At 69.9% G+C, this 111,684-nt stretch carries 110 protein-coding genes, 2 tRNA genes, 3 pseudogenes and 1 riboswitch (1 of these 116 running past the window's edge); of the genes and pseudogenes, 65 read left to right on the forward strand and 50 right to left on the reverse strand.

All coding sequences use genetic code 11. The annotated features are described in order from the left end of the window. The 5 genes from ACFFRH_RS14400 to ACFFRH_RS14420 all read left to right on the forward strand — a co-directional run. Positions 1-219: the final stretch of a hypothetical protein gene (locus ACFFRH_RS14400; RefSeq protein WP_344748503.1), read on the forward strand. The gene continues 498 nt to the left of window position 1, outside the view; the window shows 219 of its 717 coding nt (coding positions 499-717); its start codon lies off the left edge, out of view; its stop codon occupies positions 217-219. A gap of 56 nt (positions 220-275) precedes the next feature. Beyond that, entirely contained in the window at positions 276-698 is a 423-nt protein-coding gene (locus ACFFRH_RS14405; protein WP_344748504.1) for a hypothetical protein, read from the forward strand. 3 nt (positions 699-701) lie between these two features. Continuing rightward, positions 702-1,088, forward strand: coding sequence for a hypothetical protein (locus ACFFRH_RS14410; RefSeq protein WP_344748505.1), 387 nt, complete (start codon positions 702-704; stop codon positions 1,086-1,088). 279 nt (positions 1,089-1,367) lie between these two features. Then, the gene (locus ACFFRH_RS14415; RefSeq protein WP_344748506.1) at positions 1,368-1,604 is read left to right on the forward strand and encodes a hypothetical protein; all 237 of its coding nucleotides are present in this window, start codon (positions 1,368-1,370) and stop codon (positions 1,602-1,604) included. A 129-nt stretch (positions 1,605-1,733) separates the two neighbouring features. Further along, positions 1,734-2,606 carry a protein phosphatase 2C domain-containing protein gene (locus ACFFRH_RS14420; RefSeq protein ID WP_344748507.1) on the forward strand — a complete coding sequence of 291 codons (873 nt, stop codon included), beginning with the start codon at positions 1,734-1,736 and terminating at the stop codon, positions 2,604-2,606. A gap of 86 nt (positions 2,607-2,692) precedes the next feature. Here ACFFRH_RS14420 and ACFFRH_RS14425 read toward each other — a convergent pair whose 3' ends face one another. Together ACFFRH_RS14425 and ACFFRH_RS14430 are read right to left on the reverse strand one after the other, a co-directional pair. Continuing rightward, positions 2,693-3,229: a flavoprotein gene (locus tag ACFFRH_RS14425; protein ID WP_344748508.1), complete on the reverse strand. Its 537-nt coding sequence runs from the start codon at positions 3,227-3,229 to the stop codon at positions 2,693-2,695. Continuing rightward, positions 3,226-3,546: a hypothetical protein gene (locus ACFFRH_RS14430; protein ID WP_344748509.1), complete on the reverse strand. Its 321-nt coding sequence runs from the start codon at positions 3,544-3,546 to the stop codon at positions 3,226-3,228. Before ACFFRH_RS14430 ends, ACFFRH_RS14425 begins: the two co-directional genes overlap by 4 nt. A 104-nt stretch (positions 3,547-3,650) precedes the next feature. On the opposite strand from ACFFRH_RS14430, the gene ACFFRH_RS14435 reads away from it, so the two are divergent. Continuing rightward, complete coding sequence (locus tag ACFFRH_RS14435) at positions 3,651-3,899, forward strand: cell division protein SepF (RefSeq protein ID WP_344748510.1); 249 nt, start codon at positions 3,651-3,653, stop codon at positions 3,897-3,899. Positions 3,900-3,967: 68 nt separating this feature from the next. On the opposite strand, the gene ACFFRH_RS14440 is transcribed toward ACFFRH_RS14435, so the two are convergent. Then, positions 3,968-4,240 carry a hypothetical protein gene (locus ACFFRH_RS14440; protein ID WP_386156889.1) on the reverse strand — a complete coding sequence of 91 codons (273 nt, stop codon included), beginning with the start codon at positions 4,238-4,240 and terminating at the stop codon, positions 3,968-3,970. A 370-nt stretch (positions 4,241-4,610) separates the two neighbouring features. Between ACFFRH_RS14440 and ACFFRH_RS14445 the strand changes: the two genes are divergently transcribed. Then, a complete protein-coding gene (locus ACFFRH_RS14445; RefSeq protein WP_344748511.1) occupies positions 4,611-5,060 on the forward strand; it encodes a hypothetical protein in 450 nt (149 codons plus the stop codon). Positions 5,061-5,425: 365 nt separating this feature from the next. On the opposite strand, the gene xynC is transcribed toward ACFFRH_RS14445, so the two are convergent. Then, on the reverse strand, positions 5,426-7,051 hold the full coding sequence (gene xynC / locus ACFFRH_RS14450; protein ID WP_386156892.1) for a glucuronoarabinoxylan endo-1,4-beta-xylanase XynC: 1,626 nt from the start codon (positions 7,049-7,051) through the stop codon (positions 5,426-5,428). A 473-nt stretch (positions 7,052-7,524) separates the two neighbouring features. On the opposite strand from xynC, the gene ACFFRH_RS14455 reads away from it, so the two are divergent. Next, a complete protein-coding gene (locus tag ACFFRH_RS14455) occupies positions 7,525-8,700 on the forward strand; it encodes an epoxide hydrolase family protein (protein WP_344748513.1) in 1,176 nt (391 codons plus the stop codon). Between the two features lie 122 nt (positions 8,701-8,822). Here the strand turns inward: ACFFRH_RS14455 and ACFFRH_RS14460 are convergent, their stop codons facing one another. After that, a complete protein-coding gene (locus ACFFRH_RS14460; RefSeq protein WP_386156896.1) occupies positions 8,823-9,326 on the reverse strand; it encodes a type II toxin-antitoxin system PemK/MazF family toxin in 504 nt (167 codons plus the stop codon). 121 nt (positions 9,327-9,447) lie between these two features. Then, entirely contained in the window at positions 9,448-9,870 is a 423-nt protein-coding gene (locus ACFFRH_RS14465) for a MarR family winged helix-turn-helix transcriptional regulator (RefSeq protein ID WP_344748515.1), read from the reverse strand. Between the two features lie 70 nt (positions 9,871-9,940). On the opposite strand from ACFFRH_RS14465, the gene ACFFRH_RS14470 reads away from it, so the two are divergent. Continuing rightward, on the forward strand, positions 9,941-10,330 hold the full coding sequence (locus ACFFRH_RS14470; protein ID WP_386156899.1) for a PPOX class F420-dependent oxidoreductase: 390 nt from the start codon (positions 9,941-9,943) through the stop codon (positions 10,328-10,330). A gap of 629 nt (positions 10,331-10,959) precedes the next feature. Here ACFFRH_RS14470 and ACFFRH_RS14475 read toward each other — a convergent pair. Continuing rightward, the gene (locus ACFFRH_RS14475; protein ID WP_344748516.1) at positions 10,960-11,652 is read right to left on the reverse strand and encodes a TetR/AcrR family transcriptional regulator; all 693 of its coding nucleotides are present in this window, start codon (positions 11,650-11,652) and stop codon (positions 10,960-10,962) included. A 247-nt stretch (positions 11,653-11,899) separates the two neighbouring features. On the opposite strand from ACFFRH_RS14475, the pseudogene ACFFRH_RS14480 reads away from it, so the two are divergent. From ACFFRH_RS14480 to ACFFRH_RS14495, 4 genes and pseudogenes are all read left to right on the forward strand, one after another. Further along, positions 11,900-12,115 (forward strand): annotated as a pseudogene (locus ACFFRH_RS14480) (pyridoxamine 5'-phosphate oxidase family protein); the annotation flags it as partial. Between the two features lie 41 nt (positions 12,116-12,156). Next, positions 12,157-12,453 carry a PNPOx family protein gene (locus ACFFRH_RS14485; protein WP_344748517.1) on the forward strand — a complete coding sequence of 99 codons (297 nt, stop codon included), beginning with the start codon at positions 12,157-12,159 and terminating at the stop codon, positions 12,451-12,453. Next, the gene (locus tag ACFFRH_RS14490; RefSeq protein ID WP_512701129.1) at positions 12,365-13,384 is read left to right on the forward strand and encodes a PDR/VanB family oxidoreductase; all 1,020 of its coding nucleotides are present in this window, start codon (positions 12,365-12,367) and stop codon (positions 13,382-13,384) included. Before ACFFRH_RS14485 ends, ACFFRH_RS14490 begins: the two co-directional genes overlap by 89 nt. A 56-nt stretch (positions 13,385-13,440) precedes the next feature. Further along, entirely contained in the window at positions 13,441-14,208 is a 768-nt protein-coding gene (locus ACFFRH_RS14495; RefSeq protein ID WP_386157325.1) for a siderophore-interacting protein, read from the forward strand. Positions 14,209-14,616: 408 nt separating this feature from the next. Here ACFFRH_RS14495 and ACFFRH_RS14500 read toward each other — a convergent pair whose 3' ends face one another. After that, complete coding sequence (locus ACFFRH_RS14500) at positions 14,617-14,877, reverse strand: hypothetical protein (RefSeq protein WP_386156902.1); 261 nt, start codon at positions 14,875-14,877, stop codon at positions 14,617-14,619. Between the two features lie 630 nt (positions 14,878-15,507). Continuing rightward, positions 15,508-16,434 (reverse strand): RNA polymerase sigma-70 factor, encoded by a 927-nt coding sequence (locus ACFFRH_RS14505; protein ID WP_344748571.1) that lies wholly within the window; start codon positions 16,432-16,434, stop codon positions 15,508-15,510. Between the two features lie 134 nt (positions 16,435-16,568). Between ACFFRH_RS14505 and ACFFRH_RS14510 the strand changes: the two genes are divergently transcribed. Beyond that, complete coding sequence (locus ACFFRH_RS14510; protein ID WP_344748521.1) at positions 16,569-17,414, forward strand: SDR family NAD(P)-dependent oxidoreductase; 846 nt, start codon at positions 16,569-16,571, stop codon at positions 17,412-17,414. Between the two features lie 83 nt (positions 17,415-17,497). Beyond that, positions 17,498-17,866, forward strand: a complete 369-nt coding sequence (locus tag ACFFRH_RS14515) for a site-specific integrase (RefSeq protein WP_344748522.1) — start codon at positions 17,498-17,500, stop codon at positions 17,864-17,866. A 66-nt stretch (positions 17,867-17,932) separates the two neighbouring features. Here the strand turns inward: ACFFRH_RS14515 and ACFFRH_RS14520 are convergent, their stop codons facing one another. Together ACFFRH_RS14520 and ACFFRH_RS14525 are read right to left on the reverse strand one after the other, a co-directional pair. Next, positions 17,933-18,433: a hypothetical protein gene (locus ACFFRH_RS14520; protein WP_344748523.1), complete on the reverse strand. Its 501-nt coding sequence runs from the start codon at positions 18,431-18,433 to the stop codon at positions 17,933-17,935. Positions 18,434-19,152: 719 nt separating this feature from the next. Then, positions 19,153-19,446: a hypothetical protein gene (locus ACFFRH_RS14525; protein ID WP_344748524.1), complete on the reverse strand. Its 294-nt coding sequence runs from the start codon at positions 19,444-19,446 to the stop codon at positions 19,153-19,155. 373 nt (positions 19,447-19,819) lie between these two features. On the opposite strand from ACFFRH_RS14525, the pseudogene ACFFRH_RS44810 reads away from it, so the two are divergent. Then, positions 19,820-20,185, forward strand: a pseudogene (locus ACFFRH_RS44810) (NB-ARC domain-containing protein); the annotation flags it as partial. 33 nt (positions 20,186-20,218) lie between these two features. Beyond that, a complete protein-coding gene (locus ACFFRH_RS14530) occupies positions 20,219-21,877 on the forward strand; it encodes a tetratricopeptide repeat protein (RefSeq protein WP_486389156.1) in 1,659 nt (552 codons plus the stop codon). 151 nt (positions 21,878-22,028) lie between these two features. Here ACFFRH_RS14530 and ACFFRH_RS14535 read toward each other — a convergent pair whose 3' ends face one another. From ACFFRH_RS14535 to ACFFRH_RS14545, 3 genes are all read right to left on the reverse strand, one after another. Beyond that, positions 22,029-22,595 (reverse strand): hypothetical protein, encoded by a 567-nt coding sequence (locus tag ACFFRH_RS14535; RefSeq protein WP_344748525.1) that lies wholly within the window; start codon positions 22,593-22,595, stop codon positions 22,029-22,031. A 99-nt stretch (positions 22,596-22,694) separates the two neighbouring features. After that, positions 22,695-22,868 (reverse strand): hypothetical protein, encoded by a 174-nt coding sequence (locus ACFFRH_RS14540; protein ID WP_344748526.1) that lies wholly within the window; start codon positions 22,866-22,868, stop codon positions 22,695-22,697. A gap of 315 nt (positions 22,869-23,183) precedes the next feature. Beyond that, a complete protein-coding gene (locus ACFFRH_RS14545) occupies positions 23,184-24,401 on the reverse strand; it encodes a helix-turn-helix domain-containing protein (RefSeq protein WP_344748527.1) in 1,218 nt (405 codons plus the stop codon). A gap of 881 nt (positions 24,402-25,282) precedes the next feature. On the opposite strand from ACFFRH_RS14545, the gene ACFFRH_RS14550 reads away from it, so the two are divergent. The 5 genes from ACFFRH_RS14550 to ACFFRH_RS14570 all read left to right on the forward strand — a co-directional run bounded on the left by ACFFRH_RS14550 (position 25,283) and on the right by ACFFRH_RS14570 (position 29,349). Then, on the forward strand, positions 25,283-25,768 hold the full coding sequence (locus ACFFRH_RS14550; RefSeq protein ID WP_344748528.1) for a hypothetical protein: 486 nt from the start codon (positions 25,283-25,285) through the stop codon (positions 25,766-25,768). A 43-nt stretch (positions 25,769-25,811) separates the two neighbouring features. Further along, positions 25,812-26,144, forward strand: coding sequence for a hypothetical protein (locus ACFFRH_RS14555; protein WP_344748529.1), 333 nt, complete (start codon positions 25,812-25,814; stop codon positions 26,142-26,144). A gap of 311 nt (positions 26,145-26,455) precedes the next feature. Beyond that, positions 26,456-27,340 carry a hypothetical protein gene (locus tag ACFFRH_RS14560; protein WP_386156909.1) on the forward strand — a complete coding sequence of 295 codons (885 nt, stop codon included), beginning with the start codon at positions 26,456-26,458 and terminating at the stop codon, positions 27,338-27,340. Continuing rightward, the gene (locus ACFFRH_RS14565) at positions 27,337-27,900 is read left to right on the forward strand and encodes an AAA family ATPase (RefSeq protein ID WP_344748532.1); all 564 of its coding nucleotides are present in this window, start codon (positions 27,337-27,339) and stop codon (positions 27,898-27,900) included. The genes ACFFRH_RS14560 and ACFFRH_RS14565 overlap by 4 nt, the downstream gene beginning before the upstream one ends. Before the next feature lie 21 nt (positions 27,901-27,921). Beyond that, positions 27,922-29,349, forward strand: a complete 1,428-nt coding sequence (locus ACFFRH_RS14570) for an ASCH domain-containing protein (RefSeq protein WP_344748534.1) — start codon at positions 27,922-27,924, stop codon at positions 29,347-29,349. 180 nt (positions 29,350-29,529) lie between these two features. Here ACFFRH_RS14570 and ACFFRH_RS14575 read toward each other — a convergent pair. Together ACFFRH_RS14575 and ACFFRH_RS14580 are read right to left on the reverse strand one after the other, a co-directional pair. Continuing rightward, positions 29,530-29,621: transfer RNA gene (locus ACFFRH_RS14575), tRNA-Ser, on the reverse strand. A 119-nt stretch (positions 29,622-29,740) separates the two neighbouring features. Then, positions 29,741-32,170, reverse strand: a complete 2,430-nt coding sequence (locus tag ACFFRH_RS14580; RefSeq protein ID WP_386156912.1) for a nucleotide-binding protein — start codon at positions 32,168-32,170, stop codon at positions 29,741-29,743. 117 nt (positions 32,171-32,287) lie between these two features. Here ACFFRH_RS14580 and ACFFRH_RS14585 point away from each other — a divergent pair, with 117 nt between their 5' ends. Both ACFFRH_RS14585 and ACFFRH_RS14590 read left to right on the forward strand, forming a co-directional pair. Beyond that, complete coding sequence (locus tag ACFFRH_RS14585) at positions 32,288-33,244, forward strand: NAD(P)H-quinone oxidoreductase (RefSeq protein ID WP_344748538.1); 957 nt, start codon at positions 32,288-32,290, stop codon at positions 33,242-33,244. Positions 33,245-33,248: 4 nt separating this feature from the next. After that, positions 33,249-33,764, forward strand: a complete 516-nt coding sequence (locus ACFFRH_RS14590; RefSeq protein WP_344748539.1) for a bacterial proteasome activator family protein — start codon at positions 33,249-33,251, stop codon at positions 33,762-33,764. 219 nt (positions 33,765-33,983) lie between these two features. On the opposite strand, the gene ACFFRH_RS14595 is transcribed toward ACFFRH_RS14590, so the two are convergent. Beyond that, positions 33,984-34,784, reverse strand: a complete 801-nt coding sequence (locus ACFFRH_RS14595) for an HAD family hydrolase (RefSeq protein ID WP_344748540.1) — start codon at positions 34,782-34,784, stop codon at positions 33,984-33,986. Between the two features lie 237 nt (positions 34,785-35,021). Here ACFFRH_RS14595 and ACFFRH_RS14600 point away from each other — a divergent pair, with 237 nt between their 5' ends. Both ACFFRH_RS14600 and ACFFRH_RS14605 read left to right on the forward strand, forming a co-directional pair. After that, complete coding sequence (locus ACFFRH_RS14600; protein ID WP_012886943.1) at positions 35,022-35,225, forward strand: cold-shock protein; 204 nt, start codon at positions 35,022-35,024, stop codon at positions 35,223-35,225. A gap of 514 nt (positions 35,226-35,739) precedes the next feature. After that, entirely contained in the window at positions 35,740-35,922 is a 183-nt protein-coding gene (locus ACFFRH_RS14605) for a hypothetical protein (protein WP_344748541.1), read from the forward strand. A gap of 67 nt (positions 35,923-35,989) precedes the next feature. On the opposite strand, the gene serS is transcribed toward ACFFRH_RS14605, so the two are convergent. The 3 genes from serS to ACFFRH_RS14620 form a co-directional block, all read right to left on the reverse strand. Further along, a complete protein-coding gene (gene serS, locus ACFFRH_RS14610) occupies positions 35,990-37,252 on the reverse strand; it encodes a serine--tRNA ligase (RefSeq protein ID WP_344748542.1) in 1,263 nt (420 codons plus the stop codon). 194 nt (positions 37,253-37,446) lie between these two features. After that, entirely contained in the window at positions 37,447-38,367 is a 921-nt protein-coding gene (gene pheA / locus ACFFRH_RS14615; protein WP_344748543.1) for a prephenate dehydratase, read from the reverse strand. A gap of 287 nt (positions 38,368-38,654) precedes the next feature. Beyond that, a complete protein-coding gene (locus ACFFRH_RS14620; protein WP_386156921.1) occupies positions 38,655-40,124 on the reverse strand; it encodes a glycosyltransferase 87 family protein in 1,470 nt (489 codons plus the stop codon). Positions 40,125-40,220: 96 nt separating this feature from the next. Here ACFFRH_RS14620 and ACFFRH_RS14625 point away from each other — a divergent pair, with 96 nt between their 5' ends. After that, complete coding sequence (locus tag ACFFRH_RS14625) at positions 40,221-42,767, forward strand: hypothetical protein (RefSeq protein WP_344748545.1); 2,547 nt, start codon at positions 40,221-40,223, stop codon at positions 42,765-42,767. Here ACFFRH_RS14625 and mptB read toward each other — a convergent pair. The 3 genes from mptB to ACFFRH_RS14640 form a co-directional block, all read right to left on the reverse strand. Further along, a complete protein-coding gene (mptB, locus tag ACFFRH_RS14630; RefSeq protein WP_344748546.1) occupies positions 42,649-44,208 on the reverse strand; it encodes a polyprenol phosphomannose-dependent alpha 1,6 mannosyltransferase MptB in 1,560 nt (519 codons plus the stop codon). The genes ACFFRH_RS14625 and mptB overlap by 119 nt on opposite strands. 251 nt (positions 44,209-44,459) lie before the next feature. Continuing rightward, positions 44,460-45,140, reverse strand: a complete 681-nt coding sequence (locus ACFFRH_RS14635; protein ID WP_344748547.1) for a glycosyltransferase family 2 protein — start codon at positions 45,138-45,140, stop codon at positions 44,460-44,462. A 48-nt stretch (positions 45,141-45,188) separates the two neighbouring features. Next, the gene (locus ACFFRH_RS14640) at positions 45,189-45,542 is read right to left on the reverse strand and encodes an STAS domain-containing protein (protein ID WP_344748548.1); all 354 of its coding nucleotides are present in this window, start codon (positions 45,540-45,542) and stop codon (positions 45,189-45,191) included. A gap of 229 nt (positions 45,543-45,771) precedes the next feature. Between ACFFRH_RS14640 and ACFFRH_RS14645 the strand changes: the two genes are divergently transcribed. Further along, entirely contained in the window at positions 45,772-46,329 is a 558-nt protein-coding gene (locus tag ACFFRH_RS14645) for a hypothetical protein (RefSeq protein ID WP_344748549.1), read from the forward strand. A gap of 302 nt (positions 46,330-46,631) precedes the next feature. Here the strand turns inward: ACFFRH_RS14645 and ACFFRH_RS14650 are convergent, their stop codons facing one another. Both ACFFRH_RS14650 and ACFFRH_RS14655 read right to left on the reverse strand, forming a co-directional pair. Next, entirely contained in the window at positions 46,632-47,759 is a 1,128-nt protein-coding gene (locus ACFFRH_RS14650; protein ID WP_344748550.1) for a sensor histidine kinase, read from the reverse strand. Further along, positions 47,756-48,451 (reverse strand): response regulator transcription factor, encoded by a 696-nt coding sequence (locus tag ACFFRH_RS14655; RefSeq protein WP_344748551.1) that lies wholly within the window; start codon positions 48,449-48,451, stop codon positions 47,756-47,758. Before ACFFRH_RS14655 ends, ACFFRH_RS14650 begins: the two co-directional genes overlap by 4 nt. 128 nt (positions 48,452-48,579) lie before the next feature. On the opposite strand from ACFFRH_RS14655, the gene ACFFRH_RS14660 reads away from it, so the two are divergent. The 4 genes from ACFFRH_RS14660 to ACFFRH_RS14675 all read left to right on the forward strand — a co-directional run bounded on the left by ACFFRH_RS14660 (position 48,580) and on the right by ACFFRH_RS14675 (position 50,626). Next, positions 48,580-48,747, forward strand: a complete 168-nt coding sequence (locus ACFFRH_RS14660; RefSeq protein ID WP_344748112.1) for a hypothetical protein — start codon at positions 48,580-48,582, stop codon at positions 48,745-48,747. Then, complete coding sequence (locus tag ACFFRH_RS14665; protein WP_344748552.1) at positions 48,744-49,010, forward strand: DUF6412 domain-containing protein; 267 nt, start codon at positions 48,744-48,746, stop codon at positions 49,008-49,010. The genes ACFFRH_RS14660 and ACFFRH_RS14665 overlap by 4 nt, the downstream gene beginning before the upstream one ends. A gap of 286 nt (positions 49,011-49,296) precedes the next feature. Next, positions 49,297-49,992 carry a YidC/Oxa1 family membrane protein insertase gene (locus tag ACFFRH_RS14670; RefSeq protein WP_344748553.1) on the forward strand — a complete coding sequence of 232 codons (696 nt, stop codon included), beginning with the start codon at positions 49,297-49,299 and terminating at the stop codon, positions 49,990-49,992. A gap of 421 nt (positions 49,993-50,413) precedes the next feature. Next, positions 50,414-50,626, forward strand: coding sequence for a hypothetical protein (locus ACFFRH_RS14675; protein ID WP_344748554.1), 213 nt, complete (start codon positions 50,414-50,416; stop codon positions 50,624-50,626). A 262-nt stretch (positions 50,627-50,888) separates the two neighbouring features. Here the strand turns inward: ACFFRH_RS14675 and ACFFRH_RS14680 are convergent, their stop codons facing one another. Together ACFFRH_RS14680 and ACFFRH_RS14685 are read right to left on the reverse strand one after the other, a co-directional pair. Beyond that, entirely contained in the window at positions 50,889-51,338 is a 450-nt protein-coding gene (locus tag ACFFRH_RS14680; protein WP_344748555.1) for an ATP-binding protein, read from the reverse strand. Between the two features lie 157 nt (positions 51,339-51,495). Next, the gene (locus tag ACFFRH_RS14685) at positions 51,496-53,367 is read right to left on the reverse strand and encodes a sensor histidine kinase (protein ID WP_386156931.1); all 1,872 of its coding nucleotides are present in this window, start codon (positions 53,365-53,367) and stop codon (positions 51,496-51,498) included. 125 nt (positions 53,368-53,492) lie between these two features. Between ACFFRH_RS14685 and ACFFRH_RS14690 the strand changes: the two genes are divergently transcribed. Continuing rightward, a complete protein-coding gene (locus ACFFRH_RS14690) occupies positions 53,493-54,077 on the forward strand; it encodes a methylated-DNA--[protein]-cysteine S-methyltransferase (RefSeq protein WP_344748557.1) in 585 nt (194 codons plus the stop codon). Between the two features lie 82 nt (positions 54,078-54,159). Here the strand turns inward: ACFFRH_RS14690 and ACFFRH_RS14695 are convergent, their stop codons facing one another. The 4 genes from ACFFRH_RS14695 to ACFFRH_RS14710 all read right to left on the reverse strand — a co-directional run bounded on the left by ACFFRH_RS14695 (position 54,160) and on the right by ACFFRH_RS14710 (position 57,593). After that, a complete protein-coding gene (locus tag ACFFRH_RS14695) occupies positions 54,160-55,524 on the reverse strand; it encodes a purine-cytosine permease family protein (RefSeq protein WP_344748558.1) in 1,365 nt (454 codons plus the stop codon). Beyond that, positions 55,516-55,654, reverse strand: a riboswitch (TPP riboswitch). (Overlaps the previous gene by 9 nt.) 247 nt (positions 55,655-55,901) lie before the next feature. Next, positions 55,902-56,225 carry a rhodanese-like domain-containing protein gene (locus ACFFRH_RS14700; protein ID WP_344748559.1) on the reverse strand — a complete coding sequence of 108 codons (324 nt, stop codon included), beginning with the start codon at positions 56,223-56,225 and terminating at the stop codon, positions 55,902-55,904. Between the two features lie 159 nt (positions 56,226-56,384). Then, complete coding sequence (locus ACFFRH_RS14705; RefSeq protein WP_344748560.1) at positions 56,385-56,990, reverse strand: TenA family protein; 606 nt, start codon at positions 56,988-56,990, stop codon at positions 56,385-56,387. Between the two features lie 15 nt (positions 56,991-57,005). After that, complete coding sequence (locus tag ACFFRH_RS14710) at positions 57,006-57,593, reverse strand: DM13 domain-containing protein (protein ID WP_344748561.1); 588 nt, start codon at positions 57,591-57,593, stop codon at positions 57,006-57,008. A gap of 249 nt (positions 57,594-57,842) precedes the next feature. On the opposite strand from ACFFRH_RS14710, the gene ACFFRH_RS14715 reads away from it, so the two are divergent. Next, the gene (locus ACFFRH_RS14715; protein WP_344748562.1) at positions 57,843-58,487 is read left to right on the forward strand and encodes a GOLPH3/VPS74 family protein; all 645 of its coding nucleotides are present in this window, start codon (positions 57,843-57,845) and stop codon (positions 58,485-58,487) included. A 209-nt stretch (positions 58,488-58,696) separates the two neighbouring features. Here ACFFRH_RS14715 and ACFFRH_RS14720 read toward each other — a convergent pair whose 3' ends face one another. Next, positions 58,697-59,917 carry an LCP family protein gene (locus tag ACFFRH_RS14720; protein WP_344748563.1) on the reverse strand — a complete coding sequence of 407 codons (1,221 nt, stop codon included), beginning with the start codon at positions 59,915-59,917 and terminating at the stop codon, positions 58,697-58,699. A 356-nt stretch (positions 59,918-60,273) separates the two neighbouring features. On the opposite strand from ACFFRH_RS14720, the gene ACFFRH_RS14725 reads away from it, so the two are divergent. Both ACFFRH_RS14725 and ACFFRH_RS14730 read left to right on the forward strand, forming a co-directional pair. Further along, entirely contained in the window at positions 60,274-61,773 is a 1,500-nt protein-coding gene (locus ACFFRH_RS14725; RefSeq protein ID WP_344748564.1) for a hemolysin family protein, read from the forward strand. Then, complete coding sequence (locus ACFFRH_RS14730; protein WP_344748565.1) at positions 61,770-62,804, forward strand: hemolysin family protein; 1,035 nt, start codon at positions 61,770-61,772, stop codon at positions 62,802-62,804. Before ACFFRH_RS14725 ends, ACFFRH_RS14730 begins: the two co-directional genes overlap by 4 nt. A gap of 646 nt (positions 62,805-63,450) precedes the next feature. Here the strand turns inward: ACFFRH_RS14730 and ACFFRH_RS14735 are convergent. Next, positions 63,451-63,533: transfer RNA gene (locus ACFFRH_RS14735), tRNA-Leu, on the reverse strand. A 166-nt stretch (positions 63,534-63,699) separates the two neighbouring features. Between ACFFRH_RS14735 and ACFFRH_RS14740 the strand changes: the two genes are divergently transcribed. The 7 genes and pseudogenes from ACFFRH_RS14740 (at position 63,700) to pknB (ending at position 72,529) form a co-directional block, all read left to right on the forward strand. Continuing rightward, positions 63,700-64,440 (forward strand): FHA domain-containing protein, encoded by a 741-nt coding sequence (locus ACFFRH_RS14740; protein WP_329088344.1) that lies wholly within the window; start codon positions 63,700-63,702, stop codon positions 64,438-64,440. A 17-nt stretch (positions 64,441-64,457) separates the two neighbouring features. Next, positions 64,458-64,925, forward strand: coding sequence for an FHA domain-containing protein FhaB/FipA (locus ACFFRH_RS14745; RefSeq protein ID WP_344748567.1), 468 nt, complete (start codon positions 64,458-64,460; stop codon positions 64,923-64,925). Then, positions 64,922-66,232 (forward strand): Stp1/IreP family PP2C-type Ser/Thr phosphatase, encoded by a 1,311-nt coding sequence (locus ACFFRH_RS14750; protein WP_386156941.1) that lies wholly within the window; start codon positions 64,922-64,924, stop codon positions 66,230-66,232. The genes ACFFRH_RS14745 and ACFFRH_RS14750 overlap by 4 nt, the downstream gene beginning before the upstream one ends. Positions 66,233-66,236: 4 nt before the next feature. Beyond that, on the forward strand, positions 66,237-67,616 hold the full coding sequence (locus tag ACFFRH_RS14755) for an FtsW/RodA/SpoVE family cell cycle protein (RefSeq protein ID WP_386156943.1): 1,380 nt from the start codon (positions 66,237-66,239) through the stop codon (positions 67,614-67,616). Continuing rightward, positions 67,613-69,070 (forward strand): peptidoglycan D,D-transpeptidase FtsI family protein, encoded by a 1,458-nt coding sequence (locus ACFFRH_RS14760; RefSeq protein WP_386156946.1) that lies wholly within the window; start codon positions 67,613-67,615, stop codon positions 69,068-69,070. The genes ACFFRH_RS14755 and ACFFRH_RS14760 overlap by 4 nt, the downstream gene beginning before the upstream one ends. After that, a pseudogene (locus tag ACFFRH_RS14765) lies at positions 69,067-69,822 on the forward strand (protein kinase domain-containing protein); the annotation flags it as partial. The gene ACFFRH_RS14760 and the pseudogene ACFFRH_RS14765, both read left to right, overlap by 4 nt. A gap of 838 nt (positions 69,823-70,660) precedes the next feature. After that, positions 70,661-72,529 (forward strand): Stk1 family PASTA domain-containing Ser/Thr kinase, encoded by a 1,869-nt coding sequence (gene pknB / locus ACFFRH_RS14770; protein ID WP_344744885.1) that lies wholly within the window; start codon positions 70,661-70,663, stop codon positions 72,527-72,529. Between the two features lie 192 nt (positions 72,530-72,721). Here pknB and ACFFRH_RS14775 read toward each other — a convergent pair whose 3' ends face one another. Genes ACFFRH_RS14775 through ACFFRH_RS14785 form a run of 3 tightly spaced genes read right to left on the reverse strand, consistent with a single transcriptional unit; the run spans position 72,722 to position 74,151 of the window. Beyond that, complete coding sequence (locus ACFFRH_RS14775) at positions 72,722-73,294, reverse strand: anthranilate synthase component II (protein ID WP_344744886.1); 573 nt, start codon at positions 73,292-73,294, stop codon at positions 72,722-72,724. After that, positions 73,291-73,449 (reverse strand): hypothetical protein, encoded by a 159-nt coding sequence (locus ACFFRH_RS14780; RefSeq protein WP_344744887.1) that lies wholly within the window; start codon positions 73,447-73,449, stop codon positions 73,291-73,293. The genes ACFFRH_RS14775 and ACFFRH_RS14780 overlap by 4 nt, the downstream gene beginning before the upstream one ends. Positions 73,450-73,500: 51 nt before the next feature. Then, the gene (locus ACFFRH_RS14785) at positions 73,501-74,151 is read right to left on the reverse strand and encodes a class E sortase (protein ID WP_344744889.1); all 651 of its coding nucleotides are present in this window, start codon (positions 74,149-74,151) and stop codon (positions 73,501-73,503) included. A gap of 211 nt (positions 74,152-74,362) precedes the next feature. Here ACFFRH_RS14785 and ACFFRH_RS14790 point away from each other — a divergent pair, with 211 nt between their 5' ends. Next, entirely contained in the window at positions 74,363-74,608 is a 246-nt protein-coding gene (locus ACFFRH_RS14790; protein WP_344744891.1) for a cell division protein CrgA, read from the forward strand. A gap of 48 nt (positions 74,609-74,656) precedes the next feature. Here ACFFRH_RS14790 and ACFFRH_RS14795 read toward each other — a convergent pair whose 3' ends face one another. Together ACFFRH_RS14795 and ACFFRH_RS14800 are read right to left on the reverse strand one after the other, a co-directional pair. After that, entirely contained in the window at positions 74,657-75,532 is an 876-nt protein-coding gene (locus ACFFRH_RS14795) for a rhomboid family intramembrane serine protease (protein ID WP_386156952.1), read from the reverse strand. A 407-nt stretch (positions 75,533-75,939) separates the two neighbouring features. Beyond that, complete coding sequence (locus tag ACFFRH_RS14800) at positions 75,940-76,476, reverse strand: peptidylprolyl isomerase (RefSeq protein ID WP_344744894.1); 537 nt, start codon at positions 76,474-76,476, stop codon at positions 75,940-75,942. A 329-nt stretch (positions 76,477-76,805) separates the two neighbouring features. Here ACFFRH_RS14800 and ACFFRH_RS14805 point away from each other — a divergent pair, with 329 nt between their 5' ends. Continuing rightward, positions 76,806-77,297 (forward strand): hypothetical protein, encoded by a 492-nt coding sequence (locus ACFFRH_RS14805; protein WP_386156956.1) that lies wholly within the window; start codon positions 76,806-76,808, stop codon positions 77,295-77,297. Positions 77,298-77,573: 276 nt separating this feature from the next. Then, positions 77,574-78,665: an Rv3169 family protein gene (locus tag ACFFRH_RS14810; protein WP_344744897.1), complete on the forward strand. Its 1,092-nt coding sequence runs from the start codon at positions 77,574-77,576 to the stop codon at positions 78,663-78,665. 422 nt (positions 78,666-79,087) lie between these two features. Here the strand turns inward: ACFFRH_RS14810 and ACFFRH_RS14815 are convergent, their stop codons facing one another. After that, positions 79,088-79,678 carry a hypothetical protein gene (locus tag ACFFRH_RS14815; protein ID WP_344744898.1) on the reverse strand — a complete coding sequence of 197 codons (591 nt, stop codon included), beginning with the start codon at positions 79,676-79,678 and terminating at the stop codon, positions 79,088-79,090. A 205-nt stretch (positions 79,679-79,883) separates the two neighbouring features. On the opposite strand from ACFFRH_RS14815, the gene ACFFRH_RS14820 reads away from it, so the two are divergent. The 6 genes from ACFFRH_RS14820 (at position 79,884) to ACFFRH_RS14845 (ending at position 86,051) form a co-directional block, all read left to right on the forward strand. Then, complete coding sequence (locus ACFFRH_RS14820; RefSeq protein WP_344744899.1) at positions 79,884-80,552, forward strand: response regulator transcription factor; 669 nt, start codon at positions 79,884-79,886, stop codon at positions 80,550-80,552. Between the two features lie 781 nt (positions 80,553-81,333). Beyond that, positions 81,334-82,359, forward strand: a complete 1,026-nt coding sequence (locus ACFFRH_RS14825) for a sensor histidine kinase (protein WP_386156960.1) — start codon at positions 81,334-81,336, stop codon at positions 82,357-82,359. A gap of 74 nt (positions 82,360-82,433) precedes the next feature. Next, the gene (locus ACFFRH_RS14830; protein ID WP_386156963.1) at positions 82,434-82,820 is read left to right on the forward strand and encodes a Rieske (2Fe-2S) protein; all 387 of its coding nucleotides are present in this window, start codon (positions 82,434-82,436) and stop codon (positions 82,818-82,820) included. An 857-nt stretch (positions 82,821-83,677) separates the two neighbouring features. Continuing rightward, positions 83,678-84,559: a GNAT family N-acetyltransferase gene (locus tag ACFFRH_RS14835; protein ID WP_344744902.1), complete on the forward strand. Its 882-nt coding sequence runs from the start codon at positions 83,678-83,680 to the stop codon at positions 84,557-84,559. Positions 84,560-84,776: 217 nt separating this feature from the next. After that, positions 84,777-85,658 (forward strand): L,D-transpeptidase family protein, encoded by an 882-nt coding sequence (locus tag ACFFRH_RS14840; RefSeq protein WP_386156966.1) that lies wholly within the window; start codon positions 84,777-84,779, stop codon positions 85,656-85,658. A 147-nt stretch (positions 85,659-85,805) separates the two neighbouring features. Beyond that, positions 85,806-86,051 carry a hypothetical protein gene (locus ACFFRH_RS14845; RefSeq protein WP_344744903.1) on the forward strand — a complete coding sequence of 82 codons (246 nt, stop codon included), beginning with the start codon at positions 85,806-85,808 and terminating at the stop codon, positions 86,049-86,051. A gap of 196 nt (positions 86,052-86,247) precedes the next feature. On the opposite strand, the gene ACFFRH_RS14850 is transcribed toward ACFFRH_RS14845, so the two are convergent. Together ACFFRH_RS14850 and ACFFRH_RS14855 are read right to left on the reverse strand one after the other, a co-directional pair. Then, a complete protein-coding gene (locus tag ACFFRH_RS14850; protein ID WP_344744904.1) occupies positions 86,248-87,219 on the reverse strand; it encodes a serine hydrolase domain-containing protein in 972 nt (323 codons plus the stop codon). Between the two features lie 33 nt (positions 87,220-87,252). Further along, complete coding sequence (locus tag ACFFRH_RS14855; RefSeq protein ID WP_344744905.1) at positions 87,253-88,296, reverse strand: aldo/keto reductase; 1,044 nt, start codon at positions 88,294-88,296, stop codon at positions 87,253-87,255. Positions 88,297-88,420: 124 nt separating this feature from the next. On the opposite strand from ACFFRH_RS14855, the gene ACFFRH_RS14860 reads away from it, so the two are divergent. The 3 genes from ACFFRH_RS14860 (at position 88,421) to ACFFRH_RS14870 (ending at position 91,725) form a co-directional block, all read left to right on the forward strand. Continuing rightward, positions 88,421-89,371, forward strand: coding sequence for an AraC family transcriptional regulator (locus ACFFRH_RS14860; protein WP_344744906.1), 951 nt, complete (start codon positions 88,421-88,423; stop codon positions 89,369-89,371). A gap of 292 nt (positions 89,372-89,663) precedes the next feature. After that, positions 89,664-90,152: a MarR family winged helix-turn-helix transcriptional regulator gene (locus tag ACFFRH_RS14865; RefSeq protein WP_344744907.1), complete on the forward strand. Its 489-nt coding sequence runs from the start codon at positions 89,664-89,666 to the stop codon at positions 90,150-90,152. A gap of 73 nt (positions 90,153-90,225) precedes the next feature. Next, complete coding sequence (locus ACFFRH_RS14870; RefSeq protein ID WP_344744909.1) at positions 90,226-91,725, forward strand: DHA2 family efflux MFS transporter permease subunit; 1,500 nt, start codon at positions 90,226-90,228, stop codon at positions 91,723-91,725. A 42-nt stretch (positions 91,726-91,767) separates the two neighbouring features. Here the strand turns inward: ACFFRH_RS14870 and ACFFRH_RS14875 are convergent, their stop codons facing one another. After that, entirely contained in the window at positions 91,768-92,619 is an 852-nt protein-coding gene (locus ACFFRH_RS14875; RefSeq protein WP_386156972.1) for a DUF72 domain-containing protein, read from the reverse strand. A 347-nt stretch (positions 92,620-92,966) separates the two neighbouring features. On the opposite strand from ACFFRH_RS14875, the gene ACFFRH_RS14880 reads away from it, so the two are divergent. After that, positions 92,967-93,902 (forward strand): NHL repeat-containing protein, encoded by a 936-nt coding sequence (locus ACFFRH_RS14880; protein WP_344744911.1) that lies wholly within the window; start codon positions 92,967-92,969, stop codon positions 93,900-93,902. 275 nt (positions 93,903-94,177) lie between these two features. Here ACFFRH_RS14880 and ACFFRH_RS14885 read toward each other — a convergent pair whose 3' ends face one another. From ACFFRH_RS14885 to ACFFRH_RS14900, 4 genes are all read right to left on the reverse strand, one after another. Beyond that, positions 94,178-94,738: a cysteine hydrolase family protein gene (locus ACFFRH_RS14885; RefSeq protein ID WP_344744912.1), complete on the reverse strand. Its 561-nt coding sequence runs from the start codon at positions 94,736-94,738 to the stop codon at positions 94,178-94,180. 292 nt (positions 94,739-95,030) lie between these two features. Further along, positions 95,031-95,744, reverse strand: coding sequence for a hypothetical protein (locus tag ACFFRH_RS14890; protein WP_386156976.1), 714 nt, complete (start codon positions 95,742-95,744; stop codon positions 95,031-95,033). Beyond that, positions 95,741-97,201 carry an ATP-binding protein gene (locus ACFFRH_RS14895; protein WP_386156980.1) on the reverse strand — a complete coding sequence of 487 codons (1,461 nt, stop codon included), beginning with the start codon at positions 97,199-97,201 and terminating at the stop codon, positions 95,741-95,743. Before ACFFRH_RS14895 ends, ACFFRH_RS14890 begins: the two co-directional genes overlap by 4 nt. Positions 97,202-97,245: 44 nt before the next feature. Next, positions 97,246-97,965, reverse strand: coding sequence for a response regulator (locus ACFFRH_RS14900; RefSeq protein ID WP_344744913.1), 720 nt, complete (start codon positions 97,963-97,965; stop codon positions 97,246-97,248). Positions 97,966-98,152: 187 nt separating this feature from the next. Between ACFFRH_RS14900 and ACFFRH_RS14905 the strand changes: the two genes are divergently transcribed. From ACFFRH_RS14905 to ACFFRH_RS14915, 3 genes are all read left to right on the forward strand, one after another. Continuing rightward, positions 98,153-98,542 (forward strand): hypothetical protein, encoded by a 390-nt coding sequence (locus tag ACFFRH_RS14905; RefSeq protein WP_386156983.1) that lies wholly within the window; start codon positions 98,153-98,155, stop codon positions 98,540-98,542. Between the two features lie 226 nt (positions 98,543-98,768). Beyond that, positions 98,769-99,233 (forward strand): class F sortase, encoded by a 465-nt coding sequence (locus tag ACFFRH_RS14910; RefSeq protein WP_386156986.1) that lies wholly within the window; start codon positions 98,769-98,771, stop codon positions 99,231-99,233. A 201-nt stretch (positions 99,234-99,434) separates the two neighbouring features. Continuing rightward, positions 99,435-99,932, forward strand: coding sequence for a DUF1203 domain-containing protein (locus ACFFRH_RS14915; protein WP_344744916.1), 498 nt, complete (start codon positions 99,435-99,437; stop codon positions 99,930-99,932). 11 nt (positions 99,933-99,943) lie between these two features. Here the strand turns inward: ACFFRH_RS14915 and ACFFRH_RS14920 are convergent, their stop codons facing one another. Both ACFFRH_RS14920 and ACFFRH_RS14925 read right to left on the reverse strand, forming a co-directional pair. Next, on the reverse strand, positions 99,944-100,618 hold the full coding sequence (locus ACFFRH_RS14920) for a response regulator transcription factor (RefSeq protein WP_344744918.1): 675 nt from the start codon (positions 100,616-100,618) through the stop codon (positions 99,944-99,946). Next, positions 100,615-101,988, reverse strand: coding sequence for a sensor histidine kinase (locus ACFFRH_RS14925; protein ID WP_344744919.1), 1,374 nt, complete (start codon positions 101,986-101,988; stop codon positions 100,615-100,617). Before ACFFRH_RS14925 ends, ACFFRH_RS14920 begins: the two co-directional genes overlap by 4 nt. Positions 101,989-102,194: 206 nt before the next feature. Between ACFFRH_RS14925 and ACFFRH_RS14930 the strand changes: the two genes are divergently transcribed. After that, positions 102,195-103,862: a DUF1349 domain-containing protein gene (locus ACFFRH_RS14930; RefSeq protein WP_344744920.1), complete on the forward strand. Its 1,668-nt coding sequence runs from the start codon at positions 102,195-102,197 to the stop codon at positions 103,860-103,862. Positions 103,863-104,037: 175 nt separating this feature from the next. Here the strand turns inward: ACFFRH_RS14930 and ACFFRH_RS14935 are convergent, their stop codons facing one another. Next, positions 104,038-104,628: a DinB family protein gene (locus ACFFRH_RS14935; protein ID WP_344744921.1), complete on the reverse strand. Its 591-nt coding sequence runs from the start codon at positions 104,626-104,628 to the stop codon at positions 104,038-104,040. 109 nt (positions 104,629-104,737) lie between these two features. Here ACFFRH_RS14935 and ACFFRH_RS14940 point away from each other — a divergent pair, with 109 nt between their 5' ends. Then, positions 104,738-105,505, forward strand: coding sequence for a class I SAM-dependent methyltransferase (locus ACFFRH_RS14940; RefSeq protein WP_344744922.1), 768 nt, complete (start codon positions 104,738-104,740; stop codon positions 105,503-105,505). 227 nt (positions 105,506-105,732) lie between these two features. Here the strand turns inward: ACFFRH_RS14940 and ACFFRH_RS14945 are convergent, their stop codons facing one another. After that, positions 105,733-106,737, reverse strand: a complete 1,005-nt coding sequence (locus ACFFRH_RS14945) for a LacI family DNA-binding transcriptional regulator (protein WP_344744924.1) — start codon at positions 106,735-106,737, stop codon at positions 105,733-105,735. A gap of 250 nt (positions 106,738-106,987) precedes the next feature. Here ACFFRH_RS14945 and ACFFRH_RS14950 point away from each other — a divergent pair, with 250 nt between their 5' ends. The 4 genes from ACFFRH_RS14950 (at position 106,988) to ACFFRH_RS14965 (ending at position 111,543) form a co-directional block, all read left to right on the forward strand. Then, positions 106,988-108,268: an ABC transporter substrate-binding protein gene (locus tag ACFFRH_RS14950; protein WP_344744925.1), complete on the forward strand. Its 1,281-nt coding sequence runs from the start codon at positions 106,988-106,990 to the stop codon at positions 108,266-108,268. 110 nt (positions 108,269-108,378) lie between these two features. Beyond that, positions 108,379-109,305 (forward strand): carbohydrate ABC transporter permease, encoded by a 927-nt coding sequence (locus tag ACFFRH_RS14955; protein WP_344744927.1) that lies wholly within the window; start codon positions 108,379-108,381, stop codon positions 109,303-109,305. Between the two features lies 1 nt (position 109,306). Next, positions 109,307-110,185 (forward strand): carbohydrate ABC transporter permease, encoded by an 879-nt coding sequence (locus ACFFRH_RS14960; protein ID WP_344744928.1) that lies wholly within the window; start codon positions 109,307-109,309, stop codon positions 110,183-110,185. Continuing rightward, positions 110,182-111,543 (forward strand): GH1 family beta-glucosidase, encoded by a 1,362-nt coding sequence (locus tag ACFFRH_RS14965; RefSeq protein WP_344744929.1) that lies wholly within the window; start codon positions 110,182-110,184, stop codon positions 111,541-111,543. The genes ACFFRH_RS14960 and ACFFRH_RS14965 overlap by 4 nt, the downstream gene beginning before the upstream one ends. The last annotated feature ends 141 nt before the right edge of the window (positions 111,544-111,684 follow it).

The raw sequence follows: 111,684 nt of genomic DNA on the forward strand, positions 1-111,684 counted from the left end.
GACCAGATAGCCGAGCAACGGCGGACCATGGGGTTCTGCGGCGCGGTCACCCCCACCTCCGCTCCTCCCACCGCTCCTCCCACCGACCCCTCGGTGCCCGCGAATCCCCCGGCACCCACCGATCCCTCGGTTCCCACCAATCCCTCGGCGCCCACTGCCCCTTCGGTTCCCGCTGCTCCTACCGATCCCGCCACTCAGCCGCAGGGGTTCCTGGAGTGATGCCTTTGGCTCAGAAGTGCTGCCAAAATTCGCAATTCACAGCTACTGTCGAACGCATGGCCCACTCCATGCCGGCATGGCGAGACGGCACAGGATCGGAAAAACCATCATCGAATGATCACGATGGCGCCAGGCAAGAATCGGATTCGGTTCCGCTGTGGCTGGCCCATCTCCAGCTCAGAGAAGGACAAAAGCCAATCAGCGCACCGACTTCCGACACAGCTATCACCATAGAGCTGGATAAAGCGGATTATGAGGCGCTTTCTCGTAAGGCACGACTGACCGGAAACCGTGTCGCCGACGTGATCCACGCGGCCGTCCAGCGAGAGATCGGCAACAAACCCCACGTGATCACCCTGATGCACCGCTGGAACCTGCATCGCGAAGACCTCGACACGGCGGCCGACTCCCTCGGGGTCGACCAGCTCTCCGAGGCCGAGTGGGGCCAGATCGGCATCCGCCGTTTCCGGAGGCGCTGAGCCATGCTTCCTGGTCGGGTGCTCGACGTGAGCGCGCTGGTCGACATCGCCGTGGCGAAGACCGAATACTCCCGCAGCGTCGCCGCCATGTGTCTCTTCCGTGGCGGCGGGATATGCGTCCCGGCCACCAGCCTCGCGGCCGTCCTGTCCATCTCCCCGCTCTCGACCCAGGAGGAGCTGTTCGAGCTCGTCACGACACCCGGCGTGAAGATCGACGACTTCACCCACGGGAAGGTGGGGGACATCGCGGAGATCCTCGACGGATCGCGCGACATCACGGCCGGACACGTCGTCTGGTGTGCCCGCGCCACCAAATGGCCCATCCTCACCGACCGCGGGGCGGAGCTCATCCAGTACGACCAGAACATCGGGATCGACCCCCTGCCCTAGGGATCTCCGAGCCTGGTGACCCTCGGCCCTCGCGAGGTCCGGCTCCGGCGCTCCGGCCCTGTGAGACCCGGACGGCAGTGCGGCCGAGGACGCGCGCCACCGATACCGTCCACGGCGACCCGCCTCCGGCCCCGGCTCCCGGCCCGCGTGACTCGCGTCGGCTCGCCTCGGCTCGCGCCGGTGAAGGTAACGGGACCCATACCTTTCTCGTCGAAAATGATGCCAAATATCGTCACGCGCACGATCGATTTTCGGGGGTGCGGCTTTCACACTGGGAGGGTGACATTCCAGACGAGGCGCATCAAGCTAGACATTCCTGACGGACCGGAATACGACCAGGTGCGCGATATGCACGGTCACGCGGTCACGGTGTTCGCGTCCACGGAGATCAACGGCGAACGTTCCCTGAAAATCGGCAGCCGGACTTTGCTGCTGAGGAAGGTGGGGATGGACGAGGACGACGAGGGACCGATGGACGTCTATCGAGCGGAGTCCATTTCGGACCCCTCTTACTGAGGGGCCGGCGTACCGAAGGGGCGTCCGGGTGGGGAAGGCGGGGAATACGCCGTTTCATCGGGGGAACTCGTGAGGGAACGCGCACGCTCGTCCGGCGCGAGCCCGTCCAGCACGAGGAGCTCCGAAACGATGCGCATCACCTTCGCCACCGAGGCGGCACCCGGCAGGCAGGACACGGACCCCGGAAACACCGCGGGCAACGACGGCAACGAGGACTTCTTCGGCGCGACCCCCGAGGCCTTCGTCCTCCTCGACGGCGCGGGCACCCCACCCGGGGCGGAGTCCGGGTGCGACCACGGCGTCGGCTGGTACGTCCGCTCCCTGGGCTCGACCCTCCTCGCGGGCATGACGCAGGACACCGGAACGCTCACGGAGATACTCGCGAACGGCATCAAGGCCGTCGCCTCCCTCCACGACTTCGTCTGCGACCTCACCCATCCCGGATCGCCGTCCGCCACGGTGGTCATGGTCCGTCGTACGGCGGGCGAACTGGACTTCCTCGTCCTGGCGGACTCCGTCCTCGTCCTGGACGTGGCCGGCCAGGCGGAGCCGACGGTCGTCCGCGACGACCGGGTGGATCGGGTCGGCAGGGCGCACCGGACGACCATGGACGGCCTCGCCCACGGAAGTGCCGAGCACGTCACCGCGCGCCGGGAGTACGTGGAGACCATGCGGGACCACCGCAACCGCGAGGGCGGTTTCTGGATCGCCGCCGTCGACCCGCTCACCGCCGAGCAGTCGCTCACCGGCACGCTCCCGGCCGATCGGGTGCGGGCGATCGCCCTGCTCAGCGACGGAGCCTCCCGGCTCGTCGACCAGTTCGAGCTGGCCAGCTGGCGCGAGGCCCTCGACACCCTCGAACGGTCCGGCCCCGGCGAGCTGATCCGCCGGGTCCGCGAGGCGGAGCGCACCGACCCCGACGGCTCCCGCTGGCCCCGGACGAAAACCCACGACGACGCGACCGCCGCCTACTGCCTGTTCGTCCGCCCCCCGGCCCGCTGACCCGCCGACCCGCACGGCAGGTGGTCACCCGGTGCCCCTCACCGGTGGAGCAGGGCTCGGCTCCGGTCACCGCGTGTCTCGCGGACCTATTTCCTGGAGATCTCCTTGAGGGCGAGGGCCCAGGGGACGTTCTCCCGGTTTCCGTCCTCGGCGGCGGCCGGGCCAGGGCCGGACGGGCCGGGGCCGAGCAGGACGCGGACGCCTTCGGCCCGGAGACTTTCGACGCTCCGGCGGAACGGCGCGCGTGTGGCGAGAGCGTCGTTGACGAAGGGCAGGACGACCACGGGGATGCCGAGGCCGGGGGCTTCGGCGAGGAGGCCGAGGGCGTAGGTGTCGGTGATGCCCTGGGCGAACTTGTTGACGGTGTTGTACGTGGCGGGGGCGACGATGATCGCGTCGGCTCTGGGGGGCTTGGGCTCGTCCGATGTCCGGTACCGGCTGCGGACGGGGCGTCCGGTCTGCCGTTCCAGGGCGGGGACGTCGACGAAGTCCAGCGCGGACGGGGTGGCGACGACCTGGACGATCCAGCCCTCGGCCTGGGCGAGGGCGACGAGACGGCCGACGTCGGGGGCGGCACCGGCCGCGCACACGATGACATGGAGAAGCCGTCCGGACTCGGTCACGCGGTCACTCCCAGGTGCGTGGGCGGGTTCAGGGGCTCGGGCGTCGAAGGTTCGCGGGCCCGCGCCTCGTGAGGCCGGTCGGCGGGCCCTCTCCGCGAGGAGATCCTTCGCGGCCTGGGCGCCTCGGCGGGGGAGTCGATGCCGGCGAACGCCGCGCTCGCGCTGAGCACCACGGACCCGGCGTCGTTTCGCACCGGTCCGGCCTCGGCGGCCACGAACACGGCGTCGGCACCCGGCGGGAACCCGGGCACCTCGTACGGTGGCCGACCGCGCCGAACGCGGTGAAACCGGTCGAACAGCGGTATGACGATACGCACGGCGATTCCCCCTGCTGTGAGCCGCCGCGAGCGCGGGCGGCGATGTGCCCCCGTGCTCAGGAAGACACCCTTGACGGGCGCGACGGACGGTGGAGACTTGTCCGGTGGTCAAAACACTACGTCCCCAGAACTACAACGAAGCGATCTACGTCGGGCACTTCTTCCGCACCGGCGTGCCGGTGGTGATGGACCTCACCGCGCTGCCGGACGACGAGGCGAAGCAGTTCGTCGACTTCGCGGCCGGCCTGGTGTTCGGCAGAGGCGGGGACATGGACCGCCTGTCACCCAAGGTGTTCCTGCTGATGCCCCGTGGAATGGGCAATCGGCTACCGGTCGCCGAAGAGGTGCCGTAGGCGGGTGACCGTGCCGCCGGCGCGTCTCGGGACCTCCTCCGGATGAGGGACCACCGGGTTCCGCGGGATCAGGGCCCATGGCCCGGCGATTCGGACGGACGCTCCGGCGCCACCGTCCGTCGCCGAGGCGTGAAGCGGCGACCACCCCACCGCAGTCCGCGAACGAGAAGCCGAACCACCCCGAAGAGGAGTGCGATCGCGAACGTCAGGGAGCACACGAGCAGGACTTCGGCGAGCGGCTCCCGCCCACTCTCGCGCGCCCACTCGACGAGCACCGGCGTGACGACCATTCCGAGCACGTACCCGAGCATCGCCAACGCCTCGCTGTACCCGGCTCGCATGAGCTGATCTTAGGCCCGTGTCTCGCATCGCCCCGGCCGCACGCATCACCCCGATGGCGGGATCCTCTCGCAATCGCTTCATCGATAAGGCCATGATTTGAAGTTTGACCTGACAGCGACTCGTACCGGCGGAAATTCGGCGAGCGTCGACGGCCGGATCTCGGCAGCGGAACGGGGCCGATCAACTCGTTTCTTTGGAGCCGGGAGAATTGTTCGAAGCCACCCGGGCCAAGGCCGCATCGGGACACCCGTACACGTCTGACGATCAGTCGTGAGCCGGGGTGCGGGTTCTGGAAGAAGACGCCTCGCGGGAGCCGGGCGACGTCGGGCACACTCGGTTCGGACCCGTCCTCTCACATCGGGGAGCCTCGTGAACCTGGACGAGCTGGAAGAGGCCATGCGGGCCGTTCGGCGGGCGTTGGAAGACTCCGGCACCTCGAATCCGGACAGCCGCCACGGAGAGTTCGACGAGGCGGACAAGGCTTATCTTCAGGCCTCCCACCTGGCGGACCTGCTGGAGAACGCGGCGAAGGTCGCGCGGCACCTGCGGGAGCGGATAGTGAGCCTGCCCGACGACCGGCTGGTCACCTCCTGGCAGGGAGGCGACCCCAGGTATCACCGTAATCAGGCGCGCATCCGCGTGGAGTCGGCGATTCCCGCCCTGGATTCCGCGTTCGCCGACATGACGCATGTCCAGGCGGAGATCGGACGGGTGAATCTGCGGAGGCCACCGCAGCCGCCTCCCGATCATGGCTGGCCGGAGGATCTCCCGCTCGGGCCGACCGACGGGGACCCGTACGAGGAGGACCAGGCCCGGTGACCGGACGGGTGAACGCTCCACGCCGCATGAGCGCACGGCGCGAAGGCCACCGGCGCGCCTGACCATCCGATCGCCCCACGCCTTACGCCCCAGGCCCAGGGTTTCGGCGTGAGGTGGCTACCCGGCGGGAGATGGGCCGGTGACCGCCCGCAGGAGCCGGCGAAGGGCCGCCAGGTCACCTGTGGCGACGACGCTCCCGTCGGACACGAAGGCGTCGAGAGCGGCCGGGTCGCCGAGCAGGGCGGGCCGCGGCTGCCGGCCGACGCGCGAGAACCGGAGCTTCCGGATGCGGCCCCTCCCCTCGCCGGAGGAGCCGCACCCGTCCCCTTCGCCGGTCGGGCTCCGGGGGCCGTTTCACTCGTCGGTCAGACCACGGTGCAGGCGACGCCGTTGAGGGTGAAGGCGGTCGGTTCGGCGGTGTTGCCGGTGTGGGTGGCCTGGAAACCGATGTCGATGGTGGCACCGGGGGCGAGCGTGCCGTTGTGGCTGACGTTGACGGCGCTCACCTGGCCGCTGGAGGGCGTGTAGGTGGCGTTCCAGCCCGAGGTGATGGACTGGCCGGAGGGCAGGGTGAAGACCAGCGTCCAGCCGTTGATCGCCGAGGTCCCGGTGTTGGTGATGCTGATGTTCGCGGTGAAGCCGTTGTTCCAGGAGCTCATCGTGTAGGCGACCCGGGGCCCGCTGCCGGGCGTCGGGGTCGGGGTGGGCGTCGGGGTCGGGGTCGGGCTCGGCGTGGGGGTCGGAGTGGGACCGGAGCCCAGGCTGGTCACGAAGGTCATCACGCTTCGGGCGGGAAGCGTGACGGTGAGGGAGCCGTTCGACATGGTGGTCGCCGCCTGGGGCGCGACGGTCCTGCTCGCGTCGGTCAGCCAGGACGAGACCGTGGACGATCCGGTGTTGTTCGCCACCGTGAACTGCTGGCTCACCGCGGAGGTGTTCTTGTTGACGACGACGATGACGATCGTGGAGTTGCCGCCCCGGTACGCCGAGACGTAGACGTTCGACGCCGGGTTCGCCGTCGCGTCGATCCGCACGTATCCGGGGCGGACGAACCTGGCGAAGTGCGCCATCATCGCGCCGCGCTTGCTGACCTGGCCGTCCTCACGCATGGGGCCGTAGCTGCGCCGGATGTACCACCAGACGTACGCCTGGAACTCGGCCTCCACCATGGCGCGGTGGAGGTTCTCCCCCACGTCGAGCGCCTGGGGCCAGGTGTCCGCCGAGTCGGTGCTGTTGGGGAGGTAGACCTCGGTCATCCAGAGTTCCTTGCCCGCGCCCTTCTGCTTGAAGAGGGGGTAGGGGAAGTTCGAGAACTGCGTGCCGTAGAGGTGAGCGCCGAGGATGTCCAGGTTGGCGAGCGCCGTGGGGTCGTTGAGGATCGGGTCCGAGATGTTCTTCAGGTACTGGAAGGACTCGGGCGCGATGACCCTGGTGTTGATCGAGCCGGCGTTCTCCCGCATGAACCGGAGGATCTCGGTGGGAGTCCACCACGTCCAGTCATGCGCGTAGTCGGGCTCGTTCTGCACCGATATGGCGTACAGGTTCACCCCGTTGTTCCGCATGTGCGTGCTGAAGTCGTTCAGGTGCTGGGCGTAGGCCGCGTACATGTTGGACCTGAGGCGCTTCGCGTTGGTCTGGCTGCCGCGGGTGAAGGTCTCGACCATGCCGGCGGGGGGATTCCACGGTGACGCGAAGACGGTCACCCCGAGCTCGACCGCGCGTTTCGCCGTCGCCAGGTCACGGCTCCAGTCCGCCTGGTTCTCGGGGACGGGAATCCTCAGCATGGAGAACCCGAGCCGTCCCTCGCCGGTGCCGAACGCCGTTTCCCGCTGGGCGGCCGTCAGGTCGCCGATCCAGGACGCGAAGGCCATGCCGCCGAAGCCTCGGATCGTCTGCCGCTGCGCCGACGGGTTGATGACCGCCGTGGCGGCCGCGGCCTCCGAGGCGCCCATGACCGTACCCGCGGCCGTGAGGATCGGCAGAGCTCCCATCGTCGTCAGGATGGTTCTGCGGCTCGGCGACTTTCGCTCGCCGCTCACGGGCTCAATCTGATCTTGCGTCATGTCTCGTCCTTTTGCCTGTCGGTGCCGATCCGCGCCTTCTGCGTTCCGCCGGACCCGCTCGACGCCGGTCTCCGGCGTCGTCATGAGATGAACCCTGGTTGTGTTACCGCTAACATGAGCGGCTGTTATCGGCTCTCGGAATTGTTGGCGTTAACATTTCCCCGTACGAGCCGGCACGCGAGTGCGGCGGCGATGCGGACCACTCAGGTGGTCGCGCGGAGGGGACACTCCAGCGGAGTGTTGTTCCGTCCCGGCGGGCGGGTCAAGCGCGAGGCGGCCGGCGAGCAGGCGAACTGCGTGAATCCTCCGCCGAGCCGTGAAAGTTTCAGATCGGTAAACCGCGACCTCGCGTCGCTCCTGCGGTCGAAGATCGATCGGTTTCGTTCAGTAGCATGCGGCCCATGCCGGATGCCCTGCCCCGCCCTGAGCCGTTCATCTCGCGGACCACCCCCGCGGCGCTCGAAGACCTCCGGGCGCGGCTGCGCGCGACGCGCTGGCCCGACACACCGCAGGACGCCGGATGGTCGCTCGGGACCGACCTCGCCTACCTCCGTGAGCTCGTCGCCTACTGGGCGGACGGGTTCGACTGGGGAGCGCAGGAGGCGGCTCTTTCCCGGCTTCCCCGTTTCCGCGTCCCGGTCGGCGGCCTCGGGATCCACTTCGTGCACGCCAGGGCCACCGCTCCGGCGGGGCCGGTGCTGCCGCTCGTCCTCAGCCACGGCTGGCCCGACTCGTTCTGGCGGTACCAGAAGGTCGTCCCGCTGCTGACCGACCCCGGCGCGCACGGCGCCGACCCCGCCGACGCGTTCGACGTCGTGGTCCCCGACATGCCGGGCTACGGATACTCCGACCGGCCCACCGGCCCGCCCCTGGACTCCGTCGCCGTCGCCGGGCTGTGGGCCGAACTCATGCGCATCCTCGGCTATCCGCGGTTCGGGGCGGCGGGCGGGGACATCGGCGGTCACGTGAGCCGCTATCTCTCGCTCGACCACCCCGATCGGGTCGTGGCCGTCCACCGTACCGACGCGGGGGTGCCCGTCCTCACCGGCGACCCGGCCGATCTGGAACCCGAGGAGCGCGCCTGGATCGAACGCGTCACGGCCTGGGGCCGGGACGAGGGCGCCTATGCCGCCATGCACCGCACCAAGCCGCAGACCCCGGCCTTCGGGCTCAACGACTCCCCTGCCGGGCTCGCGGCGTGGATCGTCGAGAAGCTCCGCGCGTGGAGCGACTGCGAGGGGGACATCGAGCGGCGCTTCACGAAGGACGAGATCCTCACGAATCTCACGATCTACTGGCTCACCTCGACAATCGGCTCGTCGATGCGCATGTACCACGCCAACGCCGCCATCCCGCCCGCGCAGCATGCTCGCCGGGTCGAGGTCCCGTCCGGCTTCTCCCTCTTCCCCGGTGACATCCTCCGGCCGCCGCGGGCGTGGCTGGAGCGCACGACGAACCTCGTGCGCGTGACCGAACCCGCCGGCGGCGGGCACTTCGCGCCGTTCGAGGTGCCCGAGCTCTACGCGGAGGAACTGCGCGCGTTCTTCCGCCCCTACCGAACGGCGATGACGGGCTGAGAGCACCGGCGTGCCACCCTCGCCACCCTCGCTCCCGCGCGTTTCACCGGCAGGCGCCTCACGGCACCACCGCACCCGTGTCTCCGTCCTCACCCGGGAGCCTTCGATCGAGTGGGACGTCGTCAATGATCAGGAGAGTAGACCCAGCCCGTCCGGTACCGGCGTCTCACCAGTGACCAGGTCCCGTCGTCGCACGTACCGGCGCGCCGCCGGAAATCGTGATCGTCGATGAAGTACGGGGCGTCGAGATCGAGCCAGCTGTCCTTTCGCGCGCGCCGGTCCCAGTGGGCGGTGGGGATGCTGACGCAGTTCATCCGATGTGATTTGTCCTGACTCGTAATCTTCAGAACCTCCACACCCACCGGATGGGTGCGAATCACCAGACATGGTCTGACCTTTCCGCCCGAGCCGTCGGCGAACGGCACGCCGGCCCACCAGATGTCACCGGGGCGCGGGCGTGACCGCCAGGCCGGGTGGGGTGGCGCCTCGTGCACCTGGGGCCCGGAGGGGCGGGGGGCGAGGATCCAGCGAATAAAGCGGACAAAGGCATATATGATCGCCACCCATATGCCGATGACCGCCAGAATTCCCAGTAACTCACCGGTTTTCCCGAGGGCGTCGGTCATGCTCATAACATACTCGGCAAGCGCCGAATCCCAATCTTAGTTGGATATTTCATCTTTACGTATAAGGCGAGAAGAACGCTCCGGTGAGGAGCGGGCAGAGGGCCGGCGGCGTCCGGGATGCCTAGATCGCCTCGGTGAAACGGACGAGCAGGTCCCGGAGCGTGTCACGCTCCTCGGCGGTGAAGGCGTCGGCGATCCTGCGCTCGATGACCACGGCCGCCGCGTCCGCGGTGCGCAGCGCCTCACGGCCCGCGTCGGTGAGATGGGTCTCCAGCATCGTGCGGTGCCACTGGTGCGGGGCGCGTTCGATCAGGCCGCTCGCCAGCAGGTTCCTCAGCACGACCGTCATCGCCTGCGGGGTGACGAGGCACTCCCTGGCCAGGGCGGCCGCGGAGATGCCCGGGTTGTCGGCCAGCACGAGCAGGGCGGCGTACTGCGGCACGGTCAGCCCCGCGGTCCGCACCGCCGCGTGCTTGGCCGCCATGAGCCGCTGCTCGGCGCGTTTCACGGGCAGGCCGAGCCGCTCCTGCGCGGGCATGTCCATGAGCGGAGCTTACAAGCCGTCCCATACGGAAAGCTTCTTATGGATATCAAAGCTTTGATACCGTGCCGCCATGACCGTGATCCCGGAGAGCCATCTCGACCTGCTGACCCGCCCCTTGTACGCGCACCTGGCGACCCTGATGCCCGACGGCACCCCGCAGGTGACGCCGGTGTGGACCGTCTGGGACGGCGAGTTCCTGCGCCTCACCACCACGACGGACCGTCAGAAGGGACGCAACGCGAGCGCCCGCCCCCACGTGGCCGTCTCCGTCAACGACCCGGAGCGGCCGTACCGCTACCTGGAGGTCCGCGGCACCGTCGAGCGGATCGACCCCGATCCCGAGGGCGCCTTCTTCGACGTGCTGGCCAGGCGCTACGGGCTGGAGTACGAACCACCGGTCGGCGACGCCGAGCGCAGGGTGGTCCTCGTCGTGCGCCCCACCCGCTTCACCAGCCAGTGACACGTTCCCGCCGCCGAACGGGCCAGGTCCGAGACCGATGAGATGACCACCACTGAAACGGCCACCACGAAACGGCCGCCGCTGAAACCACCACCGCGCCTCCGGCGACGCCGGAAGCGAGCCGGGCGATCCCTCCGAGCCGGCCGGGTGTCGCCACGGCCTCGGCGGAACCAGGGCGGCACCATGATCGCCTTTCGGAACGGGTCAAGGCCCGGCTGCCGGCGGGCGTGCCGCGCCGTCGGCACTCCGCCCGCGACAACCGGCGGTGTGGTGAACCGGTACGCGGGAGACGTCGAGCGCGGCACGACGAGCGATCACGTGGAACCTTCCGGCGGTTGAGCGTCTTGTGGTGAGAGCTCTTCCACCGGGGCTCCACGGCTGTTCCCGGCCTTCGACGACTTCTCCGGATCCGTTCGGCGACGGCGGCAGGCCGGGCGTTCGATACCGAGAAGACCTACGCCGGCCGGATCGCTTCGTACCTGTCGCAGTGCCTGGGGCACGGCGTGGAGTGGTCGAGCCCGAGTCCGGCGCAGCTGACCGCGATGATGCGGTGGCCTGAGTCGGCGACATACCGCTGTCTCGGCGCAGATGTCGCCTGGTGTATCTCTGACTGACCGACGACCTTCTCGCTACTCCGGCACCCGTCGAGTGGCGGCCGGGGGGTGTTCGGCCGGGGGGTGTTCGGCCGGGGGGTGTTCGGCCGGGGCGGCCGTGAGGTAGCGGGTGAGCATCGCCACCAGTTCGTTCTCGAACCGGGGGATGTCGATGGAGTCGGGCGCGGCGATGAGCCGGTGCACGCCCAGCTCGACGGTGGAGACGACGAGCCGGGCGGCGGTCTCGATGTCGCCGACGCGGACCTCCGGGTGGCGCTCGAACAGCTCTCGCATGTCGGCGACGCGCTCCTGCTCGTACCGGGAGACCTTTTCCAGCAGTGCCTGGGAGCGGGGCGTCTGTTCGATCATGACGCGCAGGAGCTGAGGGTCGTCGAGGTGGTTCTCGATCGCGGTCCGTACGTAGAGGCGGACGATCTCCTCCAGCGAGTCGGGCAGCCCCTTCTCCTCCCGGCGCGCGAGGGCTGCCATGCCGGCGTCGAGGTGCCGGGCCAGCAGCTCGACGAGGATCGCGTCCTTGTTCGGATAGTACTGGTACAGCGAGCCGATCGAGATCCGCGCCCGCTCGGCGATCCGGTTGGTGGTGCCGGCGGCGTAGCCGTGTTCGGCGAAAACGTGAGCAGCGGCCGTGAGGATGCGCTGCCGGGTGAGCTCGGCCCGTACCTGGCGTGGCTGTTTACGTGGTTGGAGCCGGCGCTTGTCCGACGTCATGACACCCCCTGAACGCCGACGCGAAAGCGAGTAGCGCACGAACTGAATAATTGCTCATAATTATGTCATGACCTGCGTCGACGCGGCGAATGTCGACTGCGGGCGCGCTTGATCGCGAACGACGTTCCGCCTTCGCGCCATCCCGGAGGCCACCCTGGAGAAGGAGTCCTTGATGACGCATGCCCTCACGCGGCCCCGGCGGGTGCCGCCGGACGAGGTGCTCGCCCGGCTCGGGGAGCCCGAGCCCATGACCAAGGCCAAGATTTTCGACCGCGTCGACCAGCACTCCCGCCGCTTCATCGCCCACTCCCCCCTCCTGACGATGGCCACGGCGGATGCGGCGGGACGCGCCGGCTGCCCGCCCCGTGGCGACTACCCGGGGTTCGTGAAGGTCCTCGACGACCGCACGCTCGCGATTCCCGACCGGCCCGGCAACAGGCTCGCCGACTCCTTCCGCAACCTCGCGGAGAACGACGGGCAGGGCTGCTGTTCCTCGTCCCCGGAGTGCGCGAGACGCTGCGGGTCGACGGTCGCGCCTATCCCACGGACGAACCCGATGTGCTCGTACGGATGCAGACCGAGGCCAGGCGACCGGCGCTGGCGCTCGTCGTCGAGGTGGCCGAGGTCTATCTGCACTGCGGCCGAGCGCTCATCCGCTCGCGGCTGTGGGATCCCGCGAGCCAGGCCCTCGCCGCGGAGATCCCGTCGGCGGGTGAGATCGCCGTCGGCCGGCTCGGGCTCGACCTCGACCCGGAGCTCATCGACCGCGAGCTCGAAACCGGCTACCGCGAACTGTACTGACCGGTCCCAAGGTGATCTTCCGATGCAACCGACGATCCTCGACCGCGTGGACCGGGTCGCCGACGGCGTCCTCTCCCTCGTCCTGCGGGGCGCCGCCGGCCCGCTGGCGCCATGGGAGCCGGGCGCGCACGTCGATCTGGCGCTGCCGAACCGGCTGACCCGGCAGTACTCACTGTGCGGGGACCCCGCCGACCGGGAGCGTTACCGCATCTCGGTACGCCACGAGCCGCTGAGCCGGGGAGGCTCGGAGTACGTCCACCTGTTCCTGCGCCGGGGCCGGACCCTGGAGGTCTCCTCGCCGCGCAACGACTTCCCGCTGCCGGCCGCGCCGGAGTATCTCTTCCTCGCCGGCGGGATCGGCATCACCCCCATCCTGTCGATGCTGCGGGCCGCCACCCGGTCGGGGGCCACGGCGAGGCTGGTGTACGCCGGGAGGTCGGCCGCGACCATGCCGTTCACCGACGACCTGCGCTCCTCCTACGGCGACCGGGTATCCGTCCTCGCCGAGGACGAACAGGGCATGCCCGACCTCGCGGCTCTGGCGGCCGGGTTGAGCCCCCGCGCGCTGGTGTACTGCTACGGCCCCGCGCCGATGCTCGCCGCGGCCGAGGCCGCCTTCCCCGCCGGACGCCTGCACGTCGAGCGTTTCCGCCCGACGGCCAGGACGTTACCGCCCAGCACCGCCTTCGAGGTGGTGTGCGCCCGGTCGGGCCAGACGGTTCACGTCTCCCCGGAGGAGTCGATGCCGGACGCCCTGACGTACGCCGGGCACCCCGTGCCCTCCGGTTGCCGCGAAGGCATGTGCGGAAGCTGCGAGCTCACCGTCATCGACGGGGAGCCCGAGCACCGCGACGACATCGGCGCCCCGGCGGGCCGCATGTACGCCTGCGTGTCGCGGGCGCGTTCGCCCCGCCTCATCGTGGACCTCTGAGAACGGAAGTGACGACGACATTGCTCCCCAAGGTGCGCACGCCCGAGACACGGAAGATGATCACACTGGAGGTGCTCGCGAACACCAGGCTCTCCCCCGGCTTCGCGACCATCACCCTCGGCGGCCCGGAGCTCGAACATCTGACACCCACGGGCCGCGACCAGACCGTACGCCTGTTCTTCCCCCGCGACGGCCAGGACACGCTGCGCATGCCGAGCTTCTCCAACGAGGCGTGGATGGCGGAGCTGCTCCTGCTGCCGAAGTCGCGCCGCCCCTGGGTGCGCAACTTCACGATCCGGCGCACCCGGCCGGAGCTCGGCGAGGTGGACATCGAGTTCGTGCTGCACGGCGACACCCCGGCCTCCTCCTGGGCCCGGCGTGCCCGGCCCGGCGACCCGGCCGGCATCTTCGACATGGGGCTGACCTACCTGCCGCCCGCCGAGGCGTCCTGGCAGTTGCTGGTGGGCGACGAGAGCGCCGTGCCCGCGATCCTGGCCATCCTGGAGGACGCCCCCGCGTCACTGGCCGGAGAGGTGTTCCTGGAGGTACCGGAGTCGGCGGACATCCGGCCCGCCATCGCCGTCCCCGAAGGGATGCGCGTGCACTGGCTGCCTCGCGACGGCGCGGGCGGCCTGCCCGGAACGCTGGCTCTGGAGACGGTCAGGCGGTCGCCCCTGCGGCCGGGCCGGTTCTACACCTGGGTCGCCGGAGAAACCAGGCTCGCCACCGGCCTGCGCCGCCATTTGGTGAACGACCGCGGCGTGCCGAAATCGGACATCGCGTTCTTCGGGTACTGGCGGCACGGCCGATCGAGCCCCGGCTGATTCGAGGCCGGCCACCGGCCGCTCTCTCATTCGGCGGCCGGCTCGCTGCGGAGGTAAGACTCAGCCTGACATTGAGATCCGTAGGTCTCTGGGCGGGCTCCGAAGGCGTTCGGACGCGTTCACCACGCGGGCCGCGCGTGAGCCTGCCTGAACCGCGCCGGTGTACATCGGTCTCCACAAAACCCGGCGCGGTTCAGGTTGCGGAGAGGACTCGGTGAGGTGAGGGCAGAACCGGAGGGCATTCAGAGGGAACTGGGCGCCATCATCGCTTGCTGAACGATCGCCTGGGGCAGGTCCGCGAAAGCCCGGTGCGACTGGTGGTCATACCCGCTCTCTTCCAGCGGGCTACGGCCGCCACTCCTCGCGATGGTCGGAGTGATTGACACCGACGGCTCAGGCGGGCGTGGCTCAGTCGTCTTCGTCTTCGTCTTCGATCTCGAAGGTGAAGTAGATGGTCAAGGTGATGGGGTTCGGTTCGTCGCTCGCGTAATCCCATGACACGTCCACCAGGAACACGTTCTGGTGGACACTCAACCACTCCTGGGCCAGGCCGAAGGCTTCCGCGTTGGTTCGCGCCGGGAACAGCAATCGGGCGACCGGATGGACTTGGCTGTCGGCATCGGAGTCGTCGAAGTCCGCCGGAACATTCAGGTACAAGTTTGGATTCATTCCATGCACTCTGTCAGATCGACCACCGCTTCACGGGCGGCCATGCGCCCCAGCACCACCCCTGTAGAGGTGCTGACACCTTCTGGCGTACATACGCCCTGAGCTTCCCCCCGGTAGCGCGGACAGCGGCGGTGTGTCATCAGGCTTCAGGGTTTGGCGGTTGGTGAGGCCGCGGCCAAGGGTGACCTGGTAAGTGCCGCTGCCGAGTGGTTCGCCTGCGGAAGCAGTGGGCTCCTGATAGCTGAGGTGTTGCCTGCGCGACTCGGCGACCAGGAGCCCGTGGTTGTCTGCTCGCACGTCGGCGCGCGTGGGCTCCAGTGGTTGTCCCTCGCCGGGGTGCGGGTGCCATGGTCGCAAGCCGTCGGATCCGTCGGATCTGACCGACGCCGAAGGGGCGGTGCCGGAGGGTGGGGCACAGGCGGTGATGGCCGAACCGGTCGCGCCGCCCGCCCTACCGCCTTGCTGGACCTCCGCCCGGCCGACCGCCGCTTCGGTTACCCGCTGGAGACGGTGCCGCCGGCGGCTGGCGCATCGTCGAGACCAAGGTCGACCACCTGCCCAGGAAAGGGCGCTTCAAGGCGACCGGTACCCTGCGCGGAACCATGCGTGCGGTCTCCGAGACGCGCCGGGTCATGGTGTCTGCTCCCCACGGCGAGTCTGCTTCTTCTCGCGGATGACCGCGTGGGCGTCGGCGACGGGGCCGAGGTGCCCGAGCTTGTCGGGATTGACGATCGAGCGGATGGTCTGGATGCGCCCGTCCAGGATGTCGAGCGTCCAGACGTTGAAGATCCGGCCATCGCGGTCGCGGATGATCGCGCCCGGCTCGCCGTTCACCTCGTGCGCCTCCAGCACCGCGCCGATCTGGGCGAACGGTGGGATGGTGACGGACAGCACCCGGGTGACCTTCGCGACGCCGAAGACGGAGAGCGTACTCCCGATCTTGCCGGCGCCGTCGTTGACCAGCTGGACGTCGGCGGCCAGCAGTTCCTGCAGCCCTTCGACGTCCCCCTCCCTGAGCGCGTCGAAGAATCGCCCGGCAAGCTGGTCGCGCGACCGGCGATCCGCCTCGAAGCGGGGTCGGCCCGCGTCCATGTGGCGGCGTGCCTGCACCGCGAGCTGGCGGCAGGCCGCCTCCGACCGCTCCACGGCGGAGGCGATCTCCCGGTAGCTGAAGGCGAACACCTCGCGCAGCACGAAGACCGCACGCTCGAGCGGGCTGAGCCGCTCCAGCAGGATCAGCGCCGCCATCGACACCGAGTCGGCCAGCTCCGCCGACCGCTCCGGGTCCTGGTAGAGGTCAGTCAGCAGCGGTTCGGGGAACCACGGCCCGACGTAGGCCTCGCGCCGGACACGGGCCGAGCGCAGCACGTCGATCGAGATCCGGGTCACCGTGGCCGACAGGAAGGCCTTGGGCGACTCGGGCTGGGTCGCGGAGCCCTCGTAGCGCAGCCAGGCCTCCTGGACGGCGTCCTCGGCCTCGCTAACACTGCCCAGGATTCGGTAGGCGATCGCGAACAGCAGCGGCCGTAGCTCCTGGAACTCCTCGGTGCGGGTCACGCCGACCATTGGTATCACCATGGCCAGACAAAAACGACAAGGTGTCGCAGGTCACACTCGGCCGAGCTCACATCCGTGCCGGGCTGTCTCGTCCAGGGGGGGTAACAGCTGAAACCGGCAACAAGGAGCACACCATGCAGAAGGTCTGGTTCGTCACCGGCTCGTCCCGCGGCCTGGGCCGCAACTTCGTGGAGGCCGCCCTGTCACGCGGTGACAAGGTCGCCGCCACCGCCCGAAGCACCGCAAGCCTGAAGGAACTGGTCGACACCTATGGCGACGCGGTGCTCCTGCTGGAGATGGATGTGACCGACAGGGCCGCCGTCTTCGAGAGCGTGAAGCGCGCCAAGGAGCACTTCGGCCGGCTCGACGTCATCGTGAACAACGCCGGCTACGCCCAGATCGGCGCGGTCGAGGAGCTGACCGAGCAGGAACTGCGCGACCAGCTCGAGACCAACCTGTTCGGCGCGGTGTGGGTGGTCCAGGCCGCGCTGCCGTACCTGCGCGAGCAGCGCTCGGGGCACATCATCCAGCTGTCCTCGGCGGCCGGGGTCATCGCCATGCCGCTCGGCGGCGCCTACCACGCCTCCAAGTGGGCCCTGGAGGGCCTGAACGAGGCGCTCGCCGGCGAGGTCGCCGAGTTCGGCGTCAAGGTGACCATCATCGAGCCCGGCGGCTTCGCCACCCGGGACGGCAACAACCCCGACCCGCTCGCCAACGGCCACATGGCCAAGACCGACCCGGCCTACGACGGTCTCCGCCGGCGCCTCGGCGCGATCGCAGGGAAGATGCCCGCAGGAGACCCGTCCGCCGCAGCGCAGGCACTTCTGAAGCTCGTCGACTCCGCCAACCCGCCGGTGCGGATGCTGTTCGGCAAGGGCTTCTACCCACTGATCCAGCAGGCCTACGCCGACCGGCTCAAGACCTGGGCCGACTGGCAGGACCTCTCGATCGAGGCGCACGGCGAGCTCGAAGCCCGCTGACCCCGGTCAGAGGTCGTGCCACCAGCGGTGAGGCGCACGACGATCGGGGCCTGAAGCACCGGGCCGAGAACGAGGGCCGTCCCGTGCCGATCCCGCCTGAGCTGGTGGCCGTCCTGCGCGGGCACATCGAGGAGTTCGGCGTCCACGAGGACGGCTGGCTGTTCCGTAGCTCTCGCGGTGGCGTGATCTCCATCGGGACCTACTGCGAGGTGTGGAAGGCGGCGCGGGCCTTCGCCCTGGCTCCCGAACAGCAGGTCTCACCCCTGGCTGCCCGGCCGTACGACCTGCGGCACGCGGCGGTGTCCCTGTGGCTCAATGCCGGGGTGGCGGCCCCTGACGTGGCCGAGCGGGCGGGGCACGGGGTAGACGTGCTGCTCAAGGTCTACGCCAAGTGCATCGACGGTGGCGCGGAGATCGCCAACCGGAGGATTGAGGATGCATTGGCGGCGTAGCAGAGACACGAAGGGACCCCAAGCAGTACTGGGGTCCCTTCGTGTCTCTGTTGATGTCGACAGGGCTCAAGCCGCTCGGCGACTCATGACGAGGTCCGCGATGATACGAACTGGCAAGCGCAACGTCTGACCATGCGTCCGAAACAGGGCATCACGGGAGCTGAAATACCCCAGATCGGACAGGACGTGGCCGGATAGATCGCAAGACGAGCAGGTCACACCGTCCCAGTCCACGGCGGTGCGGGCCACCGCGTCGAAGAGCGTCTCACCACCGGCATTGGTGAATCCGCCTCCCTCCTGCAACGTGCTCAGATCACCGTAGAGTTCGGAGACGGTCACCCACTGGTCGTCGAGCAGGAACTCCGGCCAGGCGAGCACTATCTGATGCGGGATCAACGCCTGTAACCGGGGAAATCGCGGATGCCAGAAACGCCCGTCCACCAGCAGTCCTCTCACCCGGCTGGCGATCCCGCCGACCCGCCCCACCGCTTCCAGAATCGCCAGCCGCTGGCTGCATGATCCGCGTTCCAAGAGAAGCGTCCTGGAGACCGGCTGCGTGTCGTTCATGGCGTACACCGGACGCACCCGCGCAGCGATGAGCCGGTGAGCTGTGACCAGGAGGTCCCGGTCCGTCCCGGTGTTCTCACGCCGGGCTTCGCTCGCCAACCTCAATACTCGGGGATGCTCCCAGTTCAGGATGGGCGTCGCTGCCAGCTCGCTCTCACCCGCTCCCTGGTGGACGGCAGCGCGGCGACACTGTAAGGGCGAGCGGACCGGCTTCATTCCATGACCGTATATGTGGCTCACGATGCATCAAGGGGGGCATGCGAAGTGTGCCGACTTCCTCCCGCCGTTCGGCACTTCACCGCTTAGCACAGCCTGCCAGTACAGGCCATGGCAAGGTCGCCAGGGTGTGCCCGATGTGGGCCTGATTCCGGAGTTGGCAGCCTTCGCCGAACCGGGCATCGAGGGCAGCCACCTGGGGAAACGCGACCAACATCATTCCGCGTACATTCCGCGAACACCGACTCAGGGCCGCTCACGGTGGCATACGGCTGCGCCCCCTGGAAACGATCAACGGCGCCCGACCCGAGGGAAGTCCCTGGTCAGACGCCGTTCGCGGTGCTCGGCGGAGAGCGTGGGATTCGAACCCACGAGACCGGTCACCCGGCCTAACGGTTTTCAAGAGGGCTACGTTCCCAGCGTAGACAAGGCCTCTCACCAGGGCGGGAGCGTCTTTCCCCGTCCCGACCACCGAAGATCATCCCGCGCATATCCCGCAACGGCTATTCATCGACCTCGGCGTGCCTGGCACGCTCTCGCAGCCGGCATAGGCGGCGGTCGTACTGACCGGCGTAGGACCTCTCGGCCTTGTCGACCAACCGGTTCTGCGGGTCGGTGGAGCTTTCACACAACTCAGTCTCGAACGGATCGTAGTCGTACTCGATCAGCCGGACCAGCGCCTCGCGGTCCTGCTCAATGGAACTTTGCGCCCGAAGGGGAAGTCTTTCCAATCCTTGTCCGGCTCGCTGTGGTGTGAAGGATTGCGGTTTGGATGGCATTGTGTTTTGCGTGCGCATGCTAAGGCAGGTTTAGGCTATCTATAAGGCCATGAGGGTGTGGCAGCTTATGCGATGGATGACCCCAGCTGTAGTGACGGTCATGGTGGGTGTAGCTATCAACAGAGTCGAAGGGCCGTGGTGGTTACAAGCACTGTGGTTCGGCACAGCCGTGGTCTTGGCAGTGATCGGATTGTGGCTGGCCAGCCGGGAGCAGCGAGCACCACAACGAATTCTGGATCATCGAGGGACGATCCATGTAACTGCACCACAGGCCGCCACGATTGTACTGAAACCTAGCGATTACGACTCACGGGATGCGGGAAGTGGGCGTCCAATGGTGGTGGGAGAGGTACCTGCTCAACCACCAGGATTTCAGCCGCGTGCAGACCTAATGGGTGAGCTGGCGCGAACTGCGAGCTCAGGCCAAGTGGCGGTGGTGTGTGCGCTAACCGGAGCACGGGGAGTAGGTAAGACTCAGCTCGCGGCCGCCTATGCACGAAGTTGCGCTGCACAAGGATGGGCGTTAGTAGCGTGGGTGAACGCCGAAACTGCTGATCAAATGCTAGCAGGATTAGACACGGTAGGGGCAGCGATCGGAGTACAACAGGAGGAGGCGCAACAGACCGCCACACAAGTGCGCCAGTGGCTGCAGGAGCACCCGGAACGGTGCCTAATTGTATTCGACAATCTCATCAATTCCGATTTAGTACGCCCGTGGCTGCCGAGGGTAGGTCGGGCACAGGTGGTGGTCTCTACCACCCGACAGAGCGCCGAAAATCTGGGAGTAGCGGTGCCAGTGGATGTATTTACAGACAGTGAAGCTTTAGCATTTTTGGGCGAACGTACTGGTCGGGATAAAGATGAGGTGGGGGCGCGGCGGCTGGCGGTGGAAGTGGATCGGCTTCCGCTGGCGCTGGCACAGGCCGCATGGATGATCCGTCAGCAGAGATTATCGTATGAAACGTATCTGGAGCGGTTGCGGGACTTCCCAGTAGCGGAGTATCTACAGCCTGTGCCAGGGGAGGAGTATCCATGGGGGGCGGCCGGGGCAGTGGCGTTGTCGCTCCAGCAGTTGGGAAGTCGGAGAAAAACGCGGATAGAGCGGGCAGTGCTTGATCTGTTGGCAGTTTATTCACCGGCCGGCGTGCCGCGTTCATGGCTGCATGTAGCAGGACAATGCAAACTTTTAGGGCGCCAAACGCGAAAGGTAACAATTGCGCAAATGGATGCTGCCCTAGGAGAGCTAGCTGATGCTTCGCTGATCGTGTTGAGCGTGGATGGCCAGACGGTGGGAATGCACCGGTTCATTCAGCGCGTTATCCGAGATGCTGCCCGAAAAGCGGGTAACCTGCCACGGATCGTCGACCAGGCGGCACGACTAGCTTACGAACATTTACCTGCTTTGGAGCGGGTATCGCTGGACGGATCAACCACGGAGACATTTGTCGAGCAGTCTGCCGCATTATGGTCCTGCGCTCAGATAGATTTGCTGGCTAATCGACGAAAACTCGGCGAGGTAATCCTGTCATTACAAGACTGGGCAGGGCGTTGCCTAGGAGAAGCTGGTGATCTCACTAGAGCCATTCCGCTGCTTAAGCAGACTCTCGCCGACAGTATTCGAGTGCTGGGCATAGACGATCCTGCTACGCTGACAATTCGCAATAATCTCGCTTACGCCTATCAGGTAGCGGGGCGGTTGGATGAGGCTATCGAGCTCTATCAGCAAACACTCGATGACAGCATCCGAGTACTGGGTGAACATCACCCCGACACTTGGGCTAGCCGCAATAATCTTGCCTATGCCCACCGATCATCTGGGCGATTACAAACTGCCATCGAGCTCTATCAGCAAACACTCGATGACAGCATCGGAGTGCTAGGTGAACATCATCCCGATACTTGGGTTAGCCGCAATAATCTTGCCTATGCCTACCGATCATCTGGGCGATTGGATGAAGCCATCGAGCTCTATCAGCAGACACTCAAAGACAGCGCCCGAGTACTAGGCGTAGATTATCCGGCCACTCTGACGAGCCGCAATAATCTCGCTTACGCCTATGAGGCAGCTGGGCGCTTGGGCGAAGCTATCGAGCTCTATCAGCAGACACTCGATGACCGCATCCGAGTACTGGGTAAACGTCACCTGGATACCTTGGCAAGCCGTAACAATCTCGCTAACGCTTACCGTTCGGCCGGGCAATTAGAAACCGCCATTGAGCTCTATCAGCAGACACTCGATGACCGTATCCGGGTATTAGGCGAACATCACCCTGACACCTTGACAAGCCGTAACAACCTTGCCAGCTCCTACCAGGTAGTCGGGCGATTCGATAAAGCCATTGAGCTATACCAGCAGACCCTCACTGATTGCATTCGAACGTTAGGTGAAGATCATCCTCTTACGATGGCCGTGCGAGGCAACCTACTTTCCGTACAGGACGTTCAATGAGTCAGACCCGAAGGAACAAAGCATCGAATTATTGATTTATCCGAACTTCATTAAGCAGACGGCTGATGACTTCAAATGGTTTGAAGAACCATCTCAATGCTACTTTTAATCCATATGCGCCGGGGTAAGAGAAATGCGGTAACGGTATAATCTATTCGGGCCTTTCTCCCCGCGTGCACCAAAGAAGAATGTTTCCTCCAACGCTTCCAACGACTACGGTGCCGCCGTCTGAGGCTCGATTTACTTGGCTCGTCATAATGGACTGAACTTCTTCGGCATTCGGGTCTATATCCGCTTCGGCTTGGTGCATCACCTCGATGGCGCGGCGGTCGCCGAGGGCGGCGAGTTCTTCGGCTTCGCGGCTGAGCAGCCAGGCACGGGTGGCGTCGTCTCCCTGAGCGGGGAGGAACTGCTGGGCCTGGCGTACGGCCTCGTAGGCGGCTCGGCCTTCGACGGCGTAGGACTTGTAGGCGTAGGTGCACGCCTGGATGATCTGGTGCCCGCTCTCTTTTGCGGCCAGGGCCGAGACGCGTTCGAACGAGGCGGACTGTCCGGGCTGTTTGAGGTCCCAGGCGATCCAGGAGGCGAGGGTGGCGGCTTCGCCGGCGGTGGCGGCCAGACGTCGGCGGAAGCGGTCGGAGGGGCCGCTTTGGAGCAGGGTGCTGAGTTCGTTGATGTGGGTGGTGAGCCCTTGGTAGATGGCGCGGGCCGGAAGCACGTACTCCAGGCGGTGAAAGCCGATGGTGCGCGCTTCGAGACGCTCGATGGTGTCGTCATCGAGCGCTTGGGGTCCGGTCTGGGCGCGGGAGAGTCGCTCTCAGGGGTCGCTGATGGTGGCCGCGGCTTCGGCGGTCATTCCGGCGGCGAGCAGGAGCATCGTTCGACGGTCCACGTGTGAGTCCAGCCTTCCCACGATCCAGGCCAGCGTTGGAAGGTCGACGTCCCAGGGGTCGTCGAGCCGGCGCGGGCCGGTGGCTACAACGCTTTCCACGCTGGGCAGAGAGCTTGTTGGCCTTCCATCCCGAGACGGGATGACCGCGGCGGGATGAGTGGTGGTGTCGATCACGCGAGATGGCGCGGTGCGGGCTCTCCTTCGTAAATCAACAAACAAAGGATGCAAGCTCAGTACAGATGGACCATGGTTACCGAAGAGACTGCTCGGTGAAGCAGATCGTACATGCGATGCGGTCGAACGCGGTGTCGGTGCTACTTTCCAAATGACCACTACGCACAGGACGGCACCGGGGCTCCCATTACCTCGGCCTTCTCGTCGGTCACATAACCGGTGGGGTGTCGTTTGTGGAGTTCACGAACAGGCCAGCATGCGACGCAGATCCTGAGCCGAATCCGCGAGTGTCGACGTCGTGCTCGTTCCGGCATGCTCTATGCGGTCGGCAACGCGAAGCAGCAGGTTAGCCGTACGCGCGGAGCCGACCTCACCTGCCTGTTCCATCACGTCCACGATGATCGGCTCGGCCTCTCGCCATGCCTGCGCGTGTACGAGGGCATTGAGCAGCTGGGCGGCGTACTGATATCGGGAACGTCCCCGGATGGATCGCCGAACGAAAGCCTCTGCGATCGGAGCGACGGCCTGCCGCCACTCGCCCAGCTCCGCGTGAGCCATGCCCTCATGCCAGGCCAGCTCGGCCTCATCCATCCACCATGTCCAATACGGATCGCGCGTGTTGATGCTCTCGGCTAGTGCGGATCGCGCCCGCCGGAGCGCGTCGAACCCGCGCGGTCTGTCGCCCATGGTGGCGAGCGCACGTCCACGCCGCACATCGAATATCGCCGCCACACGAGGAGGAAGGCCGCCATCGTTGAGCACGTCGTCGGCGATGCGCAACGCCTCGCGCGGGCGATGCCGATACAAGGACAGCATCGACAGGTGGGCCAGCTCGAACAGCTCCATGCCACGATCTCCCGCAAGGCGGGAGAGCATTAGCGCCTCCTGGATGATCTGACGCGACGCATCATGGCGATCGGCGTCGTACGCCATCCAGGCGGCGACCTCTCCGGCCTCTCCGGCGGCGGCTTCCAAATCTCGCTCGATTCCGGCCGTGAAGTTTCCCGCAGCGAGCTTGGCGCTGGCGATTCGGAAGACCCGCAGGGAAAGCGGGAAAACCTCATTTCCACCATGCGCGCCGTCCAGCGCGACGAGCGCCTGGATGGTTTGCCGGAGCATCGTCACGTAATCCGTGTCAGCAGGCCGACCGTTCAAGGCGAACGGGTCATGAACGCTGACGTCAACTGGCACCGGGCTGTCCGGGGTGATGAGGCTTTCGAACAGCTCAGACTCATCAAGGCCGAACACCAGCGCGAGCAGCCGGGGGTAGGGAGGGCGAGGCCGGGCTCGACCCGCCTCCCAGTCGCGAAGCATCCGGGTCAAAGACTCCCGGCTCGGCAAGCTCATACCGGCGTGTTCATAGGCCGCTTCGGTCAGGCGCCGGGCCACGTCTTTTTGTGACCAGCACCGCTCAAGCCGCTCAGTCTTCAGCCGCCTGGCCCAGGTTGGCAGATTCATGATCACCTCACGGACGTGGGGGAATCCGCTTTCATCCTCCATCCTCCTCTACCGGATGGCGACCATGCGGCGTTCTGATGGATCCGCCGTGTCGGTGACATGGCACCCGCAAAAGGCGGGACCCGCAGGCGCGCTCACGCCGAACGGGTCCCTTGATCAGGAAGTGAGTCCTGACCCATGAACAACCCTAGTGCTCCGGTTCTCGAGCGGCCTGCGGCGAGGGGAGGCTTCGACGAGTGCGACTGTTTCGCTGACGCTCCGCCCCTGCCGATGGGCTGCGCTGTCTGCGGGCACGCACCTTATGCGCACGGCTGTCCCAGCCAGACCACCGATCACGAGTACGCGCAACCGTCCGGCAAGCTGATGGCCGAGCGCTTGGACGTGCGCCGCCGGCTCGGTATGGGCCGGACCCCGCCGCCTTTCGAGCACACCTTGGAAGGCCCGACGCAGCCGACTCCGCTCGTGCCCACGCCCTGCCAGGCCGAACCCGATTCGTCGTCACCGCGCGTACAGCGCCTGGCGGCGCCCAACAAAGGCTCACACCGGCCTGTCGAGACGCAGGAGAACCGCACGATCCGCCTGGCACTCACCCATGACCCTCTCGCCCGGCGACGGACCCGCACCAAAGCCCGCACGCAAGAGCGCGTCCCCTACCAGGTCCGCACCGACACCCGCCCTCATCGCGGCATCGTGGGTTACGAGACAACGCACCCCCGGCTTGGGGATCCTGCCTCTCGTTGGACGCTCCCCCTGCTGCCGGACATCCTTAACGCAGGTGACCGGCGTCAGCTGTACCAGCCCCTCTCACGGGGACCGGCCGTTACCTTCGATTGGAGACACTCGCCGGACACCTTCCCGCCGCGCCGACGCGAGGCCGCGGCATGAGCGCGACCCCGCAGGGCAACGCCCCCACCGGCAGGCGCGACGGCAGTCCCACTTCCCAAACGCGCGCCACCACGTCGTCGACCACCATCGACCACTCGTCTTTCCTGCCTGCCGAAGGCCAGATCGACACTCGGCGCCGTGAGCACTCACCCACCACACGGGCCGAGGAACTGGCCGCGGTGCTGACCGAGGTGCATGGCATCACGGCAGATGTTCACGAGCTTCGCTCCGGCAACGCCATACTGTCCGTCCATTACGGGCTGCTGGCCTACACCGACGGCGAGAGGTTCTGGTGGACCAGTCCTGAGCTCAGTGACTCCGGTAGCCCTCTGCTCAGCTCCGTGCTGACTCTTCCTGTGGCGGCTGAGCAACTCGCCAAGCACTACGCGATCCTGCGCCGCAGGGATGCCGCCGACGTACTGCGTAGCGAACTGCCACTGCTGGCCGACGTGATCGTGGCTGATCATGTTTCCCCGATCTGACTCCGAAGCGGCTTGGGTCGCCGAGCAACGGAAGGAGGCAGCCGTGATTCCGCCCTACGGCACACCAGCAGGCGACCGGTTGAACGCGGCCACCTGGCGGCCCGGTGCCATCGCCGCACTTCAGCATCTGCGGACCGAGCTGCACACCCACCGGATCTATCCCGCCATCGCCTACGACGAAGGCATGCCCCGCCTCGTGATCGGCGCCGACACGCTGACCGTCTGGGCAGACCGCGAAGGCATGTTCTTCTGCTGGGGCACCATCCACTTGGAGGAGCCCGCCGACCACACCCCGGCCGACGACCTGCCAAAGGTCGCACGCCGCATCGCCGAACAGCTCGGAGAGCACTACACCGAGCCACACAACCGGCCATGAGCAGTGCGGCGGCATGGAGAGTACGGTCTTCCGAGCCGCTGTACCCAGTTCCCGCGAGTGGCGCCACCTCAGCAGCACTCGCGGAGCCAGGAGCGACCGGACGACGTCCTGGGCAAGGCGTCGCCGAACGCCGGTCGCGGCGGTTGCCCCCGTCTGGAGGGACGGGGGCACCGCCAAGCACCTCCACCTTCCACAAGCTCGCGAATCTGGGTGAAGCGTCGGAAAGATGATCACGAAAAGCTGGGCATATCGTGGGCATCAAGAGTGGGCATTTCCTGGGCATGCCCACTGGGGAAAGTTAGGAGGCGCGTATGCCTGCATCTGTTCCGTCGCCGCCCATATTGGGCGACGAGCTTCGGCTTCTCCTTCACACCGGCCTACCGGTGCCCTCGGACATCGTCGCCCCGACACTCCTGGCCCTACCGGGGGTCTCCGTCCGGGCCGCCAATTCACACAACGCCACCAGCCGAGCCCGTGCCCTGGACGGCCTGCTTCGCTGGCAACTCGCCCAGCTGGAACACGAGCTGGCCGACGCGGCCCGGATTCTGTTCGGTGCCGCGCCTGGAACAGCGGGAACCACGCTGACCGAACGTCGCGCCAGAGCCGCACGAGCCGCCGGCTACGAGGTCCATCACTTCCGCAAACGAATCGAACCTCGGTTGTGTCTGCTCCTCGCCGACATGCTCGCCGCCGACTCCGAGGAGGTCGCCGCAGTGCATGCCGTACCTCCCGTACTGACCGCGACCAGTCAGGGCCCCCTGCGACTGCCCGCGGACGTCTTCGCCTGGGAAGTCGTCGAACACGAGCGGATGCTGTCCAAGCTCTGGGCGGCGGTCTACGCGCTGCGTGCGGACCTGCTTGACCTCGCTCGACTGGTCAGCATGGATGCTCCCGACCACGACCGGTACCAGGCGGTCGACACAGCACTGTGGCGCTACGGCCAGGTACTCGCCGAAGCCGACGAGTATCGAGGCGCCTACGGAGACGCGCTCCTGCACACCGGAACCCGGCTGCCTCCGCGTGGCCTGGCCCAGCTCGCCGGTTGGATCCCTCCGATTCCGGAGGCCGCCACCGACCAACTCTCCGTGGTCGCCCGTATCGCGACCACCCAACAGGACTTCCTGGCACAGGTGGACGATACGGATCGCGACACCTGGCATACGGCGTTCACCACGATCGAAAGGACGGCATCGTGACCACCCCTCCCACGACGTCACCTCCCCAGCGTTACGTGATTACCGGCGGCCCGTCCGCTGGAAAGGAAACCGTGTTCACCACCCTGCGCGAGCGCGGCATCCCATGTTCCGAGCGGGAGGCCGCCCGGGAGATCTACCGCGAGCACCGTGAGCGCCTAGGGCGCCATCTGCAAGTCGGGGATCGCAGGGACTACTCCCGTGAAGTCTTGGCCGCCTTCGTCGCCGAGTACAGCGGCCACAAGCACGGCCCCCGCTTCTACAACCGTGGCATCCCCGACGGCTACGGCTGGGATCGTTTCTTCGGTCTCAGCCCGTATGTGGAGCTGGAGGAAGCCAGCCGCACCTACCGCTACGACCAGGTGTTCGTCCTGGACTCGCTGGACAACTTCACCAGTGCCGACGACCTGGTGTGGGCCAAGGAACGTGAGATCGCCCGCGTCCACCAACTCATCATCCAGGGCTATTACGACGCCGGATACCGCCCCATCTTCGTGCCCGCCGACGATGCCGCGGCGCGCGTCGACTTCATTCTCGCCAACCTGGCCGCCCCTATCGAGTGATCCCCATCCCCGAGGAGAGCCATGAACTCCGTCGAGCTCATCTCACCGAACAACGTCACAGCCAACGCCATGATCCGGGCAATCGACATGATCCGCCCGCAGATCCAGGCTCAGCGCCCCGCGCTGGTCGCGTTCTGTGTCGGCACGCAGATCAACGGCACCCCACATCTGGGGACGTCCCTGGTGCAGGCGGCTTTCCTCCTCGCCGCAGCCGCCCGTCGAGCGTTCTCCGTCGAGGCCGTGGTCCGCTTCGGCGCGCTGGACAACGCGCCCTACGACATCCAGCTTGACCCCGAGACCCATCACGCCTACCAGATCACCTACCACCACGCTCTCGGCACCGACGGCGTCACCGAGTTGATCGACAAGAACTACCGCGCCTTCTTCGACTCTCTGGCCGATGCCACCGGCATCGACTACGAGATCGAGACCTACACCGAACAGCAGTCCATCCCGGCCTTCCGTGCCGAATTCCTGCGCACACAGCGCCAGTTGGACACCATCCGCTGGCCGCTGTCGCCCTCTCACGGCATCGTCCATCTGCGGCTGCCCTGCCCCGCCTGCGGGTGGGCGGAGAAGCGGGCCGAGCGCACCAAGCTGACCCGCCTGGCCGACGCCTCGGGAGCCTTCACCGCGGTGTGCACCACCTGCGGCCCGTACGAGATCACCGTCACACCCGAGGCCGGCCCCTACATCGACCTGGCCACCCTGTATCGCAACCTGGTCAAGGAAAGGGTCCTGGCGGCCGAGCCGGCGACCCTGAACGTCATGGTCAAGGGCGGAGACTGGGCACCCGGGTGCCAGCTCGTCGATGCGGCCTTCGCCGCCCTGCACGGCATCCACTCGCCACCCAGGATTTTCACGCCGATGGCGCTGACCGACACCGGGGCCAAATTGTCGAAGTCCCTGATCCGGGACAACAAGCTCCCGCCGCCGCCTGGCGCTCAACCCTGGATGCTGAACGCGACCGAGTGGAACGGTGGCATCGATGACTACGTGGACGCGATGGTCTGGCTGGTCCGGCTCATGCTGTCCAACCCGAAGCACTTCTACCGCTCCTACACGACCCTGGAAGTGAACCGCCTGATGAGCACTCGCAGCGTCACCCCGACGAGCCCGCCCCGCGCCCGGCACATGAACCTGTACCGGCGTTACTTCGACCTGGTCGCCTCCGGCCGCAAGACGATCGAGGTCCGCGTCCAGTACGCCAACCTGCGCAACCTCGCCGCGGGTCAATACATCCGCTTCGCCTGCGGCACCGATGAATGCCTCACCCGCGTCGTCCGGGTAGCCCGCTACACCAGCTTCGACGAGATGCTCGACATCGAGGGCCCGGCCAACGTCAACCCCGATTCCCCCCGCGAGGAGCAGCTCGCCAACATCCGCCGCATCTACAACCCGGAAAAGGAGGCCCTGGGCGTCCTGGCCATCCAGATCGAGCGAGTCTGAAAGCCGCTCTTCCCGTCATGCGAACGGTGACTCCGTCAGGCCGTCCTCGACGCGGCGGAAAAAGTGATCACACTCGTCCTGGAGCGGAGAAGATCCCGGGAGGCGAGATCATGGCGCCGTGTTCCCATCCGACCCGCTTCGATGATCAGCATCGAGGCGGGAGCCGGAGGTTTCCACAGGTGGCGGAGAGCGTGGGATTCGAACCCACGAGACCGGTCACCCGGCCTAGCGGTTTTCAAGACCGCCGCCATCGTCCACTAGGCGAGCTCTCCTGGTGACACGTCCGAAGAACGTGTCAGATTGCACCCTAGTCTCTCATTGACCCGGGCGTGCCCGGACCCGGCGGGCGCCTCGTCCCCGATTCGGGGACGAGGCGCCCGCCCGGTGTGGGTCAGGGCTGGGGGCCCGCGAAACCGTCGCCGACCGAGGCGGCCAGGCGGAGGTAGGACTCGCGGGTGGCGGGCTGCAGCCTTTCCAGGTCGATCTCCGCGCCCTCCTCGAGGTGCGGGTCGTAGGGGACGCGGATGACGGCGCGGCAGCGGGCCGCGAAGTGGGCCTCCAGGCGGTCGAGGTCGACGGTCGACTTCGAACGCGGGCGGACGCTGCACAGCACCACGGTCGCGGAGCGGACGAGCTCCTCGTAGTGATGGGCCTCCAGCCAGTCAAGGGTCGCCGAGGCGGCGCGGGCGCCGTCCACGGAGGGGGAGCTGACCAGGACGAGCTGGTCGGCCAGGCCGAGCACGCCGGACATGGCCGAGTGGAGCAGGCCGGTGCCGCAGTCGGTGATGCAGATCGAGTAGAAGTTCTCCAGCACCTGGGAGACCGACTGGTAGTCGGCCGCGCTGAAGGCCTCGGACACCGACGGGTCACGGTCGGAGGCGAGGATCTCCAAGCGTGACGGGGCCTGGGAGGTGAAGGCCCGGATGTCGACGTACCTCTTGATCTGCTGCCGCTCGTTGAGCAGGTCACGGACGGTCGCGGAGGTTTCGAGCTCGACCTTGTCCGACAGGGTGCCCCGGTCGGGGTTCGCGTCGACCGCGATGACCCGGTCGCCACGCACCTGGGCCAAGGTGGCGCCGAGGCCGACCGTGGTCGTGGTCTTGCCGACACCGCCCTTGAGGCTGAGCACGGCGACGCGGTGGTGGCCGGTGGCCACCGGGGTGCGTGCGCGGCCGACCAGCTCCCTGCGGCGGCGGACCTCCGGGGACTCGCCGGGCTTGATCAGCCCGGCCGACGCCTTGTAGACCAGCTTGCGCCAGCCCCCGGCGGGCGCGTTGCGACGCCCCCTCAGCAGCGACTCCGGGTCCAGGCTGTCGGCGGACTGCCGGGGAGCCGTGCCCGGAGGCTGCTGCCTGGCCGGTGCGCCGAAGGCGGGCGCCGGAGCCGTCTGGCGGCGGCGTGCCTGGTACGGCTCCCGCACCGGTTCGGTCGTGTCCCGTCCCGGCGCGAAGGGGCTCTCCCGTTCCGCGCGCTCCTGGGACGGCTCCCGCTCGGGGGCGGAGGGCGCGTCCCGAGCGGGCGCGAAGGCCGTGGGACCGGAGAAGGCGGCGAAGCCGGAAGAACCGGAAGGACTGGAAGAACCGGAAGAAGGAGGCGGAGCCGAGCTGGAACGCTCCGGGCCGAAGGCGCCACGGGAACCGGGGGCGGTCTCCGTACCGAAGGGGCCCGAAGAGGACTCGGAACCGAACGCACCCGAGGTGGCGGGACGCTCCGGCGACGCGGCCGCTTCCGGCCTGTCGGTGCCGAAGGACCCGGGGGCCCGGAACGAGTCGGCGGGCTCGGACTTGGGCTCGGAACCGGACGCGGGGACGGGCGCCGGAACGGGTTCGAAGCGGTCCGAGGCGGGCTCGAAGCGCTCGGGGGCGGGCTCGAAGCGCTCGGGGGCCTGCCTGGGCGACTCCTTCGCCACCGACGTCACCGTGGACTCGAAGGACTCGAAGGACTCGAAGGGTTCGAAGATCGTACGGTCGCGGTCACGGTCGTGCTCGGCACCGGCGGCGGGGAAGCGGTCGCCACGGTCGGACGCACTGGACGCCCCGGACGCACCGGACGCACCGGACTCGGACGTGCCGGACGGGGACCGGTCGGCCTCCGCGGTTCCGGAGGCTCCGGAGGTTGTTCCGGAGGTTCCGGAGGAGAAGTCTCCGCTGGTCGAGGAGAAGTCCGTGCCCCCCGAGGTGGACCGCGTGCCACCGCTCCCGAAGGAGAAGCGGTCGGAGTCGGTGCCGCCGAAGTCCGTACTGCCGAAGGTGAACCGCTCGGTGTCCGAGGACGACGGCTTGTGCGGCTCCAGGTCAGGAGCCTCGGCCGAGGCGGGAGCGGCCGGCTCCGCCGGACGCTGGGGTTGCTCGAACAGCCCGCGGGACGGCTCCTGGGCGGGCGCCGCGAACGGGGTGCGGAGGTGCGGCTCGGTGAAGTCGGCGTGACCGTGGTCACCGGTGTCGGCCTGCTCCTGGCGCGGCAGGGGCTTGAGCGGCGCGAGGAAGCCGTCGTTGTCCTGCTTGCCGGATGCCGGAGCGGGCACGGTGAAGGAGCTCACCGTGTCGGAGGCCTCCATCCAGTCGGCCGCGTCGGCGTCCTCCACCGGCGTGTCGGTGGCCGGGTGGGCCGAGTCGACGGCCGCGCGGAACAGCGGCGACGACGTCGCGTCGGGCTCGGTCGGGACCAGACTCCAGGGGTCCTTCGGGTACGGCGAGACGACGGCGTCGTCCACCGCGGTGCCCTTCGCCGCCAGGGCGGGCGCCTCCTCCTCCTGCTCCTTGATGGCGTCGAGCCACGCGAGCTGTTCCTCGAGAGATTCCTCACGATCGTGTCTTGCCACCGTGTTCCCCCTCGGGATGGGCATAAAAGGGCAGCAAACACATAGCAGGTTAACGCCCTGTGTTCCTGTCAAGGTGAGCAACCACCAAGTTGGGGCTCAGCGGATACCTTTGCTCACATGCGCGCCATCGTGATCGATAAACCAGGTGGACCGGAAGTGCTGACGTGGCGGGAGGTCCCAGACCCGCTGCCCGAACGCGGCGAAGTCATCATCGACGTGGCCGCCTCCGCGGTCAACAGGGCCGACGCGCTGCAGCGTCAGGGCTTCTACGACCCGCCCCCCGGCGCCTCCCCGTACCCGGGCATGGAGTGCTCCGGCGTGGTCGAGGCGGTGGGATCGGACGTCGAGGGGTTCGCGCCGGGTGACCGGGTGTGCGCGCTGCTCAGCGGCGGCGGGTACGCCGAGAAGGTCGCCGTTCCCTGGCAGCAGGTCATGCGGGTGCCGAAGGGCGTCGACCTGGTCGAGGCCGCCGGGCTGCCCGAGGTGGCCTGCACGGTCTGGTCCAACGTCTTCATGACCGCGCGCCTGCGGAAGGGCGAGACCCTCCTCGTGCACGGCGGTGCCAGCGGGATCGGCACGATGGCCGTACAGCTGGCGAAGGCGTTCGGTTCGCGCGTGGTCGTCACCGCCGGGTCGCCGGAGAAGATCGGCCGCTGCCTGGAGCTGGGTGCCGACGAGGGGATCGACTACCGGCGGGAGGACTTCTCGGAGAAGGTCAAGGCCGACGTGGTCCTCGACATCATGGGCGGCAAGTACCTCGCGGGGAACATCAAGGTTCTCAAGACGGGCGGACGGCTGGTCGTGATCGGACTGCAGGGCGGCACGAAGGGCGAGCTGGACCTGGGAGCCCTGCTCGCGAAGCGGGCCTCGGTGTACGGCACCACGCTGCGTTCCCGGCCCGTCGACGAGAAGGGGGCCATCGTGCGCGGGGTCGTGGACAACGTCTGGCCCCTGCTCGACGCCGGGGCGATCCGGCCCGTGGTGCACGCCCGGGTGCCGATGAGCGACGCGGCCGAGGCCCACCGCATCCTGGAGTCCGGAGAACACATCGGGAAAATCCTGCTAGTAAGTTGAGGCTATGAACGCTGAGGAGAGCACTCCGCACATCGTGGTCGTGGGTCCCCAGGGCTCCCAAGGCGAGGAGGAGGGCGAGAGCCGATCGATCGCCGACCTCGTCGAGCAGCCCGCCAAGGTGATGCGCATCGGCAGCATGATCCGCCAGCTCCTCGAGGAGGTCCGGGCGGCACCGCTGGACGAGGCCAGCCGCAAGCGGCTCAAGGAGATCCACCAGAGTTCCATCAAGGAGCTCGAGGACGGTCTGGCACCTGAGCTGGTCGAGGAGCTGGAACGGCTCTCGCTGCCGTTCACCGAGGACGTCAACGGCACCCCGCCGAGCGAGGCGGAGCTCCGGGTCGCCCACGCCCAGCTGGTCGGCTGGCTCGAAGGGTTGTTCCACGGCATACAGACCACGTTGTTCGCCCAGCAGATGGCGGCTCGCGCCCAGCTGGAGAACATGCGCAGGGCGCTGCCCGGCGGCATGTCCCTCCAGCAGCAGGATGGCCCCCCTGGCGGCAACGCGGGCCCCTACCTCTAAAGCCCGTGGAAGCCCGCACAAGCCCGTAGAGGCCTCCGCCCGGCACCCACCGGTCTGCCGGGGCTCCGCGATCGGGTGCCGGTGGCTTCCGATCGCGGAGCCCGCGCCGAGCTTTCGCTCACCTCGGGCCTTCGCTCACACCAAGCCTCCGCTCGTACCGGACCATCGCTCACACCGGGCCTTCGCTCGCACGGACCATCGGAGGGCTCGCGGAGCCCGTCACGGTCCGTAGAGCTTCTCAAGGATCCCGGCGACCCCGTCGTCGTTGTTGGCCGCGGTCACGTGATCGACCGCGGCCAGCACCTCCGGGTGGGCGTTGGCGACGGCGTACGAGACACCGGCCCACCGCAGCATCGGAAGATCGTTGGGCATGTCGCCGAACGCGATCACCTCCTCGGCCGCGACGCCGAGCGTCGTGGCCAGGTGGGACAGTGCCGTGGCCTTCGTCACGCCGTGCGCGCTCATCTCGATCAATGCCCGGCCGCTGGAGTGGGTGGGGGTGACCAGGTCGCCGACCAGCCCGCAGACCGCCGCATGGAGGATGTCGGGGTCCATTCTGGGATGCAGTGCCAGAAGTTTGGCGCAGGGCCGCGAGGTGAGTGTGTCCGTTCCGACACGGAGTCCGGCGACTGCCTTACTGTCCCATCCTCCGAGACGGAAGTCCGATTCGTGGGCGAATCCGCCCTCGTATTCCACAGAGAACGCGAGGTCCGGAACCTTTTCGCGAAGACGCCTCACCACCTCTTCAAGCACGTCCGGGTGGATGAGGTGGGATTTGACGATCTGCTCGCTGTGCAGGTCGTAGACGAGGGCTCCGTTGGCGCATATGGCCAGCCCCCGATGGCGCACGGCTCCCGCGACCATGTGCATCCAGCGAGGTGGCCTGCCGGTCACGAAGACCAGCGCGGCCCCGGCGTTCTCCACAAGCGCAAAAGCGGCGGCCGTACGGGGGGAGACGGTGCCGTCCGAGCGCAGAGCGGTGCCGTCGAGGTCGGTGGCGACCAGCCTGGGGCTTTGCATAACACGTCCCAGTCTGCACTGTGATGGTCGGCGTGTCGGCCCCAGGGATCCGGTCCGAGGAATCTTCCTCATGGCGGGAACACGCCTGCGCCGGATAGTGTTAGATGTGATGGCGTTGTATTAGCTGAATCCCGTTGTGAAAACCAGTTTGACTGAGCCACCCCGGGGCCCGCTGTACGACACATGGGGTTCATGAGGTGTGAATCCCAAAGTTTCAAATCCTGAGGGAGAGCTTTAATGGCTCAGGGAACCGTCAAGTGGTTCAACGCTGAAAAGGGCTTCGGCTTCATCGCACCGGACGGCGGTGCACCGGACGTGTTCGTGCACTTCTCCGAGATCCAGGGCAACGGCTACCGTAGCCTCGAAGACGGCCAGCGGGTCGAGTTCGAGATCACCCAGGGCCAGAAGGGCCCGCAGGCCTCGCAGGTCCGCGCCGTCTGACGCATAGACCTCTTGGTTGAACGGGAAGGCGGGGTTCGCTTCTGGCGAACCCCGCCTTTCCGTTTCCGGAGCACCCGAGCACCTCAGGCATCCGAGCACCCTCTGTAACGTAACCGGGACGCACGCAGCCCCGCGAGACTCCCCGGGGATCGCGGCGTAGCGGTCCAGCCCCTCCCCGTCGCTGAGAGCGATCCTGAGGGCTTCGGCCGGGACGGTGACGGGTTTTGACGCCGACGGCCACTTCCCGCCTTACCGTGCGGCTGTGGGCGTGCCGGGCGCCGTCAACGAGCATGATCTACCTGATGCCGGGGCGTACGCGGCCCTCGGGTTCCAGGACGCACCCCGGTCACGAATGCCGCCGCCCCCGAACCGGGCCCCGTCGCGGCGGATCTACCGGTCGTGGAACGTTCGCGAGAGCCCCTCCTCGCCTGGTTCGGGCATCCGGCGACCTGGGCCTGCCTGCCCAGCGAGCCCGCGCATTGCCGTCGCCTGCTGCACGCCGTTCGGGATGTGGATGCTCTTCAGCGGTTGGGAGTCGGGCGTCATCGACGACTATCCGACGGCCGGGCTGCTCGCCTGGCTCGTCGGCGCGATCGGAGTCGGCGGGTCCGTTCTGGTCGGCTGGGCGGGCGCGGCCCAAGCGGAGGAAGCGCGAGAAGCAAGGGAAACGCGGGAAGCACGGGAACGTCCGGCGTGAACGCGGTGAAGGCCCCGCCGCGCGGCGGGGCCTTCACCCGTGAGCCTTGCTTGCCGGGGTGCGCGTCCTACTTGACGGGTTCGAGCACGTCGAGGCCGACATACGGGCGCAGGGCCTTGGGGAGCACGACGGAGCCGTCGGCCTGCTGGTGGTTCTCCAGGATGGCGACGATCCAGCGGGTGGTGGCCAGCGTGCCGTTCAGGGTGGCCACGTGCTGGGGCTTGCCGCCGGAGTCGCGGAAGCGGACGCCGAGGCGGCGGGCCTGGAAGTCGGTGCAGTTGGAGGTCGAGGTGAGCTCGCGGTAGCGGCCCTGGCTGGGCACCCACGCCTCGCAGTCGAACTTCCGCGCGGCCGAGGACCCCAGGTCTCCGGCCGCGGTGTCGATCACTCGGTAGGGCAGCTCGACCTTGGCCAGCATCTCCTTCTCCCAGTCGAGCAGGCGCAGGTGCTCGGCGTGCGCCTCCTCGGGGCGCACGTAGGAGAACATCTCCACCTTGTCGAACTGGTGGACCCGGATGATGCCCCGCGTGTCCTTGCCATACGAGCCCGCCTCGCGGCGGAAGCACGAGGACCATCCGGCGTAGCGGTGCGGGAGCGCGGAGCCGTCCAGGATCTCGTCACCGTGGTAGGCCGCCATCGGCACCTCGCTCGTGCCGACCAGGAACAGGTCGTCGTCGGGCAGGTGGTACACCTCGCTGGCGTGGGCGCCGAGGAAACCGGTGCCCTTCATCGACTCCGGCTTGACCAGCACAGGCGTGATCATCGGGACGAAGCCCGCCTCGATCGCCTGCTGCATGGCCATGTTGAGGAGCCCGAGCTGCAGCCGCGCGCCGACACCCCTCAGGAAGAAGAAGCGCGAGCCCGACACCTTCGCGCCGCGCTCCATGTCGATCGCGCCGAGCAGCTCGCCCAGCGCCAGGTGGTCCTTGGGCTCGAAGCCGAAGGACGGCTTCTCGCCGATCTCCTCCAGCACGACGTAGTCGTCCTCGCCACCGGCGGGAGCCCCCTCCTCCACGAGGTTGGGCACCGTGTAGAGCAGCTCGTCGAGCTCGGCGCCGAGCGCCTCCGCCTCGGCCTCGGCGGACTTGACCTGCGAGGAGAGGTCTTTCGCCCGCTCCAGCAGGGTGGCCTTCTCCTCCCCTGAGGCACGGGAGACCGACTTGCCGACGGTTTTCTGCTCGGCGCGGAGCGTCTCGAAGCGGCTCAGCGCGCCGCGCCGCCGCTCGTCGAGGTCGAGCAGCGTGTCGACGACAGAGTCGTCCTCACCGCGGGCACGCTGCGACGCCCGTAGCCGGTCGGGATCCTCACGAAGGGTACGCAGGTCAATCACAGCCACAAGGCTACCGATGTACGGCGAGCGTCCGCGCCCGGATTAACCGGCCCGCCCCCGTGCCATCCGTTTCCCGCCCGGTCCCGGCCGATCCTGGCCTTCGTCGCCCGTCCCCGTCCGCCGGGACGCCTTCGGCGGGCGTGCGCGCCGGCACCGTACGAGGATCGGGCACCGGCTCGCGGACCGGGCGACGATCAGACCTGACCGGTGCGGACCCTGCTGAGCCAGTCGGCGGCCTCGGCGAAGTCATCGTCGTTCGTGCCGCGCTTGATCTGGGGGGAGAGGCCGTCGGCGCGTGGGTAGCTGCCCAGGAAGCGCACCCTGGCGGAGATGCGGTGCAGACCCGAGATCGCCTCTCCGACGCGTGCGTCGGCGGCGTGGCCCTCGAACTCGAAGTGGAAGAAGTAGCGGCCGATGCCGTCGCCGGTGGGCCGCGACTCGATGCGGGAGAGGTTGACGCCGCGGACGGAGAACTCGGTCAGCATCTCCTGCAGCGCGCCCGGGTGGTCGTCGGCGAGGAAGACGACCAGTGAGGTGCGGTCGGCCCCCGTCGGCTCGGGCAGCGGGCCGGGACGCGACACCTGGACGAACCGGGTGACGGTGTCGGTGCGGTCGCCGATCCTGGCCGCGAGCTCGACCAGGCCGTAGTGCTCACCGGCGATGCGCGCGGCGATGGCCGCGTCGTACGGCGAGCCGGGAAGCGCGACCTCCTGCGCCGCGGCGGCGGTCGACGGGGCGGCGACCACCACGGCGTCGGGCAGCTCACGGGCGATGAAGTTGCGGCACTGGGTGATGGCCGCCGGGTGGGAGAAGACCCTCTTGATGTGGCCGATCTCGGTGCCGGGACGCGCCAGGAGCGAGAACTCGACGGGGAGCAGCAGCTCGGCGGTGATGAGCAGCGACTCACCCCGGGCGAGCTCGTCAAGGGTCGTGGTGATGGCGCCTTCGAGCGAGTTCTCCATCGGGACGACGGCTCCGTCGGCCTCGCCGAGCCGGACGGCCTCCAGGGCCGCGGTGACGTTGGGGCTCGGCAGGCGCTCGGCCTCGGGCGCCAGGATGCGCAGGGCTTCCTCGGTGAAGGTCCCCTCCGGTCCCAGGTAAGCGAGTTTCGACATGACCCCAGGTTATCCGGCGACTGTCAGAAAATGTGCGGAGGATTACATACAGACGCGACTGATCTCGACCTGGCCACCTGGAGTCGTACCACGTCAGAGGCCGTTTTCTTTCGATCACCCCTCGATCGTCCCCTTGATCGCCCCTCGCCGGGCACGTCAGGCCCGGGGTCGCCGCCCTTCCCGGCCGCTTCGCGTCGAGGCCGTATCCCGCCGGGGAAGTGACCGGAACCGTCGGGAGGACGCCGGGGAATCGTCAGGGGAGCGAGCAGGAGGACGACCCGGAGCCGTCAGGGGAGCGCCCGGAACGTCTCTCTCCTGTTGGGCAGCCAGACCCCCAGCAACCAGACCAGAACCAGCGCGCCCAGGCCGAACCCGTTCTGCACGATCTTGCCCAGTACGGGACTGAGCACCGGGATCTCCGCGGCCTTGATCGTCACTCCCCACCAGGGGATCGGCAGCACGTAGTAGAGCCAGACCCCGGCGGCCACCCGGAGCCTGACCGGGTCGCGGCCGTCACCGGCCAGTGCGCCGAGCACCACGACCACCCAGGCCAGATGGTGGATCCAGGCGACCGGCGACAGCAGTACGGCCATCAGCCCGACCAGGGCGACCCCCGCCACGAGGTGCCCGTCGAGCAGGGCCCTGCGGGCGTGACGGAAGCCGTACCAGGCGACCACGGCGACCAGCGCCAACCAGAGCAGGATCGTCAGCGCGTCGGGCAGGTAGAGCCGGATGAGCATGCCGCGCATCGACTGGTTGGTGGTCGCGGCGTTGGCACCGAGCCGCTCGGGGTCGAGCAGCGCGCGGAACCAGAAGTCGGCGGAGTCCCCCGGGATCACCAGGAACGGCAGCAGGGTCAGCAGCGCCGCGGTGAGCGCGGCCACGAAAAAGGTCTCGCGATGCTCCCGCCTCGCGCCGGGCCCGAAACCGGCGATGAGAAGGTAGATCAGGAAGACGCCCGGGGTGAGCTTGACCGCGGTGGCCAGGCCGATCAGCATGCCGCGCGGCCACACCGGGCGCCTGGCCACGCAGTCGGCCAGGCAGAGCGCGACGAGCAGGATGTCCACCTGGCCGAAGCGGACCTGATCCCTGATCGGCATCAGGTAGGTGCACGCGATCATCAGGGCGGCGAACAGCAGGGGCGTCCACAGGCGGCCCACCCCACCCGCCCCACCCGTCCCATCCGCCTCGCTCACCTCGCCGAACCTGACCAGCCCGCCCAGCCTGGCGCGTACGCCCCCGGACGGCCCCGTCGTCCGCGCCGCGCCTCCGGCCGGCGTACCGGGAACGGCATCCGCCTCTCCGGTGGGCGTATCGGGAACGGCGTGCGGCGAGACCGGACCCCCGTCCGGTACGCCCGGTACGGTGCCCGCCCCGCCGAGCACGGCGCGGAAGGAGAGCCGGACGGTGATCGCCAGCGTCAGGAAGATCAACGCGGTCCACGTCCACTGCGCCGCCGTCCAGGACATCGCCGCCAGCGGTGTGGCGAGCAGCGCCGCCACCGGCGGGTAGGTGAAGGGCAGCAGCTGCGGCGCGGGCGTGACGAACCCGTAGACGGACCGGCCCTCCAGGACCGCCGCCCCGCCGGTACGGTAAACGTCCAGGTCGACCAGGCGCTGGTCGTCCACGTTGCCCAGCCAGTGGAGCACCAGCGGGGCCACCGCGGCGGCGACGAGCAGCAAAGCGAGCAGCCACACCGGCCACGACAGCCATGTCCGGGGGCGCCGCTCGGTCGTGGTCACCTCGCCAGTCCTCACGAGCAGGCAGGTTACCGTGGGGTCGGCCATGCCGTGGGGCCGGTTACCGTGGGGCCGGGGAAACGGCCGCCCGACGGATACGGACAGGGGAACCGGATGGCTTCGACACACCGCGGTCACGGGCCCGCGCGCCCGGCCACCGGGGGGACCGCGACGCGACCGGCGCCCCGCCGGGCCGCCAGGACCGCTCCTGCCGCCGCGTCCTCGCCCCCGACCCCGCTGCCGACCGTGCCGCGGACCTCGCCGCCGGCCGTGCCGCCCATCCTGCTGCTGGCCGTGCTGCTGGCCGGGTTCTGCGTGCTCCTCGGCGTCCCGGGCGCCTCAAGGGCTTTCGCCGCCTCAGGTGCCCCGGGCGCCTCCGGCGCTGTTGTGACGAACGCCTCCGGTGCCGGTACGGCGGGCCTCTCGGCGCGGACTCTTCCCGCGAGGGTCGTGATCATCGGGATACCGGGCCTGGAGTGGAGTGACCTGGACCGGGAGCGGACCCCGAACCTGTGGAAACTGGCGGGCGAGGGCGGGTCCGCGTCCATGTCCACCCGGGCTGTCCCGCCGCCCGAGCGGGGGATCACCTGCCCGGTGGCGGGCTGGCTCACGGTCTCGGCGGGCCAGCGCGCGGGCGCGGCCGGTACGGGCTGCGAGTCCCCGCGCGCACCGGAGACGGGCCCCGGTGGCGAGGCGAGCGTGCCCGGCTGGGCCGAGCTGTCCGCCTTCAACGCCACCACCTCCTACCGGCCGGTTCTCGGGCAGCTGGGCGAGCTCGCGACCGGCGCGGGCCTGAAGGTGGCCGCCGTCGGGCCGGGAGCCGCCCTCGCCGCCGCCAACAAGTCAGGAAAAATCGGGAAATACGCGGCGAGCGTCGAGCAGCTGGGGGACCTGTCCCCGTACGGACTGATCGTGGTCGAGGCCGGTGACCTCACCCGGGCCTGGACCGGCGGCGGCCCCGCCCCGGCCGGCACCTCGGACGGCGCCCCGAACGACGCTCCGGCCGCTACTCCGGGTCGAGCCCCGGACGACGCTCCGGGCGACGCCGCGAACGGCGTTCCGGACGGGATGGGCGACGCCGCGAACGGCGTTCCGGACGGGATGACCGTCCAGGCCAGGCGGGAGGCCGTGACCGGCGCCGACCGCGTGGTGGGCGCGGTCCTCGACCGCCTGCCCACGTCGGGCGGGACGGGGACCACGGTCCTGGTCGGGGGCCTGGCCGACACCTCGGTGGTGCCCCACCTGCACGTGGCGATCGCCCGTGGCCCGTCCCCCGACGGGGGGACGTACGCGCGCGGCTACCTCACCGCCACCTCCACCCGCCAGGACGGCCTGGTCACGAACACCGACCTGACCGCCACCGCGATCGGCCTGCTGGACCTGAAGATCCCCCACGGGGTCGTGGGACGCGCCTGGCTGGGCGACGTGCCGAGCGGGGAGCCGGTCGCGGCGACGGTCGGGAAGCTGGCCGACGACGATCTGGCGAGCCAGGTGCTGCGCGAGGTGAGGGGACCGTTCTTCGCGGTGTTCGTGGCGGTCCAGATCCTGTTCTACCTGCTGGCCGCCGTCGCGATCCGCCGGGGCTGGGGCGGCTCCCGCGCCCTGACGGCCGTCCGGGTCGTCGCCGTGGTCAGCGGGGCGATCGCGGTCTCCACCTTCCTGGCGCAGCTGGTCCCCTGGTGGAGCCTGCCCGCGCCGATGGTCTGGGTGATCGTCACCATCCTCGGCTTCGCCTGCGCGATCGCCGGGGTGGCGCTCGCCGGGCCGTGGCGGGCGCACCCGCTCGGCCCGCTCACGGTGGTCGCCGCCGTCACCTCGGTGGCGCTGCTGGCGGACGTGATGACCGGCTCGGCGCTGCAGGTGAACGCGGTCACCGGCTACGAGCCGGTCACCGGCGGGCGCTTCTACGGTTTCAGCAACATCGCCTTCGCCGTCTACTCCGCGGGCACGATCCTCGCCCTCGCCGGGATCGCCCAGTGGCTGATCTCGCGCGGACGACGGACGCTCGCGCTCGCGGTGTGCGCGGCGTACGGGGGGCTGGCGGTGTTCGCCGACGGCTGGCCCGCGTGGGGCGCCGACTTCGGCGGGGTCCCGGCGTTCCTGGTCGGGGTCGCGGTCTTCCTGATCCTGCTGTCCGGCGGGCGGGTCTCGCCGGTCAAGCTGGTCCTGGTCGGCCTCGCGGGTGGCCTGCTGATCGGCGCCATAGCGGTGGCCGACTGGCTGCGGCCCGCCGAACAGCGCACCCACCTGGGCGCCTTCGTGCAGCAGGTGCTGGACGGGGAGGCCTGGACCGTGGTCGGCCGCAAGTTCGCCGCGATGATCGGGGTCACGGTCGGCAACTGGTCGCTGTCGCTGCTCTCGCTGGTCGCACTGGCGTTCCTGTTCCTGGTGCTCGACCGCCCGTCGCGGTGGGGCGCGTCGGCCCTGGGCCGGGCCTACGCGCTCGCGCCCGCGCTGCGCGCCGGGCTGCTCGGGGCGCTGGCCTGCGCGCTGATCGGGTTCCTGATGAACGACTCGGGCATCGCGATCCCGGCCATGGCGCTCACGGTCGCGGTGCCGCTGACGCTGGCCGCCTGCGTGCGCGCCGTCCGGCTCTCGCCGCCCACCACGCCAGGGCGACCGTCAATGCCAGCAGCGTCCACGGCACCACCGTCTCCCTGAGCAGGGTCTTCGTCCAGAGCAGGTCGTCGGGCCGCGGCACCTCCCTGGCCGGGAGGTAGCCCAGCGACAGCACGACGACCCTGGCCACCATGAACGCCTCCAGCGCGGGCCAGGACGCCAGGGCCAGCAGCGCGAAGGCCAGCCCGTCGTACCAGGGCAGCGCGTACGGCGCGGCGAACAACCAGGCGACCACCATCACGGCGGCGACGGCGGGCGCGGTGTCGGCGGGCAGCGCTCCCGGCGTCCCCGGCGCTCCCGGTGCTCCTGGCGTCCCCGGCCCCCCCGGTGCCACCGACGTCCTCGGTGCCATCGGCGCCCCCAGCGCCCCCAGCGCCCGCAGCAGCAGCCAGGCCAGGCAGGCCATCAGGAGCAGGGACCCGATCTGGATCCAGGCCGAGTAGGCGCCCGGGCCGAAGACCGACTGGAGCCCCACCTTGACGAGCTGCCAGGGCGTGGCGAGGGAGACCTTCTTGCTGGCGGCGCTCACCTGGTCGAGCACGTGCGGCCCGGCGACGGCGTAGATCGCCACCACCGTGGCCGTCGCGGTCCCCGCCACCACGGCGAGCCTGCCGGGCGAGCGGCGCAACTCCCACGCCGGTCCGAGGGCGACGAGCCCGGCGTTGAGTTTCACCCCGATGCCCACCCCGAGCAGCAGGCCCGAGGCGGCCCCGCGAACCGTGAGCGCGGCGACCATGCACGCGACGGCGAGGGTGTCGACGTGCATCCCGGCGGCCAGGTGGTAGATCATCAGCGGGTTGACCGTCCACAGCAGCGCCGCCCGCCGCTGAAGGTCCGCGTTCCCCCTGGCGAAACGGTGCAGCAGCAGCGCCGTACCGATGAACGCCGCCGCGTTGACGACGGCCATCGCGAAGACCGTCAACCTGACCGAGTCACCGCCCACGAAACTCGCCAGTGCCTGTACGGCGGTGGCGACCGGGCCGTAGACGCTGGTCACACCGGCCCACTCCTCCACCGCGCCGGTGACCGGGTCACCGGGCAGGGCGGCGGGGGTGATCGCGTACGGGTCCTGGCCGAGCGTGACCAGACGGCCGTACGCGGCGTAGTTGAGGTGGTCGGCCGAGCCGGAGGGCGGCAGGAAGGCGAGCAGGCCCGCCACGGCGCAACCGACGGCGAGCAGCCAGCGCGGATCGGGCCGCCACCGGGACCTGAGCGCGGCGGCGAGGCCGAGCCCGCCCAGCACGATCGCGACGGCGCCCATGGCGATGACCAGATGGGTGCCGGGGTGGGCGTCCAGCGAGTACGGGGGGTGCCAGGAGGATCCGGGCAACCTCGGGACCATGGCCGAGGGGCCCAGCAGCCCGATCAGGACCGTGGTCGCCACCGAGAGCCCCACGGCTCCGAACGCGGCGACGTCGAGCCCCCGCGGCGAGTCGCCGGCGGGACTCCGCCTCTCGTCGACGACCGACGCATCCCGAGTCACCCGCAAATTCCAGCACACCCGGCACGGTGCCCGGTGCGGCACCGGTGAACCGGCGGTGCCGCGAGAGCCCGACCGGCGGCCTCCGGAGCGGTCCGGGGAGTTCGAGGAGTCCGGGGCAGCCGTCCAAACCAGTCCGGAGCACAAGTCCGAACCGATCGAACCAATCCGGGGCAGCCGTCCAAACCGATCCGGAGCGCAGGTCCGAACCAGTCCAGGACAGCGATCGAGTCAGCCCGGGGCGGCCGTCCGGGTCAGCGGCGTGCCAGCAGGGCGCGGGCGACGTCGCGGAACTGCCTGGCCCGATGGATCTGGGCCTTCCAGTCGGTGCCGGTGGCCCGGTGCGCCATCTCGACCGGGACCTCGCGCACGCGAAAGCCCTTCCTGAGCAGGTCGATCGTGAGACCGGTCTCCACGCCGAAGCCGCGTGCCAGTGGCCGGGCGGCTTCGAAGGCCGCGCGGGTCAGGCAGCGCTGCCCGTTGAGCGGCTGGGCGGGTGTCCAGCCGGTGGCGCGCTCGACGCCCTCGCGTGCGAGCCTCACGACGAACCCGTGGCCGCCCAGCTTCACGCGGGTGACGAAGACGGCGATCGTCATGTCGGTCTCGCCCGCCGCGACCGGCTCGATCAGCGGCGCGGCCGTACGGGCGGTCTCGCCCAGGTCGGCGTCGAGGAACAGCAGGTGCCGGGGCTCCTCGCCGTCGAGCAGGCGTACGGCGTGGGCGCCGCTCTCCATCGCGGCGGCCTTTCCCCGGTTGTGGCTGTGCCGCACGACGCGGGCCCCGGCGGCCTTGGCCACCCGCCCCGTCTGGTCGACGGAGCCGTCGTCGACGACCACGACGAGGTCGACACCGGGCAGCGCCAGGACCGCGGCCACGGTGGCCCCGATCCTGTCGCCCTCATCCTTGGCGGGAATGATCGCCGCCGTGCCGGTCATCGAACACCTCCAGTGTGGGGACCCCGGGCATCAGCCGTGAGGAGAACGTCATCCTTGGGAGTCGGAGGTCAGCAGTTGCTCCGGCAGAGTCTCGTGCACGACGAAGACGGAGTCGAGGCCGGTGACCTGAAGGATCTTGCGTACGGCCGGCCGGGGCGCCGCCACCTCCAGCGTGCCACCCCGCTCGCGCAGTCGCTTGAGCGCGGAGAGCAGCACGTTCATGCCGGTGGAGTCACAGAACTCCACGGCGGACATGTCGAGGACGACAAGCATGGTCTGGCTCTGCCCAAGCAGCCGGGTGAACTCGGCCTGCAGGCGAGGCGCGGTGTATAGGTCGATTTCGCCAACGATGGTCACGACGGTGTGCCCGGCATGAGATCGAGTTGAGACTTTTAGCTCCACAGCGGGCACACTAGCGGCGCGAGAGCCGCAGGTCACGTTCTCTTGAACAACCCGAGTCGTCCGCCCTTTGTCCCCCGTTTCCGCCTCACGGAAACCCTGAGTGCGCGAAGCTTGACACTAAGCAACACCGGCTTGGCCGGAAAGGGGAGGAGACCCGGCGCCTCCCGATCGTCGCTGCGCTACGTCAGTGGCGGCCGTTGAGTTACAAGAAACGGGCTCGAACGCATCCATGAACACCGACCTACCTGAGGATCTCCAGCGACAGCGGCTCCGGGAGCACCTGGAGTCCATGATCACTCGTACCGACAAGGCCACCTCGTGGCGCGACGCGGCGAGTTCCCTGCGAAGCCTGGTGAACCACGAGGGATACGTCCCGATCAGAACCCGCCTGTCGACCGAGGACCTCGACTTCCTCGAAGGAGCGCGCGAGGAGCTCCTCGACTTCGCCACGCTCGGCGTCAGGCTGCTCGACCTGCACCAGCCGCGCGACGCGGGCGGCATCACCAGCGACGCCGCGCATCCGATCCTGCGCTGCCGCAGCTGCATGTGGCGCTGGCCGTGCCCGACGTTCCGGGCGATGGTGGAGTCTCTCGGCACCACCAGGAGGCTGACCTCCTGCCAGCACGTCGAGCCCGACACCGAGGGCGGTGAGTGCGCGCAGATGACCCTCATGGTCTCCGTGCGGCCCGAGGGTCCGCAGGGCACCCCGCCCCACGTCACGCCCGCGCCGACCGCCAACGGCACCGCCGCCAACAACACCGGTTCCAACGGCAACGGCACGAGCTGACCGCCCACCGGCCACCCGGCCACCCGCCCGACGCTCCCCCCGCCCAGCGGGCACCCACTTCGCGTTCCCCGAGATCACCGGGCACCTTCCTCGCGTCTCCCAGGCTCACCGGGAACCCGCCTCCCCGCGCTCCCCGCACTCGCCGGGCATCCGCCTCGCGTTTCCCGCGCTCCCCGGCGCCCGTTCGGCTCACGCCACGCCGCGCCAGACCAAGCAAGGCCAGGCCAGGCCAGGCCAAGCCAGACCGAGCCGCGCCATGGGCGGGCCGAACCCAGGGAGGGGCGGCCCCAGAGACGGGCCGCTCAGGCGGAGAGCGGCAGGCGGATCTCGAAGCGGCAGCCGGGGCCGGAGTTGACGACGCCGATCGCCCCCTCGTGGGCCTCGACGATGCCGCGCGCGATCGCCAGGCCGAGGCCCGCCCCGGCCCCGTAGGCGCTGGGGGTGCGGGCCGTCTCGCCGCGGAAGGCGACGTCGAAGACGCGGGGCAGGTCGTCGGCCGGGATGCCACCGCAGCCGTCGGCGACTGACAGGCAGGCGGTGCCGTCCTCGACCGAGGCGCGGACCACGACCACGCCGTCGCCCGGGGTGTGCCTGATCGCGTTGACGACCAGGTTGCGCAGCGCCCGGGAGAGGTGGGCCGCGTCGGCCTGGACTGGGACCACCGGATCGACCTCGCCGGCCAGCCGCACCCCCTTGCCCCTGGCCAGCTCCTCCGCCCCGGCCAGCGCGTCGGCGACCAGGTCGCCGAGACCGATGGGGCCGCGCGACAGGCGCAGCGTGCCCGCGTGGATCCTGGACAGCTCGAACAGGTCGTCGACCATGCCCGACAGCCGGTCCACCTCCAGGCGGATCTGCCGGTGGTAGCGGCCGACGGTCTCCGGATCGGCGACCACCCCGTCCTCCAGGGCCTCGGCCATGGCCCGCATGCCCGCCAGCGGGGTGCGCAGGTCGTGGCTGACCCAGGCGACGAGCTCGCGTCGGGCGCTCTCCAGGGCCCGCTCGCGCTCGTGGCCGAGGCGCAGCCGCCGATAGGCCTGGTCCAGGCTCCCGGCGATCGTGCCGAGCTCCGCGGGCAGCCCCCCGGGGGGTGTGAACTCCCCCGAGGCCGGTACGGCGTGCACGGCGTCGACGAGCCTGCGGCTGGCCGTCACCACCCGGCGCGAGAGCACCGTCGCGACGCCCAGCCCGACCAGGCCGCCCACGGCGACCACGCTGAGCACGATGTCCCTCGACGTCCCCTCGATGATCATTTTCAGGGTGAGGGCCACCATGCCGCCGACCGTCGCCATGACGGTCACCACGACGACCACCGCGAGCATCACGCCGATCGACCGCTCGCGCAGCAGCCGCATCGCGCCCAGCCCGGCCAGCGCGACCAGCAGGCCGAGCCCGGCGGTGACCGCGACGATCAGCAGGATCTCGGGGATCACGGCTCCGCCAGCGGCTCGTAGCGATAGCCGACGCCCCAGACGGTGACGATGCGCCGGGGGTCGGTCGGGTCGGGCTCGATCTTCTCGCGGAGGCGGCGGACGTGGACGGTCACCGTGGACGAGTCGCCGAAGGACCAGCCCCAGACCTGGTCGAGCAGGGCGGAGCGGCTGAAGGCCTGGCGGGGGTTGCGCATCAGGTGGGCGAGGAGGTCGAACTCGCGGGCGGTCAGCATGATCTCGTCACCGCGGAGCCGCACCTCGTGGGCACCGACGTCGACCGCCAGCTCGCCGTCCCTGAGCACGCCGGTCCCGGTCGGCAGGGAGGCCCCGCGCGCCCGCCGGAGCACGGACTGCACGCGCAGCGCCAGCTCCCGGGGGCTGAAGGGTTTCGTGACGTAGTCGTCGGCGCCGGTCTCCAGGCCGACGACCCTGTCCATCTCGTCGCCGAGCGCGGTCAGCATGATCACCGGAACCGGCCAGCGCTCCCTGAGCTTCCTGCAGACCTGCAGCCCGTCCATCTTGGGGAGCATCAGGTCGAGCACCATCAGGTCGGGCGGGTTGGCCAGCGCGCGTCTGAGCGCCTCGGCGCCGTCCCCGACGCACTCGACCACGTGACCGTCGCGTTCCAGGTAGCGGGCCACGACCTCGGCCACCATCGAATCGTCGTCGACCACCAGAATCCGCGCGCTCATGGCCCCCACGGTAGGCCCGCGAAGGGACGATCCCTAAGTCGTGTCACCGGTCCGTAAGCACTCGATCGTTATGACCATCGTTACGGGCGGGCGCCCGCCGACGCTCCGCCCGGCGTACGGTGGATCACATGAGTCGTATCGTGCTGGGGGTTCTGGGCGTCCTGCTCGCGCTCTACGTGGTGTTCGGGTTCGTGCTGCCCGCGCTCTTCGGGCTGCTGAAGTTCGCGCTCGTCCTGGCTGTGGTGGCCTTCGTGGTCGTCGCGCTGGTCACCGCGGTGGCCAAGTCCAAGAAGTGAACCTGCTGCTCACCGTCCAGACCCTGGCGGTCTGGATGTTCGACGGCGGCGGTGTCCTGACGGCCGCCGCCGTGGTCGGGCTGGGCGTGCTCCTGCTCGCCTGGGCGCTGCGCCCGGCGCCCGTCACCTCGGGTACGGAGTCACGGTCGCCGATGTCCCGGCGCGACCGGGCCAGGCGGACGATGTTCGTCCGGCAGCGCGACCCCGACGCGGCCGGGAGATCCCGGCCCAGAGCACCCTCCGCGGGCCCGGCGCCCGCGTAACCCCGCGACCTCCTTCGCGACCTCTCGCGATCCCCGCGTGCCCCGCGCACGTGACCGGCCGGTCCGCGCTCACCCTTCGAGCCCCTCCGGGCCCCTCCGAGCGCGCGGGCCACCGCGTGCCCCGCGCACCTGTGACCGGCATGCCCCCGTACGCACGTGATCACCGTGCCCCGGAGGCGTCCGGCCGCCGTGCGCCGCACGTACACGCCCGGGAGTCCGGGAGAGACCCCGTGGGTCCGCGGGCGCCTTCTGTGCCGTTTCCACTCCGCTCAGAAGGGCCCCTTCCATGTTCGACCCCGTCATCGCGTTCGTCGCCGGCCTCATCACCGCGCTCGCCGAACCGCTCGGCTCCACCGCTCCGGCGATCGTCGTGTTCACCCTCCTCGTCCGGCTGCTGCTGCTCCCGCTCAGTGTCATGCAGGCCAGGGGCGAGCGGGCCAGGACCCGCCTCGCCCCGGAGCTCCAGAGGCTCAGGAAGCGTCACGGCCACAACCCCGAGCGGCTCCAGCGGGAACTGGCCGCCCTCTACGCCAAGGAGGGGACCTCACCGCTGGCCGGGTGCCTGCCCTCCGTGGCGCAGATGCCGTTCCTCATGGTGACGTACCAGGTGTTCGTCTCCTCGACGATCGCCGGGCAGGCCAACGCGCTCCTGACCCACGGGCTCCTCGGGGTGCCGCTCGGCCAGCAGTTCGCGAGCACGGTGGCCGGATTCGGGCTGATCAGCGGCCCGACCCTGGTCTTCGCCGGACTCTTCCTGCTGCTCGTCGCCGTGGCGTGGATCACCTCCCGCCGGATGCGGCGCACGATGAGCGATGACCTCCAGCCCGCGGCGCTGCGCCGGATGCTGCCCCTGCTGCCGTACGGGACCGTCCTGGTCGCCGCGGTGCTGCCGCTCGCGGCGGGGATCTACCTCCTCGTCTCGACGGCCTGGACGGCAGGGGAGAAGGCCGTACTGCACCGCCCGGCGCTCGCCGGGGGGTGAGGGCGGAGCGGTTCCCGCACCGACGGGGAGACGGTTCCCGCGCCGACGAAGAGACGGCGGAGAGACAGGGGGAGACGGAGGGGAGGGAGAGGGGAGACGGCGGAGGATCGGCGGGGAGCCGGCGAGGGGACGTGGGCGTCATGGGGGTTCGGCTGTCCGGACCGTGGCCCACCGGCCCGGTACCGGTCGGGGAGCCCCGGTCCTGTCCCAGCCGGGGCCCCGGTGACCCGTGAACGTTTCACGCCCGCCGCGCGCCTCGCCCCCGGTGTCGCCAGGTCAGGCCCGTTCCGCGGATCGGGGCCGGTGGACGTGACCTGTCGCCTGGCGATCACCGATGTGATACTTCCGGTGCCGGCCCGGCCCAACGGAGCGATCACACGTTTTCACGGAAACGCATCTCGCCCATGCCGCAGGAGGAACGATGCGCAAGACCCTGACCCTGCTCGTCTCGGCCGTACTCGCCACCGGCCTGGCCCTCGCCGTCGGCGCGGCGCCCGCGCAGGCCGAGACCCTCAGAAACGTCTACTACTACGACTGGGACTGCCACCGGGTCGGAAACCTCGGCATCCAGAGCGGCTGGTGGACCTCGTACCGATGCGTCCCCCAGTACGACAAGTGGTTCCTCTACGCGTGACGCGCTCCTCCGCGCACCACCACCCTCCGCGCACGGCCACGCGCGACGCGACCGCTTCGCCGCTTCGTCTTCGTCGCTTCGTCGCTTGACCGCGTGATCACGTGACCGCTCTCGGACGCCCCCGCCCGGCGGGGTCCGGCCCGAGCGGTCACTCGGGGTGACCGGGACCCGGGCACGGAGGAAAGATCGCGTCCCGCTTCACGCCACACAGGTTTCGTCCCGCTTCATGACATATGAAGCGGGACGAAACCCCTAAAGAGGGCTATCCGCATTCCCTGAGTGCGGGTTCGGGGGTGGAGACGTGGCCGTTACCTACCGTGTCGACCGCCGTGACCACCGCCCACACCGTGGTGATGTCCCCCTCGTGCCTGACACCCCATGTGGACGCCAGATACTCGACGATTCCAAGGCCCCGCCCTCCCAGGGAGGAGAGCGTCGGGCGTCCCGCCCTCGGTTCGGTGGCGGCGCCACCGTCACTCACAGCGACCTCGACATGCTCCTCGGTCCAGCGCCACGACACTCTGATCTGTCCTGACGGCAACGGGTGGGCGTGACGCAGCGCGTTGCTCAGCAGCTCGCTGACCACGAGTACCGCGTCATCGATGGCGGTCTCGTACACACCCCGTTCCTGCAGGTCAGAGCAGAGGCGCTGGCGTGCGACAGCGACGCTGGACGGTGCATACGGCAACAGAACGACGCTCGACGCACTCACCTCCCCGTATGCCTGTTCCCCCCTGAGGAACTCACCCCAGTACGACCGAAATGCCCCGTTAGATAGTCATGGAAACCGAGCACCAATTACAGCTTGTGCACATTCGACAATAGATCAGCACATCCGTGACCGGCTCGTTACTGGTTCGGCGTGTCGATCAGGTAAGGGCGCCCGGCGTGTCGGCAATACGGAGAGCCAGCCTCATCCGGGTGCCGCCCGAGGGACGCGGATGCGCCGAGACCTCCCCTCCCTGGGCCCGCGCGAGGCTCCGCACGATGTAGAGGCCGAGGCCGACCCCGCCGAACCTGCGGCGATCACCGCTGTCGGCCTGGACGAAGCGCTCGAAGACGCGCTCCCTGCTGGCGTGGGCGATACCGACGCCCTCGTCGTCCACCACCAGCACCACCCGGTCGCCGTCCACCCAGGCCTCGACCCTGATCAGGCCACCGTCCGGTGAGTACTTGAAGGCGTTCTCCAGCAGCTGGGCCAGCAGGATGTCGGTGGCCAGCGCGTCTCCGGAGACCGGGGGCAGGTCGTCGGGGACGTCGACCTCGACCCGGTGCAGGTCGGACAGGATCGGCAGGCCCAGCGTGGCTCCCCGGACCAGCTCGGCCAGGTCGAAGCTCTCGATCCTGAGCGTGAGCTCACCGGCCCCCGCGCGCGAACCCAGCAGCAGGTGGTCCATGAGCTGGCCCAGGGAGCGTGCCCGCTCGGCGATGGTGTGCACGGCGGCCCGGCGCTCGGCGTCGGTCATGCTGTCCCAGCGGCTGTCGAGCGTGCTGGCGAAGCCCCGGACCACGGTGATCGGCGTGCGGAGCTCGTGGCTGGTGGTGGCGAGGAAGAGGTCCTTGGCCTCCTCCAGCTCCTTCGCGCGGGTGACGTCGCGGAAGTCGACCACGGTCTCGCCCGTCTCCACGATCTCCGCGCAGAGCACGTCCAGCCAGGTGCCCGAGGGCAGCTGGATGCCGCGCTTGTCCCCCGGCCCCGGCAGCTGGAACGGCGGCGGCCCGCCGATCACCTCGGCCGCGTGGAAGCCGGTCAGCTCGCTGGCGGCCGGGTTCCACTGGACGACCCGGCCCGCGCCGTCGAGGACCGCGATGCCGTCGGCGCTGGCGTCGAACACCGCGCGCTCGTGGGCGCGCTGCCGTACGGCCTCCTGGTAGGCCATCGCGTTGCCCACGGCGATGCCCGCGTGACCGGCGAGGAGCTCCAGCAGCTCCAGCTCCAGGTGGCCCGCCTTGCGCTTGGCGAACAGCGCGTACAGCGCGCCGTACGACCGCCCGCCCGTGGCCGCGAGGCCGAGCGCGATGGTGTGCAGGCCGGGCAGCCGCGACCAGATCAACTGGTCGAGCCGGTCCTGGTCGCCGGTCTCCAGCAGGACGGTCCTGCCCTCGCGCAGCAGCTTGCCGACCAGGCTGGTGCGGAGGTCGGCGGTCGAGTCGCGCATCGAGCCGGGAAGGTTGTGGCAGGCCACGAGGCGGAGCCGGTCACCCTCGATCATCACGAACCCGCCCGCGTCGGCCCCGGTCAGGTCGGCGAGGCTGGCCGCGATCCGGTCGAGCACGGCGGGCAGCTCCAGCTCGGCGTTGATGTCGGCGACCACGTCGGTGAGCCTGCGGACGAGCTGTGCCCGGCGGGCGTTGCGGTCGTTGGCGGTCTCGTCGTCCTGGGCCAGGTGGTAGACGCTGACGTAGCCGAGGAGGTCGCCGTCCGGCGCGGACAGCGCGGCGGTGTCGACCCGCACGTCGAGCAGGCTGCCGTCGCGGCGGAACCGCTTGGTCCTCAGCGAGACCTGGCCGCCCGTGCGGACCTTCTCCAGGACCGCGTTGTGCTCGGCCGTCAGCTCCTCGGGGACCACCGGCACCCGGCGTCCGACCATCTCCTTCGCCGACCAGCCGAAGAGACGCTCGGCCGCGGGATTCCAGGCGAGAACCGTCTGCTCGCGATCGATGGCGACGATCGCGTTGGGTGCCGCGGCGACGACCTCGCGGCCGATGCCCCCGTCACTGTCGGCCGTGTAGTCCACCACACACCCATAGTGCCGTCTCGACCGGTCTGATCTTGGCACTTTCGTCCCGCACGTGTTGCCACTGGCCGGGCGATCCGTCCGATACTCTGCGGTCACCACACACCTGGATACGAAAGGGTGGGGCCATGTCATCCGGCGACATCGATGCATTGCTACGGGTGACCTCGCCCGACTACGTCGGCACGAGCCATCCCGACATCGCGTTCGGCACGCTCGACGGCCCGCTGGGGCGCCTCACCCTCGCCGTGACGAGCAGGGGTGTGGTGGCCTGCAGCTACGAGGACGAGAACGTCGTCTTCGAGCGGATCAGCAGGGAGGTCGGCACGTTCATCGGGCCGGACGCCCGGCGGCTCGACCCGGTCCGCCGGGAACTGGACGCCTACTTCTCCGCCAGGCTCCGCGCCTTCACGATCCCGGTCGACCTGCGCCTGGCCACCCAGTTCTCCAGGACCGTGCTGCAGATGATGCTCGCGGTGCCGTACGGGACGGTGACCACCTACCTGGAGATCGCCGAGCGGATCGGCAGGCCGCGCGCGCTGCGCGCGGTCGGCAACGCGCTGGGCAGCAACCCGGTGTGCGTCATCGTGCCCTGCCACCGGGTGGTCGAGAGCGAGGCCGTCCTCGGCGGGTACGCCGGAGGCTCGGCCGCCAAGGAGCGCCTGCTGCGCATCGAGTCCACCGCCGTCCTCCGCGGGCCCGGCGGCGCGTAGACCGCTCCCGCCCGGCCCGCCGCCCCTTCTCGTACGGGGAAACGGCCCTCACGGTCAGGAGCGCGCCGAGAGCCCCTCGCGGTCAGGAGCGGCGCCGGAGCGCGCCGAGGGCCAGGGTGACGAGGCCCGCGACGAGGAAGGCGCCGACGGAGGCGCTCATCCACGGCTGCGGAACGAAACCGAGCGCGTCGCGGGCGCCGTTCCAGAACGAGGTCCACCACGCGAGCTCCGGGGCGCTCGGCAGGGCCGCGAACATCCACCAGGTCGCGAAGCCCAGCCCCCACGGGAGCACCATGAGCGGGCGCGAGGGCGCGGTCTCCGAGGTGTCCCAGTGCCTGGCCCCGCCGAGCAGGAAGTAGTCGACGGCGAGCACCGCGAACATCGGCACGAAGACCGCCCCGATGAGGCCGAGGAAGCCGGTGTAGGTCTCGGCCTTGACGAAGATCGCGAGCAGGGTGACCAGCACGCCGATGGCCGCGGAGATGATCCGGCGGTCCAGCCTGGGCAGCAGGTTCTGCAGCGACATCGCGGTGGAGTAGACGTTCACGAACGACTGGTCGGTCTCGCGCAGCACCAGGATGCCGAAGAACAGCGGGCCGAGCGCCGCGGCCACGAAGGGGTCCCAGACCTGGTTCGGGTCGTTGCCGACCAGCGCGAGCGCCGCGATGCCGAGGACGAGGCAGGCCACCTGGGCGATCGTGTAGCCGCCGACGACACCGGCGAACGCGGCCCTGCCGGAACGGGAGAAGCGGGCGAAGTCCGCCGCGACCGGCACCCACGAGACCGACAGCGCGATCACGTAGTCGACCGAGGGGGCGAACGCCTCCCAGGATCCGCCTCCGATCGCCGGTCCCCGCTGGAACAGGGCGACCATGAACCAGATCATCGAGATCACCACACCGGCGGTGACGTACCTGCGGAGCAGGCGGACCGCTCCCAGCGGCCGGATGGTCAGCGCGGTGGTGATCACCCCCGCGACGACCACCCAGACCGCGTAGGGCACCTCGACGCCGAAGGATCCGGCGATGCCCTGGGCGCCCTGGGCGATGACCCACAGCTCGAAGGCCCCCCAGCCCAGCATCTGGACGATGTTCAGCACGGTCGGGAGGTAGGAGAGCCTGGCCCCGAAGAGGCCGCGCAGCAGGACCATCGCCGGAGCGCCGGTCCGCTGCCCGGGAATCGCGGCCAGGCCGACCATCGCGGTGCCGATGACGCTGCCCGCGACGGCGGCCAGGATCGCGGCCACGAAGCTCAGCGGCCGGTCGCCGAGCGGATTGATCAGCGCGATCGCGCCGGAGAAGCCGAGCAGGCTGACACCCAGGTTGGCCCAGAGCGCGCCCTGGTCGAGCACGCCGAGGGCCTTGGGAGGAGCCTCACCGAGCGTCAGAGGTGCCTCGACCGTCCCGGGGTCCCCGGAGCCTTTGGAATCAACGGCGGCAGACGTCATCGCGCACACTCCCTACGCCGGCATTACCCGGACAGGTTCATGCGGTCGGCGGCGCGTCGGAGGGTTCAAGACCCTCTGCGTGGTTCCGCCCTCTCAGCCCGGTTACGCCCGAGCTCCCGCGGTAGACATTCGCCCTGATTATGCCATTCATTCCTTTCTTGGCAAGAGCCTCGGCGAGGGCTCCCCTCGCACGGCCCGGGGACGGATCGGGCGGCTCCGGCCGCTCGGACGGCTCGGACTGGTCGGACTGCTCCGGCCACTCGGAGTGGTCGGACTGGTCGGACTGGTCGGACTGGTCGGAAGGCACAGGCCACTCGGAGGGATCGAACGGATCGGACCGCCCGGACGGCACAGGCCGCTCGGACGGATCGGACCGCTCAGGCGACGAAGGGGTCCTGACCGCTCTCGGCGATCATCGGGCGCCCCGCGCCGTCCCAGGACTGCATGCCGCCGCCGACGTTGATCGCGTCCCAGCCGACGTGGTTGAGCCAGGCGGTGGCGTTCGCGGAACGGCCGCCCACCCGGCAGATCACGTAGACGGGCGCGCCCTTGGGCACCTCGTCGACCCGGGACTGCAGCTCACCCAGGGGAATGTGGACGGCACCGGGCGCGTGCCCGGCACGCCACTCGTCGTTCTCGCGCACGTCGAGCAGGAACGCGTCGTCCGGCACGGCCTGCGCCTCGACTTCAGGAACACTCATACGCCCATTGTTCCAACTCCTTCACCGGATGGGACGCAAAGCCACGTGGATGCCCTCATCCGGACCTTCGATTTCCCCTTATAGCAGGCTAATTCGGTACGTCCAGCTCTGCCGAATCGCCCGAATCACGACGGCGGCCGGGCATCGGGGCGAACGGGGTCAGGGCACGTCCCAGAAGGCGAGTTCGTGGGCCATCCCCTCGGTGAACAGCCTCCCGGCCCTGCCCGGCTCCGGCGCCGCCTCGTCGATCATCACCGCGACGCGCCCGGTCAGCTCGGCGAAGGCCGGGTGGGCGTAGGTGTCGACCCAGGCGCGGTAGCGGGGCTCGGCCGGCGGGTTCTCCGCCAGGGCGCGGCCGAGCGTGGAGTAGCCCCACATGCAGGGGTAGAGCGCGGCCAGGCCGTCGGCGTAGACGGCCGCGGAGTCGAGCAGGAAGGAGGTGTACGCCGCGCACGCCGGCCCCTTCCTCGCCCCGCCGAGGTCGGCGCCGAACTCGGCCGACAGCGACCGGTGCAGGCTCAGCTCCTCGTGGAAGGTCGCGTGCGCCAGGTCCACCAGGTCGCCCAGGTGCCCGTCGGGGGCCTGCCAGGCGAGTCGCGAGAAGACGCGGACGTAGTCGAGCAGGAACAGGTAGTCCTGCTCCAGCCACGACCGGAACACCGGCTCGGGCAGGTCTCCCCGCGCGATGCCCACCACCGTCGGGTGGGCGAGCTGCGCCTCGACGAGCGGGCGGCCGATGACGTGGAGTTCCTCAGAAACGCTCATGGGTCGGAGATTGTGTCAGGTGAGGGCGGCGGCGCCGAAGGAGACACCGAAGCGCTTGCACCAGATGGTGACGGACCTCAGGCTGTCGAGGTCGGCCCCGGCGGGGACGGCGTAGTTGGCGTTGCCCCTGTTGCCCTTCAGCTCGCCGAGTTCGAGGTGCTCGCCGTCGTCCAGGTTGAACCACCCGGCGTTGCCCTTCCTGACGGGCTGGTCGCTGAGCCAGACCCGCAGGTCCGGGCCGTCGGAGGTGTCCAGGTCCTCGATCCGCAGGACCCGGCTCCCGTCGGGCAGCTCCAGCACCCTCGCCCTGCCCTCGGTCTCGTGCTCGTGGGAGATGAACGTCCCCTTGGCCAGGACCTTCGGCTCCCGGGCGGGCTCGGTCGCCCTGGCGGACCCGCTCGGCCCACCCGGCTCGCTCGGCCCACCCTGCCGGGTGGCCTCGGGCCCGGGGGACGCCGCCGCGGTGGGCAACGCCTCGTTCACCTCGACGGTGGTGAACAGGCGCCACGGCTGGAACAGGTACAGCGCGACACCGAGCGCGACGGCGCCGAACGCCAGGACACCCCACGTGACGGGATGGCGGAGCAACCTCTTGACCCTCATCGGACACCTCCGGCGTGGAGACCGTCGGCCTCCGGTGGCGAGCGGAAACGCGGAGACCGGCGGCTTCCGTCTACGAGCGGGAACGCGGAAACCAGCCGGCCTCCGGTGACGGACGGGAAGTCGAGATGTCCCCCCTGCCTCGGTGCCGACGCTATCCGCGGCACCGCCCTCGATCGCTTACGGAGTGCTTACGATCGCCGCCCATGGCGGATTCACGGCCGCGCGGCTCCCGCGACGTAGGGTCGAACGATGACGACGATCGCTGAGGAAGTGCTCCTGCTCGCGTACGACGAGGAGCAGGGCAGACAACTCATCGGCTCCTCGGAGCTGGACGCCGCGCTCGGCGGCGCGCTGCTGGCGGAACTCGCCGTCGGCGGCCGGATCGACCTCGCGGACAAGAAGGTCGCCGTTCTCGACGCGACCCCGGTCGGGGACGAGGAACTCGACGCGGCGCTGGCCAGGATCGCGGCGGAGTCCAGGGCGCGCAAGCCCGAGTGGTGGGTGCAGAGGCTCCACTCCGGCAAGCTCCGCGTACGCCTCCTGTCCCGCTTGGCGGAGCGGGGCGTGCTGGACGAGGAACGGCGCAAGATCCTGGGGATCTTCCCGAGCACCCGCTACCCCGAGCGCGACCCGGGCGTCGAGCTCGCGATCCGCGAGCGGGTCCAGAGCGTGCTGTCCGGTGCCACCCCCGACGAGCGGGACGCGGTGCTGATCGCGATCCTGCACGCGGCCAAGATCGACCGTAAGGCGTTCCCCGGCGCGAGCAAGGAGCGGATCAAGGAGATCACCGAGGGCGAGTGGGCCGGCAGGGCGGTCTCCCAGACCATCGCCGCCGTCAACGCCGCCGTCATGACGGCCGTGATGGCGGGGGTCGTCGTCAGCACCGTCAGCTGAGGTCCGCGGGCCCCCGCCGGGCGGGTGCTGTCACGAAGGCGCTCCGCCCGGCGGGGACGTCCGGGTCCCGCGCCCGCCCCGGCTCCGCGTCACCTCGGCCGGGAGGACCGGGCGAAAAGACCGTCGGGCGCGGACCGTCGGCCGGTACCCCGGTCCGGGGACCGGGCCGAAGCCGGTGGCGGGGGCGAAGCCGGTGGCGGGGCGGGGCCTCACTTGCCGAGGGCGTCCTCGGGTACGGGCTTGTCCTGGGCCAGGGCGTCGAACATGCGCAGGGCCTTCTCCCGGTCCCACTTGACGACGGACTGGCCGTCGATGGTGGGCAGGGAGCCGATGGGCACGACCGTGGTGACCGGGTTGCCGCCCATGGCGAGGCCGAGGGAGAGCAGGTCGAAGGCGCCGGTCTCCTCGCCGACGGACACCGAGTCGGCCGCGCTCAGCGCGAGCGGGACGGACGTGAAGGGGTTGATCAGGACGCCGGGGCTCGCCGCCTTCTTCACCACCGCGGAGAAGAACTGGCGCTGGCGCTGGGTCCTGTCGAGGTCGGGGATCGCGCCGGTGGCGCGGGTGCGGACGTAGCCGAGGGCCGTCCCCCCGTCCATGGTCTGCAGGCCCTTCTTCAGGTTGATCCCGGCCTTGGGGTCCTTGATCGCCTGCTTGACGTTGATCTCGACCCCGCCGATGGCGTCCACGATCCCCACGAAGCCGCCGAACCCGATCTCCATGTAGTGGTCGATACGCAGCCCGGTGACCTGCTCCACGGTCTTGGGAAGCAGCTGCTGGCCGCCCTCGAAGGCGTAGGCGGCGTTGAGCTTGTTGCTGCCGTGGCCGTCGATCGGCACGTACGAGTCGCGCGGGAGGCTGACCAGGGTCGGCCGGTCGTCGCCCTCGGGGATGTGCAGCAGCATCATCGTGTCGGTCCTGCGGCCGACGGCCTTGCCCGTGGCGAGCTTCTTGCGCTGGGCCGCGGTCAGGCCCGCGCGGCTGTCGGAGCCGACCAGCAGCCAGTTGGTGCCGGGGGTGTCGGCGGGACGGCCCTCGTAGTCGGTGAGCGCCTCGATCTTGGTCAGCCGCGAGTTGATCACGAAGTATCCACCGATGGCCAGGACGAGCAGCACGACGACCAGTCCGGCGAGGATCCGCACGACGAGCCTGCCGGGACGCTTCGGCCGCCAGCCGGGCATGCGCGACGAGATCCCGCCACCCCGTCCGCCGGAGTCCCCGGGCGGGGCCGGGGGCGCGTTCAGCGGCTTGACCGGGCTGGAGCCCGACCTGGCCTTGCCGTACACCCGCCCGCCCCGGGGAGGCGGCACCTCGCGTGACGCCTCCTCCCGGACGGGCGCCTCCCGCTGTGAGGACGCCGGCTGCCGGACGGGCGTCCCCAGGCCGCCGGGCGAGGGGTAGGCGGGCTGCCCGGCCGCTCTCTGCGGCACGGGCCCCGGCGTGGGCGATCGCAGCGCGCGAGTGCGATCGTCGTCTTCGGGCCTGTCAGCCACGTCTGTCCCGCCACTTCTTGATCTCATGGTGAAAACGTCATTATCGACGCTACGTCGTGGCTCCGGCGCCTGCCGCCAGGTACCCAAGGTTTCCCTATGTAAAAGTACTCAGACAGGTTGTCGGCGACCAACAATGCGATCGTCGGCCGATCCGGAAACATCAGCCCCCACCCGGATCGTTACGGTAGAGGACTACCTCTGCTCGAAAGGATGATCGTGTCCACTCCGGACCCGTGGAATACCAGCCCGTGCGAACGCACGGGCACCACTGAACAAACCGGGAGAGCCGCCCGGTGAACACGGCTCTGGGCCTGCTGGCCATTCTCCTTCTCACCCTCGCCACCGGCTACTTCGTCGCCCAGGAGTTCGCCTTCGTCGCGGCGGACCGCGGGGTGCTGCGCGAGCAGGCCGAATCCGGCGACGCGGCCGCGGCACGGGCGCTGGAGGTGACGGGACGCCTGTCGTTCATGCTGTCGGGCGCGCAACTCGGCATCACCGTGACCGCCCTGCTCGTCGGCTTCATCTCGGAACCCGCCATCGCCACGGTCCTCCGTCCCTGGCTGGAGAGCGCGGGAGTGCCGCTCGGGGCCGTGCCCGGCATCGCCGTGGCGCTGGCCGTCGCGGTGGCCACCGTCGTCCAGATGGTCTTCGGCGAGCTGGCCCCCAAGAACCTGGGCATCGCCCGCCCCGAGCCGGTGGCGAAGTTCCTCGCCCGCTCGACGATGATCTACCTGCGGATCGCCGGGCCGGTCATCCGCCTGTTCGACTCCGCCGCCACCGGCCTGCTGCGCCGGGTCGGCGTGGAGCCGGTGGAGGAGATCGAGCACGGCGCCAGCCCCGAGGAGCTGTCCCGGATCATCTCCGAGTCCGCCACCGCGGGTGACCTGCCGCCGAGACTGTCGGAGCTGCTGGGCCGCGCCCTGGAGTTCGGCGACCGCACCGCCGAGGACGTCATGGTGCCGCGTCCCCGCGTGGTGCTGCTGAGGGACGACCGGCCGATCTCCGACCTGGTCGACGCCGTCCGCAGGCACGGCCACTCCCGCTACCCGGTGCTCTGCAACCAGAACGGCGACGACGTCGTCGGCGTCACCGGCGTACGCGAGCTGCTCAGGTCGGGGCTGACCGACGGCACGCTGGAGAAGATCACCCGTCCCGCGCTCCTGGTGCCGACCTCCTCGCCGCTGCCCCTCGTGCTGGAGCGCATGCGCACCGCCCGCGACGACCTGGCGTGCGTCATCGACGAGTACGGCGGCCTGGCCGGCGTGGTCACCATCGAGGACCTCGCGGAGGAGCTCGTCGGCGAGCTCGTCGACGAGAACGACCCGGAGCCCGCCGGGGTCGTCGTGGGCGACGAGGGCACGTGGGACCTGCCGGGCACGCTGCGGCTGGACGAGATCGAGCGGGCCATCGGGCTGCAGCTTCCCGAGAGCGACGACTACGACACCGTCGCGGGCCTCGTGCTCGCCACCCTCGGCCGGATGGCCGAGCCCGGCGACCAGGTGACCGTCACGCTCACGTCGCGGAACGACCCCCTGGAGAACGACAGCGCCGACGAGAGGGAGGCGGTGCTCTCCGTGCTCTCGGTGCACCGCAGGGTCCCCGAGTGGGTGCGGCTGTCGCTCGCCACACCGCAGGACGCCGATCCCGGGGACGCCCCGGAGGCGAGAACCGGGGACACCAAGGAAACCCGGGAACCCCAGGAAGAGGACGAAACGGCGATGACCGCGCCGCTGATGATCGAGCGTGGCCCCGAGACGCCCATGATCGAGCGGAGCGAGGCGAGGCGGCGATGAGCACCACCTCCGCCCTGCTGCTCGGCGTGGCCCTGCTGATCGGCAACGCCTTCTTCGTCGCCGCCGAGTTCGCGGTGATCTCGGCCCGCAGGCACCGCCTGGAGGAGCTCGCGGGCCGGGGAGGCCGGTTGACCCGGATCGCCGCCCGCGCCGCCGTACGCGGCGGCAGGGAGCTCTCCCTGATGCTGGCCGGTGCCCAGCTGGGCATCACGCTGTGCTCGCTCGGCCTGGGCATGGTGACCGAACCGGCCATCGAGCACCTGCTGGAGCCGGTCTTCGCCGCGGTCGGCCTGCCCGAGTCGCTGCGGGTCCCCGTCTCGCTCGTGATCGCGCTGGCGTTCGTCACCTTCCTGCACATGGTGATCGGCGAGATGGCCCCCAAGTCGTGGGCGCTCACCCATCCGGAGGTCGCGGCGATGGGCCTGGCCCTGCCGTTCCGCGGCTTCACCTGGATCGTCCGGCCGGTGCTCGCCGCCCTCAACGGGCTGACGAACGGGATCCTGAGGCTGTTCGGGGTCGATCCCAAGGACGAGCTGGCCACCACCAGGACCCCGGTCCAGCTGGCGATGCTGGTCGGCGAGTCGGGCCGGATGGGCCTGCTCGACCGCGACGAGCACGACCTGCTCACCCGGGCCCTGCGGGTCCACCAGCAGCCGGTGGAGCGGCTGATGCTGCCGCTGGAGAAGACCACCTCGGTGCCCGCCGACGCGACGAGCGAGCAGATGCGCCAGGTCGCCGCGCGCGACGGGCACCTGCGCATGCTGGTCACCTCCGGCAGGCCGGGCGACGTCCTGGGCGTGGTGCACGTCAGGGACATCCTCGTCCGGCCGGAGGCGAGCCCCGCCGAGCTCGCCCGCCCGGTGCCGCGCCTGGGCAAGGCGACCACGATCCCCGACGCGGTCTCCACGCTCCAGGACGCCCACGCGCACCTGGGCCTGGTCACGGACGGCGGCGGCGAGGTGGTCGGCATGGTGAGCCTCACGGACCTGCTCGGCGAGATCCTGGACGTACGGATTCCCGCGACCCGGTAACGGTCCTCTCGCCCCTCCGCGTCCGCGGGTGCGGCGCCGGCAACGATCCCCCGCCCGCGGGTGCGGCCCCGGTAACGGTCCTCTCGCCTCTCCCCGTCCGCGGGGGCGGCGAGAGACCGGCAAGAGCCGGCGAGACCGGCCCGGACCGGCCGGACCGGTGAGAGGCCGTCAGACCGATCACCGGACCGGTCGTGGGCGATCACCGGACCGGCCGCCGACCGATCACGAGACCGGCCGAGACTGTCGAGGACTGTCCAGGACCCGCGAGGCCGATCAACGGACCGGATGGGACCCGGCGTGACCGATCAAGGAACCGGCGGGAGGACGACACGGGCCGGGGAAAGATTCTTCCCCGGCCCATGTTCTCTGTCGGCGTAATCGGGTAGCGGCGAACCCGTGCAAGTCATCCGAAAGTGATCAGCAAGCGTGGCCGGGTAGAACCGATAGGCATGTCGTAGTGGCCCAAAAACCACAAGACCCATGCGTAACCCCTGAGACTTCTCTATAACGGAGCGAGCGACTACCTTGATCGATGATCGACTCGGCCCGCCACGAGACCCGACGGATGGCTCAGATGGATACGCGGTTTCCCAGGAAACGACAAAACCCCGGTCGCGGTGTCCGCGTGACCGGGGTGATGATCTTGTGGGCGAGGAGGGATTTGAACCCTCACGTCCTTTCGGACACACGGACCTGAACCGTGCGCGTCTGCCGTTCCGCCACCCGCCCTTGTTGGGTGCGGTCGAAACATTAGCACGGATCAGCCGGTACCCATGAACCCGGATACGATCCTCCTAGATGCGAAAGCGGAGCAGCTGGGTGCGAGAGAGCGAGGAACGAGCCAACGAGCCCCCAAGCGGCCGCGACCACATAGACGGAGGAGGGGAGGTACCCGGTGGGAGTCCTTCAGCGTTTCGAGCGGAGGCTCGAAGGTTTGGTTGAAGGGGCCTTTGCACGGGCGTTCAAATCTGACCTTCAGCCGGTAGAGGTCGCCAGTGCGGTCCAGCGGGAGATGGACGAGCGGGCGGCGATCGTCGCCCAGGGACGCACGCTCGTGCCCAACGACTTCGTGGTCGAGCTGTCCACGACCGACAACGAGCGGTTGGAGGTCTACTCCGACAGCATCAGCCACGAGCTGGCCAACCTCGCCAGGGAGTACGCCAAGGAACAGGGTTACTCCTTCGTGGGGCCGGTCAGGGTCCGCTTCGAGACGGCCGACGACCTCGCGGTCGGCCTGTTCCGCATCCGCTCGGGCGTGATCCGTGGCGCGACGGTCGAGCAGGACGAGATCCGCCAGCCGGTGAGCGACGTGCCCGCCGCGAAGTCCCACGCCTTCGGGGGCCGCCCCCGCCTGCTGGTGTCCACCCAGGACGACCCGCAGGGCCAGCGGTCCTTCGACCTGACAACACCGGTGACCCTGCTCGGCAGGGGCACCGACTGCGATCTGCGGCTGGTGGACCCGGGTGTGTCCCGGCACCACGCCGAGCTGCGAGTGGAGGGTCCCCTGGTCGCGCTCGTCGACCTCGGCTCCACGAACGGCACCTTCGTCAACGGCCAGCCGGTTCGCCGGGTCGAGCTCCAGAACGGCACTCGCGTGACGCTGGGGCGAACGACTCTGGTTTTCCGGCGCGATTAAAGGTAAACAGACGGTCCATGTCCGAGCTCACGCTGCTGCTGATCCGGCTCGCCTTCCTCGCGGTGCTGTGGTTCTTCGTGATTGCCGCGGTCGGCGTGATCCGGACAGACTTGTTCGGATCACGCACGGCCGCCGCCGTCCCCGCGCGCAAGGCCCCCAAGCCGGTGAAGGCCCCGGCCAAATCCAAGAAGGGGGAACCACGGGAGATGGTCGTCACCGGTGGCCCCCTTCAAGGCACCACCATTACCCTCTCGGAGACGCCCATCACCATCGGCCGGGCGAACGACGCGACGCTGGTAGTCAGCGACGACTACGCCTCCAGCCGGCACGCCCGGCTCTTCCCCCAGGACGGTCAGTGGATCGTGGAAGATCTCGGCTCCACCAACGGCACGTATCTTGACCGCTCCAAAGTCACCCGTCCGACTCCGGTGCCGCTCGGTGTTCCGATCCGCATTGGCAAGACCGTCATCGAATTGCGCAAATGACCATCGCACTCCGTTACGCCGCCCGCTCTGACGTCGGCCTCCTCCGCGAAGGCAACGAGGACTCCGCCTACGCCAGCGGCCGCCTGCTCGCCGTCGCGGACGGCATGGGCGGCCACGCACACGGCGAGGTGGCCAGTTCGGTCGCCATCGCCGAGATGTCCTCGCTCGACACGGACGCACAGGGAGGTGACCTGCTCAGCGCCATCGAGGCGGCGGTACGCGACGCCAACCGCAAGCTGCACGAGATGGTGAGTCACAACCCCAGTCTCAAGGGCATGGGCACCACCCTCACCGCCATGCTCTGGTCGGGGACGAGGGTCGCCCTGGTCCACGTCGGCGACTCACGGGCCTACCTGCTGCGAGCCGGGGAGCTCTACCAGATCACGCACGACCACACCCTCGTGCAGTCACTGGTGGACGACGGCCGGATCACCCAGGACGAGGCCGCCACCCACCCACAGCGGTCGATCCTGTTGCGGGCGCTCGACGGCAGCGGCGAGGTCGACCCCGACCTGTCCCTGCGCGAGGCCCAGATCGGCGACCGCTACCTGCTCTGCTCCGACGGCCTGTCCGGGGTGGTGAGCGCGGAGACACTGCACCACACGCTCTCCACGATCGAGGATCCCGACGGGGTGGTCCGCACCCTCATCGACCTGGCCAACCGGGGCGGCGGCCCCGACAACATCACCTGCGTCCTCGCCGACGTGCTGGAGGTGGACGAGACCCACGTACCGCGCACCGACGCGGCCGTGGTCGGCGCCGCCGGTTCCAGCATGCCGCGGTCACAGCCTCCGGACACCCCGGCGGGCCGTGCCAGCGCGGTCACCATGCCGCAACCCGTCATCTCCGACGACGACGACAACGACGAGCCGATCATCAGGGCCGCGGCCCGACCGGCCAAGCGCCGCCGGCTGTGGCCTCTTCTGGCCGTGGCGGGCGGCGTCGTCGTCATCGGCGGCGGCTTAGGCTGGTACTTCGGCGGGCAGTGGCTGGAGGACCAGTACTTCGTGGGGGCCAAGGGCAACGAGATCGTGGTCTTCCAGGGCGTGAAGACCAACCTGGGTCCCATCGAGCTCTTCGACGTCGCCCGCAGCACCGCGGAGTCGATCACGACTCTCGGCGCGTTCCAGCAGGGCCAGGTCCGCGACGGCATCCCCGTCCCCACCGTCGAGGCGGGCCTGAAGAAGATCGAAGAGCTGAAGACGTCCGCGGCCAAAGCCGACCGGAAGGAAGAGCCGACCGCAACCCCGAGCGCCTCCGCGTCCTCCGCGCCCGCCAGGGCCCCCGAACCCACAAGGTCACAGTAAAAACATGAGCACCCCTAGCGCCGAGCCGGTCCCGCTTCCCGCCAAACGGCGGGTGGCCCAGTTGGCGATGCTCGCGTTCGCGGTCGCCATCGTGATGCTGGCGTACGCCAACGTGGGGCTGGCCCTCGACAACCAGATCCCCTCGGGAATGCTCACCTACGGCCTCGGCCTGGGCGGCCTCATGCTCGCCGCCTACCTGGTCCTGGCCAAATTCGCACCCTGGGCCGATCCACTGATCCTGCCGCTAGTGACGCTGGTCAACGGCATCGGGCTGGTGATCATCTATCGCCTTGAGGCGTCCGGCATGAAGGGTGCCTCGGCCACCAACCAGCTGCTGTGGACCGCGGTGGGGGTCGTCATGTTCTCCGTGACGCTGATCGTGCTGCGCGACCACCGCGCGCTGCAGCGTCTGACCTACACCATGGGCGCCCTCGGCCTGGCGCTGCTGATCTCGCCGCTGCTGCCGTTCGTCGGCAAGGAGATCAACGGCGCCCGCATCTGGATCGGCATCGGCGGCTTCACCCTCCAGCCCGCGGAGTTCACCAAGCTCGCCCTGGTCATCTTCTTCGCCGGCTACCTGGTCGCCAAGCGCGACGTGCTCGCCCTGGCCGGGCGGCGGCTGCTCTTCATCGACCTGCCCCGGGCCCGCGACCTGGGACCGGTCCTCATCACCTGGGGTCTCAGCCTGGGCGTGCTGATCCTGCAGAAGGACCTCGGCTCCTCGTTGCTGATCTTCGGCACGTTCATCGCGATGCTCTACATCGCCACCCAGCGCACCTCGTGGGTGCTCATCGGCATCCTGCTCTTCGTCGGTGGAGCGGTCCTGGCGGGGCTGCTCTTCGACCACGTCGCGGCCCGCTTCGAGGTCTTCCTCGACCCGCAGAGCCAGGAGCTGTACGACCGCGAGCTCGGCGGCAGCTTCCAGCTCATGCAGGGCCTGTTCGCCATGGGACAGGGCGGCGTGCTCGGCACCGGTCTCGGCCAGGGCCACCCCGACCTGATCCCGCTGGCCTTCTCCGACTTCATCTTCACCGCCGCCGGCGAGGAGCTCGGCCTGACCGGGCTGATGGCCCTGCTGATGGTCTACGCCCTGCTGGTGGAGCGCGGCCTGCGCACCTCGATCGCGGCCCGCGAGCCGTTCTCCAAGCTGCTCGCGGGCGGCCTGTCGTTCATCCTCGCCTGGCAGGTGTTCATCATCGTGGGCGGCGTGACCAACCTGATCCCGCTGACCGGCCTGGTCACCCCGTTCATGTCCCAGGGCGGATCGGCGCTGCTGGCTAACTGGATCCTTATCGCGCTGCTGGTACGCATGTCGGATACGGCGAGGAAGCCTCCGCCCCAGGCCATCCAGGACGAAGGAATGACGCAGGTGTTCCAGCGATGAACGGTCCCCTCAAGCGCGCCGCCCTGGCCTGCCTGCTCATGTTCGGCCTGCTCATGATCAACGTGAACTACCTGCAGGCCGTGCGCGCGGAGGACCTGCGCAAGGACTCGCGCAACACCCGCAACTTCTACGCGCGCTACGAGATCGAGCGCGGGCGCATCACCGCGGGCGACAAGGTCCTCGCCGAGTCGGTCGACACCGGCGACCCCGAGTTCCGTTTCCAGCGGCGCTATCCCGAGGGCAAGCTCTACGCCCCCATCACCGGGTTCTTCGCGCCCGAGAGCGAGCGCGACATGGAGCGGGCCGAGAACAGCCTCCTCAACGGCACCAGCGCCGACCTGCTGATCCGGCGCAGCATCGACCTGTTCACCGCGAAGCAGAGCAAGGGCGCCAACGTCGACCTGACGATCAACCCCCGGGCGCAGGAGGCGGCGTACAAGGCGCTGGGCGAGAGCGGCAAGAAGGGCGCGCTGGTCGCGATCGAGCCGAAGACCGGGGCGATCCTCGCCATGGTCTCGATCCCCACCTACGACCCCAACCTGCTGTCCAAGCCCAGCAAGGAAGACGTCAACAAGGCCTACAACAAGCTGGACAAGGACGAGGACAAACCGCTGGTCAACCGGGCCATCGAGCGCACCTACCCGCCGGGCTCGACCTTCAAGGTGGTCACCACCGCCGCGTACCTGGAGAGCGACGACACGGTGGGCCCGGATACCCAGGTCGACGCCCCGCAGCGGCTGGATCTGCCCAACACCACCGCCGACCTGCCCAACTACGGCGGCGCGGCGTGCGGCGCCGGGCGGGTGACGCTGTCGTTCGCGCTGGAGAAGTCCTGCAACACCCCGTTCGGCAAGATCGCGATGGACCTCGGCTACGAGGCGCTGCGCGACCAGGCGCTCAAGTTCGGCATCGGCGGCGAGCCGATCGAGATCCCTCTGCCGGTCGCGGGCAGCGGCATCGGCCCCGAGGAGGACCAGGCGGCTCTCGCCCAGGCCTCGATCGGCCAGCGCAGCAACCAGATGACCCCGCTGCAGATGGCCATGATCGCCGCCGGTATCGCCAACAACGGCGTGGTCATGAAGCCGTACCTGGTCAACAAGATCGCGGATTCCGAGGGTGGCGAGGTCGCGAGCGCCGACCCCGACGAGCTGGACACCGCGATGAGCGAGGACAGCGCGCGCAAGCTCCAGGAGATGATGGTCAACGTCGTCAACAAGGGCACGGCGAGCGCGGCGCAGATCCCGGGCGTGACGGTCGGCGGCAAGACCGGCACCGCGGAGACCTCCGAGGGCCGTGACCCGCACGCGTGGTTCATCTCCTTCGCCCCCGCGGAGGACCCCAAGGTCGCCGTCGCGCTGATCGTCGAGTCCGGGAGCGCCGGCAGCGACGCCTCCGGTGGTCACACCGCGGCCCCGATCGCCAAGAGCGTGATGGAAGCGGTGCTGGGTAGATGACCGCGTTGCTCGGGGGCCGGTACCGCCCGCTGGGGCGGATCGCGTCGGGCGGCATGGGTGAGGTGTGGCGGGCCAAGGACGAACTCCTCGGCCGCGAGGTCGCGGTGAAGCTGCTGCGCCCGCACGTGGCGGAGGATCCGGCCTTCCGCCTGCGGTTCCGCTCCGAGGCGCGCATCGCGGCCGGGCTGTCCGATCCCGGCATCGCGCAGGTCTTCGACTACGGCGAGGGCGGCGGCGTCGCCTACCTGGTGATGGAGCTGGTGCCCGGGCAGTCCCTGGCCGGCATCCTCGCCCGCGACGGCGCCCTGAGCCCCGAGATCACCCTCGACGTGGTCCGCCAGACCGCCATGGGCCTGCACGCCGCGCACCGCGCGGGGATCATCCACAGGGACATCAAGCCCGGGAACCTTCTGGTGACCGAGGCGGGCGTGATAAAGATCACAGACTTCGGCATCGCGAGGGCGCTGGAGGCGGTGCCGGTCACCCAGACGGGCATCCTGATGGGCACCGCGCAGTACGTCAGCCCCGAGCAGGCGTCCGGCGACCCGCTCACGCCCGCCACCGACATCTACTCGCTCGGGGTGGTCGCCTACGAGTGCCTGACCGGGCAGGCGCCGTTCCGCGCCGAGACGCAGGTGGCGATCGCCCTCATGCACATCGGCGAGCCCCCGCCGCCACTGCCGGAGCGGATCCCGCAGGCGGTCCGCGACCTGGTCATGGCGTGCCTGGCCAAGGATCCGCTGCGGCGCCCGGCCAGTGCCAGGGAGCTGTCGGAACGGGCGGACATGCTGCTCGACGCGCTGACCGCCACCGGTGCCACCGGTCTCGGCATGCTCACCGACCCGGTGGGCTGGCGCGCGGAGCCCGCGAACGAGTGGCCCCAGGAGGTCACCAACGCCTTGGCCGTCCCCCTCCGTCCCGAGCCCGGCCCGGAGGCGGGCCCCGGTCAGGGCACGGGCTCCGGGGCGGGCGGGGGCTCCGGGGCGGGCGGGGGCTCCGGCAGCGGTTCCGGCGGGGGCCCCGGTCACGGTGCGGGAGCCGGTGCGGGCACGACCCCGCCGGGCGCCGTCCCGGCGCGTCGCGGGCGCCGCGGCCTGCGCAGGACGACGGTGATCGTCGCCACGGTCGCGGGGTGCGCCGCCGCGGTCGGGCTGGGGGCCCTGACGGTCCACGAGCTGACGAACCAGACCGGCGACAGCGAGCCGGGAGAGCCGGTCGTACGGACGAGCCCGGCCACCACGTCGCCGACGGCACGGCCGACGAAAAGCAAGCCGCCGACGAGCAGACCGCCACTCTCACCGACGAAGTCGGCCCGCCCGTCGGTCACGCCGTCGGCTACGGTAAGCACATCGGCCACGCCCACCGCAAGGCCGAGTACGTCGCCACCACCCAGCCCCAGCCCGACGACTCCCACCCCGACACCAACCACCCCGACGGTGACACCGAGCCTCACACCGAGCACAACTCCTGAACCCGGTGACACAGACCCGCCGAATGAGGAGACGTGATGCGGCAACGGGTCGATGATGGACACCGGTGGCCCAAGAGCTCACCGGCACCCAAGATGAACGGTAAGGGACAGTGCAGGAAATGACTCAGCCCCGACGCCTCGGCGATCGCTACGAGCTTGACGGCGTCGTCGGGCGTGGCGGCATGGCCGAGGTCTATCGCGCCCGAGACATCCGGCTGGATCGGATCGTCGCCATCAAGACCCTTCGCGCGGACCTGGCCAGGGATCACATCTTCCAGGCGCGTTTCCGCCGGGAGGCGCAGTCGGCCGCGTCACTGAACCACCCGTCCATCGTCGCGGTCTACGACACCGGCGAGGACGTCTCCGAGGGTGCGCCGGTGCCCTACATCGTGATGGAGTACGTCGACGGCCGCACGCTGCGCGACCTGCTGCGGGCCGACCGGCGGCTGCTGCCCGAGCGCGCCGCCGAGCTGGTCGACGGGATCCTGCGGGCTCTGGACTACAGCCACCGCGGCGGCATCGTCCACCGCGACATCAAGCCCGCGAACATCATGATCACTCGCAACGGCGACGTGAAGGTGATGGACTTCGGCATCGCCCGCGCGATGGCCGACTCGGCCGCGACCATGACGCAGACCGCCCAGGTGATCGGCACCGCCCAGTACCTCTCGCCGGAGCAGGCCAGGGGCGAGCGGGTCGACGCCCGCAGCGACCTCTACTCCACCGGCTGCGTGCTGTACGAGCTGCTGACCGGGCAGCCGCCGTTCACCGGTGACTCGCCGGTCGCGATCGCGTACCAGCATGTGCGCGAGGACCCGATCCCGCCGTCGCAGATCGACCGCGACATCCCCCAGTGGGCCGACGCCATCGTGCTCAAGGCGATGGCCAAGGACCCCGCGCACCGCTACCAGAGCGCCGGGGAGATGCGGGCCGACATCCAGCGGGCGATGTCCGGCATCCCGACGGACGCCCAGACGATGGCGCTGAGCGCCAACAACGGCTACGGCTCGGCCACCCGGACGATGCAGGCCCCCGGTCCCGGCGGCCCGGCCACCCAGCGCACCACCGCCGTCCCCGCGTACGAGTACGGCGAGGAGGGCGGCGGCCCGCGCACCGGCGGGGGCGGCCGTCGCCGGCAGCAGGGCGGCGGGAACACCGCGGTCAAGACCGCCGCGTGGATCCTCATCCCGCTGCTGGTCATCGGGGCCTTCATCGGCGTCGGCTACATGTTCCTCAGCTCGCCGGGCACTCCCACCACCGACGGCAAGGTGAAGATCCCGCCGCTGGTCTCGCAGACCGTGGAGGCGGCGAGCAAGAGGCTCACGGATCTCGGCCTGAAGGTGAAGATCGTCGAGGAGTTCGACGAGGAGATCCCGAAGGGCTCGGTGATCGAGAGCGACCCGTCGGCCGACCACGAGGTCGACAAGGGCACCGAGGTGACGCTCAAGGTCTCCAAGGGGATCGAGAAGGTCGAGGTGCCCACCGTCCTCAACATGAGCACGGAGGACGCCACGAAGACCCTTGAGGACGCGGGCTTCGAGGTCAACCTGCAGACCAAGCCCTCCAGCCGCAAGCAGGGCATCGTCTTCGAGACCGTGCCCGCGCCGGGCAAGAAGGCCAACAAGGGCAGCACCGTCCGGATCTACGTCCCCAAGGAGGCGGTGGAGGTTCCGGGCGTGGTGAACCTCACGCTCGCGGACGCCAAGAACGCGCTCAAGGAGGCGGGCTTCAAGTGGAAGGTCGTCGAACAGCCGAGTGACCTGCCCAAGGACACCGTGCTGAGTCAGTCTCCCGAGGCGGGCGGCAAGTACCAGCAGAACACGACCATCACGCTGATCGTGTCGAGCGGGGCCCCGCCCGAGCCGACCGAGCAGCCGACCACTCCCGAGGAGCAGCCGACCATTCCCGAGGAGCAGCCGACGGAGGACACTCCCACGGAGCCCGACGACGGCACGATCTTCAATGAGGCTCCGCCCGACGGGAACTGACCGGAGCACCTGACGAAGGCCCTCGCGACCACGCGGGGGCCTTCCTCGTTCGGGAGGGCGGTCGGGAGCGCAGGGGGCCGGGGCCGGAAAGCCTGGAAACAGGGGGCCCGGAAACGGGGAAGAGTCCTTCCGCCACTCGGGGGCGATGGCGGAAGGACTCTCACTGGTCAATCGTCCAGGACGGGTTCCGCGTTACAACAATCTTTCGAGCCAGTTTCCGAGCAGCCGGTGACCGTGTTCCGAGATCACCGATTCGGGATGGAACTGCACGCCCTCGACGGGGGCGGTACGGTGGCGCAACCCCATGATCACACCGTCGTCGGTGGTCGCGGTGACCTGGAGGATCTCCGGCACCGTTTCCGGCAGCACCGCCAGCGAGTGGTAGCGCGTCATGGTCACCGGTGACGGCAGGCCGGAGAAGACACCGCTCCCGTCGTGCGAGATCGCACTGGTGCGGCCGTGCACCAGCTCGGGCGCCCGCCCCACGGTCGCCCCGTGGGCGATGGCGATGGCCTGGAGCCCCAGGCAGACACCGAGCAGCGGGACGCCGTGGGCCTCGCAGTGGCCGACGAGCGGGACGCTCACCCCCGCGTCCTCCGGAGTGCCGGGGCCGGGACTGATCAGGACCCCGTCGAAGCCACGGACGTCCTCCACCGCGACCCGGTCGCGCGGGCGCACGTCGCAGGTGGCGCCGAGCTCGCGGAGATACTGGACGATGGTGTGGACGAAGCTGTCGTGGTTGTCGACGACGAGGACGCGGCTCATCGGCCCACGGTGGTCAGGTCGAGGGAGATGCGAGGTTCGATCCAAGGGAACACGACATACCAGAGTACGCCCGCGACCAGCCCGGCCAGCACCAGGGCGGTGAGCCCCCTGGCCACGAGGTTTCCGGGAAGCATCCGCCAGATCCAGCCGTACATGGGATCTCCTTCCTGTTCTGGCCTGTCCGGGTGTCTCCCGGGACCCGGCGTCTACCCGGACCTCCCGAGGCGGTCCGCCCGCCCTTCCAGCTCGCCGGAGACGATGAGCCGCTGGGCGGCCGAGTACTCCGGGTGGCAGGTGGACAGGGTGATCAGCGCCCTGGTGGGCTCGCGGCCGGGCCGGCCGGGAACCGGGGCGACCACGCCGATCTCGGTGGGGTCGACGACGCGCTTGCCGGTGACGCGGTAGGTGTAGCGGGCCTCGCGGGCGTCGACCAGGATGAGATCGCCCCGGCGGAGCTCGTCGATGCGGTTGAAGGGGGCGGCATAGGTGGTCCGATGGCCCGAAAGAACGAAATTACCGATTTTTCCTGGCATGGCGGTACCGGGGTAATGGCCGGGCCCCATCCGCAGCCGATCCTGGTCGACGCCTTCCACGATGGCGTACCGGTAGTCGTCCCCGAGCCTGGGGATCGACAGCATCGCCACCGCCCCGCCCAGCCGGATCGGCCCAGGCGGCTCGCCCCGTCGGTCTCCGGCCGCCCCGACCGGCGGGATCTCCTCCGCCAGCTCCCTGCGCAGCAGCGCCTGCTGCGCGGCGGTGTAGGAGCCGGTGCCCCACAGCAGGTAGGCGCAGAAGAGGAGGACGACCAGCCCCGCGGTGACGCTCAGGTCGCCCAACACCCTCAGCGCCGCTCTCATGGGGTCAGGCTAGTGACCGAAAAGCCCTCCGCGGCGGGCCGGATCACGGGTCCGGCGCAACATTTGCCACAGGATGGTGCCCTACGGAATCGCCATGGTCCACCTGCGCCGACTATCCTTACACGGAACTCCACCCACTAGCGACTACGCTAATCGACACGGCCTGCGCACGATCCAGATCGCGCAGGGTTGACGCAGGAGAAGAACCCCAGTGCCCAAGCCCAAGACTCGCAAGAAGCCGGTCTACACCCCGCCGCAGACCTCACAGCAGGTCAAGATCAGCCCACGCTGGTTGGCGCCGGTCATGGTGACCTGCTGGATCGTCGGCATCCTGTGGATCGCCGTCTACTACGTGGCGCCCACCGCTCCCCTTCTCGGCACCCTCCAGAACTGGAACCTGCTGGTCGGGTTCGCGTTCATCATCCTCGGGGTGATCCTTTCCACCCGCTGGCGCTAGCTTTTCCACAGGCATTGTCCACACCCTGGGGAAGCATCAGGGTGTGGATCAACCGAAGATCCCGAGTTCGGCCTGGACGGCGAACGGCGGCAGCCCCAGCACCAGCGCGACCAGGACGATCAGCACCGCCGCGCAACCACCCCACTGGATTGCGCTGCGGTTCCTGGCCGGGGCGAAGGCGAAGACCGCGGCGACCAGGGCGCCGGTGATCAGGCCACCGAGGTGTCCCTGCCAGCTGATGCCGGGGACCACGAAGGTGATCACAGCGTTGGCGCCGATCAGCCAGAGCACGCCCTGGGCGTTGTAGCCGAGCTTCTTGGCGAGCACGAACAGCGCGGCGAACATGCCGTAGATCGCGCCCGAGGCGCCGACCGCGGCGATGCCGAACAGGTAGACCGCGACGGACCCGCCGAGCGCGGCGAGGAGATACAGCGCCAGGAACCTGGCCGATCCGAGGCGCCGCTCCAGCTCGGGGCCGATGGCGTAGAGGGCCCACATGTTGAACACGATGTGGGTCAGGGCAAAGCCACCGCCCCCCAGCGGCTGGTGCAGGAAGGCGCCGGTGATCAGGCGCCACCACTCACCGTGATAGCCGACCTCGTAGGCGTTCATCATGAAGTTGGTCAGCACCCAGTCGGTGCTCGCGGTCTCGGCGGCGTACGCCAGGACATTGATGATCAACAGTGCCCAGGTGACCCGGGGCGTGGTGACCGCCCGGCCGCCGAACACGGACTGCGCCTGCCGCACGCCCTTGTTGCCCTCGGCCGCGCACTCGGGGCACTGGAAGCCCACCGAGGCGTCGCGCATGCAGTCGGGGCAGATGGGACGGTCGCAGCGCTGGCAGCGGACGTAGGTCTCACGCCCCGGATGCCGGTAGCAGGTGGGGACAACGGTGTTGGGCTCGTTGGACGACTGGGTGGTCATGTGTGTGGCTGGCCCCTTCGAGCGTTCTGTTATCCACAGACTGCCAGCCTATTCACGATCCCGAGCACCCGTACACCCGCGAACGGCCGCCGGGCCACACCGGCCGGCCGGAGTCGCGGGCAACGGTGAGGCCGTCCGGGGGGAGCGAAGCCGGGGGCGGAGGTCCGGGCGAGCCGGCACGAGGGCTGGGAGCGGGGATGGGAGGCCAAGCCAGGGCGGGGGCCGGGCCGAAGGAAGGGTGAGGGCCGGGCCGGGGAGTGAGGGGCCGGGCCGGGGAGCGAAGGGCCGGGCCGGGGAGCGAAGGGCCGGAAGGCAGGAGGCCGAAGGGCGGGGCTCGGTGGGCGGGGACGGGCACGCCCGGCGGGAACGCGAACGGCGGCCTCCTGAGGAGGCCGCCGAGCATGAGATCAGCTCTGGACGCGCTCGATGGTCACCGACTCCAGGACCACGGGCTCCGTGGGACGGTCACGGGCGTCGGTGTCGGTCTTGGCGATGGCGTCGACGACGTCCTGGCCCTCGATCACCTCACCGAAGATGGTGTGCTTGCCGTTGAGGTGCGGCGTGGGCACGACCGTGATGAAGAACTGCGAGCCGTTGGTGCCGCGGCCGAACTGGACACCGGCGTTCGCCATGGCGAGCAGGTAAGGACGGTTGAAGTAGAGGTCCGGGTGGATCTCGTCGTCGAACTTGTAGCCGGGGCCGCCGACGCCCTGGCCCAGCGGGTCGCCACCCTGGATCATGAATCCGGAGATGACCCGGTGGAAGATCGTGCCGTCGTACAGCCTGGCGTTGGTCTTCTGGCCGCTCTCCGGGTGCACCCACTCGCGGGTGCCCTCGGCGAGCTCGACGAAGTTACTCACGGTCTTGGGCGCGTGATCCGGGAAGAGCTGGACCTTCACGCTACCGCGGTTGGTGTTGAGGTTTGCGATCAACTTCTCAGCCATGATCGGACTGCCCCCTTCAGGTCGTAGGAATACCTGTGCAACGTATTGCTTTTGTGGCACTTTGACGATTTCGGCCGCAGCCGCATCCCCAAGCATCCTCCCACGGGCCGTCATGATTGAGCCGCCTTCGAGCGGGAAGGGGTGGCGACGGGGCCCCAACGAATGGGGAGGTTGTTGTGCCTCTAGCACTGTTTGGAAAGCGCCACATCAAGATCGTGGCTCCGGAAAGGCGGCTGCGCCACGTGAAGGCTCAAGCCGTCCGCGCCGCGGATCGGGTCGGCCCAATGGCCAGCCACGCCCGTGACGCGGCAAGTCATCATGCTCACGACATGGCCGTCCAGGCTCGCGATGTGGCCAGTCACGCCCGCGAGATGGCCGACCAGGCCCGTGACGTGGCCGGTCAGGCCCGTGACGTGGCCAGCGAGAAGATCATCGTGGCACGCGGGTGGGCGGCACCCAGGCTTGACGCCGCCGCGCACTCGTTCGAGGAGCAGCTCGCGCCGAAAATCAGCGCCGCGCTCTCCCAGGCCGCCGCGAGAATCGATCCCGCTCCCGCGAAGTCCAGGAAATCGCCGATGATCCTGCTCTTCGCGGGCGTCGCGATCGCGGCGGTGGGCTACGTCCTGTACCGCAGGAACGCCGACCAGTGGGCGGACACGCTGAAGGAGAGCGCCTCCGACGCGTCCCAGTGGGTGGGACAGAAAACGGAGGCGGTGGCCGGGAAGGTCTCCGGCGCGGCGGATGACGCTGCGACGAAGGCCGACGAGATCAGCTCCAAGACCGACTCCGGGGCGGAGCACGTCTCCAAGAACCTGCCCTAGGAGCCGGAGCGCGCCGGTCCTCCGTCTAACGAACCCGGCGTACGGCGACTGCCGGAAGTACGGCCCGCACCTTCAAGGTGCGGGCCGTACTCCTGTGCGGAGTTCGTTACTCCTGTGCGGAGTTCGTCGGCGCTTGTGTACGGAGTCCATCGACACTCCTGCGCGGGAACCCTCTGAAACTCCTGCGCGGGAACCCTTTGCCACTCCTGTGCCGGGGCCTGTTGACCGATCACCAAGCGCTTGTTAGAACGTGTTCCCCGGCCCCAAGGAGCACCGATGACGCTGTCGCCCCTCGACGACCATCCCGTACACCAGTCGCCCGAGGTGATGCGGCACGTCACGACGTCGGACCGCAACTTCTACGACCGGTACTACTTCAACTGCCACGCGGGATCCGACGAGTTGATGCTCGTCGTCGGTCTCGGCCAGTATCCCAACCTCGGCGTCACCGACGCGTTCGCCTGCGTGCGGTACCGGAACCTGCACCGCGTGGTCCGGGCCTCCCGGGAACTCGGTGACGACCGGATGGACACGCGGGTCGGCCCGTTCGAGGTCGAGGTGATCGAGGGCCTGCGGCGGCTGCGGGTGGTGCTCGACGCCACGGAGCACGGCCTCTCCTTCGACCTCACCTGGGAGGGCACCGTACCGGCCACCCTCGAACCCCGGCACTTCCTGCGCTGGCAGGAGCGTGTGGTGTTCGACTCCTCCCGAATGGCCCAGACGGGCCGGTGGACCGGGCACATCCTGGTCGGCGACGAGCGCGTCGAGGTCACCCCCGACCGCTGGCAGGGCACCCGCGACCGCTCGTGGGGCATCCGCCCGGTCGGCGAGCCCGAGCCCCCCGGCATCCAGGCGCGCAACACGGGCACCTTCTACTGGCTCTACACGCCCGTCCAGTTCGACGACCACGCCATCCTGTGCATCGTCCAGGAGGACGAGAAGGGCCGCCGACTGCTGGAGGAGGCGGTGCGCGTGTGGGGGTTCGGCTCCCTGAGGGAGGGCGAGGAGGAGTATCTCGGCCGTCCCGAGTACCGCCCGACGTACGTGGACGGCACCCGGGAGGTGCGCGAGGCGACGATCTCCTTCTCCCCGCCGGGCGGGAAACCCTTCGACCTGCACTGCGTCCCGATTCTCCCGGTGCACCTGATGGTGGGCACCGGATATGGCCTGGAACCGGATTGGAAGCACGGCATGTACCAGGGTCCCCACCCGGTGGTCCAGGGCGTCACCCACACGCTGCCCGAGGACGCCTCCAAGATGTGGGGCATGGTCGACGCGGTCGGCCGCTTCGAGTACGACGGCCGGATCGGCCATGGGTTGTACGAGTACTGGGCCCTGGGCCCGCACCCGTCCTTCCCCGAGGGCTGATCGACCGCACGCGACCCGTCGTTCCCCGGGGACCGGCCGGGCCACCGCACGTGACCTGCCGTTCCCCGGGGACCGACCGCCGCGCCTGACCGGTCGTCCCCCGAAGACCGGTCACCGCACGAGACCGGTCATCCCCCGAAGACCGGTCACCGCACGGGACGGGATCTCCGCGCGGGTTTCCCGGATCGTCTCCGATCCGGCCGCGGACCGGCTGCGGACCGGCTGCGCTCCGCTGCGGCCCACCTCCGGGCCGACTGCGAACCGGAGGCACACCAGAGGCGGAGGCGGACCAGCGCGGACCGGAAGCGGACCTGAGGCGGGCCGACTGCGAACCGGCCGGGACATTCCCGCACGGATACCCCGGCCGGTTCGCAGGTCTTTTCCGGGGACGCTCCTCGGCTCGCCGGGGCGTCCCCGCGATGTCACTCCTCCTCGGCCTTCTTGGCGCAGGTCACGGTGGGCACGCCGTCTTCCGAGAGCTTGCCCGCCACCCTGACCTCGGTGACCGCGGCCCCCTCGGGAGCGGTCACGGCCGTGGAGAGCATGGCCGCCTCCCCTGGCTTCTGAGCGCCTTCCGGAAGGGGCTGTGCGACCGTGACATCGACGGCCTCGGGCGGGGTCGTGCCGTCGGGCAGGGCGGGCAGAGTGGACGGCTCCGCGTCCGGCCGCACCGACCGGGTGTCCTCAGTGATCATGACGTGTCCGGCCTCGGCCTTCCCGGACACACCGGTCTTCCCGGACACACCGGCCTGTCCGGACGGCACGGCGGGGAGGGCGGGAACGGCGGGCACCGCGAGAGCCGATCCCTCCTTCTCCAGTTTCTCGCGCTCTGCCTCGGTGAGCCGGCGCGTCGTCAGGGTCACCTGGCCGCCTCCCTCACAGTCGATGAGCACGACGCCGTCTCCGGGCAGGGGGGCGGGGGTCGGTGTGTCGTCGGCGCTGGCGGCTCCGGTCAGCGTGGCCATCAGAGCCCCCGCGGTCACCACGGCGGCGGCGAGCATGCGGATGCGCATGGGTGTTCTCCTTGTCAGGCGAATCGGCGAACGAGGCGAATGAAACGGATGAAGCAGACGAAGCGGCGTGTGGACTGGTGACTCGTGAACGGACCGGCATGCGGTGCTGGAGGTCACAGGCTCCCGCCCGTCGCCTGAACCCAGCCTGAAGGTGCCAGAAATCGTCTTCAGGTTGGCTTTAGGCGGGGTACGGCAGGCTGACGACATGCGCGTGCTACTGGTTGATGACGAGAAGCGCCTGGCCCACCTCCTGAAGGAAGGGCTGGCGGGCGAGGGCTTCGCCGTCGACGTCGCGTACGACGGGCGCGACGGGCTGTGGATGGCGACCGAGAACCCGTACGACGTGATCGTGCTCGACGTCATGCTGCCTCGGATGAACGGCTACACCGTCTGCGCCAAACTTCGCGACGCGGAGAACTGGACGCCGATCCTGATGCTCACCGCCAAGGACGGGGTGCACGACGAGGCCGAGGCCCTGGACACGGGCGCGGACGACTTCCTGTCCAAACCGTTCTCCTACGTGGTGCTGCTCGCCCGGTTGCGCGCGCTGGTACGCAGGGGCGGCAAGGCGAGGCCGGTGTCCATCGCGGTCGGCGACCTCACCGTCGATCCGGCGGGGCTTCGCTGCCGCCGGGGCGAGGTGGAGATCCCCCTCACGCCCAAGGAGTTCGCGGTTTTGCACGGCCTGGCACGCAGGCAGGGCGAGGTGGTCTCCAAGGGCGAGTTGCTGGCCCAGGCGTGGGACTTCTCCTACGACGGCGACCCGAACATCGTCGAGGTCTACGTCAGCGCGCTCCGCCGCAAGATCGATTCTCCGTTCGGCCGCTCGTCGCTGGTGACCGTACGCGGTGCCGGCTACCGGTTGGAGGCCTGAGATGGCGTCGCGCCTGTCGGTACGGCTCCGGGCGACCCTCGCGGCGACCGCCATCGTCGCGGTCGCGCTGGGTGTGGCGGCGTCGGTGCTCGTCGGCGTGCTGACGGGGAGCCTGACGCGGAGCGCCTCCGACGAGGCCGCCCGCCGCGCCGGCGCCACCGCCGACGTGCTCGCCGGCGGCACGGTGACACTCGACGCCCAGGCGATCCACGTCACGTCGGCCAGTGTCCCGGCGTCCCCCGCATGGACGGTCGACGCTCCGTCGGCCACGGTGGTGACCGTCGCCGGATCGCGGACCGGCGCCGCCTGGCACTCGGAACCGGCCCTCCTCGACCCCGACATCAAGATCTTCGCGCGTCCCGTGTCGCCTGTCCCGACACTCTCCGGCGCGGCTCCGACCCCGGCCCCGGCCGCCGTCCGGTCGTCCGACGGGAAAGCCGCGGCGCCGCCCGGGGTGTCTGGGGTGTCTGGGGTGTCCAGGGGGAAGGTGACGGCATCGTCCAGAGCGGCCACGCCGCCATCCGGGTCATCCGAACCGTCCGGGTCATCCGGGCCATCCGGACCCTCTGGGCCATCATCCGGGAAGGTGGCGGCGTCATCCGGGGAGGCCGCGCCGTCATCGGGACCGTCTGGAGTACCGGGGCCGGCCGAAGCGTCCGGACTGACCGGGCTGACCGGGCTGACCGAGCCATCCAAACAGGCCGGGCCGTCCAAGCAAGCCGAGCCATCCGAACAGGCCGGAGCGTCCGGACGGAAGGCCGCGGCGCCGCCCGTGGTGACCGTGCAGAACATCGCGAGCGGAGCCGCGCTCCAACCGGCCGAGATGACGCGATGGGCTCCCGGCGATTCCTTCGCCCTGGCCACGATGCCCGTGGACACCGCCAACGGCACGCTGTTCGTACAGGCCAGGGCCTCGCTCGAACCCACGGTGGACGCCCTGACGGCCCTGCGCGGCCTGCTGCTTCCCGGTATTCCCGCGTTGCTCCTGCTGGTCGCCGCCCTCACCTGGCTCGCCGTCGGCCGGGCGCTGGCACCGGTCTCGGCCATCCGCGCCGAGATGGCCGACATCACCGCGAGCGACCTGCACCGGCGGGTTCCCGTACCGAGGTCGCGTGACGAGATCGCCCGCCTCGCCGAGACCATGAACCGTACGCTCGACCGCCTCGAACAGGCGGTCAGTCGGCACAAGCGCTTCGTCGCCGACGCGGCCCACGAACTCCGCAGCCCACTGGCCATCCTGCGGACCCGCCTGGAGCTGGCCCGGCCGGGGCCGCTGGCGGCCGAAGCGCTCACCGACGTGGAGCGGATCCAGTCCCTCACCTCCGACCTTCTCCTGCTCGCCCGCCTGGACGCCGGGGAGCCCGGCTGTCACGAGGAGGTGGACCTCGGCCAGGTGACCGCCGAGGAGGCGGCCAGGTCGCGGCCCCGGCCGGAGATCAGGGTCACGCTGGAGGTGGCGGCCGACACCGTGATCCTCGGCTCCGCCGGACAGCTGCGCCGCCTGGTGGCCAATCTGGTGGACAACGCCGTACGCCACGCGAGTTCCACGGTCACCGTCCGGCTGGCCACGGACGGCGGCGAGGCGGTGCTCGACGTGCTCGACGACGGGCCGGGCATCCCCGCCGAGCACCACGAGGCGGTCTTCGACCGCTTCACCCGGCTGGACGAGGCCAGGGACAGGGACGCGGGCGGCGCGGGTCTCGGGCTGGCCATCGCGAGGGACATCGCGGTACGGCACGGCGGCAGCCTGCGTATCGCGGGGAAAGATCGAGAAGCATGGCTACAGGCCCGTTTTCCTGTGATATGAACCACACACGTGATCTATCACGGACCCCTTCACTTCCCAGGAGGCCCGCCATGCCCGCTCCTACCCGCCGTTTGATGATCTTCCGAGGTCTCGTGGGCGGCGCCGCCGCCGCGATCGCGGCGGCCACCGCGTGGGTACGCCCCGCCGAGGCCTCCGAGGACACCGGGGAGGCCGCCGGTCCCATCCTCGCCAAGACCAGCAGCATTCCGGTCGGCGGCGGCCGGATCATCAAGGGCACGTGGGTGGTCACCCAGCCGAAGAAGGGCACCTTCCGCGCCTTCAGCGCGAAGTGCACGCACCAGGGCTGCCCGGTCTCCACCATCCGGGGCGGGACCATCAACTGCCCCTGCCACGGCAGCAAGTTCCGGATCGCGGACGGCTCGGTGGCCAGGGGCCCCGCCAAGCGGCCGCTGGCCCGTAAGAAGATCAAAATCTCCAAGGGTGTCATCCGGCTGAGCTGATCGACCGGCACTCACCCGGCCTCCTCGCGGGCCGCTCCCGTGACGGGCGTCACGGGAGCGGCCCGCCAGGGGGACCGGCTCGGCGGTTCATGAAGACGGGGATCCGGGATTCGTCCTCTTGCCGGTCCTTCCGGGCGTAGTGGGAGCAGGTCGCCACCCCGCTCGCGGCCACAGGAAAGCCAGGTGCGCAGAGAAGGCCAGGCGCGTCAGCGCGGGCGACTGTGCCGAGACGAACTCGCGCAAACGTCGCTCCTCCCTGACGCCCATGATCACCGCCACCCTGCTGGTCGCCCCCTGAGACGCTCCAGCGAGCGCGCCACCACCTCTCCACGCCGTGCGAACCAGCACGAAGTCACACGCGGGCTCGTGGGCGAAGAGATGAGGAGGTTGGGGCATCGGCGAAGGTTTCACGTGAATCAATGTGCTTCGCGAGGTGGCGGGGCGATCACGACGGATCGCGCCCGCTCCCGGGGGCGGGGACAGGGGCGAGGATTATCAGGGTGCGCCGGGCGGGGAGCGGCGAAAGAATGCGCGGTGCGGGACCCGGCGAGTCGGCGGTTCGATGATCCGCGTACCCGCGACCCGGGACCCGGGGTCCGGGGTCCGGGGCTCGGCGAGTCGATGGCCCGACAAGTCGATGGTTCGGCGAGTCGACGGTTCGGCGAGTCGGCGGGGCAGCGGGTTGGCGGGGCGGTGAGTTCGAGCGGGTCCGTGGTCCGGCCGCGAGGCCGGTTCGGCCCACAGGACCCCACAGGACCCCACAGGACCGCCACGGAATCGCCGTTGAGCCGTCGTGGAACCGCCATTGAGCCGCCCTGGAACCACCCTGGAACCGCCGCGAGAAGGATGTGAGACCGATGAGCGACATCACCGTGCGCCCCTACGAGGGTGCCGCCGATCTGCGAAAGATGCAGGAACTCGTACGGGCGGCATGGGGTCCCGCCGTCCGGCCGCACATCGGCGGGCTCGCCTGGAGCAGGTTCCAGCACGTGGGGCGGGAGGCGGAGTGGCCGACGGCGCTGTGGGAGCGCGACGGTGACACCCTGGCGTGGGGCTGGGCGATGCCTCCGGGCGAGCTGGAGATGTTCGTGCACCCGGAGTGTCCCGAGCTGGCGGACGAGGTGCTCGGCTGGTTCCACGGCGTGGTCGCCGGCGACGAGCCGGGGGTGACCATCCTGGAGGGCGAGAGGCGACTCGCCGCGACCCTCGCCCGGCACGGCTACCGGCGGGAGCCCGCGGACGCGCCCTTCCTCCTGCGCATGTCACGCGACCTGCGCGACCTGCCGGAACCCGAGCTGCCTCCCGGTTTCGTCGCGCGCCACGTGCGCGGCGAGGAGGACGTGCCCGCGCGAGTGGCCGTGCACCGGTCGGCGTTCGCCCCCTCGTCGGTCACCGAGGAGAGCTACCGCAACGTCATGGGCGCGTGGCCCTACCGGCGCGAGCTGGACAGCGTCATCGAGGCACCGGACGGCCGCCTGGCGTCGTACTGCCTGATCTGGCCGGACGACGCCAACGGCGTCGGGGAGCTGGAGCCGGTCGGCACGCATCCGGACTTCCGGCGGATGGGGCTGGCCCGCGCGGCCTGCCTGCACGCGCTGCGCGGGCTCGGCGAGGCGGGCGCGGTCACCGCGATCGTCCATCCTCGGGGGGACGCGGGATATCCGGTGCCCGCGCGGCTGTACGAGGCACTCGGCTTCCGCGTCCTCGACCGGACGGCCCGCCACACGCGCCGCCGCTGAACCCCGCTGAGCCCTGTCGAGTCCCGTCGAGCCCGTCCAACGGTTTCCCAGATATCTGATGAATATCGCCATATAACCTCGCCCGGAAATATATGCATATTTTCTCGGGAAAATTCCCCCGAGATAACTCTTGAACCGCACGAGGATGTATAAGTCTTACTCCCCGGCAAGTAGCATTAGAGGGTTAATCGCACCTGTCGGCGGATAGACGTCACATATGCGAAGCACCGTTCAACTCTCCCTCATCACCAGCACCGTCTTCGCCCTGGTCACAACCCTCCCCTTCGGCGTCACGCACGCCATGGCCGACCCCACCCCCGATTCCTGGAACGCCCCTCTGCCGGACCAATTCACGACCCTCAAAACAGGCAGCACGGGAATCGAGGTCCACAATGCGAAGAAAAGACTTAAAGATTTGGGTTTCCCCCCCGGAAATCTCAGCCCCACGTACGACTCCGCGCTGCGGATGACCGTGTGGGCTTTCCAGAAGGCCAACGGACTGAAGCCCGTCGACAGGATCGACTCGCCGACCTGGCAGGCCCTCCTGCACCCCCGCCGGGTCAGGCCCCTGGTGGCGGACGGGGAGCCGGAAAGGACCGAGATCGACCTACGGCGCCAGCTCCTCACGACGTGGAAGGGCGGGAAACCCGTGCTCGTGACCCACATCTCGACCGGTGCCCGCAGACCGTACTGCGAGAAGGGTCACTGCGGATTCGCCGCGACCCCGCTCGGCGACTATCGGGCGGGAGCGCGGGTTCCCGGCTGGTCCACGGGGATCCTGGGGGCGATGTTCTACCCCGTCTACTTCAACGGCGGCATCGCCATCCACGGCTCCACCCTCGTCCCCCGCTACCCCGCGTCCCACGGATGCGTCCGGATCCCGCTGCACAACGCCCTCGACGTCTACCGCTTCCTCCAGCCGGGCATTCCCGTGTACGTCCGCCGTTCGGAGGCTCCCGCCGAACGCCGCCCGAAGGCTCGCGGGGAACAGCGCTCCCGGATTCCCAAGGCACGATCTCCGGAGGCTCCGCGTCGCTCGCACCGGCAGTCCTCGCGGCCCGGCCGCTCCACCGACGATCACGGTAGGCGCCACCGGTGAGCCGTGGAGGCGTGCCCGAGCCGGAAGGTGGCCTTTCCGCCGGAAAATCCCGGCGGGTACGGCGATCGAACCGATCCCACGGGCTTAGAACCGGTGCCGTGAGGTCATGATGAAGATGTCGGCAGATCATTCCGAAGGGCGTGAATCGTGATACCAACCATGATCCTGTTCGGCCTGATCTTCGGGCGCTGGTGGCGGGCCTCCCTCCTCGCCGCCGCCGTGTTCTGGCCCGCCGTGCTCCTGGCCGGCGACGCGATCGGACTCGACGGGTCACTGGTGATGGCGGCCGCGCTGGGCGTGCTCAACGTCGCCGCCGGGGTGGCGATTCACCAGAGCGTGCTCTGGCTCGTGAGGAACACGATCACGCAGCGGGCGCGGGCGAAGAACCCGTAACCGTACGGCCGGCCACGCCGGGACTCGACATCCCCGACATCCCCGACATCCCCGACGTCTCCACCGGTGAACACGGCGATCCGGGCGGGAACGAGGAGCCGGGCGGGAACAGCGAGCCGGGGCGGGAACGACGACCCCGGGGAACGAGAACCGGGCAGGACGCGGACCGGTGGCGTTCCTCCCGTGTCCCCGGTGGTCACGCGGTTCGGCGCCCGATCCCCGCCAGGATCACCTCGTCGAGCACGACCGAGGCGGTCGACCGGTCGGGCCCGTCGTACTGTCCGGCGTTGATGGCGACCACCAGGTCCAGCTCGGGTGACACGTGGATTAGCTGGCCGCCGTTGCCGGTCCCGCCCGTCCACGTGTCGCCCACGTACCAGTGATAGCCGTAGTGGCGACCCTCGTCGATCCGCACGCGCGGGTGCAGCGCCGCCTTCAGCCAGGACGACGGGACGACGCCGCCGCCCCCGTCGAGCACGAGCCGCCCGATCGCGAGAAGGTCGCGAGGGGTGAGCCGCAGCCCGGAGGCGGCGAAGGCCACCCCGTCCTCGCCGGCCGACCACTCGAAGCGCGTGATCCCCAGCGGCTCGAACAGCCTGGCACGCGCGTAGTCCTGAACGGCCCGGCCGGTGCCCTTCTCGATGAGCCGCGCCACCAGCGCCGAGGCGCCCCCGCAGTAGGACCATCGCCTGCCCGGCTCGTCCACGATCCGCTGCTCCAGGACGTAGCGGGAACGGTCTGGGGCGAGTTCCATCGCGATCTCGCTGTTGGCGGCGCTCGTGTAGGGGGCGCTCTCGTCCCACTCCAGGCCGAGCGTCATGGTGAGCGCGTGCTCGACCGTGAGCGCGGCGCGCCGGGGGTCCTCGGCGAGATCCGGATACTCGGGGAAGTGCCGCAGCAGCGGCTCGCGCGGCTCCGGCACCCGGCCGTCGGCGAGGGCGACGCCGTACAGGAGGCCGACGACGCTCTTGGTGACCGAGCGGACGTCGTGGAGCGTGTCGGGCGTGAAGCGCACCCGGCCGAGCGGCTCGTTCAGCCGGAAGTCCTCGCCTTCGCCGTAGTGCTCAAGGATCACCCGGCCGTGGCGGAGGACGACCACGGCGTGGAGGCCGGGCAGCCGCCCCTGGTCCAGGGCGAGGGCGAGACGGTCGGTGAGTGTGTCGCTCATGATCCTGTTCTACGGCCTCTCCCCGTGTCAGGATCAACCCTGCGGGGCGAATTCCCACGTGCCCTGCTTGGGGAAACGGTCGGAGTGGTCGGCCTGGATCCAGCCGGGGTATTCGACCGGGAGCGCGCTGACGGCGTCCAGTTCGGTGAGATCCCGCTCGGTGAGCTCCAGGTCGACGGCGGCGAGGTTCTCGGTGAGCTGTTCCGGGCGCTTGGCGCCGATGATGACGCTGCTCACGCCGGGTCGCGAAAGCACCCAGGCCAGCGCGACGCGGGACACGCCGACCTCGTGGCGGGCCGCCACCTCGCGCAGGACGTCGATGACGTCGTAGGCGCGCTCCAGGTTCACCGGCGGGAACTCGAACCGGTTGCGGCGGGCCCCGCCGTCGCTCGTGCCGGTGCGGTCGAACTTCCCCGACAGCAGGCCGGCGGCGAGCGGGCTCCAGACCAGCAGGCCGAGCCTCTGGTCCTGGAGCAGGGGGAGGATCTCGCGTTCGATGTCGCGGGCCGCGAGCGAGTACTGGGCCTGCAGGGAGACGAACCGCGCCCATCCCCGCCGCTCGGAGACCCCGAGCGCCTTCATCGCCTGCCAGGCGGTCAGGTTCGAGGCGCCGATGTAGCGGACCTTCCCCTGGTGCACGGCGTCGTCGAGGGCGGCGAGGGACTCCTCGAAGGGCGTGATCGGGTCGATGTTGTGGATCTGGTAGAGGTCGATGTGGTCGGTACGGAGCCTGCGCAGGCTGTCCTCCAGCGACCGCATGATGTGCAGCCGGGACTGGCCGACGTCGTTGGGACCGGCGGCCGTCCGCGCGGTCATCTTGGTGGCGAGCACCACGTCGCGGCGGCGTGCCCCGAGCACCTGGCCGAGAAGCTCCTCCGACTCGCCCCCGCCGTACACGTCGGCGGTGTCGATGAGGTTCACCCCGTGATCGAGCGCGGTGCCCACCAGGTGGTCCGTCTCCTTCACGTCCAGCGCGCCGACCGCCTCCCAGACCTGGCCGCGCCCGCCGAAGCTCATCGCTCCCAGCGAGATGCCGGAGACGAAGACCCCGGTGGTACCGAGCTGTGCGTATTTCATCGTCCTACTCCTTCCAGATGACCAGATGACCAGATGAGGGGGGGCGTTGGAACGCTATAACCCGTCTACCTGGACAATCCATAAGAAAGAGTCCGACATATATGCGAGATCGTCCGGAGTCACCATGGACCCCCTGTCCGATGTCCTGACCCTGCTGAACGTCAGGAGCGCCCTCTCCTCGCGCTTCGAGGCCGCCGGCCGCTGGGCGCTGCGCTTCCGGAGCTACCGGCACATCAAGATCGGCGCTATCACGTCCGGCGCCTGCTGGCTCACCATCGACGGCATGCCCGCGCTGCGGCTGGCGGCGGGCGACTGCTACCTGCTCACGGGCGGGCGGCCGTACGAGGTCGCCAGCGACCTGGACATCGAGGCGGAGGACGGCCACGCCGTCTACCTCGACGCTCCCAACATCAGGAACGTACGGTACGGGACCACCGCCCGGGACGACGCGGAGCCGACCGTCATCATCGGCGGCAGCATCACCCTCGACGACATGACCGCGACGCTGCTGCTCGACTGCCTGCCCCCGGCCGTGCGCATCCCCGCCGACAGCGAGCAGGCCCGGACCCTGCGCCCGGTGCTGGGGATGCTGACCCACGAGACCGCGGCCGAGCCGCTCGGGGCGACGGTGATGATCGAGCATCTGACCCAGATCATGTTCGTCCAGGCCCTGCGTGCCCACCTGGCCGGCGAGGAGAGGATCCCGGGCTGGCTGGGAGCGCTGAACGACCCGCGGATCGGCTCCGCGCTCACCCTGATGCACCAGCAGGCCACCCGCCGCTGGACGGTCGCCGGCCTCGCCGCCGAGGTGGACATGTCCCGCTCCAGCTTCGCGCTGCGTTTCAAGACCCTCGTCGGGCTGCCGCCGCTGGACTACCTGCTGCACTGGCGCATCCGGTCGGCGGCCGAGGCGTTGCGCGCCGGTGACCGCACGGTCGCGTCGGTGGCCACCGAGTGGGGGTACGCCTCGGAGAGCGCCTTCAGCAACGCCTTCAAACGCGTCACCGGCCAGCCGCCCGCCCGGTACCGGACCGCGAAGCCGCCCCCGCCGGCCGCCCCTCCCGTCTACGAATGACACCGGCGGGCGGGTCCACGCCTCGCGGGCACCCTCCGGCGGCGGGCACGAGGCCACCGTGCCGACCTGGTCCTCACCGACCACGAGACCGCCACCTGACGGGATCCGTGCATCGGGGGCCGTCCTCGCCCGCGATCGGCGTGGGGTTCCGCGTGGCCACGACGCGACTCTGGCGAGCAGGACACCCGGCCGGACGGCCGGTCAGCTGATCGGCTGGTCGGTTTTCCGGACCCCCGCGAGTACTTCCGCTTGCGGATAATCCAGAACGGTACCGGTTGGCTATGGTGGGGCCATGACCGCGATGGCACCCGCCCGTACCGAGCCTGACCTGTCGTTCCTGCTCGACCACGCCGGCCATGTCCTGAGAACCCGGATGGCGGCGGCGCTCGCCGAGATCGGGCTGACGGCACGCATGCACTGCGTGCTGGTCCACGCCCTGGAGGAGGAGCGCACGCAGATCCAGCTCGCCGAGATCGGCGACATGGACAAGACCACGATGGTGGTCACGGTCGACGCCCTGGAGAAGGCGGGGCTCGCCGAGCGCCGCCCGTCCAGTACGGACCGGCGCGCCCGGATCATCGCGGTCACCGAGAAGGGCGCCGAGGTCGCGCGGCAGAGCCAGGAGATCGTCGACGGCGTGCACCGGGCGGCACTGGGCGCCCTGCCCGAGGACGAGGGCGAGGTGCTCGTACGAGCCATGAACCGCCTGGTGACGGGCCATCTGGCCACTCCGGCCGAGGCTCCGCAGGGGGTCAGGCGGGCGCGGCAGCGCACAAAGTAAATCCACAGAGGATCGTCTACAACAAAACTATCTGCTACGGTCGCTTCTGTTCCCTTCCGAACAGGAGACGGCCATGTCGCACACCGCACCCTCCCCCCGCCCCTCCCGGCCACCCCGCGCCGGCGCGTCCCCGTCGCGCCGGCTCGCGCTCACCGTACTGTCCGCCGCGATGCTGATGACGATCCTGGACGGCAGCATCGTGACCGTGGCGATGCCGGCCATCCAGGCGGATCTGGGCTTCTCACCCGCCGGGCTCAGCTGGACCGTGAACGCCTACCTGATCGCCTTCGGCGGGCTGCTCCTGCTGTCCGGCCGGCTGGGCGACCTCATCGGCCGCAAGACCATGTTCCTGGCCGGGAACGTGGTCTTCACCGCCGCGTCGCTGCTGGCCGGGCTCGCCACCGGGCCCGGCACGCTGATCGCCGCCCGGTTCCTGCAGGGCGTCGGCAGCGCGATGGCCTCCGCGGTCGTGCTCGGCATCCTGGTGACGCTGTTCACCGAGCCCGGGGAACGCGCGAAGGCGATCGGCGTCTTCAGCTTCACCGGCGCCGCCGGGGCCTCCATCGGCCAGGTCCTGGGCGGGGTCCTCACCGACGCGCTCGGCTGGCACTGGATCTTCTTCATCAACCTGCCGATCGGGCTGGCCACGATCGCGCTCGCGATCCGGACCCTGCCGGGCGAGCGCGGGATCGGGCTCGCCGCCGGGGCCGACGTCATCGGCGCCGTGCTGGTCACCTCCGGCCTGATGCTCGGCATCTACACGGTGGTCAAGATCGAGGAGTACGGCTGGCTCGCGGCGCACACCCTCGGCCTGGGCGCGGTGTCGCTCGTCCTGCTGGCCGCGTTCGTCGCCCGCCAGGCGACCGCGAGGACCCCGCTGATGCCGCTGCGGATCTTCCGCTCGCGCAACGTCTCGGGCGCCAACCTGGCCCAGATCCTGACACTGTCGGCCATGTTCGCCTTCCAGATCATCGTCGCGCTCTACATGCAGAAGGTCCTCGGGTACGGCGCGCTCGACACCGGCCTCGCGATGCTTCCCGCGGCGGTGGCCATCGGCGGCGTGTCCCTGTTCCTCTCCGCCCGGCTCAACACCCGTTTCGGTGAGCGTGCCGTCCTGCTGGCGGGCCTGGTGCTCCTGTTCGGGGCGATGTGCTGGCTCACCCGCGTACCGGTGAACGCGAACTACGTCACCGACCTGCTCCCGGTGATGCTGCTCATCGCGGGAGGCGGGCTGGTGCTCCCGGCCCTGACCACGCTCGGCATGTCCGGCGCCAGGGCCGACGACGCGGGCCTGGCGTCCGGGCTGTTCAACACCACCCAGCAGATCGGCATGGCGGTCGGCGTCGCGGTGCTGTCCACGCTGGCCGCCTCGCGCACCGAGGAACTGCTGTCCGCGGGAGAGAGCGGCGCGGCCGCGCTGACCGGCGGCTACCACCTGGCCTTCGGCATCGCCGCGGCCCTGCTCCTCGCCGCCTTCACGGTCGCGCTCGTCGTGCTGCGGCAGCCCGGCCCGGAGGCCACCACCTCGGACGCCGCCCCCGTCACACCGGCGGCCCGGCCGGAGACCCCCTGATCACCTCCGCGACGGGTCCGACCACGCGCGATGCGGCAGTGGTCAGAAGAGGGTCAGCGGCTCGGTGGGCATGGGCTCGGGGAGCGGCTCGATCCCGGGCAGCAGGGCGCGTACGTCGTCGTGGAAGCGGCGGGCGAGCGTCAGCGCGTCGGCGTTGTCGGGGGTGTGGACGAACACGGTCGGCGAGCGGCCCTCGCGCAGCCACTCGGCGACCGTGCCGATCCAGTGCCGCCAGCCCTCGATCGTGCTCGCGGTGTCGTCCCGGCCGAGGTAGCGGACGATCGGGCGGTCCGTGAGAGCGACCGACCGGCGCGGCATGCGCGGCTTCTTCGACCACGCCTCCCGTTCGGCGTCGCTGGTCGGAGGGCTGCGGAAGAGAGTGGTGGTGTCGAAGGGCACCCACTCGGCGCCCGCGCCGGCGAGAACCCCTTCGAGGAGCCGTACGGATCGCACGTCGTCGAAGAACGCGCGGTGGCGGACCTCGACGGCGTACCTGTGCGAGCCGGGAAGTCCGCGGAGGAAGGCCGCCAGGGTGCCTAGGTCGGTCGGGCCGAACGATCCCGGCAGCTGGATCCAGAGGGTCTCGGCTCGCGGCCCGAGGGGTTCGATCGCCTCCAGGAACGATCGCACCTCCTCGTCGACGCCGGTGAGACGGCCCTCGTGGGTGATCGTCCTGGGCAGCTTGAGCACCAGGCGAAAGTCCGGGCCGGTCTGCCGCGCCCACGACTCCACCGTGTTCCTCGCCGGTGTCGCGTAGAACGTCGTGTTGCCCTCCACCGCGTTGCACCAGGTCGCATAGGCCCGCAGGCGCTCCCCGGGAGGAAGCGGATGGGGCAGGAGACGTCCCTGCCATGACGTGAGGGTCCACATCGCGCATCCCACATGAAGCCGCATGGCCTCGACGCTATCCAAGGATGGCGGGAGACAAGAACCGGGCGTCGTCCGAGCGGGTGCGCGCTTTACGGGGTCGTCCGAGCGGGTGCGCTTTACGGGGTCGTCCGGGTACGTGCGCTTTACGGGGTCGTCCGCGTGAGTGCGTCTTACGGGGGCCTCCAGGTACGTGCGCTTTACGGGTCGTGCGCTTTACGGGATCGGCCCGCGCGGTGCGCCTTATGGGGTCATCCGGACACGTGCGCTTTACGGGATCGCTACAGCGGAGCGTCATACGTTAGACCCATTACCCAAGCGGGCATTTGGGTAGACCATCGCACTCGCAACAGATGGGATGTTCCTTAATGAAGGTGGCATTTCTCCTGGCAGGGTTCCTCACCGTGCTCATGGCGGCCCCGGCCGCGGCGGCCGAGACCAGATCCACGACCTCCGCCTCTCATGAGAAACCGGCCTATCCCACCGAGTTCCCTCTTCCGGACGGCTTCCAGCCGGAGGGGATCGCCATCGGCCCGGGAGCGGCCGCGTACTTCGGCTCGCGCGCGACCGGTGCGATCTACCGGGCCGACCTGCGCACGGGCAAGGGCCGGATCATCAACACGGGCCCGGGCACCCCGTCGCTCGGCCTCAAGGTCGACACGCGCGGCAGGCTGTTCGTCGCCGGTGGCACGGGCGGTGACGCCCGCGTGATCGACACCCGGGACGGCAGGGTGCTCGCGAGCTACCGGCTCGCCACCGGCAGCGCGTTCGTCAACGACGTCGTGCTCACCCACGACGCGGCGTACTTCACCGACTCGACCAACCCCGTGCTGTACAAGCTGCCGTTCGGGCGTGGGGGAGCGCTGCCGGGCGAGGCGGTGAAGGTGCCGCTGAGCGGGGACATCGTCTACGCGACCGGCATCAACGCCAACGGCATCGCCCAGACCCCCGACCGCGAGGCCCTGCTCGTCGTCCAGTCCAACACCGGCAAGCTGTTTCGCGTCGACCCCTCGACCGGCGTGGCCACCCTGGTGGACATCGGCACCGAGTCCCTGGCCAACGGTGACGGCCTGCTCCTGGAGGGCCGCACCCTCCACGTCGTGCAGAACAGCCTGAACACCCTGACGTCGCTCTCGCTGAACCGCGACGCCACCTCCGGGAAGGCGGTCCGCAAGCTCAAGGACGGCCGCTTCGACGTCCCCACCACCGTCGCCCCCTTCCGCGACCGCCTCTATCTCCCCAACGCCCGCTTCTCCACGACCCCCACCCCGACGACCCCGTACAACGTGGTGGCCGTCAAGCGTCACTGACCGTCATCGCGCGACCGGCTTCTCTGGCCTCCCTGATCCCCTCCGCCCTCGTCGGGCCTCATTGGGTCTCCGGGTGCCTCGTTGTGCCTCCGCGTGCCTCGTTGTGCCTCCGCGTGCCTCGTTGTGCCTCGTTGGCACGGAGCAGGGCGGGGTGGGAGCGGGGTGAGACGTCGTACTCGCTCCCGCCCGCGCACGGTCCGCGGGGATCCGGCACCGGCGACCTGGACCCGGTGCCGGTGCCGTCCAGGGGTGACACCGTCCGCGTCACCCGGGCTTCAGGACGTGCGGCCGAAGTCGACGTTCTTGGTCTCGGCCGTCCCGGCCGTCCGTCCCGGCGCCGTCTGGTAGGTCCAGTACAGGTTCGTGTGCGCGATGACCTTGTCCGGCGGCGGCGCCCCCCACTCCGTCTGGTCCTCCGTCGTGTGGGCGTCGCTGACGAGGGTCACGTCGTATCCCCTGACGAACGCGCCGTGGATGGTCGAGCGGATGCACTCGTCGGTCTGTGCCCCGGCGACGACAAGCCGCCCGACGCCGAGGCCCGACAGCACGGTTTCGAGGGTGGTGTCCTCGAAGGAGTCGCTGTAGTGCTTCTCGACGAGCGGCTCGGCGTCGTCCGGAGCCAGCTCGGGGACGATCCGCCAGTTGTCGCTCCCCCTCACGAGCTGCTCGTCCGAGTGCTGGACCCAGACGACGGGGATCTGCTCCCGCCGCGCCCTCTCGACGAGAACGCCGATGTTCGCGACGACCACGTCGCGCTCGTGGGCCCCCTCGACGACACCGTTCTGCACGTCGACGACGAGGAGTGCGGTGTGCGGCCGGTTCTCGAGTGTGGTCATGACCCTCCCTCGCTCACTCCGGATCCTGTGCCTGCCCACGCTAGACACACCCACCGACAGAAAACCTCCTCCCGGTCGAGGGGGGGGCCGCGCCCGCGCGGGCGGGGACGAAGCTCTCCCGCCGCGGATCACCGTCATCGGGCCGCGCCCGCGCGGGCAGGGCACGTCGTGGCGACGCGGCACCCGGCCCACGCTTCGCGCCACCGCCCACCGCCCACCGCCCACCGCCCACCGAGGCGGCCGTCTGCCGGAGCGACCGTTCACAGGGCGACCGCCTGCCGGGCGAGAGGCGTCACTCCGGTGCCCGAGGGAACTCCGAGCACCGGAAGGAGCCGAACCGCTCGGCCTTGCCGCGCTGGATGACGACGGTGACGGCGTCGGGGTCGATGTTCGACCGCGCCGCCAGGGCGCTCGCGGCGGTGCAGGTGAGCTGCCCCAGCCACAGGTCCCGGGAAAGCTGCCTGGGCGGCCCCCTCTCCGCAGGGGCGGGGACGGGTCTGGGGTCGGGAACGGTGAGGGAGATGTGGACCTTCGCCGCGTCCGAGGTGACCTTGGCCGGCGTGTCCCCGTCGGGGTCGAGCTCGGTGCGCAGCCCCCGCCGTTGCTCCGCGGAGCTGGGCCCTTTCACCAGCAGCTCCAGCGTCGCCTTCAGCGGGGGCCACGGCAGGGGCCGGCTCACGGCCCGCAGCCGCGCGCCCGACACGAAGTAGAGCCGGGTGCTGGGCTGGAACCCGACGGCGGGCTCGCCTCCGTCGATCACACCGGTCGGGCCGATGCCGCATCCGGCCGCCAGAGAGACGACCGCCAGTAGACACGCCAGCAGGCCCTTCAGCGTGCGCGCCGCCGTACGCGACACCATCCGCGACACCGTGTGTACCGCCGTACGCGACACCGTGTATGCCACCGCCCGCGACATCATCCGCGCCGTCGCGCGCGACACCGCGTACGCCGCTGCCTGTGCCGCCGTACGCGACGCCACCCGCGACGCCGTCCTGTGGGTGCTCATACCTGCTCCGGGCGAGGTGGCGGGGACGTCCCCGGCCGGTCGGGCGGGGGCGCCGGGCGGCGGGGAAGGGTGAGGCTGAACAGGGCGCCGCCCCCCGGCGGGTTGGTCACGTCGATCGAACCGCCGTGCAGGCGCGCGTTCTCCAGGGCGATGGCCAGGCCGAGCCCGCTCCCGTCCGACCTCGTCCGGGCCGCGTCGGCCTTGGAGAAGCGGTCGAAGACGTGCGGGAGAACGTCCGGGTCCACCCCTTCGCCCGAGTCCCTCACCTCGATGACGACGCGGCCCGTGTCCCGCGGGCCCTCCGCGCGCAGCCGTACGGTGACCGGAGGGGCGCCGTGCCGGAGGGCGTTGCCGACGAGGTTGGCCGTGATCACGTCGAACCGGCGGGGGTCCATCCGGATCCGCACGTCAGGGGGCAGGTCCAGGGTGACCCGGGCGGTCCAGCCGCGGGTGCGCAGGCAGGCCCGGACGGCGTCCGCCACGTCGACGTCGTCCAGGATGAGCCGCGCCGCCCCCGCGTCGAACCGGGAGATCTCCATGAGGTCCTCGACGAGCCGGACCAGCCTGCCCACTTCGAGGTTCATCAGCCGGGCGGCCTGGGCCAGATCGCCTTCGAGGCGGCCGGCCTCCTCCTCGAACATGTCCGCCATCGCGAGGATGGACGCCAGCGGGGTGCGCAGCTCGTGGGACACGTCGGCGACGAACCGGCGGGCCCTCACCTCCATCTCGCGCAGCTCGGACACGTTGGCCTCCAGGGCGGCGGCCGTGGCGTTGAAGGTCTTCACCAGCCGGGCCAGCTCGTCGCCGCCGCTCACCTTCAGCCGTGTGTCCAGCTCGCCCGCCCCGAGCCTGCGCGCGGCCCGGTCGAGGTCGCGTACCGGGCGCAGCACGCCCCCGGCCGCCAGCAGGGCGAACAGCACCGCCAGCGCCACGACCGGGAGCACGCCGTTCCGCGCGGCGGCGACCAGTGCCTCCTCGTCCGCCGCCTCCTTGCCGAGCGGGGTCACGAGGTAGGCCTCCACCCCCGAGGGGGTCCGCTGCCGGCCCAGCAGCACGGGCGTGCCCACGACGAGGTAGGGGGCACCGGCGGAGACGACGCGCTGGTAGGCGAGCCGGTGCCGTCCGGCGACGCTGCGGCGCAGCGCGGGCGTGATCGGGCCGGTGCCGTCCCCGGAGGCGATCAGGCCCGAATTCCCGTAGACGGCGGCGCCGGTCGCCTCCAGGAACGCGGGCGCCACGCCGTTCGCGAGCTGTTGCAGGGCGGCGCGGTCGGGAGGGTGCTGCATGTTCTCGGTGAGGGTCGCGACGCGCAGCCGGAACTCGTTGACCACCGACCATTCCGTCCGCTTCAGCATGAGGTCGCTCGCCTGGCGGTAGACCAGTCCGGTGGCGGTCAGCGCGCTCAGCCCGGCGAGCAGCACGAAGACGACCACCAGCCGGGCCCGGAGCCCGCGCACCCCGAGCGGCGGCCACGGCCTCCGTCCCCCTCCGGCGGCCGGTGTCACAGCGGGCCGAACCGGTACCCGAATCCGCGCACCGTCTGGATGTACCGGGGCTTCGACGGGACGTCCTCGATCTTCGTGCGCAGGCGCTGCACGCACGCGTCGACCAGCCGGGAGTCGCCCAGGAAGTCGAGGTCCCAGACCGACTCCAGGAGCTGCTGACGGCTGAACACCTGCCCGGCCGTCGCCGTCAGCTCCAGCAGCAGCCGCAGTTCCAGCGGCGGCAGCACGAGCTGGACACCGGCCTTGGACACGGTGAGCGAACCGCGGTCGATCACCAGATCGCCGTGCTCCACCCGCCCAGCCCCAGCCCCAGCCCCAGCTCCGGCTCCGGTCCCCGCCTCGGCCTCTGTGGCCGGGCCTCCGCGCCGCAGTACCGCGCGGATCCGCGCTTCCAGCACGCGCGGCCGTATCGGCTTGACCACGTAGTCGTCGGCCCCCGCCTCCAGGCCGCTGACGACGTCGAGGTCGTCACCGCGGGCCGTGAGCATGACGATGGGCGTGGGACCTCCCGCCCGGATCCGGCGGCACACCTCGAAACCGTCCAGGCCGGGAAGCATCAGGTCGAGCACGACGATGTCCGCGGGCGTGACCCTCAGCCGCCGCAGCCCCTCCTCGCCCGTGCCCGCGGCGTCGACCTCGTGGCCGTGGCGGCTGAGCGAGAGGCGCAGCCCCTCCCGTACGGACGGGTCGTCCTCGATCAGCATCACTCTGGCCACGGTCCAAGTATCCGCCGTGGTCAGCGCGCATTTTGACAATGAGGACATTCATTACACACTCATGACATTTCGCTCATGTCCAGTGGATATCGCGCTGCCAGCATCGTTGCCGCTCCCCCCGAAGACTTCTGATCGCGAGCGGTACACGTCGCCGGAGCGTTCCGGTGCGGCCGCCCTAGGAGGATGTATGCGATTCGCTCGTAGCGCCCTGGCCGCGGCGGGACTCGCCGTCGCCATGCTGAACGTCACCGGCCCGGCCCTGGCGGACACGAAACCCAGTCCCGTGCCGGCAACGCGCTCCAGCTCGGCACCGTCAGAGGCGCCGGCAGAGACACCGGTACCGGCACCGGCAACGCGCTCCGGTTCCGAACCGGCACCGGCAGAGGCGCCGGCACAGGCCGATCCCACCCGGGCGGAGCCCCGCCCGGTGCCCGAGGGCGCTCCCGAGACCGGCGGCGGTCCCGTCGGGAGCGCGCTCGTACCGGCCGGCCTCGTACCGGTCGGCGGAGTCCTTCTCCTCGCGGGGGCGGGGACGGGCCTGCTGGCACTGCGCCGCCGTAAGCACGCCCGGGTCTGAGATGCCGCGTGCGAGAGGGAGCGGCCGCCGGGCTCTCGGCCTGGCGGCCGCCGCCGTCACCGTGACCGGCGCCGTGCTCGTGGGCGGCGGCCTCCTGCCCGGGGAGACGCCTCCGGCCCCGCCTTCCCCCCAGGCCCTTCAGATGTCGGAGGCCGGTTCCCCGCCATGGGCGCCGGAGACGGGCCGTCCGTCCCACGGGCGAACACCGGAAGCGGGTCTCCCACGGGTGGCTCCCGTCCTCGCCCGGTCCGAACCGCGCCGCCTGGACGTGCCGAGGATCGGTGTCCACGTGCCCCTCTCCCGGCTCGGCCTCAACGCCGACGGCACCGTGCAGGTGCCACCGGTGGACCGCCCCGAGCAGGCCGGCTGGTACGCGCACGGCTACACGCCCGGCGAGCGCGGGGCGTCCGTGATCCTCGGGCACGTCGACGGCGGAGGGCGCGAGGGTGTCTTCCACGAGCTGGGGCGGATGCGCCGGGGTGACGCCATCTCCGTCACCCGCGCGGACGGCTCGGTCGCCACCTTCGTGGTGCGGTCGGTGGAACAGGTCCCCAAGAACCGCTTCCCCTCGCAGCGCGTGTACGGCCCGCTCGACCACGCGGGCCTGCGCCTGGTCACCTGCGGCGGCGGCTTCGACCGGCGCACCGGCCACTACACGTCCAACGTCATCGTCTACGCCCGCCTCACCTGACCCCCGGCACCCAGGCCTCCGGCCTCCCGTGCCTTCACCCGCATGGCACGCACCGCGAAACCGGCTCCTCGCGGTCGGCGACCGCGTCCCGGGGAAGCCGGGAACGGAGGGATCCCATCGGGGCGAAGGAGGCCGTCCGGGCTCACAACCAGGGCCGATTTCCGCCAGCGCGCCGGGAGCCGTACGTCCGAGCATGGGTCCATGAGCACTCTCCGTACATTCGCCATCGAGGCCGAGGTCGCCGCCGAGTTGCGCGTCCGCGACGACGCCGGGCGTCCGCCCCGCATGGTCACCGACACCGAGGGAGGCTCCCCGCTGCGATGCTGCCTGCGCCGCAGTCTCCCGGGAGAGCGACTCGCCCTGCTCTCGTACGCGCCGCTGCGCCGGTGGGGGGCGCGGACCGGGGGCGACCCCGGCCCGTACGAGGAGGTGGGCCCGGTGTTCGTGCACGCCGAGCCGTGCGCGGGGCCCGGCGGGACGGGCTTCCCCGTCGACATGTGCGGTGAGCGGCGGGTCTTCCGCGCCTACGACGCCGGCGGCACCATCCTCGGCGGACGGCTGGTGGACGGGTACGCGAGCCGCGACGCCGCCACGGCGGAGACCATCCTGGCGGAACAGTTCGCGGACCCCGGCGTGGCACTGGTGCATGTGCGGGCGGTGGAGTTCGGCTGCTTCCTGTTCGAGGTGCACCGCGCCTGACCCTCCCCGCGTCACACCTCGCCGGCGGGATCGGCGATGCGGTACCCCACCCCGGGCGTCGTCGTGATGACCGACGGGCTGCCCAGCTTGCGGCGCAGCCTCCCGATGGTCACGGTGACGGTGTTGGTGAACGGGTCGGCGTTCTCGTCCCAGACCTGCTCCAGGAGCTCCTCGGTGCTCAGGAAGCCAGGACCGGCGCGCAGCAGGGCTTCGAGGAGCGCGAACTCCTTGACCGAGAGGTCGAGCCGCCGGCTGTCGCGGGTGGCCGTGCGGCGTACCGGGTCGAGCTCGATCCCGGCCGCGCGCAGTGTCCGTGCGCGGGCGAACGGCCGGCGGCGGGCCAGGGCGCGCAGACGCAGGACCAGTTCGGGAAAGTGGAAGGGCTTGGCGAGGTAGTCGTCGGCTCCCAGGGTGAGGCCGCTGACCCGGTCTCCCGGAGAGCCGGCCGCGGTCAGCATCAGGACCATCGCGCGGTCGTCCCTTTCGGTGATCATCTGGCAGAGGACGTCGCCGTGGATCCCTGGCACGTCGCGGTCGAGGACCACCACGTCGTACGCGTTGAGATCGAGCTTCGCCGCGGCGGCCAGGCCGTCGTGGGCGACGTCGACGGCCATGCCCTGGTCCCGTAGCCCCTCGGCCAGGATCTCGGCGAGCGAGCGCGTGTCCTCCACCACCAGGATCCTCACGGGGCGACGCCTTCCGGCTCGGGCTCCGGTGGCGGCGAGACGGTGACGCGCGAACCACCCTCCGGCTCGGGCTCCCGCGGCAGTGAGACAGTGAGACGCGAACCGCCCTCCGGCTCGGGCTCCCGCGGCAGCGAGACGGTGACGCGCAGGCCACCCTCCGGCCGGGCGTGCAGGTCCAGGACGCCGTCGTGTGCGCCGACGACGGCCGCGACGATCGACAGGCCGAGACCGGCGCCGGTCTCGGAGCCGGTCCGGTCGGCGGCGAGCCGCCGGAAGGGCTCGGCGAGCCGGACGACCTGCGCCGGGTCGAGAACCGGCCCGTCCGTCTCCACGACCAGCCACACCGAGTCGGTCCCGATCCCGGTGCTGCTCCCGTTCCCGTTTCCCTTCCCGGTCTCGTTCCCGGTGCTGCTTCCGCTCCCGGTTCCGATTCCGCTCCCGGCGCCGGTGCCGGTCGTGAGCCGGATCGCGCCACCGTGCCGGTTGTGGACGACCGCGTTGTCGATCACGTTGTTCACCATGCGGGACAGCAGGGGCGGGTTGCCCCGGGTCCACGCGGCCTCCTGGACGCGCGCCTCGACGGTCAGGTCCCTCTTCGCGATGTCCGTCGCGCGGGCGGCGAGCGATTCGGACACCAGGCTGCCGAGCGCGACCGGGACGCGGCCGTGGAGTTCGCCGTGCTGCGCGCGGGCGAGGTCGAGAAAGCCCTCCAGAAGGCCGTCGACCCGGTCGAGTTCGGCGCGCAGCCGGTCGGCGAGCGCCAGCGTCTGCGGCGGCACCGGCTCCGGCTTGGCCACGGCCACGTCCAGCGACGCCCTCATGGTCGTCAGCGGTGTCCGCAACTCGTGGGAGGCGTTGGCGACGAACCGGCGCTGGGCGGCGAAGGACGCCTCCAGGCGTTCCAGCAGCCCGTCGATGGTGTCCGCGAGATCCTTGACCTCATCGGCGGGCCCCGGCGCGTCCAGCCGTTCGTGCAGGTTCTCGGCCGAGATCCGCCGGGTCGCCGCGGTGATCGTCCGCAGCGGGCGCAGCACCCGGCCGGCCACGGCCCTGCCCAGCAGGAACGAGATCGCCGCCATCACGACCAGCGCGATCACCGATCCCACCAGCAACTGGCGCGACTGGACCGCTTGGGCGTCCGAGAGCTGCGCTTCGAGCTGGTGGACGCGCTCCTGGGCGCGGGCGAGGCCGGGCGGCTGCACCGGGGAGGTCTGGCCGGGTACCGGATCGGTCACGCTCACGCCGGTGACCAGCAGGTTGGTGAGGGCGAGCAGCCCCAGGCCGGAGAGGAGGAACAGGGCGGCGTACAAGATGGTGAAACGCTGCCGTACCGTCCGCCTCGGTCGTGCGGGGCCTCGCGGCTTGCTCATCGGTCCTCTCCCGTTCGTGCGCGGATCTCCAGGGCCTCCGAGGCGTCCGGGGATTCCAGGTTTCAGGAATTCCAGGTTTCCAGGACCTTCAGGACCTTCAGGACCTCCAGGACCTCCAGGACCTCCAGGATGGAGGGCCCGGCCTAACAGCGGTGTGACAGCGGTGGTTCGGCCCGTGTTAGGACCGGATCCGTAGAACCGGCCCCATGCGAGAAACCCAGGAAACCACCGCCGAGCCATCCCTGACCGCACAGGTGCGACAGGAGTGGGCGAGGTTCCGCACCCGGGGCCGCGTGATCGCCATGTCGGCCGCGATCCTCGTCACCGTTCTGCTCGGACTGCTCCACGCGATCACGCTCGGCAGCGGCTCCCACTGCGGCGACGGCCAGGTGGAGGTCCCCTGTCCCACCGATCCGGTCGGGCCGCACGGGCAGGCGGTGAGCGACACGTTCTACTTCGTCCACCGGCCGCTGGGCGAGAACGGCAGCATCACCGTCCGCGTGACGTCCATGACCGGGATCATCACCTACCCTCCGCCCGACCACGACAAGATCGTCCCGGGCCTCGTCCCCTGGGCGAAGGCCGGTGTCATCGTCAAGGACGGCACCGCACAGGGCTCCTCCTACGCGGCGCTGATGCTCACGGGAGCGCACGGCGTGCGGATGCAGCACGACTACGTCCACGACACGGCCGGCCGCGCGGGCGGCGTCTCGGAGGAGACACCGCGCTGGCTGCGCCTGACCCGCTCCGGCGACACCGTCACCGGCCACGAGTCGGCCGACGGCACGCGATGGACCGAGGTCGGCACCGCCCACCTCGCCGGGCTGCCCGAGACGGTGCGGGTCGGGCTCTTCGTCACGTCCCCGGGTGACCTGACGCTCAGGCCGGTCGCCCTGGGCGCGAGCCTCCCAGAGACACGCTTCACCCAGGCCACCGCCACCTTCGACCACATCAGCGTGCAGGACGGCGCGTCCAGCGGCGCGTCCACCGGAACGGCCACCGGAACGGCCACCGGAACGGCCACCGGAACGGCCACCGGAACGGCCACCGGAACGGCCACCGGAACGGCCACCGACGGATGGGACCACGGCAGCGTGGGCGAGATGGGGCACACCGACTGGGAGAAGTATCACCGGGCGGCCGGGCTCGTCGAGTCGAACGGCGCGTTCACCGTCACCGGAACCGGCGACATCGGCCCGAGCGGTCCCCAGGGCGGCCACCCCGTGGAGGGCGGTCTCGTCGGCCTGGTCGTCAGCCTGATCGTCGTGCTCGTGGTGGCCGTACGCTTCGCGACCGCCGGGCACCGGCCGGGCACGACCGGCGTCGCGCCACTCACCGGCCGGGCACTGGCCGCGAAGGCCCTCGTGGTCGGCACGGTCGCCTTCCTGGCCGGACTGGTCTCCGCGGCGGTCGTGGTGACGGCCGGGCCGAACGTCCTGCGTGCCAACGGCCTCGGCGTCATCGCGGTGTCGGCCCTCACGGGACTGCGGGTCGTCACCGGTGTCGCGGCGCTGCTCGCGGTCGCCGCCGCCCTCGCCCTCGCGCTCGGCACGCTGCTGCGGCGGACCTGGGCGGCGATCCTCGTCGCGATCTCGGCGGTCGTCCTCCCGTACCTCCTGGCGGTCCTGCCGCTCCTGCCCGACGACACGGCCAGGTGGCTGCTGCGCCTCACCCCCGCCGCCGGTTTCGCCGTCGTACAGACCGTGCGCGAGTATCCGCAGGTGGTCGCCCATTACGCGCCATCGGCAGGGTACTACCCCCTCGCCTGGTGGACCGGGCTCGCCGTGCTCTGCGGGTACGCCACGGTCCTCCTCGTCCTGGCCGTCTTGCGGCCACACCGGAGTGTCCCGGCATCGGGACCTCGCTGGAGGTAGCGACCCCCGCCGGAGGCTCGGCGGCATCGCGGCGACGGTCCTGGAGTTCCGTGATCCGGCCGCGTCTTCTCCGACGAACCCGGCGGGAGGGAGAAGCCGGGACTTCGACGGCCTCCGGCCACGAGTGGTCCTCCGGGGCGCACGCCGTGCGCCGTCCGCGGAGCCCTTCGCGTCCCTACGCCTTGGCTTCGCGGGCGGCCCGCTCGACCTTGTCGTAGTACTCCTGCCACTTCAGCGGGTCGTCGTGGGAAAGGTTGCTGTTGTCGGCCCGCAGCCCGGCGGCCCCGTCGATGCCCTCGCGGATGATGTCGGCGTGGCCGGCGTGCCGTGTCAGGTCCATGCTGACGTGCACGATCGCCTGGCGGACGGTGATGACGGCCCGCTCCCCGGACCACCACGGCACGCGCCCGACGGCGTCCAGGCCGAGTTCCTCCACCACGGCGCCGGTGTTCTTCCAAGACGCCGTGAACAACCCCACGATGTCCGCACGGGTCTCCGAGGCCGGCACCCACAGGTCGATCTGCGGGTCGTCGTCGAATTCGTCGAGCCAGGCGGGCGCGTCCTCGGGGTCGCGTCCGAAGGTGCGGCCGAAGTACCCGAACTCGACTCCGGCGCAGTGCTTGACGAGGCCGAGGAGGTTCGTGCCGGTCGGTGTCATGGGGCGGCGGACGTCGTACTCCGTGAGGCCTTCCAGTTTCCACAGGAGCGAGTCCCGGGTCGTCTGGAGGTATCGCAGCAGCATCGCCTGCTCGTCTTGAGCGCTCATGCGGCCCATTCTGCCCGCGGGCCGGTCGCGCACGACGCCGGGCCTTCCGGTGGCCGGCCGCGCGAAAAGACCGGGCATCGGCGGGGCGGCTCGTGCCAAGATGCTCGGCATGTCCAGTCGCGCGCTGAGTTTCGGAACGATGGCGGAGGCCTACGAACGATTTCGGCCGGGCTATCCCGCGGAGCTTTTCGACATGGTGACGGCGTACGCGACCCGGCCGGTTCGGACCGCCCTCGAAATCGGCGCCGGAACGGGCAAGGCAACCCGCCTGTTCGCCCGGCGAGGGGTCACGGTCACCGCGACCGAGCCCGATGAGGCCATGCTCGCCGAGTTGCGCAAACACGTGCCGTCAGACGTCAGGACCGTGCGAGCCGCGTTCGAGGACCTGCGACCGGGCGAGAGGTACGGGCTGGTCTACGCGGCGGCGGCGTTGCACTGGACGAACCCGGAGGATCGGTGGCCGCGGATGGCCGCGCTACTGGAGCCGGGTGGCGTGTTCGCCTCGTTCGGCGGGCCGACCCGGCCGGCCGACCCGGCTGTGGAGGAGGCCGTTCGCGCGGCACGGTCACCGTTCCTGTCCAGCGACGAGATCCCGTCTCCGGACGGGACGCCTCCGGAGCATGACATGCAGTGGCCGGGTACGGAGCTCCAGCGGTCCGAGTGGTTCGCCGATGTCCGGCAGGCCGTGGTCGAGCGGCGCCTGACGATGAGTGCTCACGACTACGTCGGCTATCTCTCGACCGTCTCGGCCTATCTCATGTTGCCGGTCTTGGAGCAGGAGCTGGTGTTCGACCGGATCACACGGGTCCTGCCCGCGACGGTCGAGATCACCGCCGACATCACCATCCACCTGGCGCGTCGACGCCACGAGCGGTAGTGCCTCGACAACCGGATGCCCGCCTCCGCGAGCCTGTTCTCCCGGCCTGCCACATGGGCCCGATGCCGGAACACGCGGGTCGCCGCTAATGACCGGATGAAGCATCGGTAGCCTTCCAGACTCGCCGACAGCTCCCAGACTCCCGGAGGAGGAGGGCTCTCGCCCCGCGTCCGGCTCGGCGACGCGCACGGATGACGGCTTCGCCGCGCTTCGCCCGCGGGCCCGGTCTACCCGGTGGAGCCGCGGACGACCAGCGAGGTGGGCAGGATCCGCGGGAGAGGGGTGACGCCCCCGTTGATCATCGTGATGACCGCCGCGGCCGCCGCCGTACCGAAGCCCGCCTTGTCCTGGGCCAGCGTCGTCAGCCCCGGCGGCACCAGCGCGGCGAGCTCGATGTCGTCGAACCCGACCAGCGCGATGTCCTCGGGCACCTTCAACCCCGCCTCGGTCACGGCCCGCAGCGCGCCGACCGCCATCTCGTCGCCCGCGGCGAACACCGCGTCGGGCGGCTCCTCCAGCTCCAGCAGGGCACGCATCGCGGCGTGACCGCTCGACAGGTAGAAGTCACCCTCGACGACCAGCTCCGGCCGGTGCGCCAGGCCGAGCGCGGCCAGCTCCTCCAGGTAGCCGCGCAGCCGCTCCGCACCCGGTCTGGTGCGGGCCGGGCCGGTGATGGTGGCGATCGTCCGGCGCCCGGTCGCGTGCAGGTGGCGGACCGCCTCGCGCGCCCCGCCCACGTTGTCGGAGGTCACGTAGGTGGTCCACGGCCCCTGGACGGGCCGGTCGAGGGAGACGCACGGCACCTCCGACTCCGCCAGCGGCTGGAGCGAGGGGTCGGCCCTGCCGTTGTCTATGAAGACCACGCCGTCGAGGTTGTGCCTGCGCACGGCGCGGAGAAAGCTGTCGGGCGTGCCGTCCTCGCTGGTGGCGAGCATGAGCAGGTGATAGCCGCGCTCGCTCAGCGCGGTCTTCAGCCCGATGAGGATCTCCTGGAAGAACGGGTGCCGCCAGCCGGGGCGGCGGTGGTCGGTGTCCCAGATCAGGCCGACCATGTGGGATCGCTTGGTGGCCAGGGTGCGGGCCGACTCGTTGGGCAGGTATCCGATGCGTGCCGCGGTGCTGAGAATGAGCTCGCGGGTCTGTGCGTTCACCACCTCGGGGTTGTTGAACACGCGGGAGACAGTCGCCGACGACACCCCGCAAAGGCGCGCCAGCTCTCGAATCGTTGCCACGGGCGTACGTTATCGCATCTCGCTGAAACCGGTTTCATGTAACCGGTTGCATGGAAGTTATGTGAGAGCCCGCAGCGTGTCAACCCACTACCGAGTATTTCCGCCGCGTGACGCTTCTGTGACTTGACGGGAAGCGGGGGCGTTATGTGGAATGTCCCTCTGACAGGCCGATGCCGCACCGTTGCCGCGGGGCTCGGCCTTCTCATCGCATCTCGCAGTCACCCTTCCTCTCCCCTCGAAGGAGTCCCAGGTGTCTGCTGGACGAATCCGTCTCGCCGCCGGAGTGCTGGCCGCCGGCATGCTCGCCGCCGGTTGCGGCGGCGGCTCCCCCTCCACCGGCTCCACGCCGGCCGGCGGCAAGATCACCCTGACGCTCAACCTGTTCGGGAACATGGGCTTCAAGGAGCTCTACGCCAAGTACGAGGCCGCCCACCCCAACATCAAGATCGTCGAGAGGACGTCGGCGTACAACGACCACCACCGCAACCTCGCGGCGCACCTGGCCACCGGCAGCGGCACCGCCGACATCGAGGCGATCGACACCGGCTTCGTCGCCCAGTTCAGGAACCAGCCCCAGCACTTCGCCGACCTGCGCCAGCACGGCGCCGACCAGCTCAAGGACCGCTGGCTGCCGTGGAAGTGGGAGGCGTCGCTGGCCAAGTCGGGGGCCCAGATCGGCTACGGCACCGACGTCGGCGGCCTGGCCATGTGCTACCGCCGCGACCTGTTCAAAAAGGCCGGGCTGCCCACCGACCGCGACGAGGTCGGCAAGCTCTGGCCCGACTGGACGTCCTACTTCGAGACCGGCAAGCGCTACACCGCCAAGAAGCCCGAAGGCGCCGCGTTCTTCGACGGCGGCCCCCAGGTGTTCAACGCGATGATCGGCCAGGCCGAGACCGGCTACTACGACACCCAGGACAACGTCGTGGTCGCCACCAACCCGGCCGTCCGCTCCGCCTACGACGAGGTGCTCAAGGCCGTGGCCGACGGCCAGTCGGCCAAGCTCGTCGGCAGCTCACCCGCCTGGAACACCGGCTTCGCCAAGAGCCAGTTCGCCACCATCGCCTGCCCCGCCTGGATGCTCGCCAAGATCCAGGACCAGGGCAAGGACTTCGCCGGGCAGTGGGACGTGGCCGCCATCCCCGGCGGCGGCGGCAACTGGGGCGGCTCCTACCTGACCGTCCCCGCCCAGAGCAAGCACCTGAAGGAGGCCGTGGAGCTGATCACCTGGCTGACGGCGCCCGAACAGCAGATCGAGGTGTTCACCAAGCACGGCATCCTGCCCTCCACCGTCGCCACCTACGACAAGCCCGAGGTGACCGGGCTCAAGCACGAGTTCTTCAACGACGCGCCGATCGGGCAGATCTTCACCACCGCCGCCCGCAACCTCAAGCCGCAGTACCAGGGCCCGAGGGCCGGTGACATCCAGACCGCCATCCGTGACTCGATCAACCGCGTGGAGGAGGGCAAGCAGGACGGCGCCGAGGCGTGGACGCAGATGCTCGGGGACGTCGAGCGCATCAGCAAGTGACGCGTGTCGATCCGTGAGAGCCGGGCGACGGCGGGCGGTCAGGGCCCGCCGTCGACCCCTTTTCCCGAGGAGCCGACCGTGACCTCCGTTTTCCCCGAGGAGCCCCGACCGTGACCTCCGTCAGATCAGGGCCCCGGCGCCGCTGGGCCTACCAGCTCGACGTCAAGGGCTCGCCGTACCTCTACATCGCCCCGTTCTTCCTGCTGTTCGGCGTGGTGGGCATGTTCCCGCTGCTATACACCGCCTACGTCTCCCTCACCGACTGGAACCTGCTGGACCCGGCCCGCGAGTGGGTGGGGCTGGCCAACTACGCCGAGCTGCTGGCCGACGACTACTTCTGGAACGCGCTGTTCAACACCGTCAGCATCTGGCTGTTGTCCACCGTGCCGCAGCTGCTGGCCGCGCTGTTCATCGCGCACATGCTCAACCGCAGGCTGCGCGCCCGCACGCTGTTCCGGATGGGCGTGCTGCTGCCCAACGTGACCTCGATCGTCGCGGTCACGATCATCTTCGCCCAGCTCTTCGGCCGCGACTTCGGCATGGTCAACTGGGCCCTCGGCCTGGTGGGCCTGGATCCGATCGACTGGCAGGCCGGCACGCTCTCCTCGCACGTCGCGATCTCGATGATCGTCATCTGGCGGTGGACCGGCTACAACGCCCTCATCTACCTGGCCGCCATGCAGACCATCCCCGAGGACCTGTACGAGGCGGCCCGGCTGGACGGCGCGAGCCAGTTCACCCAGTTCCGGAAGATCACCGTGCCGATGCTCCGCCCCACGATCATCTTCACCGCCGTCGTGTCCACCATCGGCGGCTTCCAGATCATCGCCGAGCCGCTGCTGTTCCAGGCCGGCACCGGCAACCCGACCGGCGGCTCGGACCGCCAGTTCCAGACCGTCGGCCTCTACCTCTACGAGCAGGGCTTCAGCATGTACGAGTTCGGCTACGCCTCGGCGATCGCCTGGACGCTCTGCATGATCATCGTGGTCATGGCGCTCGTCAACTTCGCCATCACACGCAGGATCAGGAGCAGCTGACATGGCAACCCTCACCGCCGTCCGGCGCGGCCTGAACCCCCGGGCCGTCCGGCGCGGCCTCAATCCCCTGGGGGCGGGGTTCTGGACCTACGCCGCGCTCGTCGCCGTACTGCTCGGCTCGCTGTTCCCCATCTACTGGTCGCTGATCGTGGCCTCCCACGACAACGACGCCATCGCCAGCGTCCCGCCGGTCCTCACCCCCGGCGGCCACCTGTTCGAGAACATCACCCGGGTCTTCGACACCACCGCGTTCGGCCAGGCGATGCTCAACTCCTTCCTCGTGTCCGGCTCGGTCACCGTCTCGGTCGTGCTGTTCTCCACGCTGGCCGGCTTCGCCTTCGCCAAGCTGCGCTTCCGCGGGCGCAACGTGCTGCTCGTCATGGCCATCGCCACCACCACCGTGCCGCAGCAGCTCGGCATCATCCCGCTGTACATCCTCATGGCCGAACTCGGCTGGACCGGCAGGCTCGAAGCGGTGATCGTGCCCGGCCTGGTCACCGCGTTCGGCGTGTTCCTCATGACCCAGTACCTCTCCAGCGCCATCCCCGACGAGCTGCTGGAGGCCGGTCGCATCGACGGGTGCAGCACGTTGCGGCTGTTCTGGCACGTCGTGCTGCCCGCCGCCCGGCCCGCCGCCGCCGTGCTCGGCCTGTTCACCTTCATGCAGGCATGGAACGACTTCTTCTGGCCGCTGGTCGTCCTCACGCCGGAGAACCCGACCGTCCAGGTCGCGCTCTCCAGCCTGGCCAGCGGCTACACCACCGACTACGCGCTCGTGCTCACCGGCACCGTGCTCGCGATCGTGCCGATCGTGGCGGTCTTCGCCGCGCTGGGCCGTCAGATCATTGGGGGAATCATGTCAGGAGCGATCAAGGGATGACCCAGGAACGTACCGCCTTTCCCACCGGGTTCGTGTGGGGGACGGCCACCGCCGCCTACCAGATCGAGGGCGCCGTGGACGTCGACGGACGCGGGCCCTCGATCTGGGACACGTTCTGCCGTGTCCCCGGCGCGGTGGCCAGGGGCGAGAGCGGCGAGCACGCCTGCGACCACTACCACCGCTGGCGAGAGGACGTGGATCTGATGGATCGGCTCGGCACCGGCGCCTACCGCTTCTCGCTGGCCTGGCCCAGGATCGTGCCCGACGGCGACGGCCGGGTGAACCGGCGCGGCCTCGACTTCTACCGGCGGCTCGCCGACACCCTGTGCGAGCGCGGCATCGAGCCGTACGTCACCCTCTACCACTGGGACCTGCCCCAGGCGCTGGAGGACCGCGGTGGCTGGCGCGAGCGCGACACCGCCGAGCGCTTCGCCGACTACGCCGAGATCGCGTACGAGGCGCTGGGCGACATGGTGTCACACTGGATCACGCTGAACGAGCCGTACTGCTCGTCCATCGTCGGCTACGCCGAAGGCCGCCACGCACCCGGCGCACGCGAGGGTCACGGCGCGCTCGCCGCCGCCCACCACCTGCTGCTGGGCCACGGCCTCGCGACGGCCAGGCTGCGGGAGCGGGCGAGGCCGGACCAGCGGGTCGGCATCACGCTCAACATGTCGCCCACGGTGCCCGCGACCGGCTCGGCGGCCGACGCCGAGGCGGCGCGCAAGATGGACCTGCTGGTCAACCGGCAGTTCACCGACCCGCTGCTGCTCGGCGCCTACGCGTCCGACATGCTGGAGACCTTCGGCGCCATCAGCGACTTCTCCTTCCGCCACGAGGGCGACCTGAAGGTCATCGGCGCCCCGCTGGACTTCCTGGGCGTCAACTACTACTACCGCATCCACGCCGCCGCGGCGCCGTACGAGCAGGCGGACCCCGCGCTGCGCTCCGCCTTCGACCTCGGGGTGCGCAGCGTCACCCCGGACGGCGCGGCGACCAGCGGGCTGGGCTGGCCGATGGAGCCGCAGGGGCTCCACCAGACCCTTCTCGGCCTGACCCGGCGCTACCCCGCGCTGCCGCCGATCTTCATCACCGAGAACGGCTACGGCGACGACGGGACCCTCGACGACACCGGTCGCGTCGACTTCCTGCGCGACCACCTTGCCGCCATCCGCGCCGCGATGACCGACGGCGTGGACGTACGCGGCTACTTCTGCTGGTCGCTGCTGGACAACTTCGAGTGGGCCCGTGGGTACGACGCCCGGTTCGGGCTCGTCCACGTCGACTACGAGACCCAGGCCCGCACCGAGAAGGCGAGCTTCCACTGGCTGCGCGAGTTCATCGGGATACAGGGGTGAGGATCCCGGAACCCGGCCTCGGCACCTCATCGGTACGGGCGCCGGTCATGACGTTGGAGGGCACACCCCGCCCTCACAACGCGGCGGATGCGGTCTGGCGACGTGGCCGTCCCGGCCCAGCCTCACCAGGGCTCGGACGGC

It is taken from the genome of Streptosporangium vulgare (genome assembly GCF_042428775.1).
GTDB lineage: Bacteria > Actinomycetota > Actinomycetes > Streptosporangiales > Streptosporangiaceae > Streptosporangium > Streptosporangium vulgare.

Bases quoted from the DNA above. Each gene is read 5' to 3' on its own strand.
- ACFFRH_RS14660 (WP_344748112.1), top strand. From the start codon at position 48,580: ATGAGTCGTATCGTGCTGGGGGTTCTGGGCGTCCTGCTCGCGCTCTAC.
- ACFFRH_RS14520 (WP_344748523.1), bottom strand. From the start codon at position 18,433: ATGAACGACACGCAGCCGGTCTCCAGGACGCTTCTCTTGGAACGCGGA.
- ACFFRH_RS14525 (WP_344748524.1), bottom strand. From the start codon at position 19,446: ATGCGCACGCAAAACACAATGCCATCCAAACCGCAATCCTTCACACCA.
- ACFFRH_RS14940 (WP_344744922.1), top strand. From the start codon at position 104,738: ATGTCCAGTCGCGCGCTGAGTTTCGGAACGATGGCGGAGGCCTACGAA.
- ACFFRH_RS14745 (WP_344748567.1), top strand. From the start codon at position 64,458: ATGTCCGAGCTCACGCTGCTGCTGATCCGGCTCGCCTTCCTCGCGGTG.
- ACFFRH_RS14570 (WP_344748534.1), top strand. From the start codon at position 27,922: ATGAACTCCGTCGAGCTCATCTCACCGAACAACGTCACAGCCAACGCC.
- ACFFRH_RS14860 (WP_344744906.1), top strand. From the start codon at position 88,421: ATGGACCCCCTGTCCGATGTCCTGACCCTGCTGAACGTCAGGAGCGCC.
- ACFFRH_RS14475 (WP_344748516.1), bottom strand. From the start codon at position 11,652: ATGACGTCGGACAAGCGCCGGCTCCAACCACGTAAACAGCCACGCCAG.
- ACFFRH_RS14850 (WP_344744904.1), bottom strand. From the start codon at position 87,219: ATGAGCGACACACTCACCGACCGTCTCGCCCTCGCCCTGGACCAGGGG.
- ACFFRH_RS14935 (WP_344744921.1), bottom strand. From the start codon at position 104,628: ATGAGCGCTCAAGACGAGCAGGCGATGCTGCTGCGATACCTCCAGACG.
- ACFFRH_RS14965 (WP_344744929.1), top strand. From the start codon at position 110,182: ATGACCCAGGAACGTACCGCCTTTCCCACCGGGTTCGTGTGGGGGACG.
- ACFFRH_RS14510 (WP_344748521.1), top strand. From the start codon at position 16,569: ATGCAGAAGGTCTGGTTCGTCACCGGCTCGTCCCGCGGCCTGGGCCGC.
- ACFFRH_RS14775 (WP_344744886.1), bottom strand. From the start codon at position 73,294: ATGAGCCGCGTCCTCGTCGTCGACAACCACGACAGCTTCGTCCACACC.
- ACFFRH_RS14420 (WP_344748507.1), top strand. From the start codon at position 1,734: ATGCGCATCACCTTCGCCACCGAGGCGGCACCCGGCAGGCAGGACACG.
- ACFFRH_RS14405 (WP_344748504.1), top strand. From the start codon at position 276: ATGGCCCACTCCATGCCGGCATGGCGAGACGGCACAGGATCGGAAAAA.
- ACFFRH_RS14925 (WP_344744919.1), bottom strand. From the start codon at position 101,988: ATGAGCAAGCCGCGAGGCCCCGCACGACCGAGGCGGACGGTACGGCAG.
- pheA (WP_344748543.1), bottom strand. From the start codon at position 38,367: ATGTCGAAACTCGCTTACCTGGGACCGGAGGGGACCTTCACCGAGGAA.
- ACFFRH_RS14585 (WP_344748538.1), top strand. From the start codon at position 32,288: ATGCGCGCCATCGTGATCGATAAACCAGGTGGACCGGAAGTGCTGACG.
- ACFFRH_RS14875 (WP_386156972.1), bottom strand. From the start codon at position 92,619: ATGCGGCTTCATGTGGGATGCGCGATGTGGACCCTCACGTCATGGCAG.
- ACFFRH_RS14815 (WP_344744898.1), bottom strand. From the start codon at position 79,678: ATGCGCATCCGCATGCTCGCCGCCGCCGTGGTGACCGCGGGGGCTCTG.
- xynC (WP_386156892.1), bottom strand. From the start codon at position 7,051: ATGGGAGCTCTGCCGATCCTCACGGCCGCGGGTACGGTCATGGGCGCC.
- ACFFRH_RS14455 (WP_344748513.1), top strand. From the start codon at position 7,525: ATGCCGGATGCCCTGCCCCGCCCTGAGCCGTTCATCTCGCGGACCACC.
- ACFFRH_RS14705 (WP_344748560.1), bottom strand. From the start codon at position 56,990: ATGAGCGTTTCTGAGGAACTCCACGTCATCGGCCGCCCGCTCGTCGAG.
- ACFFRH_RS14440 (WP_386156889.1), bottom strand. From the start codon at position 4,240: ATGCGAGCCGGGTACAGCGAGGCGTTGGCGATGCTCGGGTACGTGCTC.
- ACFFRH_RS14690 (WP_344748557.1), top strand. From the start codon at position 53,493: ATGTCATCCGGCGACATCGATGCATTGCTACGGGTGACCTCGCCCGAC.
- ACFFRH_RS14855 (WP_344744905.1), bottom strand. From the start codon at position 88,296: ATGAAATACGCACAGCTCGGTACCACCGGGGTCTTCGTCTCCGGCATC.
- ACFFRH_RS14460 (WP_386156896.1), bottom strand. From the start codon at position 9,326: ATGACCGACGCCCTCGGGAAAACCGGTGAGTTACTGGGAATTCTGGCG.
- ACFFRH_RS14885 (WP_344744912.1), bottom strand. From the start codon at position 94,738: ATGACCACACTCGAGAACCGGCCGCACACCGCACTCCTCGTCGTCGAC.
- ACFFRH_RS14545 (WP_344748527.1), bottom strand. From the start codon at position 24,401: ATGAATCTGCCAACCTGGGCCAGGCGGCTGAAGACTGAGCGGCTTGAG.
- ACFFRH_RS14890 (WP_386156976.1), bottom strand. From the start codon at position 95,744: ATGAGCACCCACAGGACGGCGTCGCGGGTGGCGTCGCGTACGGCGGCA.
- ACFFRH_RS14695 (WP_344748558.1), bottom strand. From the start codon at position 55,524: ATGACGTCTGCCGCCGTTGATTCCAAAGGCTCCGGGGACCCCGGGACG.
- ACFFRH_RS14760 (WP_386156946.1), top strand. From the start codon at position 67,613: ATGAACGGTCCCCTCAAGCGCGCCGCCCTGGCCTGCCTGCTCATGTTC.
- ACFFRH_RS14670 (WP_344748553.1), top strand. From the start codon at position 49,297: ATGTTCGACCCCGTCATCGCGTTCGTCGCCGGCCTCATCACCGCGCTC.
- ACFFRH_RS14930 (WP_344744920.1), top strand. From the start codon at position 102,195: ATGCGAGAAACCCAGGAAACCACCGCCGAGCCATCCCTGACCGCACAG.
- ACFFRH_RS14840 (WP_386156966.1), top strand. From the start codon at position 84,777: ATGCGAAGCACCGTTCAACTCTCCCTCATCACCAGCACCGTCTTCGCC.
- ACFFRH_RS14675 (WP_344748554.1), top strand. From the start codon at position 50,414: ATGCGCAAGACCCTGACCCTGCTCGTCTCGGCCGTACTCGCCACCGGC.
- ACFFRH_RS14715 (WP_344748562.1), top strand. From the start codon at position 57,843: ATGACGACGATCGCTGAGGAAGTGCTCCTGCTCGCGTACGACGAGGAG.
- ACFFRH_RS14410 (WP_344748505.1), top strand. From the start codon at position 702: ATGCTTCCTGGTCGGGTGCTCGACGTGAGCGCGCTGGTCGACATCGCC.
- ACFFRH_RS14710 (WP_344748561.1), bottom strand. From the start codon at position 57,593: ATGAGGGTCAAGAGGTTGCTCCGCCATCCCGTCACGTGGGGTGTCCTG.
- ACFFRH_RS14600 (WP_012886943.1), top strand. From the start codon at position 35,022: ATGGCTCAGGGAACCGTCAAGTGGTTCAACGCTGAAAAGGGCTTCGGC.
- ACFFRH_RS14915 (WP_344744916.1), top strand. From the start codon at position 99,435: ATGAGCACTCTCCGTACATTCGCCATCGAGGCCGAGGTCGCCGCCGAG.
- ACFFRH_RS14810 (WP_344744897.1), top strand. From the start codon at position 77,574: ATGACGCTGTCGCCCCTCGACGACCATCCCGTACACCAGTCGCCCGAG.
- ACFFRH_RS14835 (WP_344744902.1), top strand. From the start codon at position 83,678: ATGAGCGACATCACCGTGCGCCCCTACGAGGGTGCCGCCGATCTGCGA.
- ACFFRH_RS14560 (WP_386156909.1), top strand. From the start codon at position 26,456: ATGCCTGCATCTGTTCCGTCGCCGCCCATATTGGGCGACGAGCTTCGG.
- ACFFRH_RS14755 (WP_386156943.1), top strand. From the start codon at position 66,237: ATGAGCACCCCTAGCGCCGAGCCGGTCCCGCTTCCCGCCAAACGGCGG.
- pknB (WP_344744885.1), top strand. From the start codon at position 70,661: ATGACTCAGCCCCGACGCCTCGGCGATCGCTACGAGCTTGACGGCGTC.
- ACFFRH_RS14750 (WP_386156941.1), top strand. From the start codon at position 64,922: ATGACCATCGCACTCCGTTACGCCGCCCGCTCTGACGTCGGCCTCCTC.
- ACFFRH_RS14500 (WP_386156902.1), bottom strand. From the start codon at position 14,877: ATGAATCCAAACTTGTACCTGAATGTTCCGGCGGACTTCGACGACTCC.
- ACFFRH_RS14780 (WP_344744887.1), bottom strand. From the start codon at position 73,449: ATGTACGGCTGGATCTGGCGGATGCTTCCCGGAAACCTCGTGGCCAGG.
- ACFFRH_RS14800 (WP_344744894.1), bottom strand. From the start codon at position 76,476: ATGGCTGAGAAGTTGATCGCAAACCTCAACACCAACCGCGGTAGCGTG.
- ACFFRH_RS14870 (WP_344744909.1), top strand. From the start codon at position 90,226: ATGTCGCACACCGCACCCTCCCCCCGCCCCTCCCGGCCACCCCGCGCC.
- ACFFRH_RS14465 (WP_344748515.1), bottom strand. From the start codon at position 9,870: ATGGACATGCCCGCGCAGGAGCGGCTCGGCCTGCCCGTGAAACGCGCC.
- ACFFRH_RS14550 (WP_344748528.1), top strand. From the start codon at position 25,283: ATGAGCGCGACCCCGCAGGGCAACGCCCCCACCGGCAGGCGCGACGGC.
- ACFFRH_RS14805 (WP_386156956.1), top strand. From the start codon at position 76,806: ATGGCCGTCCAGGCTCGCGATGTGGCCAGTCACGCCCGCGAGATGGCC.
- ACFFRH_RS14865 (WP_344744907.1), top strand. From the start codon at position 89,664: ATGACCGCGATGGCACCCGCCCGTACCGAGCCTGACCTGTCGTTCCTG.
- ACFFRH_RS14820 (WP_344744899.1), top strand. From the start codon at position 79,884: ATGCGCGTGCTACTGGTTGATGACGAGAAGCGCCTGGCCCACCTCCTG.
- ACFFRH_RS14905 (WP_386156983.1), top strand. From the start codon at position 98,153: ATGCGATTCGCTCGTAGCGCCCTGGCCGCGGCGGGACTCGCCGTCGCC.
- ACFFRH_RS14645 (WP_344748549.1), top strand. From the start codon at position 45,772: ATGAACACCGACCTACCTGAGGATCTCCAGCGACAGCGGCTCCGGGAG.
- ACFFRH_RS14635 (WP_344748547.1), bottom strand. From the start codon at position 45,140: ATGACCGGCACGGCGGCGATCATTCCCGCCAAGGATGAGGGCGACAGG.
- ACFFRH_RS14625 (WP_344748545.1), top strand. From the start codon at position 40,221: ATGGCTTCGACACACCGCGGTCACGGGCCCGCGCGCCCGGCCACCGGG.
- ACFFRH_RS14830 (WP_386156963.1), top strand. From the start codon at position 82,434: ATGATCTTCCGAGGTCTCGTGGGCGGCGCCGCCGCCGCGATCGCGGCG.
- ACFFRH_RS14960 (WP_344744928.1), top strand. From the start codon at position 109,307: ATGGCAACCCTCACCGCCGTCCGGCGCGGCCTGAACCCCCGGGCCGTC.
- ACFFRH_RS14700 (WP_344748559.1), bottom strand. From the start codon at position 56,225: ATGAGTGTTCCTGAAGTCGAGGCGCAGGCCGTGCCGGACGACGCGTTC.
- ACFFRH_RS14785 (WP_344744889.1), bottom strand. From the start codon at position 74,151: ATGAGAGCGGCGCTGAGGGTGTTGGGCGACCTGAGCGTCACCGCGGGG.
- ACFFRH_RS14595 (WP_344748540.1), bottom strand. From the start codon at position 34,784: ATGCAAAGCCCCAGGCTGGTCGCCACCGACCTCGACGGCACCGCTCTG.
- ACFFRH_RS14655 (WP_344748551.1), bottom strand. From the start codon at position 48,451: ATGAGCGCGCGGATTCTGGTGGTCGACGACGATTCGATGGTGGCCGAG.
- ACFFRH_RS14605 (WP_344748541.1), top strand. From the start codon at position 35,740: ATGCTCTTCAGCGGTTGGGAGTCGGGCGTCATCGACGACTATCCGACG.
- ACFFRH_RS14730 (WP_344748565.1), top strand. From the start codon at position 61,770: ATGAGCACCACCTCCGCCCTGCTGCTCGGCGTGGCCCTGCTGATCGGC.
- ACFFRH_RS14470 (WP_386156899.1), top strand. From the start codon at position 9,941: ATGACCGTGATCCCGGAGAGCCATCTCGACCTGCTGACCCGCCCCTTG.
- ACFFRH_RS14590 (WP_344748539.1), top strand. From the start codon at position 33,249: ATGAACGCTGAGGAGAGCACTCCGCACATCGTGGTCGTGGGTCCCCAG.
- ACFFRH_RS14795 (WP_386156952.1), bottom strand. From the start codon at position 75,532: ATGACCACCCAGTCGTCCAACGAGCCCAACACCGTTGTCCCCACCTGC.
- ACFFRH_RS14495 (WP_386157325.1), top strand. From the start codon at position 13,441: ATGATCACACTGGAGGTGCTCGCGAACACCAGGCTCTCCCCCGGCTTC.